Here is a 107,442-nt window from a genome sequence, read left to right on the forward strand (position 1 = left end):
AATTAATAACTTTACATAACAAATCTCTGTCCATAAGATGAGTTATGGAAAGATTTACATAATTCATCAATGATAAGTAGTTCAATTTTCGTATACTTTTTAATCAGCTTACGATAAGAACCATCAGCCTCATATTTCGCTAAAGCTAACTCGTCAATTAATTCTGGGAGACGAATGTATTTTACTTTTCTAAATTGACGACAGGCTTGAATACCGAAGGCATTGGCGATCCAGGTTTTTCCATTTCCAGAAGCACCCATTAAGATAATATTTTGGTGATTTTCAATATATCCTCCTTGCGCGAGTTTAGAAATAAGGTTTTTATCGAGGTGGCGATCTGGATAGTATTCGATCCCTTCAATAGAGGCATTTGGCTCACTAAATGTTGCTTGTTGAATTAAACGATCTAATTTATTCGATTTACGACGGGCAGATTCAGCGTCTACTAATAACTCAAATCGTTCCTCGAATCCTAAGGATTGGATAGATTCATCGCTTGTCTGTTGTTCATATAAGTCCGCCATTCCGCTTAATCGCATAGCTTTTAACTTTTCAAGTGTTTGTTCATTTCTCATTTATTTTTTCCTCCAAAATAGGCTGCACCGCGGACAAATCCATATTTGCTATCCGTTTGCTCCTCTATAATTGATGCTTTCGAATCAGTATTTAAAGCTTTCTTGCGTTTCTTTGCACGACTGAGAATGGATTTTAGTAATGAGTTTGTGGGCTCTTTTGCGACAGACATCAATGTGTGGCAGCCAGCTTCTAACTCTTCTAACGAAGATTTAGAGGCTATATTTCTTAATGTAGCGAGTAATTTCAGGGCTTTCTTTTCAACGTTATTGGAAAGAATATAATCGACATAGTCGTAAGTGCTTGGGCCAATATCCTCTGCCCATAATAAATTTTCTTTGGGAGTATGAGTTAAATAACGACGGTGATTATCAGGCATATGATCGATATTTGAAGAGTATTGACCAATGTCGCCTCGAAGTCGTTTATGAGATGCAATTCGATGTTCATTGAAGTACACTTCTATTAAGTGATCAGTTATTCTTACTTCTACTTCGTCATTGACATATTCATAGGGAACAGAATAAAACATACGCTCCACCTGAATATGGTAATCTAATTGGACTTTAGATATCCGCCATTGAGACTGTGTAAATCGCGGGTGACGAAGGGAGCCTAAGGACGGAAGTTCTTCTTCCTGAAAGACTGTAAACCTTGAACCAGGTCTTTTTTGAAAAGCTTCTTGATTCAATTCTTGCGTCTTTTCAGAAATTGCCTGGTTCAATTCTTTTAAACTAAAGAACGTTTCGTTTCGCAAGGCGGCGATGACTTGACGACTAATAAAGCCAACGTTTCCTTCAACCGAGGATTTGTCTTTTGGAGCCCTTACACGTGCAGGGACGATCGTAAAACGATAATAGTCACTTAATTGTCGATAACCTTCATTTAAAAGTGGCTCTGAGTAATCTGTTTTTGTTACACCCGTTCTTAAGTTATCTGAAACGACTGTTTCAGGTACCCCTTGGAAAAATTCTAAGGCATGAATGTGAGCAGCTAGCCAATTATCTGTTTTCATGTCATAAAAGCCTTCAACATAGCTATATTGACTGAATGGCCAGGTAGCTACGAAAATATAAACTTTAATATCTTGTCCATTCTCACTATTTTTAACGGACAAGGTGCTACCAGCCCAATCCACTTCTAAGATTTCACCGGGTTTGCGATGTATCGGCATGGTTAGTTTATATTTCTTACCGTAGTGTCCATATTTCTCGCAAAATGTTCGATAAGCGTAGGGCATTTTGTTTTGAATCTTTGCCTCCTGTTCATACTCTTTATGCAAAAGTTTGAGTGTTACATTCTTTTTGAGCAGTTCTTTATGGATATAATCCCAGTCTGGATCGTAATATCCACGTTGATTCGCACTTTTCTCGGGAAAGAGATAATCTTCCAACCAAGGATTATTCATCTCTTTAGATAATTCTTCTAAGCCTTTGGCTTTTGCTTGATTCACAACCTCTCTAATTTTGTCTCTTGAATGCCCCGTACTGGAAGAGATTGTTCGTTGAGAAATCCCTTGTAGATGCATTTCAAGAATCTTATGATAATTGATCATAAAAATAACCTCCTGTAACTTATTTGTATGAAAACTCATACATAAAATAAGTATACAGAAGGTTATACAATTGGACGATTATTTTCGCACTTGGTGGACTTTTTGCTCGCATACAGTGGACGAAAGTTCCGCACTGGTGGACGATTCCTAATGCCGTATTCATCTTCTGCTCCAAAAGAGCTTCATTATTTGGTTAATGCTTTGGAAAGTGCCATAAAGATACATCGAATAGCTAGCTAAAGTACAGCGTGACAATACCACAATAACATTATTATATTGGGGCTGGTAATTAAGTCGCCCTAAATAGTAAAAATGCGATGAACCAATCAGAATTCTGATTGTTTTATCGCATTTTATATTTTTGATTGAAGAACTCCGAGAAGCTTCTGCTTGTCTTCTTGCTTCGATTGCTAATTTTTTTAAATTCATGCTCATAAGCATGATACCTATATCATTATGTACTTCTTGTTTACCTCTCACATGCGCTCTGCGCATACCAAATACACCTTTCATGCGACCAAAAACGGTCTCTATGTCAATCTTACGTTGTGCATAGATTTCTTTTCCAGGTGTGCTCTCCAAATTCTCTTTAGCTTTGTGTTTGAAATACTCCCAATTATTATTGACCGCCGTCTGGCGCTGTCTACCTTTCGGTGTTTTCGCTAGTTTATTTAAACGGTCATCCATTTGCTCGGAATCAGCTTTATATATTTTAAACTGCCTTTGAAAACCATTTTTATCATTTCGAGTACTATAATGTGAAAAATTAAAATGAACACCATCTAAATCAGTATAGGAATCTTCAACCTCGTTATAGGACCAGTTCTGACGATGCTTTGGATTATTTTTGTGCTTTTTACTTTGTTCTTTATGATACATTCCATACGGAATCAATGGTACTTTCTCAAAATCATCGGTAATAGCCATATAATTTTCTTCACTACCATAACCAGCATCAACAACAATATATTGGAACATATCAAGTGTTTGAATCGAGTCTAGAAACGGAATAAGTGTACGCGTATCTGTTGGGTTCGGAAAAATATCAAAGTCAATGACATATTGATTACTAGAAGCTACCTGAAGATTGTAACCAGGTTTCAATTCACGATTTTTCATTGGATCTTCTTTCATGCACATGAAGGTAGCGTCTGTATCTGTTTTAGAAAAACTATTTCTTCCATCAAATAGTTCATTCGCTTCTTCATGTTTCTGTTTTCGTGGTAGGAAATCATTCGCACATTTATTTCGATGCTTTTTTAGCGTGCGACGACGTCGCTTGTGTTCAGAACCACCTTTAGGTATGGTTGTCTCATTTTTGATTTTTACTTCAACCTCATCAAGAGCTTCATCTAGACTATCAATGATCTTCTCGATTCCGATAGACATGGTTAATTCTTCTTACGTTATAGCAATATCTACATTCGTTTGAATAAGTTCTTCATACAAACTAGACACTTTTTCAATTAGACCAGCTTCATAATGTTCAATCACTTTTCGCCAAGTAAAACTATAGATGTTCGCATCTGCTTGAATTTTTGTACCATCAATAAATAAAGAATCCTTGTAGATTAAATCATTCTCACTTAAAAGTGTTGTGAATAGGACAAATGAATACTTAATCAGATTTGATGCATGTTCACTTGATCGAAAGTTATTGATAGTTTTATAGCAAATAGAGGTATCCCCAGTTAGCCATTTCATAGGAATTGATTCTTCGTTCATCTGTTCAATTTTTCGACCAGAAAATGTTGAGCGGCTATATGCAAATAAACACATTTTTAATAGCATTGCGGGGTGAAAAGCTGGACATCCCGTATGTGACGTCTCATCTAAAAGAACTTCCGTAGGAATTGAATCGACAAATCGGCTAATCAATCGAGCTTCATGATCATTTGGAATCGTAAAATCTAATTGTAGTGTTAATGCAGTCTCCATTGTGGTATAATTTTGGTACATAACGAGCCCCTCCTTAGTTGTTGGTCGTACTTCAATTATAAGGTTCAGGGCTCGTTTTGTCTTTTAAAAAATACTAAAACTACCCATTTATTTTTCACAATAAATGGGTGGTTTTTTATACTGAGACTGAGTTTTTTCCCAGCTCCTCGTTATTTTATTTGATTTTTTTGGCTAGCTCAAGAGCTTTACTTGTATTTTTAAAATGCAATTTAGCTGTTTTATCTAAGACACTTTTACCATGTTTTTTAATGAGTTGAGCAGCAAGTACATCACTGGCTTTGCCTGCACCAGACGGCAATACTTTATTAAATGGTTTCCCAAGTGTTTCAAGAGATTCTAAGAAAGCAGCTCTAGCAATAATTGAAGCACTTGCGACCGCTAGATGATGACCTTCACCTTTTTTGACAAAGTAGACATCATCTTTAATAGGATGTTGTTCTTTTTGTAAGTATTTAAAGTAATTATTTGCGGGAGTAAATTGATCAATTAAAATCCCACGCATCTCTTCTTTTTGGTCTTGGTTCAATTTAGTTAATAATTTTCCAATAGTGAAATTATGCAAAGATACTTTGATACTGACAGCATTATAGCCTTTTTCAATCGCTTGATTATACTTTTCAGGCGTACAGACTGTTAGGTGATAAGGAACGGACATCTTTAATTCTTCAGCAATCTTAACAATTTCCTTATCGTTTAAGAGTTTTGAATCTTTTACGCCTAACAATTTAACTAATTCAAATTGACTCGGTGATAAATAAACACTACACACTGTTAAAGAGCCAAAGTAACTTCCATTTCCAACTTCATCACTCCCGATAATTGGCCAGTTAGCAAAGCCTTCTGGAAGTTCTGAAGTCGATGGCTTCGTTCTACTTTTTGGCTTAGAGCTGCTCGAGGATGAGGCTTCCCTGTTATTTTGCCATTTACCTAGCTCATCTTGGCTATCATTTCCTTGAAAGAGTACTTTTCCACTTGTATAACCAGTAATCGTTGTCGATCCTACTTTGGCACGAAATTCACTGTAAGGAACTGGATCAACTAAATTATTCTTGTAATGTTCGTGCATTTTGTTAAAGGTTGCTTTATTTACTTTAATACTTTCTGAGGCCATTCACTTCATCCTTTTCGATTGTTCTGTGATATATTATAATGAACATTGGGCAAATTGTGAAATAGATTTGAGTATTATAAGACTATTTCATATAAAAATGAATTTATAACAAAAATTTGGTAAAATAAGATAAGCAGTTGAAAAGGATGAGTAATAATGGAACGGAATTTACGATTTAAAGCAAAAATTGCAGGAAAAGAATACACAATTGTGGGGCAAAAATCAGCGCTACATCTAAATTCAGTAGTTGATATTGTAAATAATCAGCTACAACAATTAACTGAACTGACACCAGAGTTAAATAATGAAGATCGAAGTATCTTAATGTCAGTAAATGCTATTTCGGATCAGCTTATGAAAGAACAACAAATTCTTGAGCTAGAGGAAGAGATTGAACAATTAAAGACACAAATAGAATCTAAACAATCAACACGTCCGAATTATTCAAGAAGAGATCAAAGTAATTCGCACCAAGTACCATATGAACGTGAATGATTAGTCAGATAGGAGAGATGCTATGTTAACAATTATTATACTTATTGCCTTACTTATTAGTTTTTATTCAGGTTATCGTCGAGGTTTAGTATTACAACTGATTCGTTTAGTTGGGTATATTATTACCTTTGTACTTGCGACACGTTATTTTCAACCATTATCTGAGATTGTCGAAATGCTCATACCATTTCCCTCAGTTCAACCGGATACAAATTTAGCTTTTTATGATGAAGCGACGAGCTTCTTCATCGATGATGCTTTCTATCGAGTGATTACTTTTATCCTCATAGGTTTAATCGGTGGGGTTATTACTAACTTTTTATCTTTATTATTCACCCGTGTCATGTATTATGATTTACTCAACCATTTGAATGCTATTGGTGGTGGAGTAGTGAACGTATTAATTACTTATGTTATTGTCTTTTTCTTTTTATTCGTTCTATCACTGATTCCGATTGAATTTATACAACAACAGTTTGTTGATAATCCGATAGCTTATCAAATAGTGTCGAATACGCCATTTTTCTCAAACTTTGCTGCAGAAACTTGGTTCAATTTCAATCCATTTTCTTAAGAAATAGCGGTGTTCCTATGAATGGCATAGGGACACTTTTTTTGTTATAATATATAGTTGATAGTAAGAGATAGAAAGGAATGATGTTTTCTGTGAGTAATGAGAAGATTTTTGACACATTAGAATTCGACAAAGTACGTCAACGTATCAAACAATATACTCAAACAGAACTTGCTCAGAGTAAGATAGCTAATATGAAACCATCGAATAATTACGAAACGATTCAAAAGTGGCAAGATGAAACTGAGCAGTCACTGAATCTATTGTTGCAGGATCGTCTTATTCCGGTACCCCGGTTACGATCATTGGATCAACCTTTAAAGAGATTAGAATTAGGTGCCAGTCTCAATGGTAGAGAACTCGCAGAAGTTGGTAAGTTGTTAACGTCAACGAAGCAAGTCATTCAATTCTTTGAAATTTTAGCTGATGATGAGAAATATTTCCCGGCATTACAAGCCTGGGTAGATCGTTGTATTCATCTGCCAGAAGTTGAGAAGCTAATTCATAATGCCATTGATGAAGATGGAAGTGTCTTATCTTCGGCATCGAGTCAATTAGCATCTATAAGAAGAAATCAATCCAATACAGAACAACAAGTGCGAAATCAATTGAATCAAATTTTAAAGAGTCGTGCGAATCAATTAACGGATACTTTAATTACAATTCGTAACGGGCGCTATGTTGTTCCGGTGAAAGCAGAATATCGTAATCAAATGGGCGGAACAGTCCACGATCAGAGCAGCTCTGGGCAGACTTTATATATGGAACCACAAAGCGTGGTAAATTTAAATAACCGTTTAGCGGAATTAAAAGTTGCTGAGCGAAAAGAAATCGAACGGATTCTGGATGAAATATCACAGAGCTTAATGCCATATACAAATGAAATTCGAACAAATCAAGAGATGTTAGCTCAATTAGACTTTATTCAAGCTAGAGCAGGGTATAGCCGTGAGATTGACGCGACTAAGCCAATCTTATCAAAAGATTTAATCGTTGCCTTATGGCAAGCGAGACACCCGCTCATTGCATCCGAAGATATCGTTGCGAACGATATTTTACTTGGAGAAGAATATAAGGCTTTAATTATTACCGGACCGAATACGGGTGGTAAGACTATCTTGCTTAAGACGTTAGGCCTATTGCATTTGATGGGACAATCAGGCTTACATATTCCAGCTGAAGCTGGCAGTCAAATAGGTGTGTTTGATAATGTTTATGCCGATATCGGTGACGAGCAATCGATTGAACAAAGTTTAAGTACGTTCTCGAGTCATATGACAAACAATGTGAGAATTATTAACGATGCGACACATGAATCTTTAGTTTTATTCGATGAGTTAGGTTCAGGGACGGACCCTCAAGAAGGTGCTGCGTTAGCGATGGCAATTCTTGAACATTTTAGAAAAATGGGTACAACCATTATGGCAACGACTCACTATCCTGAATTGAAATTATATGCCAATGATGCTAAGGACACAATTAACGCGAGTATGGAATTTAATTCGGACACATTATCACCGACATATCGCTTATTAATAGGTGTCCCGGGTAGATCTAACGCACTCGAAATTTCTAAACGTTTGGGACTGCCAGATTCGATTCTTCTAACTGCTCAAGAAGGTGTATCTAGAGATGATCAATCCTTTAACGAGATGGTGGCTAATCTTGAATTTGAACGCCGTTCAGCTGAACAAGATCATATGAAAGCAGAGAAGTTCCTGGATGATGCAGAACAATTACATAAAGATTTACGACACGAATACAATCGCTGGTTAGAGCAAAAGAGTAAAATCGTTGAAAAAGCGAAACAAGATGCTAATGAACTCGTGCGCGAGAAACAGGATGAAGCAGAAAAACTATTAAGTGAAATAAGAGAATTACAACTCGAACAAGGACAAAGTAATACGATTAAAGAACATGTGCTTATTGATAAACGCTCATCCTTTGATGACTTGAAATTGCCGGAAGAACTTAAGAAGAATAAAGTGCTTAAACGTGCGAAAGAGAAGAAGAAACTGAAACCTGGGGATGACGTAGAAGTTCTTTCATATGGCCAAAGAGGCTCTATTGTTGAACAATCTGGAAAAGATAAATATGTTGTTCAAATGGGAATCTTAAAGATGAAGATTGCCGAAAAAGATTTAGAACCGCTTAAGAAAGTTGAAGAACCAACGAAAGTAAATGTACAAAGAAATGTTGGACCCAAAGTTAAAACGACACTCGACTTACGTGGCCAGCGTTATGATGCGGGCTTATCCAAGTTAGAAGAATATTTAGACTCAGCCCTTTTATCAAATCACTCAATGGTGACGATTATTCATGGTAAAGGAACTGGTGCATTAAGAAAAGGTGTACAAAAAGCACTTAAAGAGCACCCGCAAGTCGATCGCTTTGAATACTCACCGCCAAACGCAGGTGGCGATGGGTCAACGATTGTTTATTTCAAATAATAAATTTAGTCATTACAATAAGTATTTGAGCAATTCGATAGTCTTCAATACTATGAGATGTTATAATAGTTTTATGAAAAGGGAGGAATGTAATTATGACACAAGCAATATCAGATGATCAATTTAATGCAAAAACAGACGAAGGGATTACCTTAACGGATTTTTGGGCACCTTGGTGTGGACCTTGCCGTATGCAATCACCTATCGTGGATGAATTAGCTGAAGAAATGGACGACGTTGAATTCTACAAAATGAACGTAGACGACGAACCTAAGACAGCTCAATCATTTGGAATTATGTCAATTCCAACACTTTTAATCAAAAAAGATGGCGAAGTTGTTGAAAAATTAGTAGGATACCACGACAAAGCCCGTTTAACTGAGATTTTAAATCAATATAAATAATAGATAGATTAGATTTTAGCATTCATCTTACTTTTAAGGTGAATGCTTTTTTTGATTTTTGGGAAAAATTAGATATACTGATAGTATTTCTATAAGTCAAAAGGGACTTGAATTCCCTCTAGTTATATAAGGAAAACTAGACTATAATTGATGTGAGAGGTGTATGAAAAGATGTCAAAAAGAGTTTTAGTCGTAAATGATATTCCAGGGGCAGGTAAAGTGGCTGCCAATATAAATATTCCGATATTATCCGCAGGTGGATTGGAAGTATCCATTCTCCCAACGATGTTTGTATCGACCCAAACAGGGGAAAGTTATGCTAATATTATTCGTCATGAAATGAATGAAGATTTTAAACGAACGGTTGAAGTTTGGAAGGCAAATGATATTCATTTTGATGTCATGATGACTGGGTATTTTTCAACTACGGAGCAAGTTGAATTATTTACTCAATATTATCGTGAGGAGAAACGGTTGAATCCAGATTTAATCTTGTTAATGGATCCGATTATGGCCGATCACGGGAAATATTATCCAGGTTTCGACCATCAAATCGCAGAAAAATTCTCAGCATTAATGAAAGAAGCGGATATTGTCTTCCCGAATATTACAGAAGCATGCTTTATTACGAATACACCTTATTCAGAATCGATGACGGTTGAAGAGTTAGACGAAGTGAGTCGTAAATTAATTGAGTCTGGTGCGAAGTATGTCGCTATTACTGGCGTTCGTTTACCTGATAAAATGCCAGATCAAATAGGCTTTTATGTTAGAGGACACAATGATTACCAGAAGTTGCTGATGCATAGATATTATCCGCAACATTTCTTTGGTACTGGAGATATTGTCGTGAGTTCGACAACGGTTTGGTATAGTAGAGGGCTATCCATTGAAGAGTCTCTAGTGAAGACAGGAAATATTATCGAGCAATCATTAGACAATACGTTAGCCTTGAATCGTGATATCAAATGGGGAATTTATTTCGAGCCAACTTTAAAGGAATTCTTCCCTCAATAAAATATAGAAAGGAATTTTTTAATGAAAGATGTAACCGATACATTTAACAACAGGAAGTGGAAAGATTCTTTCCAAAACAGGATGTCCAAGAATAAATTAAGTGGAGGGAAAGTACGTTATTTATATATTGTACTAGCGATTTTAATAGCTCTTTACTACTATATTATGCTTCCACCATTACATTATGCTTCACTTGATTTTTGGATTTTCTTATTCCTTATTGCAGCTGGTGTTTTAATTATTGAATTGTTAGCAGATAGTGTAAAAACATTTTCCAAACTTAAAAACGGCGAAACTGGCTTTAATATGCCAAAGTTCTCTTTGAAATATAAATTATTAGTGTACCCATGGCCAATCTTATTAGTTATTGGTGTGGTAACTTACTTCGTCTTATCACCTGTATTCTTTTCGGATGGGTATTCAAATATGATTACAGTGGATCAAGCTTCTTTCGAAGAAGACTTTCCTGAGACGAATATTAATCAAATCCCTCTAGTTGACCGTGATACGGCTGAACGATTGGGGAATAGACAATTAGGGAATATAACAGAACTTGTTTCTCAATTTGAAGTAGCTGAAGATTATACACAAATTACAATCGATTCAGCTCCTTACCGTGTATCACCACTAGAATATGCTGGTTTCTTCCGTTGGTTAAATAACTTCCAAACAGGGATTCCTCATTATATTCAAGTTGATAATGTCACAGGTGAGGTTCAATTACAAACACCTCCTGAACCTATTCGCTATAGTCACTCAGAAATTTTGAACCGAGATGTCATGCGTAAGTTACGTTTCTCAAATCCATTTGCATTATTTGAAGCACCAACCTTTGAAATTGATGATGAAGGTAATCCTTATTATATCGCTTCAACATATACACGTAATTTCTTTATTAGAGAACCAGAAGTAAATGGTGTCATTGTCTTGAATGCGATGACAGGTGAGACGAATACGTATTCTTTAGAAGAAATTCCAAGTTGGATCGATCGAGTGTATGGTGCAGATTTAATTATGCATCAATTAACGATGCAAGGTCACTACCGTAACGGATTCTTTAACTCACTTTTTGCTCAAGAAGGAGTGACAGAACCAACGGCAGGTTATAATTATTTACCAATTGGTGATGATTTATACTTATATACAGGTATTACATCCGTAGTGGCAGATGAGTCGAATATTGGTTTCGTCTTAGTAAACCTAAGAACAAAAGAAGCACAAATGTATCCATTAAGTGCAGCTGAGGAGTTCTCAGCAATGCGTTCAGCTGAAGGTAGTGTTCAAGAAACAAGCTATACAGCGACATTCCCATTACTTATAAACATTAATGGAAACCCGATGTATATCCTGACATTGAAAGATAATTCAGGCTTAATTAAAGAATATGCTTTAGTTGATGTTCAAAACTATCAAAGTGTTTATATCGAATCAAGTGTGTCTCAATTAATGCAAGCTTACGCAGTTGATAACCCATTAGACATTGAAGAAATCGAAACAGAAGATGACTTGAATGAATTTACAGGAGAAGTGGATGCTGTTCAAGCGGTTGTTGTCGAAGGAAATACAGTTTATTACTTCACATTTGATGGTACAGTTTATAAAGCTGATATCACATTAAATGACCACTTACCATTCTTAGAAGCAGGTACAGAAGTTGACTTTACAGCTACAGAGTCTGGAGAAGTCAGAGAAATTGAATGGTAAACAATAATATAAATTAAACAAAAGACCCACATATTTGAAAGTATGTGGGTCTTTTGCTATGGATATGAAAAGGAATATGATTTGGCATATGAATATGAATTCGATATACTTAAAACGTTAAAGGAGTAGAGGAGGCTATTATGTTAAAAGTAAGCAATTTAGTTAAGAGTTTTGGCGAGTTACGAGCAGTCGATGGCGTATCGTTTGAGATTGAGGATGGAATAATTCTAGGAATGATCGGCCAAAATGGATCTGGTAAAACGACAATCTTTCGAATGATATTAGATTTTTTAACCCCAGAAGAAGGCGGTAAAGTTAACTGGAACGGTGAAAAATTAGGGAATAATTTGTATGATATTATCGGTTATTTACCAGAAGAACGTGGATTATATGAAACTATGACTATCGAACAACAAATCACCTATTTCGCTCAATTGCGTGGGATGCAAAAAGACGATATTGATAATAGAATCGATGAATGGATGAAAAAATTTGATGTTAAAGGGACACGAACAGATAAGATTAAAACTTTATCTAAAGGGAATCAGCAAAAGGTCCAGCTCATTGCGACGTTAATTCATGAGCCTAAATTAGTTATCTTAGATGAGCCATTTAGTGGACTCGATCCGGTGAATGCGGAGTTATTAGAACAAGGCATTTTAGACTTGAAAGAAAAGGGTAGTGCCATCATCTTCTCAAGTCATAATATGAATAATGTCGAAGAGATTTGTGATAAATTAGTCATGATTCACCACGGAAAACAATTATTGTATGGTGAAATTAATGAAGTGAGAGAAAGCTTTGGAAGAACGTTTATCTATATCGAAACTCCTGATTGGACACTTGAAGAAATCAGAGAATTAGAAGGGGTCATCGATGTGAAGGAAACGAGAAAAAATCAATATACATTGAAACTCGAGGATGCATCTTATGGTGAACCTTTATTTAAAACAATTTCTAAAGGTGAATACTTACCGAAGTTTAGTCAACAGCCACCGACCTTAGAGGAAATATTTAAGATGAAAGCAGGTGAAGCCATTCATGAATAGATTAGGAGTTATTATTAAAGAAGTCTATCGAAAAAATGTCCTGTCTTGGTCATTTTTCTGGATGATTGCCTCACCAATTATAATGGTAGGTGTTGTGTTAGCTATTGGTTATTTCGTCGGTAGCAGTCAGTCAGATTCATCTGTGGGTAATATTGCGGTGATTGATGCGAATGCTGAAGTACAAGAGATTATTGAAGAAGTTAATACTGGAAATCAAATACAATATGATTTTGATCGTAGTCAAGCAGATGAAGCTTTACAGACCGATGACATAGACGGTTATTTAACATTTGGAGATGATGTTTCTAATCCAATGTATTACCGTAAAACTACAAGCAAAGATATTTCATTAGCACCTTTTGAAGAAGCCTTAAGTCAATATAATTTCGTCAATTCAGCGGAAGAAATGGGCTTGACCGGTGAATAATTAACTCAAATTCAAGATACAGCCGTATCGATTAATAGTATTAATGTGAGTAGGAATGAGGCCGGTGAAGTCGTTGAACAATCTGCTCAAGATCCTGTGATGTTTGTAAGGATTGGGATTGCTTATGCTGTTTCAATTATTGTATTCATATTTATTATGAATTATGTGAGTATTATTTCTCAAGAAATCGCAGTTGAAAAAGGGTCGCGAATTATGGAAATTATACTTTCTAGTGTGTCACCTACCGCCCATTTCTTAGGGAAATTGATCGGGATATTATTAGTGATAATGACTCAAGTCGTTATTTATATTGGTTTGTACTTCTTAATTTCTTTTGTTTTACGTCAATTGAATCTACTTGATTCTTTTGAGGGGTTAAATATCGGTGAACTGTTACAAGGTAGTAGTAATGTTGTTATCTTAGGTATCGTCTATGCCATCAGCGGTATATTAATTTATACAGTTCTTGCCGGTTTCTTAGGTTCATTAGTATCTAAGACTGAAGATGTTAATAAGATGATTACACCGATTATATTTTTAGCTCTAGGTGGTTTTTATGTTGGAATGTTTGCATTGAATTCAACGAATAATCCCTTAGTTCGAATTACATTGCAAATTCCATTATTTACACCATTTATCATGCCATTTAGAGTCGCTGCAGAGACTGTAAGTTCAACTGAAATCGTCATTTCAATTGTCGTTTCTGTCTTATTTATGGCCTTTGTACTTTGGTTCTCACTTCTTTTCTATAAGAGCAATGTTCTTATCTATAGTGACAAAGGGATGGTGAATGCCTTCAAGCGTTCATTTGCCTTATGGAAAAGTGAAAGAGCAAGTAAATAGAATTTATGTATTGAAACAATCCATGTGAATGGATTGTTTTTTTGTGAAATTTTAGACACATTTTTTAGCATTATTTTGTAATCAGCGTTATACTATAAGTTAATAATTATTTGTTTACTTTCGGAGCGATTTATTCTCTCCACTTAATATCGATGCGATATTATTAATACGGTACTTTTAGAAAAGAGATGAATGTATGAAAGAATTACCCATAGGCTTTATTGATTCAGGGTTTGGTGGTTTAACAGTTGTAAAGCAAAGTTTAAAACAACTACCCAATGAATCAATCATCTATCTAGGTGACAGTGCACGCGCACCATATGGGCCGAGATCATTACAAGAAGTTAAACGATATATATGGCAGTTGACGAATTTCTTACGCGAAAAAGGCATCAAAATGCTTGTCATTGCTTGTAATACAGGGACAGCAGCCGCGTTAGAAGAGATTCGAGCGACATTAGCTATTCCAGTGGTTGGTGTGATTCATTCTGGTTGTCGTACAGCCATTAAGAATACTACTGGTGGACAAGTTGGTGTTATTGGAACCCAAGGGACAATTAATAGTAATATGTACGAAGAAGTGATGCTTGAAAAAGCTGACTCACTTAATATTACGAGTATCGCTTGTCCTGAATTTGTTGAACTCGTAGAGTCTCAAAATATTGAAACGGACGAAGCTTTTGATATTATAAATCATCGATTAGAACCCTTAAAAGAGGCGAAAGTAGATAGCCTTGTTCTAGGATGTACACATTATCCCTTACTGATTGACAAGATTCAAAAGGTCATGGGACAAGAGGTGACTTTGATTGATTCTGGGGTTGAAACGATTAATGAAGTGAGTACATTACTTGATTACTTTAGTTTAAGTCGTACCGCAGAAGAAGCAGCACTCACACCAGCAACGCAAGCAATTTACACGACAGGCAATGCTTCGGAATTTGAAACATTCGCCCGTCAATGGTTAAAGCAACCCGAACTTAAAGTTCAAGAATGTGATATAAAAGGAGAGATTATCGTTGATCGTCATGATAGCTAGTCATAATCAAGGGAAAATCAAAGAGTTTAAAGAGATGTTCAAAAACACTGATATCGAAGTAAAATCATTATTAGATTACCCTGACGTTGAAGAAGTTGAAGAAACTGGAACAACATTTGAAGAAAATGCGCGTTTGAAAGCTGAAACAATTGCCAATGAATTACAGGTCATTGCTTTAGCGGATGACTCAGGCTTAGTTGTACCATCATTAAACGGCGAACCGGGTGTATATAGTGCAAGATACAGCGGGGAACCGAAAGATGATCAACGAAATAATCAAAAATTATTAACCGAGATGGCAAGTTTTGAAGGGGAAGACCGCCAAGCATACTTTCAATCGGTATTAGTGTTAGCATATCCAAATAATGAAAGTCTAGTGGTTGAAGGTAAAGCTTATGGTTATATTCTCAAAGAATTAAGTGGCGACGATGGATTTGGCTATGACCCATTATTTTATTATCCTGAGAATGAACAGACATTTGCTGAGATGCCTCTGACAGAAAAGAATAAAATTAGTCACAGAGCAAAGGCTATGCAAGAATTAAACAAAAAAATAGATACATGGATGAAGGAGCTGGATATTTATGAAAATGATGATATTAAGTGATAATCACGGACGTTGGAAAAAAGTATATGACATTGTTAAAGAAGTCAGACCAACAGTAGATTATATCTTCCATCTAGGAGATTCAGAATTTGAACAAGATGATTCAATTTGGGAATTAATCGATGGAGCGGTAGAAGGGAACATGGATGGTACTCATTATTATCCTATGGAACAAATTATCGATACACCTGAAGGTAAAGTATACTTAGTTCACGGACATGTTCAAAGTGTTAATCGGACAAACAGCGCGGTCATTGAATTAGCTAAAGAACGCGGAGCGAACTTTGCATTTCATGGTCACACTCATCAATTAAAGAGCGAATTGATTGATGATGAATTACTATTAGTTAATCCTGGTAGTTTAAATAATTCAAGAGGGATTCATCCATATAAAACATATGCGATTGTTAACGTATCTAAAGATGAATATGAAGTGACGTTCTATGATGAGGACATGAAGTTACTTGAAGAATTAACACACACCTATCCAAGATAAGAAAAATGCGATGAGCTTAAAAACTCATCGCATTTTTTATTATGTTTCGTCGTAAACGGAACTTGGAATTTTGAAATCTTGTTCTTGTAAGGCAAATAAAAATTCACGGTAGAAAATACTGGTATGCATATAATCTTCACCTGTTGCGACTGTAAAAGCAATCCGGTAGTTGAAAGTTTGATCAACCCCACGAACGAAACCAACAATCGAAGGTTCATCACGCATGACGTCATTGTATTTTTCATAAATCATTTGAGTAATTTCTTCCATTTCTGCTTCAAATGTTTTGAATTCTGTTTCGTCAGCTACAGGAATTTCAATTGTAACTTGTCGCGTACTACGGCTTTTATTGTTAATCGTTGTAATTAAGCTATTGGGAACATAAAACTTATCCCCACTTGCCGCTTGCAGTGTTGTTGTACGTATACCAACATCCTCAATTGTACCGGTGATTTCTTCCGCTGGAATTTCCACAAAATCTCCCACTTCAAAGTGATTCTCAAAGATTATGAAGAAACCATTAATCATATCATTAATGAGATCCTGTGCACCAAGACCAATCGCAACCCCAGCAATCCCAGCACCAGCTAATAGCGTTCCAACAGGAAAGCCTAAAGCAGTGAGTAGATAATAAATAAATAGGAAGTATAAGATATACATTGAAAAGTTACGAAGTAAAGTATTAATTGTCTTAATTCGTTGTGGTGATTGCTTCCCTCTAATATTAATACGTCCTGCAGGGTTCGCATCAAAGAATGATTCAACTAAGTATTTCACGACTAAAAAAATAACCGTGATTATGATTAAACGGAATAATATTGTTCCAAAATAAATAATATTCTCAGATGTTTCTTCTGGCATAAAATCCCTTAGAATTGCCTCTAAGTTTAATTGTCCGATTGCCAATTTATCACGCTCCTTTACTAAAATATAACAGAATTATCATGAATTAAATAGTTTTTTGCATGATTAGAAAGATACTTCAAAAATATTTTATAAAAAAATTCACTTAATAAGTATCCAATTATTTGTACAATATCCTTAAAAATGATATATTTATCCTATAAGAACAGGGAAGGAGTGAGTTAGAAGTATGACAATAGGAGAATTAGCTGGAATTATTGCAGCGCTTGCATTTGTGGTATTAGTTGTATTTATTTGTTTAAATTTATCAAAATTATCACAAATTTTAAAAGATGTAAACGAAACGGTGGCAAAACTAAATACTACTATTGATGTCGTGACAAAAGACGTAGATAATCTATCAATCGAAGTTGAGGGGTTATTGAACAAAGCGAACACATTAGTAGACGACGTAAATGGTAAATTAAGCAAAACAGACCCACTATTTGTTGCTATTGGAGATTTAGGTACTTCGGTATCTGATTTAAATGATTCAACTAAAAATATGACTTCAAATTTATTGAAAGGTGTAGGAAAGAAACGCAAATCACCGATTGAAAAATTTGTAAATTCAGCTAAGGGAGTAGCACGCAAACGACCATCAGCTGGAGAAGCGGCGCCGTCACCAAGAACAGAAACGTCGAATCAACCGGTGACTAAACCAAAACCACCTGTACCAACGGTAGATTCATTAGAGAAAGAATTATATGAATCAGAATTATTTGATATTAAACATAAACCAGCTTCAAAGACAGCTGGAGAAATAACAATAAAAAACTAAAAGAATGATAATAGAAAGGATGATTTGAATGAGTAAAAATGGAGGATTTTTCTTAGGAGCATTATTTGGCGCTTCAGTAGCAGGGATTGCTGCTTTATTATACGCACCAAAATCAGGGAAAGAATTACGTCGTGATATTGCCGTTGAAGTTGACCAGTTTTTAGATAGCGCTGGTGAATATACTGACTATGCAGTAGAACGCGGTGTTGAATTATATGATGCTGCCTATGAAACAACTGAAGATATTAAAGTAAATCTAAAAGATTCAGCGGATCAATTTAAATCTCAATTTGATGATATTCGTCAAGAAGCAACAACAGAATGGGATCGTGTAAAAAGCGATATGAAAGATTCAAAAGATGAATTAAGTAAAGATGCACAAAAATTAAAAGAAGATGCAGAAGACTTAGGAGATACTATCACTGTTGAAGCAAAAGATTTAGCAGATGATGTTAGTGACTCAACACAACACGTAAAAGCTTCAACTGAAGACGCAGTTGATACCGTGAAAAATGAAGTAAATAAATAATAAATTAGCAATGTGAATGATACATTAATTTAATGTATTATTCACATTTTTTTATTGACATTTTCATGAAAATATAGGAACATGGAGTCTTGGGTATATTTATATCATTTTCATAAAAACATTGCTGAAATCGTAATTCACTGGAAATAAAACGCTTGCAATAAAAAATGAATTGTGATAAATTTACAACAAGTAGATACTTATTTGAAAGAAGGTTAGCCCTATGGAAAAACAAACAATTACAATATATGATGTCGCTCGTGAAGCAGGGGTTTCTATGGCAACGGTATCTCGTGTTGTCAATGGTAATCCGAATGTTAAACCTAGTACACGCAAAAAGGTTTCAGAGGTTATTGAAAGATTAGATTATCGACCAAATGCCGTAGCTCGTGGTTTAGCAAGTAAAAAAACGACGACAGTTGGAGTTATTTTACCGAGTGTAACGAATTTATTCTTCTCATCTTTAGCTCGAGGAATAGACGATATTGCGTCAATGTACAAATATAACATTATCTTAGCAAACTCTGATGAGAGTCAAGAGAAGGAAGTACAAGTATTTAATACTTTACTTGCGAATCAAGTAGATGGAATTATCTTTATGGGACAAAATGTTTCAGAGTCTATTCGTAAAGAAATCGATCGTACATCAACACCCGTTGTTTTTGCTGGTACTTTAGTTGACAACCCTGAATATTATAGTGTGAATATTGATCACACGGTTGCTACAAAAGAAATCACAGCAGAATTATTAGAACATGGACGTCGCGTTGTTTTAGTGACAGATGAGCCAGAATTATTAACGTCTCAACACCGTTTAGAAGGATTTAAAGCTGCATATGAAGAAAAAGGTGTAGAGTTTGATGAAGATTTAGTTATCCAACAAGCACTAAGATATACAGATGCAGATAAAGTGTTAGAAGAACTACAAACGCTTAAAGCTGATAGTGTTATCGTTAAAGAAGATACATTTGCTGCGGCATTAATGAACGCTGCTTTAGACGCAGGCTTTAAAGTACCTGAAGACTTAGAAGTGATTACAAGTGATAATTCAATCGTTACTGAAATTGTACGTCCAAAATTAACAAGTATCCAACAACCATTATACGATATTGGAGCGGTTGCGATGCGTCTGTTAACTAAAATTATGAGTAATGAAGAAGTTGAAGAGAAACAAGTGATCTTACCGTATAAGATCAAACACCGTGGTTCAACATTGCACAAAGATTAAATAGTAATGAAAAAAATCCCGCTAAATTGTTTAATTAACAGTTAAGTGGGATTAATTCATTTGCTTGTATATTATATAAGGTGAATCAAATAAAATTGACTATGACAGCCTAATTGTCTTCATATTAGATAAAAGGTTAAATAATTAAAATCACCCTTAAATAGGGCATTAAGTCGTTAAAACGGACTATAATACTTAAGAAAAACAATAATAAAAAGACACTGAGAAAACTACTAGTAAAGTAGCCCTCAGTGCCTTTTTGATAATTAACCTTCCGGTGTCGATTCTGCCGGTTGTTCCTCATCACTTGAGTCATTATTTTCATCTGGATTCTCTGTTGTTTCATCTTCATTAGATTCATCCTGATTACTTTCATCGCCTTCGTTACTTTCATCACTTTCTTGAGATGATTGTTGTTGCTGCTGTTGCTGCCTTCTTTGTTGTTCTTGAGTTGAACGAACATTATTCCAGAATCGAGCAAGATCTTCTTCAGTAGATCCTAACATAAAGTCAAAGGTTAACTCAGGGGCAGGGTTAGAAACCTTGAATAATTCCGTCTTCGTCGGTCCTGTTAATTGATATGTATTACCATTGTATGTAAAACTACCAGGTAGAGTTCCTGTTTGTTCTAGAACGGTTTGTTCACGAACAGAATCAGGTTGAGCAAAGGTTTCTTCCGTTCCAAAAATTTCAGGACGGAGTCCATATAAATCATTCACAATACGTGACCAATAAATTTGACTACGAACACTTTCGCGGTCAAAACCATCATTCACATCAATCGTATAATCAGCATATCTTGAATCATATCCAATCCAAGATCCAATCGTAATCGATGGGGTAGAAGCAATGAACCAAATATCTTTAGAGTTTTCACTAATACCTGATTTTGCAATCCAATCTCCTGGGACATTCATGTATTCATTCGCTGTACGTCCTGTACCTTCGGTCATAGTGTCTCGTAACATGTCAACCATGATATAGTTTGTATCTTCCGAGAATACACGTGTCGGAGATTCGTTTTGTTGGAATACAACATTACCAAAAGCATCCTCGATACGTTCAATATAGTGACCGTCTACGTACTCTCCACCGTTAGCAAACGTTGAGAAAGCACGTGTTTCTTCTAGAACAGTAGGACCAGTAGTCACACCACCTAGAGAAAAGGCTAAGTTGTTTGTATCTTCTTCGGTATATGAGTCAATAGTATTGAAGCCCATACGCTCTAGATAATCAATCACAGGAATACCTTGAGAACGTAATTCGTCATAAATACGAACCGCAGGTATATTATCTGATCTTAATAGGGCAGTTCGAGCGGTCATTAATGTATCACTCACAACACTACCATAGTTCGTTGGTGCCCAAGTTGAACCATCTTCATAAGTTTCTACAAAAGCTGTATCCGGAATAACTGTAGAAGGGTTAATGATATTGTTCTCCACCGCAGGTCCATAAACGGCCATCGGTTTAATGGTTGAACCTGGTGAGCGACGCATTTGGAATGCGTGGTCAATTTGGTTATTCTCAAAATCAGTTCCCGCTACGAATCCAAGGACCGCACCAGTATTGTTATCAATTGCAACTAAACCAGTTTGAACTTCTTCAACATAATATGTTTCCACACCAGTCTCAGGGTCAGTGTAGACACCATCATAAACGGCACCAAGCTGATCCTCATAGGCTCTAGCTGATTCTTGTAGTTGGTCATAAATTTCTTTATCGATCGTAGAATATACACGGTAACCACCAGTACGTAACTGTTCTTCAGCTGCAAAGTAATATTCATTGTACCATTCATCATCGCTATAGACTTGCTTCCATGAGTATCCATCATCATGAATATTTAATAGCATAAGTTCTTCAATGGCACCATTCATAACCGCTTGATATAAGTATGATTGACGTATTTCTTCACGTGGCTCTGGTTGTAAGAAGTCTTGAGTAATATCATAAGCAATGGCTGTTTCATACTCATCTTTTGTGATTTTCTCTTCACGATACATACGATATAAAACTTCGTTCATCCGTTCGATACCAAATTGAAGAGATTCTTCATCACGAATTTCTCCATTTTGGTCGTAAGGAGTATATGTATAAGGGTCTTGGGGAAGTCCGACTAAGAATGCTGCTTGATTTAAAGAAACATCCTCTGGTGCTACACCAAAGATACCCTCAGCTGCTTTAACAATACCAGCCACATTATCTCCGTTATTATTTCTACCAAAAGGAGATACGTTTAAGTAAGCTGTTAATATTTCTTCTTTAGAAAAATAGTTTTCTAATCTTAAAGCTAATAGAATTTCATTCGCTTTTCTAAAGAAAGTTACATCATTGGTTAGCATTTGTTGCTTAACTAATTGCTGAGTCAGCGTTGACCCCCCTGTACCTGAACCTGTTAAGAAAGTTTGAAGTACAGCACGAAGCAATGCTTTTGGAACAATTCCCGGATGTTCTGCAAAATATTCATCCTCAGTTGCAATAAAACCGTCGACAATATAATTAGAAATATCGTTCAGATTCGCAACAGAACGAACAATATCTGTTCGGACATTGGCAATTGGGTTTCCGTCAGCATAGTATAATGTACTTTGTTGTTCTAGACGATTAATCTGTTCCGCCATCTCGCGTTCAGTAGGAGGGGGCGTATTTGCTACTAGATTCGCAAAGAATCCGATACCAGTACCACCAACAAGTGCTCCTGCTAAGACGATAATAATAATTAAATACATAATTAATCGTTTAATTACATTGAAAGTAACGTTAATTCCGAAAAACGTTTTGTCTTTTAATGAAAAGTTTTTTAGTGAATATTTGTCTTTTTTCTTTTGGCGTTTTTGTGTTTTTGGATCAACTGCTTCTTCTTCAGTTTCAGCATCAAAGTTCGTACTTGCAGCAACTCCGCCGGCTAATGCCGCAGTCCCAGCGGGATTTTCAATGCTTTGACCTAAGGGAGCGGCTGATACGGTTTCATCATCAGGGTTGAACACATGAATTGAATCCATTGAATCAGCCCAGTGTTCATCTGATTGACTTTCAGATTGCTCAGCGTCATCTATCTTAGCTTGCTTTTCAACATCATTAAAGTCATTTGTTCGGATTTGAGACTCAGAATCAGGTACATTTGCCTCACCCTCAAGTGGAGTAGGGTCAATCACTTGAGGGTGAGGCATTACTGGAACAATTGGTTTGTTCTCAGTATCCTTAGAATCCTCATGATTGTCGTTTGTTGAAGCTGACGGTGACTTAATTGTTTGATACGAATCTTCAATTTCTTTGTCCGAACTCATACCTTCAAGTTGTGCAATTCTTTCTTTACGACGTCGTTCCCGTTCAGCTAATAATCGATCAGGACTTGGGAGATCAGAAGCCGCATTGTGTGTTGAGTTATTATTATTCAAAGGCTCTTCTTTATTATCTTCTGTATCAGATAATGAAAAGACTGGCTTATAGGCACTTTTATCTGAATAAAGCTGATCATTGAGTTCTGATTCTCTGCGTTCTCTTACAATATTTCGTTTGATTGCATCATCTCTTAACGGAATGTTGCTTGTGTTAAGAGAGGCTCTTTTGGCTCGTTCATTTAAATCTCGGCTTTTCGCTGATTTAATATCTGAATAAGTAGAAGAGGGCGCTTCATTTGTTTCGCTAAATAACTTTTGAACCCGTTTAATTGACCGGTTTATCATTAAACTTGATTTATTCGGATCGAATTTATTATCGGGTGATGTATTTTCTTTATTAAAGTCCGAGTTAGAAGAGCTTTCCTTCCGAATATCAGAATAGCGTTCTTGTTGTTCCTCTTGAAAATCATCATAAAAGTTATCCCACTTATTAGAAGAGGGATGGTTATTTGATTCATTAGTATCTTCAGACGGAACTTTACGATTTGAGTGGCTATCTTCAATAGGCTCGTCAAATGAAATATCAAAAAACTTACTATCATTAGAATTATTTTTTGAATTTTTATCAGTCATTGATTCACCATCTTCCTTTTAAAATTTATTATTAAGCCGTTTCGGTATTCTCTAAAGATTCTCCAATGGCTTCTAAGCGGTTTTGCCATTCAGAAGTTGAAAGATTATGCTCGCTTACAAAACGATTGCGCGGATGACGACGGCATTCTGGTGAACATCCACGGACATATTTTACTTCATTTTCTTCTGAACTTAATATTTGTTTATTACAATCTGGGTTTGCACAGTTTACATAACGTTCACAAGGCGTGCCGTCATAGTAATCTTTACCAACAACTGTTGGTGATACGCGGTTAATTGGTACTGAGATACGTTCATCAAAGACGTACATTTGACCTTCCCATAGATCACCTTGAGTTTCTGGGTCTTTACCGTATGTGTCAATTCCACCTTCTAATTGGCCAACTTCTGTCGTAATACCTTCGCGAAGCATCCAACCAGAGAATTTCTCACAACGAACGCCACCTGTACAATAAACAACGACTTTTTTGTCCATGAATTTCTCTTTGTTGTTTACTACCCATTCAGGTAATTCACGGAAGTTACGAATTTCAGGGCGGATCGCACCTTTAAAGTGACCTAAGTCATATTCATAATCATTACGTGTATCTAATACAATGGTATCTTCGTCTTCAAGCGCTTCACGGAATTCTTTTGGTTTTAAATGTTTACCAGTTGTTGTTAGTGGATCGATGTCATCTTCTAAGCTTAACGAAACGATTTCTTCACGTACACGCACAAACATTTTACTATGAGCGTAGTCATCAGCAGGATCTTCTTTGAACCATACGTCCTCAAAGCCTGGAAGAGAATGTAAAAATTCTTTATATTTCTCTGTCTGTTCGATTGTACCAGAAACTGTTCCGTTAATACCTTCAGTTCCAACTAAAATACGTCCTTTTAGGCCAGTTTTTTTACAAAAAGCTAAATGCTCTTCTCTAAACTGGTCAGGATCATCAATTGTCTCGTATTTATAGTATAATAACACCTTAAATTCTTTCTTCATTATTTTTCCTCCTTGTAGTTGCATACTACAGTTTTCTGAATATATATTATACTATTAAATCAAGAATGGTAACAGGTTTTAGCTAAAATTCATATAAATGTAATAGAAAAATCATATTATAGATGTGAATTATTATCTAAATTGCTATAATGTTATTTAGATAATAATAAATAAATCACAAAGATGGTGAATTTTATGCTGAAAAATGTATTGTTAATTACAAATCCAGTTGCAGGAAAAGGACTTGGAGAAAAGTATGCTCAAAAATTAAAAGATGTTCTTGAGGACTATCATCAATCAAACGTTGAGATAAAAATTACTGAAGAAGAATTCGATGCAACAAAATGGAGTAAAAATGCAACAAAAGAGGGATTTGACACAGTCATTTGCTTAGGTGGCGATGGTACGGTATCAGAAACGGTAAATGGAATTATTGAAGCTCAAGATAAGCCGGTATTTGGCTTTGTTCCAATGGGGACGGTTAATGATTTAGGCCGTGCATTGGGATATAAAATGAACCCAGAAAAAGCGATTGAAGACTTTAAAACTGTTTCGATCGATAAATTAGATGTCGGAAAAGTAAACGATCGCGTGTTTATAAATGTGATTGCATTAGGACCGATTGCGGAGCAAGTAATGACGACAGATTCAGATGATAAGAATCGTTTTGGAGTTCTTGCTTATGTTCGAGACGGGATGAAGGCTTTCTTTACCGATAAAGGTTATGAAGTTCGAGTGACAGCTTCAGATGGGACTACCACAGAAATTAAAACAAACTTACTATTTGTTGGTTTAACGAATAGTATTGGTGGTGTTGAATTTATGATTCCAGGAGCCAACTACAACGACGGTAAAGGTTACTTATCAGTAATTAAAGGACATACACCTATCAATACGATTCGAGCAGGACTTGAGGTTGGGTTATCAAATATAGATGCAGATAATATCTTCAGATTATCTGACACGAAATTCAAAATTGAGTCAATCAATAATGAATCAATTACTACTAATGTTGACGGGGATAACGGTCCAGAATTACCATTAGAGATTGAGATTTTGAGTCAAGCGATTGACGTTTTAATTACAGGCGAAAGCTAAAAAGCATATTGTGAGCAATATATTTGAAAATACGTTATAATTGTATTAGTGAGCGTTAAGGTCAACAAGGAAAGAGGGAATTAACGTGAGTGCAGAAAACGTAACAGCAAGTGAACGTAAGATTATCGAGCGTGAACTAAGAAGAGGTACTAGCAAATCCCGTATCGCAACAATATTAGATGTTGATTACGAAAAAGGACTTGTTAAGATTGAGAGTGTAAAGGATAAAATTCGTCCTGAAGTTGGTAATCAGATCGAGTTTAAATTCAGAGATAGTAAGATGACCGGAATAATTATCAAACTATTAACTAATAGTGCCGTTGTTGAGATATATTGGAGTAAATCTGATATTACGATGCGTGATATTTGCGAAGACCGTACAATTGTAAACTTCAAAGATATTGAATCGTTTGTATCGCTTCCAGAGCAAGCGGAAGACGAAGATGTTATGTTCGAATATGAAGAAGTAAAGACGACAAATTAATAAAGGCATGCCTTGAATATCGTCAGGCATGTTTTTAATTTATTTCTTTAAGATTTAGATAGAGTATAAGTAAAGAGGCCATCCATTTATTTTGGAAGGCCTCTTTATTTACGCTTGGAATAATTGTGCTAATTCGTCTTGAGCAAGTTGGTAATACTCCTTTTCCTGTTCTGTAAGAATGTCAATCATCTCATTTTCTAAGCCGAATTGTAATAATGTATAGTTTAACCATTTTTGTGGATCTGAAATAGCATCATTATAAAAAGGATAAAAAACCATCGCATGCAAATTGAACAATTCTAAAATTTGTTTAGCAAAATGTGGATCCGTTTGTGAGAAATAATCCTCGATAATCCGTGTGCCTTTTTGATAAAAGTCGGTACTCGTATAAGGCTTTAACTGGTCTGTTTGGATATGCTTCTCTACATTTAGCCACGTATAGTCAATGTCTAAAGACTCACCATTAATAATTATATAATGTAAGATGTCATTTTTAATAAAATTCAAAAGATTTTCATCATTTAGAAGTGCTTTCAGAAGAGGTAAGTTCTTGTCTAAATCAGTTTGATAAATAAGTTTTAATTTAGATAAGACTTCGAAATATGACTTTTCTAGTAACTGTTGCGCATATGTCTCAACTCTTTCATCCGTTGTTAAAGCATTTATTTCTTGTTTAACATTTAATAAATCCGAAATAGTTGCGATGGCTTTATTCAATTCAGTTGTCGCAGTTGAGCTTTGAATTAAATCTCTTAATTGATATAATTTATTTAAACTTTCGCTCGTAGGGCTTATAACTGGAAGAGATTGGGCATACAAACTTGTAAGTTCTGCGGATTGTGAGATAAAATCCAATGTAAATTGGTCCTGTTCCCATAATTTAGTTAGCTGTTCTTGCTTGTTAAAAGCAATATATAATTTAACTAATTCAGTAAAAACGAGTGGGTTAGATTCAAGATTATAACTATTTTCTAAGTAATGAATCGCTTTATTGAATTGGTTGTTTTCTAGCGCGTTGCTTGCTTTTCTATAATAATTTTCAGCATTATTAGGCATTGGTGTGATATCAGTCATAGTCAGTTCCTTTCATAAAAAGAATAAGAGGTTAAAAATGATAAAAATAAGTACAGATGCTGCATTTAATCCTAAAACTCAAGAGTCCGGCATCGGAATCCAAATCAACCATGGTCAACAACAAGAATTAATTAAGATACATATATCTGAAGTAATGGATAACCATGTGGCCGAGTTTTTAGCATTAATCGGTGCTTTAAATTATGTTAAAACACATCTTGATATCAATCAGATTATCATGTATCAGTCAGATAGTAAAATTGTAATCCAATCCATAGAGAAAAAATTCGCTAAAAATAAAGAATACAAAAAGTTACTCGATTATATATTAAAGATAATTAATGATTCACCCACATTTTTTGCCAATTGGATTCCAGAAGCTCAAAATCGCGGCGCAGATTCTTTAGCTAGGCAAGCTTTAAGAAAAGAAGGGAAGATAGCAAAAGATTTAAAATATTCCGAGTTAGAATTAGAGCAACTATAAAAAAAGCTTGTTGATTTGGCAAGATGCCAGTCAACAAGCTTTTTGTTAATCTACAATGGTATGAGTTACTTTGTTCCCCAATACTGGTAATAGGTCACCTTCAACGGTCCATTATATAATTTACGTTTTTTAGTCGCTTTCTTACCGTAAAATTCTTCGAATTTGTCATCACTTGTGATGATATATTTACTCCAAGTTGGCATTGTTTCATATAATTCACCCATTTGGCGGTAAATATTTTGAACATCTTCTTCAGATAACATACGATCCCCATATGGAGGATTAGAGATTAGGATCCCGTAATCAGTTGTTGGGCGATAATCAGATAATTGCATTTGTTTGAACTCGATGGAGTCACCCACACCTGCTTCACGCGCATTTTCCTTCGAAATTTCAATCATACGTCCGTCAACATCAGTACCGTAGATTTGTAATTCTTTATCGTAATCAGCCGCTTCTTTGGCTTCTTGACGCGTCTTGTCCCAGATGTCCGTATGTTCATTCATTAAGTCCCATTTTTCACCAGCAAATTCACGTTTCAAACCAGGGGCAATGTTATGTCCCATTAAAGCTGCTTCAATAAGAATCGTACCTGAACCACAAGTTGGGTCATATAAAGGACGGTCATCATGCCAAGTTGTTAACATAACTAGCGCTGCTGCCATATTTTCCTTCATTGGAGCCGTTCCTTTATGTTCACGGTATCCACGTTTGAATAAACTTGAACCACTTGTATCTAAAGTTAACATGACGTGATCTTTTCTAATAGCTACTTCAATCGGGTAGAGCGCACCTGTTTCTGGTAAGTCAGTACGACGATGGTAGAAGTCCATCAGACGTTTACTAATTGCTTTTTTGACGATACGTTGCACATTAGGAACACTGTGTAATGTTGATTTGATTGATTTTCCACTTACTGGAAATTCTGCATCCATCGGAAGAATATCTTCCCAAGGTAAGTCATACGTTTGATTGAATAAATCGTCAAATGTTTTCGTATCAAATTCACCAAAGATTATCTTTACGCGATCTGCAGTACGTAACCAAAGGTTAGCGTAGGCAATATCTTTTGCAGTTCCGTCAAAACGAACCAGTCCATTTTCAGTTTGAGTTTCGTAACCGAATGATTTTAATTCTCGAGCAACAAGGGCTTCAATTCCAGCCGCTGCAGTTGCTAATAACGAATAAGTTTTCATAATTTTCACTCCAATATTATTTACGCTTTAAGTTTACATAAAAAAAGACTCTGATTCCAGAGTCAATTAAATAATCCTATGAATAAGTAAATTTCTATAAGCCATGTCCTGTCATTATCTCTAGCATAGGAACTAGGGATAATGGATAATCATCTATCTACGATAATAATATCGTTCTCTTCTTTTGTTCATTTACTACTCGAAGAAATGCCCCTACCAATGTTTGGGTTGCTCGCTCGAGGGGTTTACCGCGTTCCAATCTTATAGTTTCCTATAAGCGTCGTCTCTGTGGCACTTTACAAATTACTAAATCATAGCCGAAGCCTTAGATAGTTCTTTCGCCGTTAACCTAATAGGGTACCTTAACTTATTTTTTCGTTAAGCACGAACACTACAAGCATCTCAGCTTGTGCGAGCATGGACTTTCCTCAGTTAATTTAATAACCGCGATTATCCGAAATTTACTCAGTCATTTATTAATATTTTGTTGCTTTAGAGTAATCGATCGTATTGTCCGTGTTGTCAATTTTCGAACCGAAAACATGCTTCTCTAAATTAGATAAGCGTTTTAAGATATCAAAGTTTGTCACGCCGCTCCCTGGAGAGTTTGGTGTACTTTTCTTAGCTAAAGCAAGTTGTTTAGTTAATTCATCCACTTTACTGATGAGACGTTCGTTTTCATTTTTTAAATAAACAACGTCTTTTTGGAAAGAATCATAATCTCTGATGATACTATCTAAATATTCATCAACTTCAGCAGTATTGTATCCACGAACAGATTTATTAAACTCTTTTTGCAAAATATCTTTTGCTGTTAAGTTTTTTTCTGCCATTATATTCACCTCGTATATTATATATTTTTATTAGAATGGCACTTTAGATTAATCACATTATAAGTTTACTATGACTTTGAATAAATATCAAAGTAAAACTCTAAAGTAGCGATTTTGTTAAGTTTAAATACTAAATTTCATTTATTATGCCATGAAATTAGTCAAATTGCTAATCCATTATAATGCGCTAAGTCTTGAATAACAAGGGTAAAATGATAATTTCACAAAATATATTTACATAGCGAGAAAAAAACAAATAATTTGAATGTCATATTATAAGCTTGGTGCTTGTTAATTAAATTGAATTATCTTAGAAAATCAGTCATAATATGTAATGATTAAATAGGTGGTGTATGAATGAATAGAGCAAATATATTAAATGTGTTTGAACAACTTATTGAGGAGTCTTATTTTCATTGTGAATGGGCTATTGAATGGCAGGAGCGAGAGAATGAGATTGAGTTAATATTCCAAATGAATTTAGAAAATCCGAATAATCTTTCTTTTAGAGATAACTATGACAACATCAGCCATCAAACTGACCTCGTATATAATGTAAAAATTATGATTTACAAGGATGGTTATAAACGCTTCAGTGATAAAGATTACATTGTGTCAATTCCAGTGAATAGTGAGCGTGGAATTGATTACGGAAGATGTTTAGCAATTGTTAAATACTTAAAAAATTTAACGTCTTCTGTTGATGTCAAGTGGCTTGATTTTCTTTCAGAAACGGATGCGGAAGAATTTTCATTGAAATGGAAATGGAGTGACTTTGAAGCGATCCAAAACCGCTTAATTGAAAGCAATCGCTATAGTAAAACGCCCATTTATTTTCCACATCATGAAGATATTAATTAAGGAGTGTTGAATATGGATAAAGTATGGAAAGAAATAAAAGTAACATTAGATTCCTTGCAAACAGTGGATATTGATTTAGTCAATTACTATTTAAATGAAGCGGGTGCAGTAGGCAATGAAATTAAATATGCGCAAGGATATTTAGAAAATCATCCGAATTTGTTTGGTGAAATTCCAGAAGAACTACCTGAAGATTACTTAAATCATCCCGTCGAAGTGATTGGTTATTATGAATCTGAGATTGATTTAGAAAAACTTGAAGAACAATTAAAAACTGTCGGAACTGTTGATTTTAAGATTGAAGTGGCTGATTTAGAAACTGAAAATTGGCATGAAAATTGGATGCAATATTATAAACCAGAGCGGATTTCTCGCTTCTTATCGATTGTGCCTGAATGGCAAGATAACTATGAAGCTGCACCGTTTGAACAAGTCATTTTTATGGATCCTGGCGTTGCTTTTGGAACAGGGAATCACCCGACAACCCGCCTAAGTGCTCAAGCACTTGAGATGGTTATGCAAGGGGGAGAAACCGTTCTTGATGTTGGAACTGGGACCGGTATCTTAAGTTTTATTGCTTCAGTTTTTGGAGCTAAAGAAGTGTTAGGGATGGACTTTGATCCGCAAGCAGTGAATGCTGCCATTAATAACTTAAATGCACAAAAGAATAATGAGATGATTAATCAATTAATCGACGCGCAAAAAATTCGCTTTATTGAAAACGATTTACTAAAAGGAATTGAACAGCAAGCGGATGTCATTGTCGCGAATATTTTGCCGCATATTTTAGTGGATTTATTCTCTGATGCTCATAAATTACTGAATGATAATGGGTATTTGATTTTAGGCGGTATTTTAAATGAGAAAGCGTCGTTTATTGAAGAAGCAATTGAAACCCACAACTTTAAAATCTATCAAAAAACTCAGATGAGAGAATGGGTTAATTATATTGTAATTAAGGGAGATATGGATTAATGCAGCGTTATTTTTCAAATGAAGCCTTAGAAGTCAACCAACAGATCCAGCTAGAAAAAGATGATAATCACCACATTGTTCGAGTGATGCGAGGTAAAGTGGATGATGAAGTTATTATCGTTGATTCAACAAATATCGCATATAAAGCAAAAATTGAAATAATCGAAGATAACGTAGCAAACTTACGTATTATAAATGCTTTAGAAAACCAACAAACTGAATTACCCATTCAAGTAACCATTGCCTGTGGTTTATCAAAGAATGATAAGATTGATTTAATTGTTCAAAAGGCAACCGAATGCGGAATGAATGAATTTATCCCTTTGGCATTGGAAAGAGATGTTGTAAAGTGGAAAGGTAATAAAATTAGTAACCGAATCGAACGACTGGAACGCATTAGTAAAGAAGCAGCAGAACAATGCCACCGTAATGTGATCCCAGAGATAAGTCATTTATCAACAATTGATACTTTGCAAAAAGAAGCCGGTAATTATAAGCATAAATTAATTGCTTATGAGGAGACAGCTAAGAAAGGTCAACACGGCCAACTTAAGGAAACCTTGAAAGAAGTTCAAGCAGGGGATAATTTAATCATCGTCTTTGGTTCTGAGGGCGGTTTAACAGAGTTAGAAGTAGCCAAATTGAAAGAAGTAGGGTATATTGAATGTAGTTTAGGTCCACGGATTTTAAGAGCCGAAACGGCACCTATATACGCTTTAAGCGCAATGAGTTATCATTTAGAAGTATAGAAAGAGGAGATAGAATGGAATTAGCAAAATATATTGACCACACATTATTAAAAGCAGATGCAACTGAGGAACAAATTGAAAAATTATGCCAAGAAGCAGCAGAATATAATTTTAAATCAGTTTGTATTAACCCAGCATTTGTTGCAAAATCAAAAGAATTATTAAAAGACTCAGATAGCTTAGTTTGTACGGTTATTGGTTTTCCTTTAGGCGCAAATGCGACGGAAGTGAAAGTTTTTGAAGCACAACAAGCTGTCAAAGATGGCGCAGATGAGATTGATATGGTTATCAATATTTCACGTGCTAAAGACGGAGACTGGGCTTATGTTCTAGAAGAAATCAAAGCAGTTGTTGGAGCGGTTGATGAGTCAATTACAACCAAAGTAATCATTGAAACGTCTTTATTGACAGATGACGAGAAACGTAAAGCATCAGAAGTCGTTAAAGAATCTGGAGCAGACTTTGTTAAGACTTCAACTGGATTCTCTACTGGAGGAGCGACGCTAGTGGATGTTAAATTAATGCGTGAAGCCGTAGGTCCAGATTTAGGTGTTAAAGCAAGTGGTGGCGTAAGTAATTATGATGAAGCAATCGCTATGATTGAAGCTGGAGCAACTCGTATTGGAGCTTCAAAAGGAATCGCAATTGTATCAGGAACACCATCGACATCTAATGATGACTATTAAGCTAATTTAAAACACAAATAAAGGCTGTGCTAAACAAAGGCACAGTCTTTTGTTATAATGAAATACAAAGAAAAAAACACAATATTGTTAAATGAGTATAATTAGGTTATAATTGCGCTTATATTTTAAGAAGTGAGGTGAATAAATTTGCAAGGACAAGATTTTTCAGCACAAGAGGTAATTGATTTATGTGCGAAGTACATGAATGACAGTAGTTTGGAGTTTATTCAGCGTGCGCTTGATTATGCAACGGAAGCTCATAAAGACCAATTTCGCTTATCCGGTGAACCTTATATTATTCACCCAATTCAAGTAGCAGGTATTTTGGCAGAGTTACAATTAGATCCTTCAACAGTCGCTACAGGTTTTTTACATGATGTTGTTGAAGATACGGATCGAACATTGGAAGATATCCGGAATGAATTTAGTGACGTCGTTGCATTTTTAGTTGACGGAGTTACTAAACTAGGTAAATTGAAATTCCAAAGTAAACAAGAGGCTTTGGCCGAAAACCATCGAAAAATGTTACTCGCAATGAGTAAAGATTTACGAGTAATTATCGTAAAATTAGCCGATAGATTACATAATATGCGAACGATGAAATTTCAGCGTAAAGAAAAGCAGATCGAGAAATCACAAGAAGCTATTGATATTTATGCACCGTTAGCTGATCGCTTAGGGATTAGCTCCATTAAGTGGGAACTTGAAGACATTGCATTGCGTTATGTTAATTCAGAATACTACTATTCAATTGTGAATCAGATGGACACGAAGCGTACGGAACGCGAGAATTTCATTCAAGAAACAATTGATGAGATTAAAGTTGCGGTTGAAGAGTTAGAGATTGAAGCAGATATTTCAGGAAGACCGAAACATATTTATTCCATTTATCGTAAGATGGTGGACCAAAGAAAAGAATTTGATGATATTTATGACTTATTAGCTATTCGTGTCATTGTTGATTCAATTAAAGATTGTTACGCTGTATTGGGAGCTGTGCATACGCAGTGGAAGCCAATGCCTGGCAGATTTAAAGATTATATCGCCATGCCAAAAGCGAATATGTATCAATCGATTCATACGACCGTCATAGGAGCGAGTGGCAAACCCGTTGAAATTCAGATTAGAACTAAACAAATGCATATGGTTGCTGAATATGGGGTGGCAGCTCATTGGGCTTATAAAGAAGGTAAGACAAGTAAGGTTGATGAAGAAGATAGTATCAATAAACAAATGACATGGTTCCGCGATTTAGTTGAACTACAAGATGATGCTAAAGATGCTAGTGAATTTATGGATTTTGTTAAAGAGGACTTATTTAAAGATCAAGTCTATGTATTTACACCAAACGGTGAAGTGATGGAACTTCCAACAGGGTCTGGCCCGATTGACTTTGCTTATCACATTCACTCTGAGATTGGGAACAAGACGATTGGGGCTAAAGTTAATGGAAGAATTGTCGCCTTAGATTATAAATTGAAAAACGGCGACATTGTTAACATTTTAACCAATTCAAATTCGAATGGTCCAAGTCGTGATTGGTTGAAGTTTACCAATACGAGTAAAGCCCGTAACCGAATCAAACGCTTCTTTAAACTACAAGACCTTGAAGAGAATAGTGAACTTGGCGAAAGTATCTTAGAAAAAGAACTGAAAGAAATTGGCCACTCACTAAAAGTATTAAATAATAAAAAAGTCGAAGCCAGTTTATTAGAGCGCTTTAACTTTAATACTTTAACGGATTTATTTGCTTCTATTGGATTAGGTGAGGTAAGTGTGTCAACGATAATTAACTTCTTAGATTTAAAACAAGAAAAAGCTGAAGAAGAAGTGCTTGATAATGACACAACTATTTCAAAAGAGGCTTCAAATCGTCAACGACACCGAACAGTCCATGAGAGTGGGGTTGTCGTTGAAGGTGCTGATAATTTAATGATTCGCTTAAGTAAATGTTGTAATCCAGTTCCTGGAGATGAAATTGTTGGATATATTACCCGTGGACGAGGGATTTCAGTTCACCGTAAAGATTGCCCTAATTTGTTAGCAGAAACGGAATTAAACGATCGATTAATTGATGTTAAATGGGATCAAGAATTCCAACCAACCGAAGAATATATCACAGAATTATTCATTATTGGTTTTGATCGAGCAGGCCTAATTAATGATGTTCTGCATGTTGTCAGCCATACAGTGAAAAGTTTACTAAGTGTTAACGGGAAACGAGATAAAAATAGTACCGCTACAGTATCACTTAAAGTGGCTGTTTCGAATACGATGCAGTTAGATGATTTAATTAATAAATTGAAAAATATACCAGATGTCTATGAAGTAAAACGTGTGACGGGATAATATTCTTTATTCAATGGCTATTGAAAGTTCAAAAGAAAGGTTGTTATGATGCGAGTTTTAATTCAAAGAAGTTTAGAGAGTCATGTTAAAGTCGACGGCGAAATTATCGGACAAATAGACCGAGGCTACGTATTATTAGTTGGCGTGACGCATGAGGATACTCAAGAAGATGTTGTTTACTTAGCTAGAAAAGTAGCCAATATGCGACTTTTTGAAGATGGGGACAGTAAAGTTAACCTTTCTTTATCAGATGTTGGTGGAGATATTCTATCGATTAGCCAATTTACCTTATATGGCAATACAAAAAAAGGGAACCGGCCAAGTTTTACCAATGCAGCGAAGCCTGATATGGCAAACGCATTGTATGAAGGTTTTAACCAAGCCTTGCGAGAGTACGGCTACAAAGTTGAAGTCGGAAAGTTTGGTGCTGATATGAAAGTATCGATTCTAAACGATGGTCCGGTAACAATTCTCTTAGATTCAAAGAATAGAAGTTTATAAATCAATAAAAATGACGCTATCACGTTGAATGTGATAGCGTCATTTTTATATTTATTTTACTGATTATAGTAATTTTCTAAACCAGCGACAATTAAGTCAGTAATACGATCATGATATTCTTGAGAACGTATATAATCAATATCAGTACTATTACTCATATATCCGAGCTCTAATAGAACACTTGGTCGATTATTTTCTCGCAATACATGATAATTACCAAAGACAACATTATTGTTTGGTAATTCAAACTGAGCCAGTTGTTGATTAATACTATCAGCTAAATCAAAGTCATCTTCATGGAAATAATAAGTCGTGGTCCCATGCCAATCTGGTACAGGTGACGAATCGTAATGAAGCGATAAGAATGCATCGACATTGGCTTCGTTACTTAGGATTGTTCGCTCATCTAGGTCAACGAATTCATCAGTTGAACGAGTTTGAAGAACAGTCGCACCAGCAGCTTCCAATTTCTCCTGTAAGATTTCTGCGGTCCGTAAAGTAACATCTTTTTCATATGTAATATTATCTAAGCTAATCGCTCCAGAATCTTCGCCACCATGACCGGCATCAATCATAATCGTTGCTTCAGCTAACGAACCAGGATTGGTTGTGCCGACATGATTTAACGAGTCGCTTCCAAGGGCAGCGATACGAGATTCAATGTATCCTCTAATGCCAGATTCATCTTCAACTAAATAGAACTCAGTTTCATCTGCACCAGTAGTAACATCAATGAGTTCAAAGCGTTGATTGATTGATGGTGTATAGATGATGTCCGAATATAAATCCGGTGCTGATAAGAAAGCTTGGTTTTCTTGTCGTACGATTACTAAGCGTTCCGCTTCTTCTAATTCTTCCGGTGTCATCTCATCTGGTAGTGTCTCCGATGTTGATTCAGGATCAGGGACTGATTCAGGAATCGCATCTTGATGGATTAACTCTACAGAACTCGTTGGGATGTAGCCATATTGGTTCTCAAAGACAACTTGCACCCAGCCATTACTTTCAAAATTAACAATTAAATAAGTGCCCGCATCAATGTCGGCTAACTGCTGTGAGTCAGTAGTTTGCTCAGAATATATTGGTGATGCAACAAGCAAATGAGCGGCAAGATTTTGATCAGTTACTAAATTATCACTTTCAAGTAACCACTTTGGAATCCAACCTTCAGATGTTCCTTTATAACGCACTCGTAACCAACCATTTCGTTCGGATATAACATTCACAGTTGAGTTTATATTGATGGAATCAATGGCTTGGCTATTTGTTGCTGGTTGACTTCTTAAAACGACAGACTCTTTTTCTATCGTCATTAATTCACTCGTTGTTAAGCTTAAGATAGCAATGGAACTAAGCAAAATTAATACGAATGTAATAAAAGGTGGAAAATACTTTTTAGTATAAAGTCGTTTTAAGAATATATTGAAGGTATTGATAAAATCCCCCCACTCCTACAAAAATTTTAAAGATATTAATTTTATTATATAAATTGTGTAATATAAATTCAAATACGATTAACCTTTGTCACTCAATAGTAATATGTTTGTTATAAATCCGTTAAGACAACTTGGATTTTCAATAGAAAGAGTAGACAAGGCGAATAATATGTAATTAGTTTGGCTTTAAATCATTCGCTGATTACCTCATATATTTTATCATAGTAGAAGAAATATTGCTTGGAAACGATTTAATTTGAATCCTTTAAGAAATTAGTTGATTAAATTTTAATTAGACTCTATAATAAAGGAGTATTTTAATAAAATCGTTGAAGTAGCCAAGTAAATGCCTCAATAACAGAGACTTCTCATTCCGCTGAAAGTAGAAGATGAGCCATTGAAGACACTATGGAGATGAACAATGCAAAGTTGTTCCGCTAACTACGTTACAGTTCTAAGGTAATAATATATATTGTTACAAATTTAGGTGGTACCGCGTTGAAGACGTCCTATAGCAACTTGCTGTAGGGCTTTTTTATATTTATGGAGGTAAATTATGTTAAAAAAACCAAAAGGAACAGAAGATATTCTGCCAGTTAATATTGATAAATGGCATTATGTTGAAGATACTGCTCGTGCAGTATTAGATTCATATAACTTTAAAGAAATTAGAACACCTTTATTCGAATCGATTGATTTATTTAAACGATCTGTAGGGAATACGACAGATATAGTTTCTAAAGAAATGTATGATTTTATGGATAAAGGGGACCGTCACCTGGCTTTACGTCCAGAAGGAACTGCGCCAATTGCCCGTGCTTATATCGAGCATAAATTGCATGGACCTGAGCATCCACAGCCGTTAAAAGTTTATTATATGGAGCCTATGTTCCGTTATGAAAGACCACAAGCTGGAAGACAGCGTCAATTCCATCAATTAGGAATCGAAGTGTTTGGTAGTACAAATCCTGCGACTGATGTGGAAGGTATTGCATTAGCGATGGATTTATTTGATGAATTAGGTTTATCGAATTTATCACTACACATTAACTCTTTAGGAAAACCTGAAGAACGTGAGAATTATCGTAATGCTTTAATCGAATACTTTACACCCCTTAAAGATCAATTAAGTGAAGATTCGCAAAGACGTCTGGCTGATAACCCAATGCGTATTATCGATTCAAAAGATAAGAGAGACAAAGCTTTAGCTGAGTCTGCGCCAGTTATTCTAGATTTTCTAGGCGAAGAAAGTCAGAAACACTTTGATGAAGTTCAAGCATTACTAAATGCGCTGAATATTCCATTCACTGTGACACCAACTATTGTTCGTGGCCTAGATTATTATCAAGATACAATCTTTGAAATCCTGGCTACTGACGATTCTATTGGGGCACAGTCCACTGTATGTGGTGGTGGACGCTATGATGGCTTAGTCGAACAATTAGGCGGACCAAAGACACCTGGGTTTGGTTTCGGTATTGGTTTAGAAAGATTAATGCTTCTATTAGAGAATCAAGACGTTGACATTCCTGAATCTGCAGGCCTAGATATCTTTGTGATGAGCTTAGGTGAAGAGGCAAATATGATGGCATTACAAGTTGTTCAAGCAGCTAGAAAAGATGGTTTAGTTGCTGATCGTGACTACTTAAATCGAAGCATGAAATCACAATTTAAGACAGCTGATAAATTAAATACAACGCTTGTGATTACGATTGGAGAACAAGAGATTGAAACAGGAAAAGTCCAAGTAAAACATCAAGGAACTGGGAAACAAACCGAAGTTGCTTTTGATGATTTAATGACAGACTTTATGGGCGAGTATCGCAAATTAACTGTTGATACATCAGCCATTGACAAATATTTTGGAGGTAAATACTAATGAAAAAGAGAACGACTTATGCAGGTTTAATTAATGAATCATTTGTAGATAAAGAGGTAACATTAAAAGGGTGGGTACAAAAGCGCCGTGACTTAGGTGGCGTTATCTTTATTGACTTACGTGATAGAGAAGGCTTCTGTCAAGTAGTCTTCAACGCTCAATATATTCCAGAACAAATGGATGAAGCAGATCACTTAAGAAGTGAATACGTTGTTGAAGTCACAGGGACTTTAAAACGTCGTGCAGATGAGCAAGTAAACCCTAAAATTCCAACAGGTGAATTTGAATTATTAGCCACTGAATTAACAGTTCTTGCTAAAAGTAAAACACCACCAATTTATGTTGAAGATAGCATTGAAACTGATGAAGAAGTACGTTTACGTAATCGTTTCATCGATTTACGTCGTCCGAAGATGTTCAACAACATTCGTTTACGTCACCAAGTGACTCAAACAATTCGTCAATTCTTAAATAATTTGGACTTTATCGATGTTGAAACACCTTACTTAACTAAGTCAACACCTGAAGGGGCACGTGACTATTTAGTTCCAACACGAAATAACGCAGGTCATTTCTTTGCATTACCGCAATCACCACAATTATTCAAACAATTATTAATGGGTGCGGGAATGGACCGTTATTACCAAATCGTACGTTGTTTCCGTGATGAAGATTTACGTGGAGACCGTCAACCAGAATTTACACAAGTTGATATTGAAACAAGTTTCTTAACTCAAGCAGAAATTCAAGAATTTACTGAAGATATGTTAAAAGCAGTAGCGAAAGCAGCTAGAGGCATTGAAATCACTGAAGATTTCCCAGTAATGACTTATCAAGAAGCGATGGATCAATACGGTTCAGATAAACCTGACATTCGTTTCGAAATGAAATTAGTGGATCTTTCAGACTTCGCTAAAACAACTGACTTTGGAGTGTTCAAAGGTGCAGTTGATAACGGTGGTCAAGTAAAAGCAATCAACTTAAAAGGTCATGCAGACGATTATACGCGTAAAACTGCAGACGAATTATATAACGTAGTTAAACCATATGGAGCGAAAGGTCTAGCATGGACAAAAGTTTCAGAAGATGGCTTTAACGGTCCAATTGCAAAATTCTTCTCATCAGAAGAAGACTACAACTACTTAACCAATGCGTTAGACGCTAAAGTAGGAGATATCATCTTCTTTATGGCTGACTCTACAAAAGTCGTAGCAGACTCATTAGGCGCACTTAGACTTCACTTAGGATCTAAGCACGAATTATATGACCCATCTGAATTAGCTTTCCTTTGGGTAGTAGATTGGCCATTACTTGAGTATGATGAAGACAACAAACGTTACGTTGCAATGCACCACCCATTCACATCACCACAAAACTCAGATATTTCTGAATTATCTAATAAACCTCAAGACGCATTAGCAAATGCGTATGATATTGTTTTAAATGGTTATGAAATTGGTGGAGGAAGTATTCGTATCCATACTCGTGAAATGCAAGAACAAATGTTTGACCTATTAGGCTTCACTAAAGAAGAAGCATATAGTCAATTTGGTTTCTTATTAGACGCGTTAGAATACGGCTTCCCACCACACGGCGGAATTGCTTTAGGATTAGACCGTTTAGTTATGATTCTAGCTCAAGAGCCAAACATTCGTGAAGTGATTGCCTTCCCTAAAACTGGACGCGGTTTAGACTTAATGTCACAAGCTCCAAGTAGAGTAAGTAATGATCAATTACGTGAATTAAATATTTCAGTTAAAGAAAGCAAAAAGTAATTTTAAGGTAAAGCATACAAGGAGAGATATCATGTATATCGGATCACACGTTTCAATGAAGGGAAAAGAGATGCTTCTAGGTGCTGCTCAAGAAGCAGCATCTTACGGAAGTAATATCTTTATGATTTACACTGGCGCGCCCCAAAACACGCGTCGAAAAGAAGTCTCTGAGTTTAGAATTGAAGAAGCAAAGACGTTTATGAAAGAGAACGGTATTGAATTTTTCACAGTTCATGCTCCTTACATTGTTAATCTTGCTAACACAACGAAGGAAGGTTACCATGACTTTGCGATGCAATTTTTACGAGAAGAAATTGAACGCGTAGAAGCTATTGGTGCCACTCAAATTACGATGCATCCAGGTGCGCATGTGGGCGCGGGTGCTGAAGTTGGGATTAAGCAAATTATCAACGGTCTAAATGGCGTTTTAACTGCAGAACAATCACCACAGATTGCTTTAGAGACGATGGCAGGTAAGGGGACGGAAATTGGTAGAAACTTTGAGGAATTAGCTGCCATTATTGATGGGGTTACTTTCAACGAGAAGTTATCAATTACCTTAGATACGTGTCACGTTTATGATGCGGGTTATGATCTTGTTAATGATTTAGATGGTGTATTGAACGAATTTGATAAAGTCATTGGCTTAGATCGATTAAAAGTCTTACATATCAATGATTCTAAAAATCCATTTAAGAGTTATAAAGATAGACACGCTAATATTGGTGAAGGATCTATTGGCTTTGATACGCTGAATGCAATTGTTCATCATCCACAACTGAGCCATATCCCTAAGATTCTTGAAACACCTTGGGTTCCAATTCCTGAGAAAGAAAAGGTTAAAGTAGCTCCTTATAAAGAGGAGATTGCTATGTTTAAAGCAAACACTTATAATCCGAATTTAATCACAGATATTTTAAGATAAATAAAAACACTAACGCATATTAAGCTCTTAGAGAGCCGAATATGTGTTAGTGTTTATTTTGTTATTAGATTCTTTGTGGTAAATTCATGACTTCCATGACGATACTCGCTGATTCTTCAATACTACGATCAGAAACATTAATAATCGGACAACCTAACTCTTCATATATATTATGAGCATATTCCAATTCTTCATTAACCCGTGCTTTAGAAGCGTATTTTGAACCCGTACCTATACCGTATTCTTTCATACGTGATTCTCGATGTTTATTAATGACACCAGAACTATTCGTTAAGCCGATAATTTTCTTCGAATCAATTTCATAAAGAATCGGTGTGACTTCCTTTTCAGGAATTAAAGGTAAGTTTGCGACTTTATAGCCTAAAGTACCTAGGTACATACTTAATGGTGTTTTACCGGTACGTGAAATACCTAGAATAACAATCTCAGCTTCACGTAAACCTTTAGGATCTTTACCATCATCATAAGCTAAACAGAATTCCATAGCGCGAATCCGATCGAAGTAATCTTCTGATAATTCATATTGAGCTCCACTAATTGCCGAAGGTTCAGTCCCAAGTCGACGCGCAATTTCTAAAGTGAATGGTTGGATTAAGTTATAACAAATCAAGCCGGTCTTGATGCAGTATTTTTCAGCAAATTTAGCTAATTCAGCATCGGCAATCGTCATAAACACTAAACCATCATGTTCATTTGCATCTTCTAGAATAGAATGTAGTGTTTCATGATTTGAAATAAATGTATATTTATGTGATACTGTAGTGATATTAGGGAACTGTGCAAAAGAGGCTTTTGCCACTTTTTGAGCAGTTTCTCCTATTGAATCTGATAAAATATAATAATTTAGTACTGTATTATCATTCATGTTAAAATGACCCCCTATAAGTTCTTACATCATAGCATATTTATATAAGGAGACGTCAAGTAATGACTTATGAAATTATAACCAAAGAAGAAGAAACTAAAATTAATGACGCTATTTTAAAATTAAAAGAATTTGGCTTAAAAAACACTAAAAAAAGACAAGAAATATTAACGCTCTTTGCGTGTAATGATCGTTACTTAAGTGCACAAACGGTTCATGAGAAGCTAACTGAAAATTATCCTACGATGAGTTACAACACAACGTACCGTAATGTATATGACTTTGTCGAAGCTGGTATTCTGGAAGCCACGGAATATAACCAAGAACAACATTTCCGTATGAATTGTTTAGACCACAATCACCATCATCATCATTTCATTTGCACAAATTGTGGGATGGCGATACCTTTAGAAACATGCCCGATGGATTTAACCAAAATGACGGATGCTTTAAAAGATGTTCAAATTGATACACATCGATTTGAAATATTTGGTTTATGTCCAACGTGCAAAGTGTAAATACTTAAATTAAATATTTTATCTAATAAACTTTTCGATAAATAGGATAAAAATCCTATATTTAATCGAATTTTTGAAAATAAATATACACTTTCTATGAAAAAACTTTCATTAAGACCTTGCAAAGACAAGGTTGTTTGATTATAATATTACAAGAACTTTATTATTTTTCATAAAAAATAGTAAGGTCAGAAAAGCTTGGGAGGAGGGGATTCATAATGTCTAAAACAGTAGTTCGTGATAACGAATCATTAGAAGACGCTCTTCGTCGCTTTAAGCGAGATGTTTCAAAAACAGGTACTTTAAGAGAAGCACGTAAACGTGAATTTTACGAAAAACCAAGTGTTAAACGTAAGAAAAAATCGGAAGCAGCTCGTAAAAGAAAATTCTAAATAACAGATAGGTGAGGCGAAATGTCACTAACTGAACGAATTAATCAAGACGTCAAGCAAGCGATGAAGGCTAGAGATAAAGAGACTTTAAAAGTATTACGTATGTTGAAGTCGGCATTACAAATGGAGCAATTAGAGCATTCTGAACCTTTAAATGAGGAGCAAGAAATTACGATAATTGCTCGCGAATTAAAACAGCGTAAAGATTCTTTAGCTGAATTTGAAAAAGCTGGACGACAAGATTTAGTAGATGAAGTAACCGATGAAATTGTAGTAGTCGAACGTTACTTACCTAAACAATTATCAGAAGAAGAAATTGAAGTTGAAGTTCGAAAAGTAATGGACGAACTGAATGCAACTTCTAAATCTGACTTTGGTAAAGTTATGGGGAAAGCTATGGCCAACCTAAAAGGAAAAGCTGATGGTAACCTTGTAAAAGAAGTTACAAAGAATCTATTAGGTTAATCTTTTTAAACACCCGAAAGGGTGTTTTTATTTTTATACAAAAAGCTGCGAGTAAGAGAAATCTCACTCGCAGCTTTATTTATCTAGTATAGAAAATTATTTAGTAATTTCATAAGAATGAACAAGTGTTGTTTCACGGTTATCTAAATCTTCACCAACCACTTGATATAATTCATAAGTGACAGTATCTGAAGTCACGTCTACAACAGAGTAGTATTGGAAGTTTGATTCACGGGCATTTGAATGACCTTCTGCATAGAATGACGAAACGAATGGTTGTTCTTCTGTTAATAATAACTCGCGGAAGCTATTAATGTTTTCTTCAGTTAATTCATGACCGAATAAGTCTTCGTATGTTTCATGAATATCTTCGTTTTCTAAGATCCAATCAAAACTTTCAAGTTTATAAATCGTGTTATAAGTCTTAGTTCCTGCTGTACTTGGAATAAAGAAGACCGTTCCTTCAGGATTATTGAACGTTGTCACGTCCTCATTCGTTTCACCGGCAGTGGCTACTTCTGCATTCCCGAATGCTTCAGCATTATGAGTTAGTGCATGCGTCACAGTTAAGTTGTGATCGTGTCCATTAAAGACTAAATCAACATCATACTCATCTAGTAAAGCCATTAAATCATCACGAATTAATTGGACACTTTCATCTTCTAATGAATGATAAGATGAAGAGAATAGAGGGCGGTGATAGCTGACAAATACCCAGTCAATGTCTCCATTGTCCTTAGCTTCTTGAGCTTTTTGTAACTCTTCCTCAAACCACTCCATTTGGTTATCTAAGATTGCTGGTGCTTCATCTTCGTCTGATTCATTTGCTTGTTCAGTGTTTAAGTTAATGAATTGTACACCGTTATAACGAGTTGAGTAAGCTGCACCTGAATCCATGCCTTCAACGGCATTGTCGGTATTAATATGATCTAAGAAGTTATCATTATCATGGTTACCGGTGATAAACATATGTGGCATTTCATTATTTAATGGTAATAATGCATCTAAAGTTAAGTCCCATTCTGTATCGTTCCAGTCATCATTAACCACATCACCTGTATGTAGAGCAAATTTTGCATCTTCTGCATTAGGGTTTTCTAACATTGATTGAATCGTAGAATTTGAATAATCAGCTTCTGAACGTTGGTTTTCTGATGAGAAAGCATTTTGAGTGTCAGTATAGTGAATGAATGAGAAATCTTCATTTGATTCGCTTGCTGTTGTAAATGTCGCTTCTTCAGATAATTCACCGTCTTTATTTCCAACTGCGTAGTGATATACAGTATTTGGATTTAATTCAGTCGCAGTCGCTTTATAGGCTGTTTCAGTAAAGCTAGGGTAAGGTAAACCTAAAGAATAATTATCAAACCCTTTGTCTAACCATAATAGGTTGTCATTTGAGAATACTTCATCAGTATAGTATCCAATAACTTGATCTGGATTTTCAGCTGCAATCCATGGGTCATCATCGTCTGTCATTGGCTCATCTTCTTCCTCATCCCACATAATAGCATAAACGTAATGCCCGTCTTCTGTCATTTGGTTATAGAAAGCATCATCAATTTCAATGATTTCAGGATCTACTTTAGCAGCGTCATCCATCGATTGCCCATCTTCCCAAATGTATAACTTAGCGTTCTCATCTGCATCCGTTGTGTGCCATTGGAAATGCATTGATGTCGAAGGATCATCTGTTAAGTTTGTTGTAATTCTGTTTGGTGTATTATTCACAGGCGCCTCAGGATTGGCTGGATTTTCTTGAGTGCCTTCTGCAGTTTCTCCACCAATCGTTACTGTCGTAATATTACCCTCATCGTCAAATTCAATGCCGTCTTCTGCCGTAATTGCTTCTTCAGAATATGCCTCATCATTCGCACGTTCCTCATTAGCGATATGTGTATTTTCAGTGATTGAACCTGTGGTTGTTTCTTGTGCGTGAACATTAAATCCAACGCTTGATAACATAGTCGTTGCCAGTAAGGCAGATAAGACCATTTTTTTCAAAGATTTTATTTACATTCTCCTTCTACAATATTTTTGTTATTTCCATCACTAACTATACGATAGAAGTGTAAATTTCCTGTAAATATTGTGTAAATTAGATGTAAAGATGAAAAAAATGAAGTAACTTTGCTCTACCATGCAATGTTTAAAGGATTTTGTTATAATTAGGTACTAAAGTTCATTTTTTTATGTATTTATGGTAATCTTATTTTAATTAAAGACAATGATAAAAGGAGCGTATTATTTGAGCGGAGCAGATGCATTTTCACAACAAGTTATTGTATCAAACCAAGATTGGTTATTAGCGATACTAGGAACACATGATAAGTATGTTCGATTACTCGAAGAGAACTTTGATATTCAGGTAAGTAATCGTGGCGAAGTCATAACAATATCAGGAAAAGAAGAAGATGTTGAGATGACACGAGCAATCATGTTGAATTTAGTTGAGCTTTTAGAAAGAGGGATTACCCCTCGAACGATGGATATCATTACTGCTGTTAAGATGGCAAAAAATGGAACCATTGAATATTTCATTAACCTATTTGAAGAAGTCATCGGTCGAGCATATGACGGAACAGCGATTCGTGCGAAAAATTTTGGACAATTACAATATGTCAAAGCAGTTGAAACTCACGATGTGGTGTTTGGAATTGGTCCTGCAGGTACAGGGAAGACCTTCTTAGCTGTTGTTTTAGCAGTTCAAGCTATGAGAGAAGGCCGTGTTAAGAAAATCATCTTAACTCGTCCTGCCGTAGAAGCCGGAGAGAGCCTTGGATTTTTACCAGGCGACTTGAAAGAAAAAGTAGATCCATATCTGAGACCTGTTTACGATGCACTTTATGCTATTTTTGGGATGGAACATACAAATCGTTTGATGGAAAGAGGTATTATTGAAATTGCGCCTTTAGCATATATGCGTGGTCGTACATTAGATGACGCTTTTGTTATCTTAGATGAAGCTCAAAATACAACCATTGCACAAATGAAGATGTTCTTAACACGACTTGGCTTTGGTTCTAAGATGATTATTAACGGTGACCAAACTCAAATTGACTTACCGAAAGGTGTTAAATCTGGCTTGATCGATGCCGAGAGAAAATTAAATAAAATAAATAAAATTAAATTTAATTACTTTGATGAATTTGATGTTGTACGTCATCCAGTTGTAGCGGATATTATTAGAGCTTATTCTGAGGATTAATTTTTATATAGGGGGGAGAAAAATGAACCAGCAACTACGGAAACTACAGACGTTATTAGGCACATTATTCATCCCTCTAATTATTTTGCTTATGTCTGTGTTGATATTTTTCATAGGTTTTACTGATGTGCAACCTGAACAATATAACTTTCGGATCAACCAAGTAGCGGAGGAAACGGTTCAAGCACCTGTAACAATAGAAGATACTGAACAGACTGAGATAAATAGGGAACGTGCACGCTCAAGCGTGCCAGACGCATATGTATTTCAGCCTGCTATTCTTGAACAACAAGTGGAGCAGGCTGAAGAGTTTTTTAATTTAATTTATTCTATTAGAGTGAATGAATACTCAACCGTCGACATTAATGAGATGCTTGAAGATTCTGTATTAAGTAATCTGATGGATATCACTTCGATTGATAGTCAACGAACTGAGACACAATCCGTTCCGTTTGGACAATTAGAAGATACTGAACAGCTTGTAGTTTATAATCAAGCGGTCTTAGCGAGTGAGGGTGATTCGGTCAGAGAATTAGATGATTCGCTATCAGTGGACTCAATTACTACGCTATTAACAGTGAATAATGAAGCATTGAATCAATTGCAACAGCAAATTAATGATTTACTTGCGAGTGTTTTAAGTAGTGAAATTGAATCGACTGATTTAAATCAAATTTTATCAGATGTGAATCAGTACATTAGAGAATTGGATATTGACTCTGAAAGTAAGGGAATTATCAGCGAATTAATGCAGGAATTGGTTGTACCAACAGTTGTCTTTAGTGAAAGCGAGACAGAAAAGCGTCGTGAAGAAGCTGAGAATGCTGTTCAACCGAGCTATATCTTACAGGGGCAAATTATCGTCCAAGAAGGACACATTATTAACCAAACAACCTATAGACAATTAGATTTATTAGGTTATTTAGATCAAGAGTCGAATAATGATTTATTAATTGCTTTTGCTGCAGTCATTATCATTCATGCAATCGCACTTGTTTACTATGTTGTTAAAGAGAAAGAAAAAGCGTTATTGGACATTGAATTAGGTACACAAATATTGGGCTATGGCTTACTCTTTACAGTAAGTTTCCTTGTCTTGAGAGTGTTGCATATATTGCAATTGAATGGGATTGATTATGCCATGTTATTTCTGCCAATCTATGTGATCCCAATGTTGTTAAGACCAAGAACTAATATAAGATTAACCTTATTCTTTATGGGCTTTTTCAATTTATTGGCGTTATTTATATCACATGATGGCGATAGTATGACTGTGACCTTTATGATTACGATCTTTTATTTCTTTAGTTCATTGATTTCATTAAGTTATCAATTATTAGTGAAGAATAAAAATTCATTAAGATACGGTTTCTTATATGCATTAGCTTTGCATGCCGTTTTTGCGATACCGATTGTGTTGATGACGAACGTTACATTAGTATCTGAAACTTCAGTCGTTATATTATCGTTTATTTTATTTAATTTACTGATTGCATTTGGCATTTATTTCTTTATTGAACCATATTGGCATAAACTGTTAAGCAGCAAAGCACCATTAACATTAAATCAACTAGCGAATTTAACTCATCCGCTACTGAAAAGTATTGTGGAGAAAGCTCCAGGTTCATATCATCATAGTATGATGGTAGCGAATATTGCAGCGAATGCTGCGGATGCTATCGGATCAGATTCATCGTTAGTAAGAATTGCATCGTATTATCATGATATTGGAAAGGTAAATCATCCATTGTTTTTTGTTGAGAATTTATCTGAAGGAATGGAGTCACCACATTCAATGGTGACGGCTGAAGAGAGTGCCGCCATTATTATTGGGCATGTCACTGAAGGTGAAAAGATTTTACGAGAATATGATATGCCAGAAAGTGTAATAGATATTTGTATGCAGCATCACGGAACTACTTTAGTAAGGTATTTTTATCATCAAGCGAAACAAGCTGACAATCATGTGGACGAGGAAAAGTTCCGTTATCCTGGACCTAAACCTCAAAGCAAAGAAGCGATGATTATTATGATTGCTGATTCAGTTGAAGCTGCTTCTAGAACAATTAAAGAACATACGCAAACGGCTTTTGAAAACTTAGTTGATAATATTATTAATGGAAAATTGGCTGAAGGCCAATTTGAAGAGTGCCATATGACAGTCGCAGAATTAGAAAAAGTTAAAAAATCAATTGTACATACAATAGCAAGTACATTTCATACTCGTGTTGAGTATCCAGATTAAATAACGGAGGACAACTTATGATTATAGATTTAATAGATGAAGATGGGTTACTAACTGAAGAACATACAGAAATGTTAAACCATATTATTACTCAAACAGCTCATAAACTTGGATTAGGTGAGGGAATCGAAGTCGATATTTCTATCGTTTCTAATGATATTATTCATGAATTGAATAAAGAATACCGTGGTATCGATCGACCAACAGATGTGTTAAGTTTTGCCTTAGAGGAAGACATAGAAGAGGCACCAAACTTCAACTTCGATTCATTTTCTAATATCGAAGGTGGCGGTGATGTGTCCAAACACTTAGGAGATATTATTATTTCTTTTGAAAAAACCGTTGAACAGGCTGAAGATTATGGACATTCAGTCGAAAGAGAATTAGCATTCTTAGCTGTCCATGGCTTCTTACATTTGAATGGATATGACCATCAAACCGAAGCTGACGAAAAAGAAATGTTCTCGTTACAAGAAGAGGTGCTAGAAGAAAATGGCTTTTCACGAGGGCAATAATAAATTTACGAAGTCTGTCTATCATGCAGTCCAAGGGATTATGGAGACAGTAAAAGTCGAAAGAAATATTAAAATCCATATGATTATTACAGCTCTAGTTATCATTGCAGGCTTTCTATTCAAGATTAATTTAGTTGAGTGGTTGAGTATCGTTATTTGCATTGGCTTAGTCATCGGTATGGAATTATTGAATACTTCCATCGAACATACAGTTGATTTAGCGTGTCAAAAGGAGTACCATCAACTAGCGAAAAAAGCAAAAGATGCATCCGCTGGCGCAGTATTAGTAGTTGCTACCATGTCGGTTGTTATTGGAATGATTATATTTATACCAAAAATTTGGAAGTTAATATTTATTAATTAAGGAGTGTTTATGAAAAATAACAAATTTAAATCAGGTTTTATTACCATTATTGGTAGACCAAATGTAGGGAAATCAACTTTATTAAACCGTTTTGTCGGACAAAAAGTAGCAATTATGTCTGATAAAGCGCAAACAACACGTAATCGAATTCAAGGGGTTGTGACTGATGAAGAAAGCCAAATTGTCTTCATAGATACACCGGGAATTCATAAACCAAAACATGCGTTAGGTGACTTTATGTTGAATGCAGCATACAGCGCACTTAAAGGTGTTGATGGCATCTTAGTAGTTGTGAATGCCTCCGAAAAAATCGGACCTGGGGACCGCTTGGTGATTGAACGCGTGAAACAAGCGAACATTCCTGTGTTCTTAGTTATTAATAAGATTGATCTAGTAACACCAGACGAATTATTACCAATCATTGACTCGTACCGTCAAGAACATGATTTTGATGAAATCTACCCAATCAGTGCCACAGAAGGTAATAATGTTGATGCGCTAGTTAAAGGAATTAAAGAAATTATTCCAGAAGGACCTCAATATTATCCAGCTGACCAAGTGATGGATCACCCAGAATACTTTATAGTCGCTGAATTTATTCGTGAGAAAATATTAGAATTAACGCGCGAAGAAATTCCGCATTCGGTTGCGGTTCAAGTTGAGAGTATGAGACGTAACGAAGATGATAAGATTGAGATTCAAGCAGCTATTATTGTAGAACGCAGTTCTCAAAAAGGAATTATTATCGGAGCCCAAGGATCAATGATTAAAAAAATTGGTCAACGCGCTCGTCGAGATATTGAAATTCTATTAGGAGATAAAGTTTATCTTGATTTATGGGTGAAAGTTCAAAAGAATTGGCGCGATCGTCGTACTCAATTGAATGACTTTGGTTATCAACCAGATAATTATTAAATGACAGAGGTGATTAGTTGAATGAACGGTTTGAAGGGATTGTTTTGTTTCAAAGAAAGCATCGGGAACATGATGCGCTCGTAAAGATTTTTACAGAAGATTATGGAACAAAAATGTTCTTTGTAAGAGGCTTACAAAAACCTAATCATCGCTTAACTAGTCAACTGATACCACTCACAGTGAACCACTATATTGGTAACATAAATGAAGAAGGCTTATCTTTTCTAAAAGAAGCGAATACAATTGAAATTCATCGAAAAATTCAAACGGACTATATGAAACAAGCATATTCAAGTTATGTGACCCAATTAGTAGATGCAGCGATTAATGACAACACACCAGATCAAGCATTATATGAGATGCTAAAGAAAGCATTGGAACTAATGAATAGCGATGTCTCTTACGAAGCGATTACGATCAGCATGGAGATTAAGTTATTACGGTATTTTGGTTTTGACATACATTTTGATCGGTGTCGCATCTGTGGCACAACGGTACAGCCCTTTGATTTCAGTATGAAATTACAAGGGGTGTTATGTCAGAAACACTTTCATGAAGATCCATTTCGTATGCATATTGCGCCTAAGGCAATGTTTATTGCAAGTCGACTTGATTTAGCTAGTTTACATCAGATTAATAGTATTCAGGTTAGTCAGGAGACAATCCAAGAATTACGTCGATTAATGGATGAAATTTATAAAGAATTTGTCGGTATTAACTTGAAGAGTAAGAGTTATTTAAATAATTTGGACACTTTAAGTGCTTCCATGGAAGATGTCATCAGAAAACGACACAAATCTGATTGAGAATTTGAGTGAATTGTAGTATGATGTTCTATGTATTAAGGTGAATAAATAAGATAGTAAAGCGAGTCTAGGAGAGTGAAAGCTAGACCAAATCGAAGGCAACCTTAAAAGTGTTTTTTAATTGAATCGTTTGACATAAGTGCAAGTTAACGCTTGAATTAGGGTGGAACCGCGAATTTACTTCGTCCCTATGATTTAGATTTTTATCTAATCATAGGGGCAGTTTTTTATTTTACAGAAAAGAGGAATTATCAATGGCAAAGACAATTCAAGAAATGATATTAACATTACAACAATTTTGGGCAGAACAAGGGTGTTTAATTTTACAAAGTTATGACACTGAAAAAGGGGCAGGAACAATGAGCCCGTATACATTCTTGCGTGCGATCGGACCTGAGCCTTGGAATGCAGCGTATGTTGAACCATCAAGACGTCCAGCAGATGGTCGTTATGGTGAAAACCCAAACCGTTTATATCAACATCACCAATTTCAAGTTGTGATGAAACCATCTCCAACAAATATTCAAGAATTATACTTAGATAGTTTAGTTGCTTTAGGAATTGATCCACTTGCACATGACATTCGTTTTGTTGAAGATAACTGGGAAAACCCATCATTAGGCTGTGCAGGATTAGGTTGGGAAGTATGGATTGATGGAATGGAAATTACACAATTTACTTACTTCCAACAAGTAGGTGGCTTAAAAGTAGATCCAGTAACTAGTGAATTAACCTATGGTTTAGAGCGTTTAGCAATGTATATTCTAGATGTAGATAATGTTTATGATTTAGAATGGGCTCCGGGAGTGAAATACGGCGAAATATTTAAACAACCCGAACGTGAACATTCGACTTACTCATTCGATTTAAGTAATACAGAAATGCTTTTCACACAATTTAATGCCTTTGAAAAAGAAGCAATGAATTTAATTGATAATGGGTTATCACATCCAGCCTATGACTACATCTTAAAATGCTCGCACACATTCAACTTACTTGATGCACGCGGAGTAATTTCTCAATCAGACCGTGCTGGGTATTTAGGTAGAATTAGAAAAATGGCTCGCTCTGTTGCACAAGCATTTGTTAATGAGCGTGAAGAGCTTGGCTTCCCATTATTAAACAAAGACAAAGCGTAAAGGAGCAATTGAAATGACAAAAGATTATTTATTAGAAGTTGGTATGGAAGAAATACCTGCTCGTTTTTTAACTGAATTAAGCGACCAATTAAAAGATAAAGTCGAGCAGTTTTTAACTGATAACCGATTAACTTATGATGATGCAGTTGCTTATTCAACACCAAGACGCTTAGCTGTGATTGTTAAAGGAATTGCGGAACGTCAAGAAGACGTGTCTGAGAAAGTTAAAGGACCTGCATTACGCATTGCTCAAGACGACGCAGGTGCATGGAGTAAGGCAGCACAAGGTTTTGTTCGCGGACAAAAATTAACTGTCGACGACATTTTTGTTGAACAAATTAAAGATGAAGACTATATCTTCGTTAATAAACATACAGAAGGCTTATCAGCTAAAGAGGTATTAGCGAATATGGCTGATGTATTAAACGCGATGACATTCCCAGTTAGTATGACTTGGAATTCATTCCATAAAAGCTTTATCCGTCCGGTACACTGGATTGTGTCATTACTAGATGATGAAGTCGTACCATTTAGCTTTATTAATATCGAAGCAAGTAATACATCAATAGGTCACCGTTTCCTAGGTGGCAAGACAGAAATTACGTCTCCTGATACTTATGTAGAAAAACTAAGAGATGAATTTGTAATTGTTGATACAAATGAAAGAAAAGATATTATTATCAAACAAATTGAACAAATCGCTTCAGATAACAATTGGAATGTCCCAATGACAGAAGATTTATTAGATGAAGTAACGGCTTTAGTTGAGTGGCCAACAGCTTTCTTTGGACAATTTGAAGATGAATATTTAGAAATTCCACAAATTGTTTTAATCACTGCGATGAGAGACCATCAAAGATATTTCTACGCTTTAGATCAAGGAACTGATAAGCTGTTACCTTATTTCATCTCAGTTCGTAATGGTGACGCCAATCACATTGAAAATGTTATCAAAGGAAATAAAAAAGTGTTGAAAGCTCGTTTAGAAGATGCTTTATTCTTCTATCATGAAGATATGACACATGATTTAGCTTTCTTTACAGAGAAGTTAGAATCAGTTAAAGAACATTTCAAACTAGGTACATTAGCTGATAAACAAAAACGTGTGGAACTCATCATTCAAAAATTAGCTGAAACGATCAATGAACCTGAAGCGGGTGCCATTGCAAGTGAAGCAAGTAAAATTTACAAATTTGATTTAATGACCCAAGTAGTAAACGAATTTGATGAGTTACAAGGTCAGATGGGCGAAATTTACGCGAAGAAATTTGGTCTTTCAGATGAGATTGCTCATACAATTAGCCAACAATACATGCCAACAAGCAGTGGTGGAGAATTACCTGAAACTTTATCCGGAGCAATGCTTGCTTTTGCTGATAAATTTGATACACTATTAAACTACTTTAACATCGGATTAATCCCAACAGGATCAAACGATCCTTATGCACTTCGCCGTCAAGCGATGGGAATGGTAGAAATCAGTGAGAAATATGATTGGAACTTTGATATGCATGAATTTGTTAAAGTTGTGATTAAAGATATGGATGTTACCGAAGAAGATTTAATTGAATCATTTATTGATTTTATTAAATTACGTATTCAACAATTTCTTGAGAAAGAAGCGATTGATTATGATATCATTCAAGCAGAGCTTAATGGACGTCATGCTAATGTGTATGCAGGTGTGAACTTTGCTAGAGGCATTCAAAAACTTAAGAATGACTCTCCAGAAGAGTATCGTAACTTAGTTGAATCTTTAACACGAGTTGTCAATTTAGGTGTGAAGGAAAATTCAGACGGCTTATTCGAAGAAACGAAAGCTCAAACTGAATCGGAACAAAAATTATTCGATATGTTAAAATCAGATTTCTCTACGAACAGAGATAAAGCATTAGAAATGTTCGTTAAATTGTCAGATCCAATTGCAGATTACTTCAATAACAATATGGTAAATGACGATAATGAAGCAATTAGAGAAAACAGATTGAAAACGATGAAATTTATTACGGATAAAGTATTGAAATTTATAGACCCAAGAGAATTAAACAGTAAGTTTTAGAAAATTACACAGAGAAAGAAAGGAGTGATGTCAAATGTCAACATTTTTAGATCATGCTAAAGTAGAAGTCAAAGCAGGCAAGGGTGGCGATGGAATGGTCGCTTTCCGTAGAGAGAAATACGTTCCAGATGGTGGACCAGCCGGCGGAGATGGAGGTCAAGGTGGAGATGTTATCTTTATCGTTGATGAAGGATTAAGAACCTTAATGGATTTCCGTTACAACCGTCATTTTAAAGCCAAAAATGGTGAAAATGGAATGAGTAAGAGTAAATACGGAGCCGGAGCAGAGGATTTAATTATTAAAGTTCCACCTGGAACGATTGTCCGCGAAGCTAAAACTGGTCAATTCATGGCCGATTTAGTTGATAATGGTCAAAAATTCACTGTTGCTAAAGGAGGACGTGGTGGTCGCGGGAACATTCGTTTTGCGACGCACAAAAACCCTGCACCCTCTATTGCAGAAAATGGTGAGCCCGGTGAAGAATTAGAATTAGAACTTGAACTAAAAGTTCTTGCAGATGTTGCTTTAATTGGTTACCCAAGTGTTGGTAAATCAACGTTGCTATCACTAATTAGTAATGCAAAACCAAAGATAGCTGACTATCAATTTACAACGTTAGTTCCGAACTTAGGTGTTGTACAATTGCGAAACCAACAAGAGTTTGTTGTCGCAGATATGCCAGGTTTAATTGAAGGAGCTTCTGAAGGTGTAGGTTTAGGAATTCAATTCTTACGCCACATCGAAAGAACAAAAATAATGTTACACGTTATTGATATGGGAGCTGTACATGGTCGAGATCCTTTTGTTGATTTCACTGATATTATGGATGAATTAGAAGCATATAACGAGAGATTATTACTGAGACCGATGGTGATTGTCGCTAATAAAATGGACGAAGCGATCTCAGAAGAAAATCTTGAAATATTTGAAGAAAAACTAAATGCATATTACGGCGAACGTGATTTAGATGTTCCAGAGATTTATCCTATCAGCTCATGGCAAAATCAAGGGGTAGATCAGTTAATCAAGAAAACAGCTTCACTTGTTCAAAACGAAGAATTTATTCCACTTGAAGAAGAAGTTGAAGTCGAAGAAGCTTATTATACGTTAGAGCAAGAAGAAGCGCCATTCGAAGTTGAACAAGTTGAAGAAGGCTTCTACCGTATTACGGGTGCTCAAATCGAGAAATTATTTGCGATGACTAATATGGCACATGATGAAAGTATTGCTCGTTTCCAAAGACAGATGCGTGGTATGGGAATCGATCAAGCTCTTCGTGAAATTGGAGCTCAGACGGGAGATATTGTTGAGTTATCAACATTCCAGTTTGAGTTTATGGATTAGGTGATAGCATGTCACAAGAAACTAAGTCCAAAAAAAGATTAGATATCTTTGATGGTCTTAAAGGACTATCAATTATCACAATTATTGTGTATTATTTTTTCCAGCATATTTTACCAGGTGGTTTTTTGGCGGTAAATATGTTCTTGTTAATCGCTGGTTTTTTTAACTTTAGACACTTTGTGAGTGCTAGCCAAAAAGGGGTAAAAATAAACTACTTAAACTATTATAAAAAACGGTTAAGTCGGTTATTTTTCCCTATGTTAGCAATGATTATAACAGTTAGTTCTTTTATCTTGCTGTTTTCAAGAGAGTCTTTATTCAACCTTAGAAATATGGCTTTATCAGGACTTGCTTTCTTTAATAACTATTATCAAATCTTGAATGAACAATCTTATTTCGTTCAAGCTGCAAACCCAAGTGCCTTCACGCACTTATGGTATGTCGGAATTTTAGGGCAGTTAATATTGCTTACACCAGTACTAATATTGCTGTTTTATTCTTGGCATAAGAAACAAACAACAACAGTGAATATGTTACTCATCGTTACTGTTGTATCGGCATTTTTAATGGGGTATTTATATAAAGACGGTGAAGATCCTACACGTATTTATTATAGTGTGTTTACTCGTGCATTTTCATATACGGCGGGTGGGGTTATCGGTTTAATACTACCAATGAATCTTACTGCGAAGCCAATTAAGGGTAAAATTAATTGGATATTTAATGGTATCGGAACGTTCATTATGGTCTTGATGTTCTTTATGTGTAAATTTATGTACGGAACACAACCTTTTGCTTACCGCTTTGGGATGAGTTTATTCACACTTTTAAGTGCATTATTTATTCTAGTTTCAATTCACCCAAGCACGATTTGGAACAAGATTTTAAGTTTCCGCCTGTTTACCTTTATTGGTAAACGTAGTTATTCTTATTATTTATGGTTTTATCCTGTTTATTTAATTATACCTAATATGATGCAAAATTTAGGTTTACCATCGTGGGCAAACTATACGATTCAATTTTTAATTATCGCGCTACTTGCAGAAATTAGTTACAGATTATTTGAGCAAGTAAATATTAGTTTACCTCTAGGACAAGACTTTAATATTAAGAAAACACGTCACCAATTAAAATATTTAAGATCTCATAAAGGGACTCTTTTAAATGTTAAAGTGATTACAGGTACCTATATTGTGATTTTCGTTATTGGTACGATTGGAATTTTTGCTGCACCTGAGGAAAGAGCTCAAACGGCAGAAGAATTACAAACGATTATTGAAACGAACTCCCAAATAGCCGAAGATACACAGACAGAAGATACTGAAAATGTAAAAGTAGTTAACAATATTGAAGGCCTTGGCCAACAAGAAATGCTCTATGCTAATGGATTAGACATTACCTTTGTAGGAGACTCTACTTTATTAGCAGCTACAAAACAAATTCAAAATGTCTTCCCGAAAGCGGTCATTAATGGTGAAGTCGGACGTCAACTGTATAATAGTGTGTCGGTTGTTAATAGTTTAGATCAAAGTGGGCTTTTGAAACCAACAGTTGTTACAATGATGGGATCAAATGGAACCTTTACAGCAGGCCAAATTAATGACTACATTGAAGCGATTGGACCAGAACATGATATTTTCTTTGTTACATCCGATACAAAGCGTTCTTGGGTGTCTGACGCTAATCAACAATTATTAGCAGCGGCTCAACGATTTGGTAATGTTCATATTATTGATTGGGCAAGTTACTCAAATGACCAAACAGGTTGGCAAAGAGATGATGGTGCGCATCCAACTGAAGAAGGAGCACATGAATTATCAGTCTTTATTGCTAAAGAAATATATCGTCAAAGATAAATGTATTAGTTAATTGAGGAGTGTTGGTGGGGAGATTAACTCACTAACACTCTTTTTATGCTTAATAAGATAAATGTAAAGAAATTCTCAAAAAATTGTAGTAAAATATAATGTATTAATGAAAGGTAGTGACTATGGAAATATTATTTTTAGGAACTGGCGCTGGCGTTCCATCAAAAAGTCGTAATGTTAGTTCTTTAGTGTTAAAACTATTGAATGAATTGAATGAAACTTGGCTATTTGATTGTGGAGAAGGAACTCAACATCAAATATTAAAAACAACACTGAAACCAGGAAAGGTTAAAAATATATTTATTACTCATATGCATGGGGATCATATATTCGGCTTACCAGGATTTTTAAGTAGTCGTTCGTTTCAAGGTGGAGATAACCAACCTATTACTATCTACGGACCTCCTGGAATTGAACAATACATTAATGCTTCATTGAAGTATTCGAAATCAAATTTACTTTATAAAGTAAATATTGTTGAATTAGATCCAAAGGGTGGCGAGCTTCAATTAAATAAGGGCTGGAAAGTTAAATACTTACCACTACAACATAACGTTCTGTCGTTTGGTTATAGAATTGAAGAACCGAAATCCGATGGTGTGTTACTGGTTGAAAAACTTAAAGAATACAATATTCCGAACGGACCGATATTTGGAAAGTTAAAAAATGGAGAAACAGTTACTTTAGAAGATGGTACTGAACTTGATGGGAAAGATTTTGTCGGGGAAGCCCAACCAGGTAAAGTCATTGCAATTATAGGAGATACGAGACCCAATGCAAACATCGGGAAATTAGCCGAAGAAGCTGATGTCCTTGTTCATGAAGGGACACATGCAAAAGGTGAGAACAAGATGGCGAATCGTTATTTCCATTCTACAGTTGAACAAGCAGCACAAGTTGCTAAACAATCAAAGGTTAAGCAATTATATTTAAATCACATTAGCTCAAGATATTTAGGGGCAGATGTGAAACAATTAGAAAAAGATGCGCGCTCAATATTCAAACAAACGAAAGTTGCTTATGATTTAAATGAATTTGAAATATAATTGAAAGGATGAGATTATGTTTCTGAAAAACAAAGTCGTATTACTTACGGGCGCTTCAAGTGGTATCGGTAAAGCGATTGCCATTGAAGTAGCCAAAAAAGGCGGTAATCTTGTATTAGTATCTCGAAGAGAAGAAGTACTCAATGAATTGGCAGGCAAACTGAAGCAAGAATACGAAATAGACACACTTGTGTTAGCGAAAGATTTATCTGAGGCTAAAGAAATTGAAGAAACCGTTGAAGAAACAATCAATGCCTTTGGTCATATAGATTATTTAATCAATTCAAGTGGTATGGGTATATTTAAAAAAGCAGTGGATTTCACTTCTAAAGAAATTGATCAGCTCTTTAAAATCAATACTTATGCGATGATTTATCTATCACAATTGGTCGCAAGGGAAATGATTATTAAAAATACAGCTGGACATATTTTATTCATCTCTTCCATAGCTGGTAAAATAGCCACACCAAGTTCAAGTGTTTATTCGGCATCGAAGTTTGCAGTGATAGGCTATGCGAATAGTTTAAGATTGGAATTAAAGCGGTTTGGTATTGATGTGACAACAATTAATCCTGGACCTGTCAAAACGGACTTTTTCAATCATGATTCAAATTCTAAAGAATATTATGACCGTATTAAAGCATTTGCATTAAATCCACAAAAGTTAGCTAAAGATGTGACTAAACATTTAAAACCATCACGTCGCAAAAGAGAGTTAAATCGTCCCCGTTATTATCATTTTATTGATATACTATATAAAGTGTTTCCAAGTATTGGAGATAAATTAGCAGGAGAAATGTTAAATTTCAAGGAGGATAATTAGATGAAAGAACAATGGAAAGTTATTGCGATTATTATGTTACTAATCTTAGTAGTCGTTTTTGCATTACAAAATACAAATGTTGTTGGAATTGATTTCTTTTTCACTCAATTTGAAGTATCACTTGTCTTAGTTGTATTATTCAGTATTTTGGTTGGAGTTATCATTGGAATGATTGCATCAATGTCTGCGATTCAATCAAACAGAAAGAAAAATAAAGAATTAGAAAAACAATTATCAAAAGAGAAACATAATCACTCAAATACTGCGATTGAAAAAGATGCAACAATTGCTGAATTACGCAGTAAGGTCGAAGAACAAGAGCGTGTTTCACGTAATACAATTTCTGTAGAAACAGAAGAAAAACCAGAATTAAATGAAGATGTAGCAACTGATACAACAGAGGAAGTGTAATATTCGTGAAGTTCAATATGGCACAGTTTGATTGGCAAATCAGACCAGAGTTTAATAGAGACGCTTCCAAAAGTATTTCAGACAATAATGAAACAACATTTAGTTCAACTTTTTTACGCCTATGTTCAATTAGAGGTATCACAAGTACAGAAGAGTTAATTGAGAAAACAAATCAAAAACCTCAACTTTATCATGATCCTTTTTTACTATTTGAGATGGACAAAACAATCGAACGCATTCAAAAAGCGATTGAAGAATTTGAACCGATATTAATCTATGGAGATTATGATGCAGATGGTATTACCAGTACATTGATAATGTATGAGACTTTAGAGACTATTGGGGCCAATGTCCATTATTATTTACCAAACCGCTTAACGGACGGTTATGGGCCAAATAAAGCACGTTGGAGTGAGTTGGTTGACGAATTAGATATTCGATTAATCATTACTGTTGATAATGGTGTGGCTGGTTTTGAAGCTGTGGATGCAATGAATGATATAGGTGTGGATTGTATTATTACTGATCACCATGAATTACAAAGTGAATTACCGAATGCATTCTCAATTATTCATCCAAAACATCCTTCAGGTCAATATCCTTTCCCAGAATTAAGTGGGGCAGGGGTTGCTTTGAAAGTAGTCAGTGCCTTGTTAGGTGAAGTTCCGACAGAAGCAGTTGAATTGGCAGCAATCGGTACGGTGGCAGATATGGTGTCTTTAACGGATGAAAACCGAACAATCGTATTAAGTGGATTGACTCTAATTAAAGATTCAATGCGCGTTGGTTTACAATTATTATTACAAAATGAAAAAGTTAATTTAGATAACTTAACGAGTGAGACAATTGGCTTTATTATCGGCCCACGTTTGAATGCGGTAGGTCGATTAGGTGATCCGACGCCGGGCTTAGAGTTATTGAAAACATTAGATATTTCTGAAGCGGAATCGTTATTAGAAATAGTGAATGAAAAAAATCGTGAAAGAAAATCTATCACCGAAAACATTACTAGAGAAATTGAAAATCGTATGGCTCAGTATGAATCGATTCCAAATATTATTATTGAAGCAGATAAAGATTGGCCTGCCGGAGTCTTAGGGATTGCTGCAAGTCGTTTGGTTAAAAAATACCAAAGACCAGCGATTGTCTTCCAATACATAGAAGAGAAAAAGCAATATAAAGGAAGTTCAAGAAGTGTCTCTAAGATAAATATCTTCGAAGAACTCGTTAAACAAAATGAGTACCTGACTCACTTCGGTGGACATAGTCAAGCAGCAGGGTTAACGATTGATGAAGAGAATTGGGAAGACTTTAAACAAAGCATTCACAAAAGTTTTGAGCACTATACTGAATTACTAAACGAACCTGAGCCAATTGTGATTGATATGCCGTTAAGCGTGAATGAAATGACGATTGACTTTATTAATGAAGTGAATTTATTAGGACCTTTCGGTACGGATAATCCTAAACCGCAATTTATGGTCAAGGATGCTCATATTAATACAATCAGATTTATTGGTGCAGATAAAAATCATGTCAAGCTAGCCCTTAAACAAACGAATAGCCAAGCCGAATTACAAGCCATAGGCTTTGGTAAGGCAGAGCAAGCTGAAGGGTTAGAGAACGGCAGTGTTGTGTCTGTCGTCGGTGAGTTAGATATTAACGAATGGAATGGGAATCGTCTTCCACAGTTAATGCTGAAAGATATGGGTGTCAATGGTTCTCAATGGTTAGATTATCGCTCAAGTAAGATTCATAAAGATTTGTTAAGTATAGACAAAGCCTTATATGTATTCTCCCATCAACCAATTGCAGATTATATGACCAAGCAATTGAATGGTGCACCCGTTGTATTATATGAGAATGTCTCTGAAGTTAATTTAGCCCAATATAATAACCTCATCGTAATGGAACCACCCATTCAATTACAACAACTGAAAGAGATAGTGAATGCGCAAGCTTGGTCGAAAGTCTATCTAGGATCATTTGTTCAGGAATCGAAATATATGGCAGGCATTCCTACTCGAGAAGAATTTATTAATCTGTATAAATATGTCTTTGCCAAGCAAGAATTCACATATAAGACAGAATTCGAAAGTATAACAAAATCATTAAATTTACACCCTGTAAAATTAAAAGGGATGTTTTTGATGTTTTTGGAAGCAGAATTTGTTACAATTAAGAATGGTCGGTTAGAGTTTAATAAAGATGCAACAAATAATAAAATTGATTTACCTCATTTAAAGACATTTATTCAATATGAAAGTGAATATAAGTCAGAGGCTTTATTAAATTATCAGCCGTTAGACGCTATTAAAGATTATTTTGAAGGGAATTAAATAACTAAATGAACTTAAACGATTATATTGCTTCAATCGAAGATTATCCAAAGGAAGGTGTAACGTTTCGCGATATTACACCATTAATGGCAAATGGACCTGCTTTTGCGCAAGCAACACAAGAAATTGTGGACTATGCAAGAGAAGTAGGGGCTGAAGTTGCTGTTGGACCTGAAGCGCGTGGGTTTATCGTGGGATGTCCTGTTGCTTACGCAATGGAAATTGGCTTTGCGCCAGTTCGTAAAAAAGGGAAATTACCTCGTGAAATCATTGAAGTAGAATACGAACTTGAATATGGTACTGACGTATTAACGATGCATAAAGATGCAATTACACCTGGTCAAAAAGTTGTCATTATCGATGATTTATTAGCAACAGGTGGTACGGTTAAAGCTACAATCGACTTAGTTGAAAAACTAGGTGGAGAAGTTGTAGGAATTGCATTCTTAATTGAATTGAAAGAATTAAACGGTAGAGAAAAAATTGAAGGTTATAACTATAAAGCTTTAATGCAATACTAATATCTACTCTTTACTTTAAAATTCAAAAAAATCCGAACTCTACTATAGTGTTCGGATTTCGTTTTAATTAATATATTTTAAATCTAAAATTCACGGTATAAGCTAATAACTTTACCTAATATTTGGACTGAGTTTAAAATAATGTCATCCATAGCGTCATTTTCGGGACGTAAAATATAGTGATCAGACTGTTTGTAAAAAGTCTTACAAGTTGCTTCGTCATCATCAGTCAAAGCGACAACGATATCACCATTATTAGCAGAAGGTTGGCGACGAACTGTAATTAAATCACCATTGAAGATACCGGCATTGATCATACTTTCACCGTCAATTTGGAGCATGAATAAATCATTGCTATCAAAATGTTCTAAATTAGGTGGAATTGGATAATAATCAACGGCCTCTTCAATTGCTAAGATAGGCGCACCGGCAGCAACGCGACCAAGTAAAGGGATATCCTTTCTTGAAATACCCAAAGCTTCAAGCGCAATTGGCGTCAGTTCTAACGCACGTGTCTTACTCGCGTCACGGACTAAGTAACCTTTGCCTTCTAATCGAGAAAGATGACCATGAACAGTAGATGTCGAAGCTAATCCAACTTCTGCTCCAATTTCTCTGACAGTTGGCGGGTATCCATTAGAGTCAATTGCTTTATATATACAATCAAGTATATTTAATTGTTTTGCTGATATTGATTTCATAATTTCAACTCTTTCGTTTTTATTGTTTTTAGTATAGCATTTATAATAACGCTTAGCAAACAAATGTTCGTAGTAAAGGAGTGATTATATGTTAAGTAAGGATAAGATCAAACGCATCAACGAATTGTCTAAAAAGAACAAAGCAGGGACAATCACTGAAGAAGAATCGATTGAAAGAAAAAACCTGCACAAAGAATACATTCAAAGTATGAGAGATAGCATTGGTGCTCAAATTGAGGGAATTAAAGTCGTTGATCCTGAAGGGGAAGACTTAACTCCTAATAAAGTTAAAGAGATTCAAAAAGAACGTGGCTTACATAATAGAGACAACGAATAATTTTCTCTAGTCAACACAATGATTATTTAGTATTATTGTATTACATGAAGTTTAGAAGAGAGGTGTAGTTAAATGGCAACTTGGATATGGTTAGTTATCGTATTTATTGCATTAATTATTGGTTTTGTCGCTGGTTTCTTCCTATCAAGAAAGTATATGATGGATTACTTTAAGGAAAATCCACCGATCGACGAGAGAATGATTTCTCAAATGATGGCCCAAATGGGTCAAAAACCATCTAAAAAGAAAGTTCAACAAATTATGAACTCAATGAAACAGCGTTAATATAATGCTAGTAGGGGTTATCCGATTTTTTCGGATGGCTCCTGTTTTTTATTTTTTTAGATGGAATTAAACCTAAGGCAACAAAGTAGCAGCAAAAATATATTTTGATTTTGAAGCCAGTCTAATTAAATATGCATGACAATTTTAAAAGTGTTATAATACTTGGACTGTTCTCAATAGATAAGGTGCAAAAGATTTGCTTCAGTAAATTGGCTATGGTATGTTTTATGCTACTAACAGCGGTTGTATCAAGGCTTTTTTAGTTAAAAGTTAAGTTTTTGAGAAGAAAATGATAGCTTTATTTTGAGAGGCAAGGGGTATGACGCGTCTCTCTTTTTTATATTTTAGGATGGGGTGAATTGTATGGATATGTTTGGAAAACTGGGTTGGTTTTTTAAACAAGAAAGAAAAGCGTATATTTTTGGAATATCAATGTTAATTCTATTGAGTGTGATGACTGCGCTTGTGCCAATGATTATTGGTATCATCATAGATAATATGGCAGCCGGTACAATAACAGGAAGTCAGTTGGTGACTTGGAGTGTGGTTCTTGTTGTTATAGCGATTGTTCAATATGTGATGCGTTACGTATGGCGTACGAAGATTTTTGGAACATCAGCTAAACTGGAAAAGATATTAAGAGCAAGATTGTTCACCCATTTTACACAAATGGACTCGATATTCTTTCAAAAATATCGTACCGGAGATTTAATGGCGAGAACAACGAATGATTTGAACTCAATTCGTATGGTGGCTGGGGGAGGTATTTTAACCTTAGTTGACTCTTTATCTCAAGGATTACTTACATTGTTCATGATGTTTTTCTTTGTAGATTGGCGATTAACTTTAGTGTCGATTATACCCATTCCTTTGTTAACGATTTTAATTCGATTTGTTGGTCGTAAACTTCATTATCACTCACGAAAATCTCAAGCAGCTTTCTCTTCAATGAACGATAAAGTTCAAGAGAGTGTTACGGGCATGAAAGTAATTAAAACGTTTGGTGAAGAAGAGTTAGATATTGAAGACTTTAAGAAAATGACCACAAATGTTGTTGATCGAAACCAAAAAGTTTATTTATTTGATGCTGCGTTTAGACCTGCAAGTCAACTAATTATGGGTGCAGCTACGATTTTAGGTGTATTCTTTGGTGGTTTTCTCGTTTCACAAGGAGAAATTACCATTGGTTTATTAGTTGCTTTTATCAGTTATGTGACTCGTTTACAGTGGCCGATGATTGCGATCGGGCGTTTATTTAATATTTTAGAACGTGGTTCAGCAAGTTATGACCGTATTTTAGAAATTCTAAATGAAAAAAGTACGATTATTGAAGAACCGGATGCATTGAGTCAATCTATCTCTGGTGATATCCATATAGATATTGATGAATTTGCTTACCCAGACGATGAGGAAGAGGCTTCCTTACGTGATATTGATATTCACATTAAACAAGGAAACACACTTGGAATTGTTGGACGTACTGGTTCAGGTAAGACGTCATTATTTAAATTACTTTTACGTGATTATGACCAATTTAAAGGCGATATCACTTTTAATGGAATTTCGATTAAAGATTATCAATTAGATAGTTTATTAGCGAATATAGGTTACGTTCCACAAGATAATTTCTTATTCTCAACGACTGTTCGTGACAATATTCGTTTTGCGAATATGGATACGACAGATAAAGAAGTGGAAGATATTGCCAAAGTGACAAGTGTTCATGAAGATATATTAGGCTTTAGTGAAGGCTATGATACGCTCGTAGGTGAACGTGGAGTGGCTTTATCTGGAGGACAAAAACAACGTATCTCTATGGCGAGAGCGATGTTAATTAATCCAGAATTATTGATATTAGATGATTCACTTTCAGCCGTGGACGCTAAAACTGAAGAAGCAATTCTAAATTCAATTAAAGAAACACGTGAAGATAAATCAACAATTATTTCTGCCCATCGTTTAAGTAGTGTGATGCATGCGGATGAGATTGTTGTGCTTGATGAAGGTCAAATTGTTGAACGTGGAACACATGCGGAATTAATTAATAATAATGGTTGGTACCAAGAAATGTATGAACACCAACAATTAGAATTAAGCTCTGAAATGGAAGAGGTGTAATAATGGCAAGTAAAGTTCAACATGAATCAGCTTGGGCAAGAAAAATGTCCATGAGAGAGCAGTTTACTGTAACGAAACGTATCTTTGCTTTCGCAAAACCATATTGGAAGACATTCTTAGTTGCTATTTTATTTACATCTGTCACAGTAGCTGTTTCTGTTATTATGCCAAGAGTGATTCAAACATTTATTGATGATCATTTGACACATTTAGACGTTACTGTGCAAATAGCAACAACTTTTGCTTTAACCTATGGTTTTTTACTCCTATTACAAGGTGTATCTAATTATTTATCAACGTATTTATTCAATATGGCTGCTGAAAAGACAGTGGAAAACGTACGAGATACAATATTTACTAAAATTAATACGTTAGGCATGCGTTACTTTGACCAAACACCTGGTGGATCGATAGTTTCTCGCGTAACAAATGATACAGAAACGTTGAAAAACTTTTGGAATACATTCTATGCATTGTTTGAAGGGGTTGTAACGGTCATTTCAGTATTCATTGGGATGTATTTAATGAATCCAAGTATGGCAATGTTATTCTTAATCTTTGTCCCAATTATGATTGGAATTATTTGGTATTACCAAAGTTACAGTTCTCAAGTATATCGCTCAATGCGTGAGAATTTAAGTCGGTTAAATACTAAAATTAACGAATCTATTCTAGGAATGAATGTTATTCAACATTTCCGTCAAGAGAAACGAATTATTGATGAATTTGATGACCAAAATGAAAAGCACTTTGGTGCGCGTTACCAAATGGTTAAAATGAATGCACTGCTTTTAATGAGTGTGATTAGTTTCTTAGAAGGCTTATCTTTAGCTTTAGTAATCTACTTCTTAGGTAGACAATACTTAAATGGTATTTTAGAAGTGGGTGTGATTTATGCATTTGTTCAATATAGTTCGCAATTCTTTAGACCGATGGGTATGATGATGGATAGTCTAAGCTTACTTCAAGATGGGGTAGTTTCAAGTTCACGTATTCTTCGTGTTCTGGATCATGAAGAATATGTTCCAGAACAAATTGTTCATGATGAGGCTGAAATCAAAGATGCAAAAATTGAATTTAAAAACTTAACATTCTCTTATGATGGAAATCAAAATGTCTTAAACAACATTAGTTTCACTGTTAATCCTGGAGAAACTGTTGCGATTGTCGGACATACCGGAAGTGGTAAAAGTTCAATTATTAATGTCTTAATGCGATTTTATGAGTTTCAATCTGGAGATGTTTTAATTGACGGACATAGTATTCGTGAGTTTCCGTATGAAGAATTAAGAAAAGATATTGGATTAGTTCTTCAAGATTCATTCTTATTCTATGGGGATGTGAATCGAAATATCCGTTTGTTAGACCATTCAATATCTGATCGAACAATTCGAGAAGCGGCGCACTTTGTTAATGCTGATTTATTTATTGAAAAACATTCAGATGGCTATGAGCACCGAGTTATTGAACGAGGGGCAAGTTATTCAAGTGGTGAAAAACAATTAATCTCATTCGCCAGAACAATGGCGCGTGATCCGAAGATTTTAATTCTTGATGAAGCTACGGCTAATATTGATACGGAAACAGAAGAGTATATTCAAGCAAGTTTGGCTAAGATGCGTCAGAACCGAACAACCATTGCGATTGCTCACCGTTTAAGTACGATTAGAGATGCCAATCAGATTATCGTTCTTGATAAAGGAAACATTATCGAACAAGGAAATCACGATGAATTGATTGAGAAAAAAGGGACATACTATCAAATGTATCGTCTGCAAACTAAAAACTAAAAAAATAAGACATCTAGCTGCCTTCAAATTGGAAGGAAAGTTAGATGTCTTTTTATTAGTCTTTTTTATTTGGAATATATTCGTAATCAGGATCAAGTTGCTTGTCTAATTTATCGAAAGCCTCTGCGATTGCAATATCAATTTGTTTCAGTTCTTCCCGAGTATACTTTTTAGAATCATCGAAAGAAATAGGTTCACCAATGGCTACTTTTGCTTTTTTTCGGAAGAAAAATTCTTTCGCATTCATTGGCGGTTGTAAAGCAATTGGAATAATATCCTTCTTACTCAGTCTTTGAATAAAGGCAGTTCCACCTTTTACTTCAGTAGAGTAGCGTGAGCCTGTAGGGAAAATTCCTAGATGTTTATTTTCTTCATTCATTACCTCAACACCACGACGAAGTGACTTCGGTGATGGTTTTTCTCTTTTGACAGGGAAAACATTTAATTTTGGTAATAAATAGCGGAAGATTTTATTTTTAAACAAAGTATCCTTAGCCATAAAAGCAATTTCAGTTGGTTCAACAACCATAGCTAAGAAAATTGGATCTAACCAATGACGGTGAGTTGATGCAATAATTGCAGCATCCTTTGATAAATTTTCTTGACCAACGACATATGGTTTTCCGTTAAAAATGTAAACAATGTATTTGACTATAAATAATAAAAATGAATAGAGATTCATTACTAACGACCTTTCTATTAAAAAATATGATAAAATTACTATATTATCAGGTTGGGTTAAAGGAGTTTTTTATGAAGAAAATCATTCACAAAATAACATTATTAATTTGCGTTCATTGTATTATACCAATAATACCAGTGGCTTCTCAAGATGAATATGAACTTTTGTCAATTCATCCAAGTGATTCGACGGCGTTCACGCAAGGGTTCGAATTAAATGAAGCAGGTGAGTTACTGCTAGGGACAGGTTTGTACGGTGAATCAAAGATTGGTTATTTAGATTTAGACACAGGTCATTATGACGTCGTCGATCAATTAGATAAAGAATTATTCGGTGAAGGTCTAACAGTCACTTCAGATGCTGTGTGGCAACTGACATGGCGGAGTGGCGTTGCATTTAAAAGAGATAAAGATACTTTAGAAATAATAGATACCGTTGATTATGAAGGTGAAGGCTGGGGACTAGCTTATGATGACCAAGAAGATGTCATTTGGATGTCAGATGGAACGAGTGTGCTTGAACAAAGAGATCCAAATACCTTTGAAGTGATCGACACAATTGACGTGACTTATAATGATCAATTAGTAGAAGAAATCAATGAGTTGGAATTTGCTAACGGATATATTTACGCAAATGTATGGTATACTAATGAAATCATTGTCATCGATCCAAAAACGGGTATTGTGGCATATAAGTATGACCTGACTGAAGTTCTCGAAGAGAATTTGACAGACCAAGAGTTGGATGAAATAGACTCCCTTAATGGAATTGCACATATTGAAGGCAATCAGTTTTATATTACAGGGAAACTGTATCCGGTTATTTTTGAGATAGAATTAAAGCAATAATAGAAAGGAAATATTATGACAGAACCAGCAATTAGATATGAATTAATAAAAGAAGAGAAAAATACAGGCGCGCGATTAGGTATTTTACATACACCTCATGGTAGCTTTGAAACACCGATATATATGCCAGTTGGAACATTAGCAACGGTCAAAGGGTTATCTCCGGAAGAATTAAAAGATATGGGTGCAGAAATTGTCTTAAGTAACACATATCATCTATGGTTAAGACCTGGTGAAGATATTGTTGAAGAGGCGGGTGGCTTACACAAGTTCATGAACTGGGACCGTGGAGTCTTAACGGATTCTGGAGGCTTCCAAGTTTTCTCACTAAGTGATATGCGTAAAATTGAAGAAGAGGGCGTGCATTTTAGAAATCATATTAGTGGAGAGAAATTATTCTTAACACCAGAGAAAGCAATTCAAATCGAAAATGCTCTTGGAGCAGATATTATTATGAGTTTCGATGAATGTCCGGACTTCCATCATAGTTATGACTATGTTAAAAATTCAATTAACCGAACAACCCGCTGGGCTGAGCGTGGACTTAAAGCGCATCAACGACCGGATGACCAAGCTTTATTCGGAATCGTTCAAGGTGCGGGTTATAAAGATTTACGTATTCAACACGCTAGAGATCTAGTGTCACTTGATTTCCCTGGTTATTCAATTGGTGGATTATCAGTTGGTGAGACAAAAGATGAGATGAATAGTGTCTTAGATTACTTAACACCCGAATTACCAAAAGATAAACCACGTTATTTAATGGGTGTAGGTTCACCGGATGCTTTAATTGACGGTGTTATTCGTGGGGTTGATATGTTTGACTGTGTTCTTGCAACACGTATCGCAAGAAACGGAACTTGTATGACAAGTACAGGACGTTTAGTTGTGAAAAACGCTCAATATGCCCGTGACTTCAGACCGATTGATGAGAATTGTGATTGCTACACTTGCCGTAATTATACGCGTGCTTATGTAAGACATTTAATTAAGACAGATGAATTATTTGGTATGCGTTTAGCGTCAATTCATAATGTCTACTTCTTATTAGAATTAATGCGCAACGTTAGAAAAGCGATCATGGATGATCAATTACTAGAATTTAGAGAAGATTTCTTCGAAAGATACGGATATAATAAACCAAACGCAAAAAGCTTCTAGATTGTGGCTAAATGTCTCAATTTTTGATACACTGTCTTTATGCTTAAAAAATGAAAGGATGACAAACGTTAATGGAATTTATTCTAAGTTTTATGCCGTTTATAGTTTTATTTGCTGTAATGTACTTCATGCTAATAAGACCACAAAAGAAACAGGCACAGAAAAAACAAGAGATGTTAAATGACATGAAACCAGGTGACGCAGTAGTGACTATCGGAGGACTTCATGGTGTTGTAGATGAAGTAAGCCAAAGTAGTCAAACAGTCGTACTTGATTGTGAAGGTGTATATTTAACATTTACATTAGGTGCTATCGCTACAGTTACTCAAGGTGGTAACATTGTAGATCGTCAAGACGAAATTGAAGTAGCGAACGATATTGCTCGCGAAGAAAACCGTGAAGACATCGCTGAAGAAAGCGATGAAACTGAAAGCACTCTTTAATTTCAATAAAGCTCCAAGAATTCCTGTATAAGGAATTTCTTGGAGCATTTTTTTGTTGTCATATAAAGACGTCTGGAAATATTCCTTAAGCAATAGAGATTGATTTTACGAACAAGTGTTTGTATAATATATACAATAAAGAGAGGTGAGTTGCGTGCAATATGGTATTTTATCTTTTGATGAAGTTGAACCCGATATATCTAGAAAAATTCTCCATGTCGACATGGATGCCTTTTATGCCAGTGTTGAAGTGAGAGATAATCCTAAATTAAAGAATAAGCCAGTTGTTATAGCAAAGCATCCCAAACTTACCGGCGGACGGGGAATCGTATCAACCTGCAATTATGAAGCAAGAAAGTATGGCATTCACTCTGCGATGTCTGCTCAAGAAGCCTATATGCGCTGTCCTAAAGCTGTCTTTATCCAAGGAGATTTAAATTACTATCGAGAAATATCGATGCAAATCAGAGAAATTTTTAATGAATATACGGATTTAATTGAGCCTGTATCTCTAGATGAGGCTTATTTGGACGTCACTAATAATAAGAAGAATATGAAGAGTGCGACAATCATGGCTATGGAGATAAAGGAAGAAGTATTTCGCCGAACGCGTTTAACTTGTTCGGTGGGGATATCGTATAACAAATTCATCGCAAAAATTGCCTCAGATTATAATAAACCAAACGGAATCACCTTAGTTGAACCTAAAGATGCAGTTCAATTCTTAAAAGAGTTAAGTATCGATAAATTTCATGGAGTAGGAAAGAAGTCACTCCCGCATTTTCATGATTTGGGAATTTTTACTGGGGAAGATTTATATGAAAAGTCCCTCGATGATTTAATTGAAAACTTTGGTAAGATGGGTTATTCCTTATATTTTAAAGTGCGAGGCGTTCATAATACACCAGTGAATAATAAGCGCGAACGAAAATCAATTGGAAGAGAAAGAACCTTTTCGGTATTTCTTGAATTAGAGTCTGAAGTAGTAGATAATATAGTTAAATTGATACACAAGGTTGACAATCGACATCATATTTCTGATATGAGAGCACATACGATTACTTTGAAAATTCGATACGATAATTTTGAGACGATTACTCGACAAATTCAATCCATTGAATCGATTGAGTCTGTTGAAAAGAGTATAGAATTAGCTAAAGAAATTTGGGAAGAACATGGACATCTTGACCGGACTATTCGATTATTAGGTGTGACTTTTTCAAATTTTGACCATCCTTTATATACATCAATTAAACTTGACTTAGACTAGGAGAATTTATATATGGCATTATTTAGTAATCCAATTTTTCAAGCACTAGTTGCGGGAATATTTACATGGCTTTGTACATTATTTGGTTCTGCTTTTGTTTTTCTTTTTAAAGAAGTAAATGATCGCTTTTTAGCAATTATGCAAGGTTTTGCGGCAGGAGTGATGATAGCAGCATCTTTTTGGTCTTTATTAGCACCTGCCTTAGAGTATGCTGAATCAAGTGCATCTTCTTTACCGGCATGGTTACCAGTAGCAGTCGGCTTTGTAGTCGGTGGTTTATTCTTAAGATTACTTGACTACACGGTACCACATACGCATTTATCTGAAGATCATGGAGATTCGGACAATCGCAAGTTGCCTAAGACGACGATGTTGTTCTTAGCTGTAACGATTCACAATATTCCAGAAGGACTAGCCTTAGGAGTTGCCTTCGCGGCAGCAAGTATCGGTAATGGCGGAGCAACTTTAACTGGAGCCATTGCGTTAGCTATTGGTATCGGTTTACAAAATATACCTGAAGGATCAGCCTTATCATTACCATTATATGCAGACGGAAGAACGAAACGAAAAGCATTTCAAATGGGACAGTTATCAGCAATTGTTGAACCAGTTTCAGCGGTTATTGGGGCAGCAGCCGTCCTAGTTGTTCAAGAAATATTACCTTATGCACTTGCTTTCGCAGCAGGAGCAATGATCTTTGTGGTTGTTGAGCAATTAATACCTGAATCACAATCATCTAACCATACGGATGATGCGACCTTAGCATTAATCGGTGGTTTTGTCTTAATGATGATATTAGATGTGGCCTTAGGTTAATAATTATTTTCAATCTGTAATTAAACTGTTATACTGTAATTATCGAATTACAGTATAACAGTTTTTTATTTATCTGGAGGGATTTAGTGACTACTAAGCATAATCAAATACTACAATATATTGAAACACTTCCCATTGGCAAAAAAATATCCGTACGTGGCATCGCTAAGCACTTAAATATGAGTGAGGGAACAGCTTACCGTGCAATTAAAGATGCTGAAACACTAGGTATTGTCTCAACAATTGAGAGAGTTGGAACAATCCGAATTGAAAAGAAATCAAAATTTTTACCAGAAATGTTACGCTTTAATGAAATGGTTTCAATTATCGAAGGGACTGTTCTAGGTGGGGAGGAAGGCCTTGATCGTCATCTAAACAAATTCATTATCGGTGCAATGCAAGAAAATGACGTAAAAAAATATTTTGTGCCGAATTCACTTATCATTGTGGGGAACAGAGAAGAAGTTCAACAACTGGCATTAGAGAATGATGTTGCCGTACTTATTACGGGTGGCTTTGATACGAGCGATAAGATAGTGGAACTAGCAAACGAGAAGAAATTACCAGTTATCTCAACACCATTTGATTCATTTACAGTGGCGACGATTATTAACCGTTCTATGGCGGATCAAGAAATTAAGAAAGAAATTATGACAATTGCGGATATCTTTACGCCGATTGATCAAACACCTGCATTAACTGCTCAAGACACTGTGAATACATTCTATGACCTATCACGTGAATCTGGACTTTCACGCTTTCCAGTCCACCATAACAGTCGTTTGATTGGAGTTGTGACAGCTAAAGACCTCATAGGGAAATCTGAATCAGTCCTAATTGAAAGAGTCATGACTAAAGATTTGGTGACCGTTCAAAAACATATGACCGTCGCAAGTGTATCACAACTGATGGTGCGTGAAGATATTGAGATGATTCCTGTTATAGAAGATAATATGGAATTATTAGGCGTTGTCTCACGTCAAGATATTATGCGTGGAATTCAAATGATTCAAAAGCAACCACAAATTGTAAATACATTTGAAGATGATATTATTATGCATATTGAAGAATATATCTTAAAGACACAAGAACATAAGTATGACTACCACGTTGTGGTCCAACCACAAATGTTAAACAGTTTAGGAACGATTTCTTATGGTGTTCTCTGTGAATTAATTTCGCATTCTGCTTATCAAAAATTTTATGATACAACCAATCAAAATCATATTATTGAAAAGATTGATTTGCATTATTTCAAATTAATTCAAATGGGGAATTTAATTCAGTTTAAAGTTGATATATTCAATCAGAATAGACGAACAGCCTTAATTGAGGTCAATGTTTTCCATGAAAATTCTTTAGTTGCAAAAGCAATTATCACGACGCAAGTTATAGAAACAAAGTAAATGAGATATAGAAGGGATAGACTATGTATTTAGAAACTGAGAAAGTACAAAAATTATTATCATACATTAAAGAATACGACACAATTATTATTCACCGACATGTGAGACCGGATCCAGATGCGTTTGGTTCTCAACTTGGTTTAAAGTATTTAATTGAGAGTACTTTTGAGAACAAAAAAGTTTTAGCAGCAGGGACAATGTCAAAAGGCTTGTCTTGGATGGGAGAGATGGACGAGATTGCAGATTCAGATTATGAAGATGCATTAGTCATCGTTGTCGATACAGCCAATCATCCTAGAATTGAAGATAAGCGTTACAATAAAGGAGCAAAACTTGTAAAAATAGACCACCATCCTGATGTGGATAGTTATGGGGATTTAGAAATGGTTTATACAAAAGCCAGTTCATGTAGTGAAATTATCGCAAATATCTCACTTGAATTGGGAGAAGCGTTGCCACTTACAAAGGAAGCTGCCTTTATGTTATATGCAGGCATTGTAGGAGACACTGGACGTTTTCAATATGATTCGACAAGTGCAACAACACTAACAACAGCAGCAGAATTACTTAAGCTGGATATTGATCATTTTATTATCAATGACCGATTCAATACTAAATCAATGGAGCAAGCAAAATTCCAAGGTTTTGTCTTAGATCAATTAGAAATTACAGATAATGGAGTGGCTCATATCTTAATTAATCAAGCGGATCTTAAACGATATGGAATTAGTGAAGAAGAATCGAATGTTGCTGTCGGAATTCCAGGAAGTATTATGGGTGTTAATACTTGGGCATTATTCATCGAACAAGAAGGTAACAATCCATACTGGAGAGTTCGAGTGAGATCAAAAGGACCAGCAATCCATGAAATAGCGGCTAAATACCATGGTGGAGGGCATCCTAAAGCAAGTGGTGCCTCGGTCTATAGCAAAGAGGAAATGAGTCATTTATTAGAGGATTTAGGGCAAGCAGCGCAAGCATATTTAGATAATATAAGCGAATAGAGAAAAGACCAAGTTGATTTTGAGTCAACTTGGTCTTTTGCTTTGTATTTTATTTAATCAAACCAATCAAAGCCTTGTTTATTAATGAGATCATCAGCAGCTTTTGGCCCACTAGACATTGCTGGGTAGTTTGGAAAATCAGGTTTCGGAGCTTCTTTCCAGAGGCGCTGAATATTATCAACAAATTTCCAATCATGTGCAACTTCAAGCCAGTGATTAAAGTTATTTAAATTCCCTTGAATACATGCTAAGATTAAACGCTCGTAATCTGCAGGCATTGCGTTAATTTCTTCCTCATCTGGTGAGTATGACAATTCAATTTGTTTTAATTCATTAGTATAACCGATCGTTTCTTGATTTAAATAAAGTCGATAAGCTAGGTCTGGATTAATTTCAATCATTAATCTATTGCCAGGCACACCTTCTTTAGTTGCTTTAAACTGGACATGAATCGTTGTATATTTTCCTTCTAGTCGCTTTCCAGAGCGAATATAGAAAGGTGTACCTTCCCATTCTGGTAAATCAATTAAAACTTTGGCTGCGAAATATGTTTCAGTGGTTGACTCAGCATCTACCTTATCTTCTTCACGGTACGCTTTGTACTCATTGGATTCACTTTGTCCGTATTGGCCACGCACGACATTTTCTAGTAATTCATTCACTGAATCATATTGATGTAAATTCTTAAGTATATGAATTTTTTCTTGTCGAATCGACTCAGGCTCATCATCCTTTGGTTCGTTCATAGCAACTAATGAAAGCATTTGAAGTGCATGATTTTGTATCATGTCTTTAGATACACCGCTATTTTCATAGTAGTCACCACGATCTTCAACACCCACTTCTTCAGCAAGCGTAATTTGAACATGGTCGATATTCTCTTTATTCCAAATTGACTTTAACATGATGTTACTAAAGCGTAAATTTAGGAGTGATTTAACAAAGCCTTTTCCTAAATAATGGTCAATACGGTAAATTTCATTTTCTTCAAATGAAACTTGAAGTTGATCTTGTAATTCATTGGCTGAATTAAAGTCATTTCCGAATGGTTTTTCGATAATTAATCGGTTATAACCTTGTTCCGTAGCTAAGCCAGAACCTTTAATATGCTGCGTAATTATAGGGAATAGGCTAGGCGAGAGTGAGATATAGAAGATTCGATTCCCTTGTGTTTGATACTTTTCCTCTAACTCTAAGGCTAATTCTTGTAAATTATGGTACTCATCTACATCATTCACATCGTGTGATTGATAATAGAAGTGTGATGCAAATTCTTCAGCATGTGCTTGGTCATCAATTTCATCTTTAATACTGTTTAGGACTACCTCACGCAAATAATCGTCTGTCCAAGGGCGACGAGCAGTTCCTATTAAGGCAAAATGTTCAGATATATAATTGTTTTTGTATAATCGATATATTGCTGGATATAACTTACGGGCAGCTAAATCTCCCGTAGCTCCGAACAATGTAATGAGTAAACGATGTTTTTCCATGAAATCCCTCCATCTTTAACAACCAATATTATAGCTTAAAAAGGACCTAGTTACAATTTAACAAGACGAAAATCTAATAATTTGTTCATTTTATTTTAATATTACTCTGGTTTGTTTTTCTTTACCGATACTTGTATAATTTGACATGTTAGTAAAAAGTACAGTGAAAGGAGATTATTATGAAATTATTTAAAGAATTACCGTTGAAACAATTTATTCAAGATGCGTTATTAGACATTCGCTTTGAAACTTTAACCCCTGTTCAAGAAGAAGTGATCCCACATGCTTTAGATGGACAAAGTTTAATTGTTCAATCCCAAACCGGCTCAGGAAAAACACATAGTTTTTTAGTGCCCATCTTAAACCAAATTGATCCAGATGCAAATGAAGTCCAAGCAGTAGTCACTGCTCCAAGTAGAGAATTAGCAGAACAATTATATAATGTAGCAATTCAAATCGCTGAGTTTTCAGAGAAACCAATCAAAGTCGTGCGTTATATTGGAGGTACTGATAAACAACGCCAACTTGAAAAATTACAAAATAATGAACAACCTCAATTAGTTATTGGTACTCCGGGGAGAATTTTTGACTTAATGTCTGAAAATGCACTTTGGGTTCAATCAACCAAAACATTCGTTGTTGATGAAGCTGACATGACAATGGATTTAGGATTTTTATCGATAGTTGACGAGATTGCCTCTAGAATGCCGGAAGAATTACAAATCATGGTGTTCTCAGCAACAATCCCTCAAACATTAGAAGTGTTCTTAAATAAATATATGACGGCACCAAAAGTAATCGAAATCGATAATCAGGGTGTTATTGCTGATATGATAGAGAATTACTTAATCTATACGCGAGGCAGAGATAGAGCAGAGATAGCTTATTCCTTACTAACAATGGGTGAGCCATACTTAGCACTGATCTTCTGTAACACAAAGCAATATGCTGATGAAGTCAGTCATTTCTTAAAAAATAAAGGACTAAAAGTAGCGACGATTCATGGCGGACTAACACCTAGAGAACGTAAAAGAGTGATGCGACAAATTCGTGATCTAGAATTCCAATATGTAGTAGCGACAGATTTAGCTGCGCGTGGTATTGATATTCCAGGAACATCTATGGTTATTAACATGGAAATTCCAACCGAATTAGAATTCTTTATCCACCGAGTTGGTCGTACAGGACGTAACAATATTAAAGGTGTTGCTTATACTTTAATTGAGCCTGACAACGAACGTGATATTCATACTTTAGAGAAAAAAGGGATTGAATTTGAGCACGTTGACATCGTAAAAGGTGAAATTAGAGAAGTTAAAGCTAGAAATGCTCGTGCAAAACGTGAAGACAAAAAGAAAAATGAAGATACTGTGATTAAAGGTATGATTCAACGTAATAAAAAACGTAAAGTAAAACCAGGCTATAAGAAAAAATTAGATCGACAAATCCAATCACATAAACGAACACAAGCACGTCAAAATAAGCGCAAGAAATAATAAAAAACCAGCTTTCCAATTTTAATGGAAGCTGGTTTTAATTTTGTTAATATTATTTTTCTTCGTCATCATCATCGTTGTCTTGACTCTCAGTATCATCTTTAAAGTCTAAATCGATTGTATCGATTTCATCAAGGTTATTCATAATAGTATGAATAAATTTAGTGTGGTTTTTAAAAGCAAGATACAATAGAAATAAAGTAATTGCAGCTAAAGTAAACTGTGTTGCGACGAATCCCGGAATTAGTATCGACATTAACTCGAGTAATAAAATTGGCACAAATGAGATTACTACTGTTAACTTCAGTCTTGCTTTGAAATTAATGGCTCTAGTCAATCGAACATTAAAGAAACCGGCCATAATACTGATTAATATAATTTGGAACCAGTAAACGAAGAAAGCAGTCACTAGCATTACTACAAACATCATTGTATTAATTGAAAATGATTCTTCAACAATATAATTTAAAAATAATTCAAAGCGATGATTGTTTGCGAAAAGATAATCGTAACCAGGGATTTCTTGAACAGCCTCACCAACGGTTAGAAATGCGTAATCCTCAATAATAAAGATCCCAAACGGTGAATTAGGCATCAACATTTCTCTTTGTTCAGCTGGTACTTCTGTTTCAAAGCCCATTTCAGTATTGATTGAATCATCAATGACGATTTGCACTGAATCAGATTGATAATAGAGTGGTTTTTCTCCTTCAGCTAAATTCAAAGTTCCTTCTGATAAAGAATACTCTGGAATATATTCAACCGCATTAGAGAAGTCATCTGAAATTTGTGAAAAAATTGGAATAATATTAACGAACATCGCTAGTGTCATTGCTAATATAGAACCAAAAGCAACCAAATGAATATATTTCCACGGCACATTTATCGATTCAATATAATAGCGAGGGTTCTTTAACCCTAGTTTAAGTAAATTAAATATTTTCTTCATTGAACCGTCCTTTACTAATTAAATTCATTAATTTATCATACCAAAGTCAATTGAATTATCAAGTATATTTATGACTTTGCATGTCTTTCAATAGTAACTTATTTATATTAAATCAATGTGTACTCAAGTTATTCTTATGTATGATTCTGAATTTAATCAGATGTATTTGAGTCAGTTTCTACGCTAATATTTTTTTGAGAGGTTTTTCTATCCCAATAAATAATACCTACTAAACTGATTAAACCAATCAAGCTTGATATACCTCCAAAGACAACCGAACGAGGGAAGTAGGTTAATTCAACATTATGTTGACCACTCGTCATAGGTATAGCCATTAAGGTATCACTTAATACACTTACTGGTTCAACACTTTCCCCGTCTACGGTTATATTCCAAGCCGCATCATAAGGAATCGTGAATAAGACATAAGCGTCATCTTGTTCAATGGTAATATTCCCTTCAATGTGATTATGACTAGATTGGGTCACATTAAACTTATTATCCTCTTTAGTATCCATCATGTCTTCATAACGCGCTAAGTCAAATTCGTACAATTCAAGTAAATTCGCTTGCAATTCTTCTTCCACAAGCTCTACATCAAAGTATTGATCCTCACGAACAGTATCATAACTGGCATTGTATACTTGACGTCTTCTAAATGGTGAATAGAAGCGATAATGATTTGAGTTTAAATCAAACGAAACATTCTTACTTGAGAACTGGCTCGGTATACTGAAGTAGTATGGATTTCGACTCGTTGTTTCGAAATGCCAACGAATTCTCGGTGTTTGTGCATCATTTTCTGTTGTATCAACATATGTATAATAATCTCCATCTCCGGTATCCGCTACTTCGACATTTTCATAAGTGACATTCGTAAAGTCATGCTCTGTAAAGTAAGGAGCGCCATTACCGTTATAATCTATAAGACTTAATAATAATTCTTGGTTTTCAATGGGTCTATGAGATGTAAATTCAGTCCCATCACTAGCAATATCTGAACTCACTTCCATGCCTAGACCAAAGTTTCTTTCGTTTTCATAAACTTTTACCCTTGAATATTGAGTCGAGATAGGGTGGAATTCCATATCTAAATCAGTGGCTTCTGGATATAAGACATAACCTTCATCCACTGTGTGTTCGCTCGAATTTGTCGTTGGAGCTAAGAAATAACGAATATTAAAGAAATCATCTAAGAATAGCGTGCCGTTAGTATAGGTTGCAAAGCCATTACCATCAGGTAAGCCAAGATAACCATATAACTCAGGGACATGTGCTTCGATGGTCGAGCCAAAGTGATCCATACCACTATAGTGTGTATACATCGCTTCGTTTTTAGTACGCATAAATGTTTTGTTTATACGATAGAAATCATTATCTGGATGACGTAAACCAGCTAAACTTTGATTAAGTGTTTCAGTATAATCTTCAAATTTCGACTGTTGAACATAATTAATATCTGACATAATAATATACGCATTAATGAATAGTTCGCTAAAAACAAATACTAACAGTACCGAGTTTAGAATGATTTTTTTAGGTCTTTCTAATTGAATAATTATGACAAAGGCCAAGAAGAAAGCCAGAGAAATAAAGATATTAATATCATTTAAGAAAGTATATTCATCAATCCATAAATAATAACCAGAGAATAAAGCCATCGCAACAATGGCAGTAATTAATACACCAAGCGGGAAACGCTTGGGTTGATTCTTAAAGGCTTTAATGGCCATTACAAGTAGAAAGAAACTTGTCGTGAACGAGAATCTAAAGTGATACCAAATTGGGAATTGTCCACCATGCCAAAGTTTATTAAATAAATCAAATCTAAAAGAAAGTGCAAACACTGTAAAAATTAATATCGCAACGATTTTTTCAGACAATTTAATTTTTTTATTAATAAAGAAAAGACCTACAAAGAGGATAACTAACATCCCAGCATAGATATTAGGAGAACCTGAAGACATTTCATCAAAGTTGAAACTACCGACAAATAGTTTTGACGCAACATCTTGAATTGTATGAGCAACTTCCCAATCTAATTCAAATTCCAAGTAACTTCCTTTGTTTTGGGTTAGAGAGTAATAGGTCGGAATAAGGGTGATTCCAGCAATTAAAGCTGCGATAATTGAATGAATCCCAAATCGGAAGTAAGAGATTATCGTTTCTTTTAAATTGAATGCAACTTGTTTCTCAACTATGACATATAGCGCATAAATTGCTAAGAAAAGACAAATCATATAACCGATATAATAATTCGCAATCAACATAATCGCTAACGAACCAACATAAAGTAAGCGACTCTTTCCACTAATTAATTGATCTAAACCTAAGGCAATGAGTGGTAATAGCACTAAGCCGTCTAACCACATAATATTTAACTGATACACAATGGTATAACTCATGAACGTATAGGATAAGCTAAAAATTATTGATGGGAGCGTACTTAATTCATACTTCTGACGTGAGAAGTACATAAATGTTAAGCTACTTGCCAGTAATTTGAGGTAAGTAATTAATGTCACTGCGACTTCAAAATTCGATTCGTTAAATAATAAGAAAATCAAATTAAAGGGACTTAACAAGTAATATGCCCATAGGCCAATCATTTCTCCACCGATCGCTTTTTCAAAGCTATAAAGGAGCATTTCAGGCGACTGGGTTAAGGTTTCTTTATACATACTAAAGAAATCAATATATTGTTGACCTAAATCAACAGTAAGCATTGTATCTTTACCAAAGGGTGCAAATTTAAAAATCATTGCAAGCCCGACAAAGAATATCGATACAAATAAAGTATTTAATAAATACGGTTTAAGTTTATTTATCATTTTGTGACTCCTAACGAAATTAATAATCCTATCATATATTAACAAAGAAAAATCTGGTAATCATCTTTTTAGTGTGTAAAATTTATGAAGATAAATTAAAGATTGATGTTAATCTTTGGGTTTGATACAATTTTGATTAATTGTTTGATATAATAATCAGGTGAATTTAAACTATTAGAGGGGAGAAGATAAATGGCACGTTATAAAATAAAACAAAAGAAAACACGTTCGCATATACCTGGACGATTGAATCTCTTGTTTTTTATTTCATTTTTAGTGTTTACTGTGTTATTTATCCGATTAGGATATATTCAATTATATAGTGGTGAACGTTACTCCAATATGGTAGAACGAACCGAATCAACGTTATCAACTGGTTCAGTACCCAGAGGGATGATGTACGATAGTAATGGGAATATTTTAGTGGGTAATAGACCAGAGCAAGCTATTCTTTATACACGTGATCGTGATTCAAGAGTGTCAGCTCAAGATATAGTAGATATTGCAACACAACTAGCTTCATTAATTGAAGTTCCAACGTCTAATTTAACTGAACGTGATTTAAAAGATTATTTCATTATTAAGAATGAAGACTTAGTTAATAGTCGTTTAACAGAGGAAGAATTATTATTACCTGGATCTGAGTTGTATAGTGTCCAATTGGAATACGTTACGGATGAAGATATTCAATTTAGTAACGCAGAAATGAAGATTGCGGCATTATTCAAACAAATGAATAGTGCTTATGCCTTATCAACCGTCACAGTTAAAAATCAAAACGTGACTCAAGAAGAGGTTGCACGGGTATCTGAACAATTAAGCCAATTACCTGGTATTAGTATTGGGACAGATTGGCAACGTGTCTACCCGATGGGAGAAATGCTTAGATCGATCTTCGGTCAAGTTTCAACTGAACAGGGCGGTATACCAAGTGAATTAGCTCCTGAGTTACTTCGCCGCGGATATGCCATGAATGACCGTGTTGGGATGAGTTATCTAGAACAAGAATATGAGAATGCCTTAAAAGGTACAAAATCATTATTTAATTTTGTGACAGATTCTTCAGATGATATCTTAGAAAATGATATGTTATATGAAGGAACTAAAGGGGATAACTTGGTTCTGACTATCAATACTGAGTTCCAAAGAAAACTAGATGAAATTGCTGAAAATTCATTGAGAACGATGGAACAACAAGGTCTGAATGACCGTGTGTATATTGTTGCATCAAATCCAAAAAACGGGGATATCTTAGGTATCTCAGGAAAACGATTTGAATACAATGAAGATACAGATTCATATAATACGGACGAAATCGTTGATGATACACTCGGAGCGATTAATACAAGTTATGGTATGGGGTCAAGTATAAAACCTGCCATGGTAGCTACAGGTTACATGGAAAATGTTATTTCTTTAGATAATAATATTCTAGTCGATGAGCCGTTGAAATTCCAAGCTTCGCAAGAAAAAACATCGGTATTTAACCGCACAGGCGAAATGCCAATTGATGATATTGAAGCTTTACAAAAATCATCAAATATTTATATGATTAAATTAGCGATGATGATTGGTGGACAAACAACCTATGAAGAAAATGGCCGTTTATCTATTGATGATAATACAATCAATATTATACGTGATTATTTAGCTCAATTTGGTTTAGGAACACAGACCGGAATTGACTTACCAGTTGAATCTGCTGGATTTAGTCCAGAAAGTGATCAACTCGTAAGTGCACTTGATTTATCTTATGGTCAGTTCGACTTGTATACACCTTTACAACTAGGTCAATATGCAGCAACAATCGCTAATGGCGGTATACGTTATGCACCTAGACTCGTTAAAGAAATACGTGGAACGGATGCGAATGGAGAATTAGGTTCTGTTAAATCATCGAATGAAACTGAAATCTTGAATGTTATACCGATTGATGAAGCAGCGATGGAGCGAATTCATGAAGGGATGAGACAAGTATCGCATACACTTGACGGTACTGCGCGTTATCTATTCATGAATTACCCAATTGAAGTTGGATCTAAGACAGGGACTACAGAGGCATTCTATTCTGGCCCAATCCAATATGCACAAAATCAACCGGTAACTAACGCGACATATGTTGGTTTTGCACCGTTTGATGATCCAGAGATTGCTATTTCAGTAGTTATTCCATATTTAGAAGAAGAGAACTGGGGACGTGAAAGTACTCGTGTTGCCCACCAAGTTATGAACGCTTACTTCGAAATGCAAGCTGAAACAAGTGGGACAATTGAAACATACTTAGATAGTCCAGCTGCTCAAGAAATTAACTAATAGAAACACACCCACTTTCTAAATGGAAGTGGGTGTTTCTTTGTACAAAAAAAGCTTTGTGGATTTAATTTTTTCCACAAAGCTAAATTCTTTATATTAATAGTAGTAATATGCTCCGTCTGTAATAATTGAAGCGATATCGTGAATACTCATATCAGAATTCAATTCAAAATCTCCAGCTTGGATCACAGCATTTAAATCCCACTCATCTAATAAGCTTTGGAATTCGTCAGCTGAGTCAATAAATCCGTCTGATTCTAGTCGAGCAGCAATATCACTAGATGCTTCGCCTGAAGCAATCGTGAAGCTGCCTTCTAAGTCTGGTTGAGCTTCGGTTACTTCACCAGTTTCTGAACCTGTATTATCAGCTTCAGTATCTGTGTCAGTACCATTGTCCGTTGTCTCTGTATCAGATTCATCGTTATTTGTTTCTGTGCCAGTATTATCGAGTTGAGCGACAAGTGATTCGTTAGCTTCAGTTAAGCTACTTATCTGTTCTTGCGCAGATGATTCGTCCTGATTATCTCCAGAGGATAGTGATTCATTTAATGAATCACGCTCAGCAACTAAAGAACTTACTTGTTCTTCATATTGACTTATTTGCTCTTGATCGCCAGAGCCGAGAAGAGAGTTTACTTGTAACCCTTCAACTGGGGCTTGGCCTTGAACAAATATGGCGAAAGCACCTGATAAAATGCCGGCAGAAAGAAATCCGATACCTAATGAACGTAATGTGTTTTTTTTCATCGAATGTTCCTTTCTAACGATTTTCAATATAATCGTCAATAACTTTTTGAATCGTTACTGAGTTCAATTGAACTTCTTGACTGATTTCATGCATTGTATAACCTTGAGAGTAAAGTCGGATAATCATTTCGTGTTGATTATCTGAAACTTCTTCTATCTCTTGTGATTCTACAGGCTCGTCATCGTAAACTTCATCAGTTGAATTATATACAACTGTTTCGTTATATGGTGTGTTTTGAGATTTTTCAAGTTCAGCTAAACGAGTTTTGATTGCATATAACTCTTCTGATTGTTGAACTGTATATTCATTCATTTGCTCAGTAACATCTTGGTCATCTCCTGCGAAGAATGAAGCAATTAATAAGATAATTGCAATGACTAATAGGGCAATGACTAAAATCCAAATGTCCATAAAGCACCTCTTTCCGTGAGTTTGTATTCTTACTTCATACAATTTTATCAAATCTGCAACAAGATTCAACTCTAAGCATGTTACAGATTCGTAATAATTTAAATTCATTTTACCAATATATAAGGAAAAGAGCAAAATATAAAGAGTTTTTTGAAAATAATATTTGTTACTTGCGCATTTTGTGATATAATATTTTGGTATTGTATAGAGAATACATTAAAAATCAAAACTCAATCAAGTTTGGAGGGATAATAATGCGCATTAATATTAATTTAGAATGTACTGAGTGTGGAGAACGTAATTACTTAACAAATAAAAACCGTCGTAACAACCCTGATCGTTTAGAGAAAAATAAATATTGCCCTCGTGATCGCAAAGTTACACTTCACAGAGAAGTTAAAAAATAAGTCTATATAACACGATACAGAGATTCATCGAGAAATCGAGAATCTCTGTATTTTTTTGCTTGTATTTTAATCCATTAAAAGCAACATGTAATTTAACTGAATTACTATGGTTTACTAGGGGCAAACTATGGTAGAATACATGAGTGCATGGGAGGAGAGCGGATACAAATGAAAGATAATATAAGTGAAAAAGTAAACATTCGGCGTTCGACGCTCACTTCAATGAAAGCCATGGATGCGAATCATCGCAAAAAGCTTGAAGCAAATTTATGCGAGCAATTAATCAATTATATAAATGAAAACCAATTTCAATCGATTGGCTTTTATTACGGCTTTCATCCTGAAATTAACACGCCACTAATTATGGAAGAAATATTTAAATTAACAAATAGTTCATTATATTTGCCTAGAATAGAAGCTAATTATCAATTAAGCTTTCGGGAATATCAAGACGAAACTCAATTAGAAACGGTTCAAAGAAAAATCAGACAACCGAAAAGTGATGCAAAAAGCATTAATATAGAAGAAATTGATTTACTAATCGTCCCAGGTGTTTCATATCAAGCGAATGGCTATCGGATTGGTTTCGGTGGAGGCTATTATGATAGAGCCCTTGCAGATGCTAATATCGATACCGTGTCACTCATCTTTAATGAACAACTCTATCCTAATGGGTCATGGAAGGTTGAAGCGCACGATATTCCGATTAAAAAGCTGATTATTCCAGACAAAGGAGAATTTGATGAACAATCAATTTAGAGCGTATAATCAAAGGCAGTATAGACCATTCATGACCTATATCTTTTTAGGTATTAATGTCGCTGTCTACGTATTTATGCTATTAAAGTATAATACGACAACAGATATCATGGCATTACTTGAGATGGGGGCCAATTTTTCACCCGCGGTGATTATCTTTAATGAGTGGTGGCGATTATTAACTGCGGCATTTATTCATATTGGCTTCTCACATATTTTAATGAATGGGATATCTTTATATTTTCTAGGTATGGATTTAGAGAAGATACACGGTCATGGTAAATTTGCATTGATTTACTTAATTTCGGCGATTGGGGGAAACTTATTTTCCTTTGCATTTAACGTGAATGTTTCTGCAGGGGCATCCACGGCGATATTTGGGATGTTTGCGAGTTACTTAGTGTTAGCGTATTTAAACCCCGATTCACCCATATTTAAACAAAGAGCGAGTACATTCACTGTTTTACTAGTGTTGAATTTCTTGAATGGTTTATTTACATCAGGAATTGATAATTGGGGTCATCTTGGCGGGGCGATATTTGGTGCATTAATAACGTTTGCGGTTGGTTTTGGATCCAAGCGAACATTAACAAAGACAAATCGACTACTAGCTATTTTAGCTATGCTCGTGATCGCACTAATACTAGTATTTATCGGTCGTAATCGGATTTTAAGTTAATATTTTAAATAAATGATAATAAATGAAAATAGAGGAGTCAGGTAGGAAATGAATATTTTATTATTTCTTTTAGCGTTAATCGCTATTGGTTTAGTTGCTTATGGGATTTATTTGTTAGTATTATGGGTGATGCGTAAACAATCCGCAGAAATGGCTGAAAGTCATGAGATTAGAGAGAATATCCGTAAAGTTCAAATTATTGATGTGAGAGAAACACCAGAATTTGATGCTAAACATATCTTAGGAGCAAGAAGTATACCGATGTCACAGTTTAAGCAAAGATTTGCAGAAATCCGTAAGGATAAACCTGTGTATTTATATGATGATGCATTGAATTATGCATCTAGAGCAGCCAATATCTTGAAAAAAGAAGGCTATGATAAGATTTATATCTTAAAAGGTGGCTTTTCTAGTTGGACTGGAAAAGTTAAATCAGAATTATAATAGATTAAATAACAAAAGACACGCGACATCTGAAAAGATGTGACGTGTCTTTTGTTTTAGTTAAATGTAGATAAACTAACCATTAAACTTATAACAACTGAAGCTAGCATAATTACTACCATTGTAATTGCGACAAATTTAACAATTCGATCCATCTTTGATTTTTTACCTTTATTCGATTGAGCTGCAAGTTTATTCCAATTTCTTTTTTTCGATTTAGCCATGTTCCCATATCCCTCACTTTTGTAGCCATTATTATAATTGTAAATATAAAAAACGTCAAATCAATCTTACAGAACAATTATAAATAGAATATAAATAAGTATTGAATAATATATTTCTCATCAAATATTTAAATATAGATGTTAAACCTTTAATATTCTAATGAAATTTGCTAAAATAGTAAAGGAATCATAAGGAGGCAAATAAACATGACAAAACAACAAATTGGTGTAGTGGGTATGGCCGTAATGGGTCGTAATATCGCATTAAATATTGAAAGCCGTGGCTACTCTGTTTCACTTTATAACCGTACGGATTGGAAAACAACAGAGGTTGTTGACGAAAATCCAGATAAGAATTTAGTGGCAACATATGACATTGAAGAATTCGTTAATTCATTAGAAAAACCACGTAAAATTTTATTAATGGTTCAAGCTGGTAAAGGTACAGACGCAACGATTGAAAATTTATTACCTCATTTAGATAAAGACGATATTTTAATTGATGGTGGGAATACGTTCTTTAAAGATACAATTCGTCGTAATGAATATTTAGCAGATTCAGGCATTAACTTTATTGGTGCAGGAATTTCTGGTGGTGAAGAAGGGGCACGTTTTGGACCGTCAATCATGCCAGGTGGCCAAGAAGAAGCTTATGCTTTAGTCAAAGACATCTTAGAAGCAATCTCAGCTAAAGCTGAAGATGGGCAACCATGTGTAACATACATCGGTGCTGATGGTGCAGGACACTATGTGAAGATGGTTCATAATGGAATTGAATATGGAGATATGCAATTAATTGCTGAATCATATGACATTATGCACCGTGGTTTAGGTATGTCTGCTCAAGAAATTGGCGACATCTTTACTGAATGGAATAATGGCGAGTTAGATAGTTTCTTAATGGAAATTACATCACAAATTCTAAAAACTACAGATCCAGAAACTGGTAAAGCAATGGTCGAAGTGATTATGGACCGTGCAGGAAACAAAGGGACAGGTAAATGGACTTCACAAAGTGCACTAGACTTAGGTGAGCCATTATCATTAATTACTGAATCTGTATTTGCTCGTTTCATCTCTGCTCAAAAAGAGGAACGTGTCAAAGCAAGTAAGATTATTCCTGCGATTGAAGCAGAAATGGAAGTAACCGAAGATGAGAAGAAAGACTTTATTGAATTGATTCGTAAAGCACTATACTTCAGTAAAATCATGAGTTATGCTCAAGGATTTGCTCAATTACGAGCAGCAAGTGAAGAAAATGAATGGAACTTACCATACGGTGAAATCGCTAAGATCTGGCGTGAAGGATGTATTATCCGTGCTAAATTCTTACAAAACATTACAGATGCATACGAAAAAAATGCAGACTTACAAAACTTAATGTTAGATGATTACTTCTTAGACATTGTAACGAAAAATAATAGTGCCGTAAGAGGGGTAGTTTCTAAAGCAATTGCAGCAGGAATTCCAGTACCAACATTCTCAGCAGCTATTGCATATTACGATTCATATCGTTCAGAAGTTTTACCTGCGAATATTATTCAAGCACAACGTGACTTCTTCGGTGCACATACATATAACCGTGTGGACAAAGAAGGAACATTCCACTTCTTATGGAACGAAGGTAAAGAAGAAGAAATCGATTGGTAATATTTTTCATTACAAATTAATAACACATGAGATTTCGGCCGTAAACATTAACTTTACGGCCGTTTTTTCTTCTAAAGAAAGAAATAAAACAGATCAATTCAACTCATAGCATATTAATAAATACAAAAAAGGATTGAGAAAATATTCTAATTATATTAGAATAAATCACTTAATTAGTAGCAATATGCGATAATATTGTGTAGAATTGATAAGGAAGATATTAGAATATGTTAAGGAGGATAATGAATGAGTGAAGAAAATAAACAACGTGTATTAATTATTGAAGACGAAAAGAACTTAGCTCGATTCGTTGACTTAGAATTAAAACACGAAGGCTATGAAACTGAGATTAGATATGATGGTCGTAGTGGACTAGATGCAGCATTAAATGAGGATTGGGATGTCATCCTATTAGATTTAATGTTACCAGAATTAAACGGTCTAGAAGTTTGCCGTCGTATTCGTCCGGTTAAAGATACACCAATCATTATTATGACAGCAAGAGATTCGGTTATAGACCGTGTTTCTGGATTAGATCAAGGGGCAGATGATTATATTGTTAAGCCATTTGCAATTGAAGAATTATTAGCACGTCTACGTGCATTATTCCGTCGTTTAGATCATGAAGATGAGCAACGTGCACAACAACAACCAACGGTTAAATATCGTGATTTAACGGTAGAGAAGGCCAATCGTATTGTTAAACGTGGTGAAGAAGTCATTGATTTAACTAAACGTGAATATGAATTATTATTATACTTAATGGAAAACATTAACATGGTAATGTCTCGTGACGTACTTTTAGACAAAGTATGGGGTTATAAATCCGAAGTTGAGACAAATGTTGTTGACGTATATATTCGTTATTTACGTAATAAAATTGACGTTCCTGGGCAAGATAGTTATATTCAAACTGTTCGTGGAACGGGATATGTCATGAGAAACTAAGATGGAAGCTTTTAAAGAGAAAATAAAACAGCCCCTTTCCCTTAAGTGGAAATGGGGAATTTTATTATTTACATTTTTTGCGCCAGTTATCATTATTAGTTTAACTTGGTATCATCAAGATGTGAATGATAATTTAAGCAAGCAGGTTTATGACACTTATCAGAATAAATATGAAAAAATCGATGAATATTTCCAACAGTTTGATTTTCCGTTTTTAGTATATAACCAAGCTGAAACGACCGCTCGCCCTTTATCGGATGAACAATTTCAAGCACAAAGGAATGCCGTAAGTAACTTAGAGTATTTTGAAGATGACAATACGACGATTCGATTGTTTAGTGAATCAAATCAACTGATTTATGAAACAATGACATTGAACTTACCATCGATTAATCATTCAGATCAGTTGCAAGAAGTGCAACATAACGACGAAACATTTTTAATGGGTTATAATACCGTGGTTTCTGATTCAACAGGTAAAAAAATTGGTTCTTTCCAATTAATTGTGAAACCAGAATATTATACAAATGTTATTCAACACCAAAATCAATTATTTTGGCGAGTGTTATTATTAATCGTCGTTATTATTGGAGTATTGTCATTTGTTTTAAGTCATCGTTTCCTAAGACCTCTAACTTATCTTAATAACTCATTGGATTTGGTAGAAGAAGAAAACTTATCTGATATTCGAGTTAGAAAACCAGTCTCAGAGGATGAGTGGAGCGATTTAAGTTTACACGTGAATAAGTTACTAGACAAAATTGATAAATATGTCACAAACCAAAAACAATTCGTCGAGGATGTTTCACACGAATTAAGAACACCTGTTGCGATTGTTGAAGGTCACTTGAAATTATTAAATCGTTGGGGTAAAGATGATCCCGAAGTTCTTGAAGAATCCATCGCCTCTTCCTTACAAGAAATAACAAGAATGAAAGGCTTAGTGCAAGAAATGTTAGATCTTTCTCGAGCGGAAAATGTGGATATCGACTATAAAGATGAGATAACAGAAGTCTATTCGACGACCGAGCAAGTATTCAATAACATTAAAATTATCCACGAAGATTTTGATTTCTATCTTGATTCCGATGATGATGGTGAAAGCTTATATATTCAAGCATTTCGAAATCATATTGAACAAGTTCTCATTATTTTACTGGATAATGCAGTTAAATATAGCCGTGACCGTAAAGAAATCCACGTATCTATCAGTAAGAGCTTTACTAAAGTTGAGATTGCGATACAAGATTTTGGTGAGGGTATGACTGATGAAGATAAAGAAAAAGTATTTGGTCGATTTTATCGAATTGATAAAGCAAGATCACGTGATAAAGGTGGGAATGGTTTAGGCCTAAGTATTGCGAAACAATTAGTTGAAGGGTATAAAGGGGCGATTCGAGTGGAGAGTGTAATTAATCACGGTTCGATTTTTTATATTGAATTTCCAATCTTGAATGACACTCGACAAATATATAAGAGTAAGCAAATCGCCGAACGCAAAAAACTATAATGTTTATTCCATAATAAAAAAACGGATATGCGTCTGTTGTAACTACCTAAATTAAGGAAGTGCAACAGATTCGCGTATCCGTTTTTTATGTATAAATTTATGTTTTAAAATTGATTAACGTCTTTGTTTACCTTCGTTACGGCGTTTTTTATTGGAAGTATTGACATTGTTCTTCGTCGGCACTAAGCGTTTTGAATCACCTTTGTTCGTATTTTTAGCTTTAGTTGCTTTTTTACGAGGTGTACGTTTAACATGTGCGTATTTCTCAGCTTCAGCTTCCATATCTTTTTCAATTCTTGGTCTTACCACTTTATTCATATAAAGTTGTTGGAAGATTGCGAACACACCACCGGTTAAGAAGTAAATTCCTAATCCAGCTGCGGAAGCATAAGTAATCCAACCAATCATTAGCGGATTCATTAACATCATTGTACGCGATGTTTGTTGCGCTTGAGGGTTATCAGATTGAGGCGTATTTTTCTGCATCATCCAGCCTTGTAGTGCATAAAGTAGAACAACACCAATTACAAGTGGAATACTTTGCTCACCTAAGTTAATACCTAAGAAGTTACTTCTTAAGATTTCTGGAGACGAACGAATCGCAGTATATACAGCAGAAATAATAGGCATTTGGATTAGTAGTGGTAGACATCCTGCTAAACCACCAAACATATTAATGTCATATTTCTTATACACTTGCATAAGTTCTTGTTGTAACGCTGCTTTTTCATTTTGATCGCTTGTTTCTTCCATTTCAGCATTGATTTCATCAATCTCAGGCTGAGCGATCTTCATTTTTGATTGACTAATCATTGAATTTTTAGTCATATTTACTGATGATGGCATCATAAGTAATCGTGTGATGATTGTAATAATTATGATTGCTACCCCGTAGCTACCGCCGAAAATCCCAGCAATCCAGTCCATTAGAGTGGATGCAGGTCGACCAATATACTCGTAAACCCATCCAGAAGGGTTACCAGCACTATCGTAAGAGACACAGCCGGACATAACTAGTATAACAACAGCTAGTAGTCCAATAATTTTTAACCATTTTTGCTTCTTTTTCATCTAAGTTATCACTCCATTAAAATTCATACTCTTATATAATATAGAAAAGAGATGAAGAATTCAATCAGATTCTCACTATATTTAATTAACAAAAGTTAATATACTACAGAAAAATCATCATAAACTTTATCGAGTTGCAAATCGTGGATCTCGACATCTTTAATTTTCATAAATTGATGTTGAGGTTGTTTGATTCGCTCAACCATCTTATTCAAAGTATCATCATCTGTTTGAGCGATAATTTTGACATCACCGTCAGACAAATTTCTTACTGTTCCTTTAATATTAAGATCTTTTGCAATTTGGCTTACATAATTTCTAAAGCCAACACCTTGTACGCGTCCTGATACGATTAATTCAGTTGTTTTCATGTAATCGCTCCCTTTCTTTTGCTTACATTGTAACACAGAATTTCTAATAAAGAATTCGATATATCCACCATTCAATGCTATAATTAGTGTTGCGTAAAGTTTAGCGAATAGAAGAACGAGGAGGATGGTCCATGACGAAAAAGAAGAAAGCTCAAACAAAAAAGTCAGAGCAAATAAGTGATCATTCAAAACATTATATATATTTAATTATAGGCTTGATTGTCGCTTTTATATCGATAATAGCCTTATTTAATTGGGGATTTTTTGGTTCACTTGTCTTAAATACATTTCGACTGTTTGTCGGTGAAGCTTATGATTTATTATTAGTTGGAATTGCTTTTATTGGATTAGCAATGTTTGTGAAGCGTTCCATTGTTAATATCCCCGCATTAAAATTAATGGGTTCATTGTTTATATTAATAGCGATGACGACATTACTTCATTTTAATCAATTTTATCCTTTAGAACCTTTACCTGATTCCATTTTTGCGATTACTTTTGATATTTTCAAAAATGAATTTGTAACTGGTCAAAACCAAGTCAGTCTTGGTGGTGGGATGCTCGGTGCAGTTTTTTATGCGAGTTTTGGTTATTTATTTGGACAATGGGGAACATATTTATTAGTAGGTATTGTGTTCTTTATTGGGTTTTTTATGACTACAGGTGTGACTTTTGAAGCATTTATTAACGCGATTAAACACTTTTTCATTTTAATATATAGAGGATTTAAACGAGTTGGAAACACAATTAGTGAAGTTCGTTCTTCATATAAAGAATCTTTCGTAGAAGAAGAGGAAATTACTGAAGACATCGAACCTGTGGTTGAAGAAGCTATTTATGAACAAAATGATTCATTTAATGAATATGAGGATTACTCAAGGGAAGAAGTGTCTTATGTAAGTAAGCAAAGACCTCAGAGAAGAGCTTTATTTGATAAAATAAAGAACAAATTTAATGTCAACGATGCTGAGGAAACGACCGAACAGTGGCAACCCCGTTATCAGCCTTCCATTAAAGTAGATAAAGAACCTAGTTGGGAAGTATATGATGATACGGATGCACTAGCGTCAACAGCAGCTAGTGAACGTGCAAGACTAGAACGAGATAAAGATTTAGTCTTAGATTTAGATTATTTTGACCAAATTTCTAATCATACAAAAGAAGATGAGTCAGAATCAGTTGTTGATATGCCACAGCAACCTAATTATGATTACAATAATCCATCTGATTGGGATGCGCCAACGACTTATGAAGAAGAATCTTATAACAACGTAGAAATTGATGCAGATGATGATATATTGGCTCATGAGATTGCTGATATCTTACCTGAAGAACCGACAAACCAAGAAACGGTTCAACACTCTAATGCCGCTCATTGGCAACAACAATCTGATAATATCCAAAACACAACTGATAATGATTTAGATTCTGTTCTTGAACAAAGCAGTAAAGCCAATCCAACTCAGAAAAAAGAATCGAAAAAAAGTAAGCATAAAGGGTATAAATTACCATCAAAAAACTTATTAACGAAAATTCCGCCGGTGGATCAATCTGAAGAATACAAACGGATTAATGAAAACATCGATAAACTTGAAAGAACATTTAAAAGTTTTGGTGTAGATGCTAAAGTTGTTAAAGCAAATTTAGGACCATCGGTTACGAAATATGAAATTGAACCAGCTATTGGTGTGAAAGTAAGTAAAATTGTTTCATTATCTGATGATATTGCATTATCACTCGCAGCCAGAGATATTCGTATGGAAGCTCCCATTCCAGGCAAATCATTAATTGGGATAGAAGTACCAAATACTCAAGTGAGCCCAGTTTCTTTTTGGGAAATTGTAGATGCGGCCTTAAAATCACCAAATCTTTTAGAAGTGCCTTTAGGACGAGATATATCAGGATCAGTGTGTACAGCCGATTTGACTAAAATGCCTCACTTACTAATTGCTGGTGCAACGGGGAGTGGTAAATCAGTGGGAATGAATGTTATTATTGCTTCTTTATTAATGAAGGCAAAACCTAATGAAGTGAAATTCTTAATGATTGACCCTAAAAAAGTTGAGTTGACTATGTATAATGAATTACCTCATCTTTTATCTCCGGTAGTTACTAACCCGAGAAAAGCGGCTCAAGCATTAAACAATGTAGTCCAAGAGATGGAACATCGTTATGAATTATTTGCAGCATCTGGTGTAAGAAACGTAGATAGCTATAATGACTATATTGAAGAGCAAAACAAAAATGAAGGAACTGGCTATGAAAGACTGCCAAAAATTGTGGTCTTTATTGACGAGTTAGCAGACTTAATGCTAGTAGCTAGTAATGAAGTAGAGAATGCGATTATTCGCTTAGCTCAAATGGCACGTGCTGCTGGTATTCATATGATTATCGCAACTCAAAGACCATCCGTAGACGTTATCACTGGGATTATAAAAGCTAATGTGCCATCAAGATTAGCCTTTGCGGTTTCAAGTGGGACCGATTCGAGAACAATCTTAGATTCAAACGGTGCTGAGAAGTTACTTGGTAGAGGAGATATGCTATTCCAACCAATGGGTATGAATAAACCATTACGTGTTCAAGGTGGATATATTTCTGATGCTGAAGTAGAGCGTATTACAGACTTTATCAAAGATCAAAGAGAGCCTGATTATGATGAAGCGATTGTTGTGACAGATGAAAGTCTTGAAAAAGCTAATGCATCTGATGACGAATACTTTGAAGATGCGGTTGCACTTATTAAAGAACAAGAAACAATCAGTATCTCTCAATTACAAAGAAGATTTAGAATTGGTTATAATCGAGCAGCAAGATTAATCGATGATATGGAAGCTTTAGGTTTAGTAAGTGAACCTGATGGAAGTAAACCAAGACAAGTCTTAATAGATTAAAATTAAAATGCCTAGTAGATCAATGTTTACTACTAGGTATTTTTTTATTTTGAGCAAATTTTTTATGGAAATGTTATTAAATCAATCATTGTAAAAGAATAAAAACATTTGAAAAATTAATAGAAACATAACCGCTTACATTGTCTTTTTGACAAGCTTACGGTATAATCTTAAATGAACAAAAAAAGGAGGAAGATTGAATGAAAAAATTACTTAAATTATCTGCCGTAGCATTAATGGCTGCAGGAGTTGCATTACCAACGATGGCGGCAGCGCAAGAAGAGTTTTCTGCTATTATGATTACGGATATTGGTGGGGTGGATGACAAATCATTTAACCAATCAGCATGGGAAGGATTAACTGCATGGGGTGAAGAGCACGGTAAAGAACGTGGAGTGAGTGGATATGACTACTTACAATCAAACAGTGACTCAGACTTTGTTACAAACATTAACACGGCTTTATCATCAAACTTTGATATAATTTTCGGTATTGGATTTAAATTAGAGCCAGCGATTAATGATATGGCTCAACAATATCCTGACCGTCACTTCGCCATTGTAGATGCTGTGGTTGATCAACCAAATGTTGCTTCATTAAACTTTAAAGACCATGAAGCAGCATTCTTAGCTGGAGTTGCCGCAGCATTAACAACTGAAACTGATCACCTAGGCTTCGTTGGTGGAGTTGAAGGGGTTGTTATTGACCGCTTTGAAGCAGGATTCGTTGCAGGGGCACAAGCAATTAACCCAGATATCGAAATTTCTGTAGAATACGCAGGTAGCTTCGGTGATGCTTCACGAGGTAAACAAATTGCCGCAGCAATGTACGCGAACGATGCAGATATTATCTTCCATGCATCTGGAGATACAGGGAATGGAGTATTCTCAGAGGCAAAAGACTTAGTAACGAATGATCCTTCACGTAATCTGTGGGTAATCGGGGTTGACCGTGACCAAGCAGAAGAAGGTATTGTAACCGTTGATGGTGAGGAACGTCACTTAACATTAACTTCGACATTAAAACAAGTTGGAGACGCAGTGAAACAATTCGCTGAGCAAACTGAAGCGGATGGTTTTACAGCTGGTAATACAGTGTATGGTTTAGCTGATGGTGGGGTTGAATTAACTGAAGGTCAATTAACAGACGAAGTTAAAGAAACAATCGAAGAATACCGTCAACAAATTGTTAATGGAGAAATTGAAGTTCCAGAGACGCCAGAATAAAAAACACGAACAATGACCTTTAAATAAATGAGATAATACGTCAAACTATTGAGAGGTCATTTTTTATAACCTATAATACCTTTAGACATTAACTAAGGGAGGAAATACATTGAACAAATTACTTAAATTATCAACAATTGCTTTACTTGCCGGAGGATTAGCTTCTCCAATTTTTGCTAACGCACAAGAAGATTTTAGTGCAATCATGGTTACTGACCAAGGTGGGGTAGATGATAAATCATTTAACCAATCTGCATGGGAAGGGCTACAACTATGGGGAGAAGAGAACGGTCTAGAGAAAGGTACTTCTGGATTTGATTATTTAGAATCAGCAACTGACTCAGACTACATTACTAACTTAAACACGGCGGTTCAAAGTGGTTTTGATTTAATTTACGGAGTAGGGTTCAAATTAGAAGCAGCGATTAATGATGTTGCTCAACAATATCCAGATCAACAGTTCGCGATTATTGACTCTGTAGTGGATCAACCAAATGTTGCTTCTATTAATTTCCAAGACAATGAAGCAGCTTTTCTAGCTGGTGTTGCTGCAGCTTCAACAACTGAAACAAATAAAATTGGATTTATTGGTGGAGTTGAAGGGATTGTCCTTGACCGTTTCGAGGCTGGCTTTGTAGCTGGTGCTGAAGCAGTTAATCCTGACATCGAAGTTACAGTTGAATATGTTGGAAGTTTTGCTGATGCACCGCGTGGTCGTCAATTAGCAGCAGCAATGTATGCAGCTGATACTGATATTATTTTCCAAGCTGCTGGAGATTCAGGTAATGGAGTCTTCTCAGAAGCAAAAGATTTAGTGTCTGCTGATCCAGAACGTAATATTTGGGTTATCGGAGCTGATATGGATCAAGACGCTGAAGGGATTATTGAAATTGATGGAGAAGAACGCGGATTAACTTTAACTTCTACGTTAAAACAAATCGGTGATTCTATCCAATTATTTACAAATGAAACAAAAGCAGGTAACTTCGAAGCTGGAACACAAGTCTTTGGGTTAGCTGATGGTGGAGTTGACTTAGCTGAAGGAAATCTTTCAGAAGAAGTTTTAACTACTGTAAATGATTACCGTCAACAAATTATTGATGGTGAAATTGAAGTCCCAGAAACTCCTGAAAACTAATAGTTTTTTAAGTAAAGGGCGCCTCGCGGAGGTGCCCTTTTTTTATGAGGGTTTACCATTATAGAACATGGAAAATTAAAAAACACTGTGAAATTACTAATTTGGATAAGTACAAACACTAATTATTTTACAAAAATTGCAATTATAGAATACTTTAATATGATTTTTACTATGCTTTTTTAGTATACTTGTCTATAATTATATATGATAACCGATTGCAAAATTATAAGTATAGAATGTGAGGAGCAATTATGACAGATACAAATGTACCTGTAATTGAGATGCGTGACATTTCCAAAAAATTTGGTGAGTTCTACGCGAACAAAAATATCAATTTACAGTTGAAAAAAGGTGAAATTCATGCCTTATTAGGGGAGAACGGAGCAGGAAAATCAACATTAATGAATATTCTCTCTGGTTTATTAGAACCTACATCAGGTGATATTTACATGGGAGGAGAAGTTGTTCAAATTGATTCTCCAACCAAAGCCAACCAACTCGGAATCGGGATGGTTCACCAACATTTTATGTTGATTGATGCTTTTACGGTCGTTGAAAACATTATATTGGGTGAAGAACCTGTCTCAGGTCTAACAATTGATAAAGGAACAGCTCAGAAAAAAATCGAAGAAATTTCTCAACAATATGGTTTGAGTGTCGATCCTTCAGCTCGTATTTCATCTATTAGTGTAGGGATGCAACAGCGTGTTGAGATTCTTAAAGTGCTTTATCGTGGGGCAGACATTTTGATTTTTGATGAGCCGACTGCGTCACTAACGCCTCAAGAAGTGACAGATTTAATGATAACATTGCGTAAATTAGCAGAAGAAGGTAAGTCAATTATTATCATCACACATAAGTTAGATGAAATTAAACAAGTTGCCGATCGCTGTACTGTTATTCGTCGTGGTCAATCAATTGATACCGTTGATGTAGCAACAACAACATCTAATGAGTTAGCTGATATGATGGTTGGTCGTGCGGTGTCATTTACTACTGAAAAAACACCTGCAAATCCATCGGATACTATTATAGATATCAAATCACTTAATGTATTGGATGAACGCGGTATAAAAGCGGTTGAGGATCTCTCATTTAATGTTCGCAAAGGTGAAATTGTTGGTATTGCGGGGATTGATGGGAATGGTCAATCAGAATTAATTCTTGCAATGACAGGATTAATGCCAGTTGAGTCAGGTCAAATTCTCTTCGAAGGGGAAGATATTACAAGCCTTTCACCGAGAGATGTGAATGAAAGTGGCATTGCACATATTCCAGAAGACCGTCATAAGTATGGTTTAATTCTAGATATGCAATTAGAAAGTAATATGGTATTAAAAAACTATTACGCGAAACCTTATTCAAGTAATGGATTATTACATTTTAGTAAAATTGAACAACAAGCGAGAAAATTAATTGAAACTTATGATGTAAGAACAACTTCTGAGAAAGCTTTTGCTAGATCACTATCTGGAGGTAATCAACAGAAAGCGATTATTGCTAGAGAAATAGATAGTGATCCTAAATTCTTAATTGCAGCAAACCCAACCCGTGGACTCGATGTGGGAGCGATTGAATTTATTCATAAAGAATTAATTAACGAACGTGATAAAGATAAAGGTGTTCTATTAATGAGTTTCGAACTTGATGAGATATTAAATGTAACTGATAGAGTTCTAGTCATGTTTGATGGAAAGATTGTTGCGGACATTCCAACACATGAAACAAATGAACGTGAGTTAGGATTGATGATGGCGGGAACACCATTTTCAGAAATTGAAGCGGCTCGTCAGGAAGGAAGTGTTGTATAGTGAAGTCAAATATTAGACAAATTATGGTCCCATTACTATCAATCGTTATTGGACTTGTCTTTGGTGCAATTATTATGTTGGTTTTTGGTTATAATCCAATTGAAGGTTATAAAGCTTTACTTACAGGAGCATTAGGAAATCCATTTAATATTGGACAAACCATTCGTGCAGCAACTCCCTTAATCTTTACTGGTTTAGGTTTTGCGGTAGCTTATACGGCTGGATTCTTTAATATTGGTTTAGCTGGTCAAGCCTTAGCAGGTTGGTTAGTATCAGTATGGATTGGTATATCATTACCTGATTCACCAGGTTGGCTTGTCTTACCGCTTGCAATACTTGGTGGAACGATTGCTGGTGCTTTATGGGCTGGAATTGCCGGAGTTTTAAAAGCATTCTTTGATACCAGTGAAGTTATCGTAACAATCATGTTAAACTATGTAGCCATTTATATTTCTGATCATATTATTCGTAACGTAATCACTGATCGCGCAGATGCAACGCCTTTCGTTGGGGAGAATGCATCATTACGCTTGCAATGGTTAACTGATTTAACAAACGGGTCAACGATTCATGGTGGTATTTTCTTAGCCTTAATCTTTGCAGTTCTTGTATCAATTTTACTTCAAAGAACAACCGTTGGTTTCGAGTTGAGATCCGTTGGTTTCAATAAGCACGCTGCGAATTACGCAGGTATGAATGCGAAACGTAATATTATTTTAGCAATGTTATTATCTGGAGGATTAGCTGGATTAGGTGGAGTTATGAACGGCTTAGGCGAGTTTAGAAACGTCTTCTTAACTAACGGTGTAGCTCCTGCCATTGGTTTCGATGGCTTAGCAGTTGCTTTATTAGGTGGTTTAAATCCAATTGGAATCATCTTCGCAAGTCTGTTATTTGGCGGATTAAAAACAGGTGGAACGATTATGCCACTTATGGCAGGGGTTCCTTCTGAAATTGTTGATATTGCAACGGCGGCAATTATCTTCTTCGTAGGTGCTAACTATGTTATTACTTATTTTATGGATCGTCGTGAGAAATCTAAATTAAGTAATACAGAAGTGATTGTACAAGGAGGAGATGAGTAATGGTCAATTTATTAGCATTAATTGTATCATCTACATTAGTATACTCAGCCCCGTTAATATTTACGGCGATCGGTGGAGTATTTTCTGAACGAAGTGGTATTGTAAACGTTGGTTTGGAAGGTATTATGGTGATGGGAGCTTTCAGTTCCGTAGTTTTCAACCTATTTTATGCTGAAACATTTGGATCTTGGACTCCTTGGCTTGGTTTATTGGTTGGAGCCCTTGCGGGTGTATTCATTGCTGCGGTCCATGCTTTAGCAACAGTAAATTTAAGAGCAGATCATATTATTTCAGGTACAGTTGTTAACTTAGCTGCTCCAGCTTTAGCTGTGTTCTTAACACGAGTTTTATTTGAACAAAGAGGACAAACAGACATTATTCGCGAATCATTTGGGTATTTTAATTTCCCACTTTTAAGTGATATCTCTGTTATTGGACGTATTTTCTTCCAATCAACTTCTTTACCAGCTTATGTAGGTATTATTGTTGCCTTTATCTGTTGGTTCTTCTTAGCGAGAACTCGCTTTGGATTAAGAATCCGAGCGGTTGGTGAGAATCCTCAAGCAGCAGATACAATGGGTATTAATGTTTACGCAATGAAATACGCTGGTGTACTACTTTCAGGTGTATTCGGTGGAATTGGGGGAGCGGTATTATCTCAATCAATTTCATTAAACTTCTCTGTTTCTACTATTGCAGGACAAGGGTTTATGGCGATGGCGGCAATGATTTTTGGTAAATGGAATCCAGTAGGAGCTATGTTAGCTGCGATATTCTTTGGTTTTGCTCAAAGTTTATCAGTGGTTGGTTCTCAAATACCATTCATTGAATCAATCGATCCAGTATACTTACAAATCGCACCTTACATTATTACAATTATTGTACTTGTGAGCTTTGTAGGTAAAGCATCTGGTCCAGCTGCTAATGGTAAAACTTATATTAAATCTAAATAATACTTATAAAAAGCGGCCTACATTTGTAGTGCCGTTTTTTTGCATTATCAAAAGCAATTCTATGATATATATGTCTTAAATTTATAAGATTAAAACATGACAAAATACTTTACATTAGAGATTACTAACTTTAAATTCTATGCTATAATACAAGAGTATAGATTTAGATACAAAGAGGAGTCTGTTTTATGAGCGAATTGGGAACTAAATTACGCGAAGCGCGTGTAGAAAAAGGTTACACCCTAAATACATTACAACAAATGACAAAAATTCAAAAAAAATATTTACAAGCCATTGAATTGGGTAATTACGATGAAATGCCTGGCAGTTTTTATGTGCGAGCATTTATTAAGCAGTACGCTGATATGGTTGGCTTAGATGGTGATGAGTTATTAATTGAATATGAGGATGAATTGTCTTCAAGTTCTGACAATTCAAACGATTCTGAAGATGTGGAAGGCGATAAAATTCCGAGTCGTGCAGAACGTTATGTTACTAATGAAAATAATTCTTTTGATGCGGTCGTTGCTTATTTACCGGTCATCTTACTAGTAGCCATTGTAATTGGAATAATGATTGCTTTAGTCTTTGCGATTAATAGTATCGGTCAAAATGATCAGCCGGCAGAATCAGTATCAAGTGAGACGTCGACAAGTATTGTGAGTGTTGTTGAACCGGAATCAGTTGAACAAGATGAGCCAGCAACAGAATCAGGAGCTGAATCTGAAAGCACTACTGAAGAGCCAACACTTGGAGAGAACGATATAATGGTTGGAGATCAAGTATTAACATTAACTTCACAACCTGGTGAGACTACGACTTATGAATTGAATGCACCGTTCTCAGAGTATACTTTTGAATTTGAAGGAAATAACTTTGTATGGGTTGGGGTATTTGAAGATGGTGTGATTGTACAAGATACAACTATTGTTGAAGATGAAGTGTTAGAACATACTGTTACTCCAGGTACTCAAGAAGTACGAATTTCCTTTGGATATCCTGAGGGAGCTAATTTATCAGTCAATGGTACGTTAATTGAACCTCAAGGACAATACTTAACAGAGACAATTGTGTTTACGGCAGCGGAAGAGAGTGAAGAAGCTGATACGGAAACTGAAGAGGATACAATAGAGTTAGATATACCAGAAGAAGATGCAGCTACTTCTGAAGAAGACTTTCAAGGACCCGCTGTATTAGCACCAGAAGATGGTACGGAGGGAGTTGAATAATCATGCAAATGAATATTGCTAACAAACTGACCGTAGCAAGAATGTTTTTAATTCCTGTGTTCATCATTTTAATGTATGTACCAAATCAATTTGGCAATATTGATGTATTGGGAGCAAATATTCCAGTCTTTCAATTTATCGCTGGTTTAGTATTTACCATTGCCAGTATTACTGATTATTTAGATGGTTACTTAGCTAGAAAACATAATTTAATTACATCATTTGGAGAGTTTTTTGACCCCATGGCGGACAAACTATTAGTTATTGCTGCTTTAATTATGCTTGTTCAAGCAAATACAGTTCCAGGTTGGGTAGTCGTGATTATTGTAAGTCGCGAACTACTAGTTACTGGATTGCGAGTATTACTTGCAACTCAAAGCGGTAAAGTAATGGCTGCCGCATGGCCAGGAAAAATTAAAACATTTACTCAAATGTTTGCGATAATATTCTACTTATTTGACGATATTGGTTTTGCGTTATTCAATATCCCTATTTCGACCATTTTAATTTACGTTTGTTTAATATTTACGGTATATTCTGGAGCAGAGTATTTTTATAAAGGTCGACATGTCTTTGCTGACACGCAATAAATTTTAAAAACTAATTCGTTTTAAATAAACAACAGCATATTATTTTTAGAACAATTTACTTCATGATAATCTTATCTGGGGTAAATTGTTTTATTTTTAAAATAAATTAATGGAATTGACCATTTTTCTTGTATATATATAGGGGGAGTTTTTTTGAAGGCAGAAATTATAGCTGTAGGTACTGAATTATTAATGGGCTACATTGTGAATACTAATGCGAGTGATATCGCACAAGAATTACTGGATATTGGAATTGGAACGTATTATCAATCTGTTGTTGGAGATAATAGTGATAGAATAAATGAAACTTTAGAGATTGCATCTTCTAGATCTGAATTAATTATTCTTTCGGGAGGCTTAGGTCCAACTGAAGACGATATTACAAAGCATGTTTTGGCTGAATTTTTAGGTGAGGAATTATATCACGACAAGAAGCAACTCGAGAGAGTCGAAACTTATTTCAAAGATCAAAATCGTGAGATGACAAAGAATAATTATAGACAAGCTTTAACGATTAAAGGCGGAGAAACAATTCTTAACGATGTAGGACTAGCAGCTGGGTTAATCTACACGAAAGAAAAAGATAATAAAACGATATATTACGTCGTTTTACCTGGCCCTCCATTTGAGATGAAGCATATGCTAAATGAACATGTCAAACCGTTTATTAGAAGTGTGATGGCTAAGCAAGGTGTTATTACTTCTAAATACATTAATTTATATGGCGTAGGGGAATCTTTCGTTGCAGATAAACTGAGTGATTTAATTGAAACTCAAACAAACCCAACGATAGCTATTTACGCTAAACCTAAATGTGTTACGGTTCGTTTAACATATAATTCTGAAACCTATGAAGAGTCCGAAGATGTTTTAGATGAATTAGCTGAACAAATTCGTCAACGCTTTACGAAGCATTTTATTGGTTACGGGTCTGAGCAAACTTTTGAAAAATTCATTGTCGACGAATTAAGAAAACATAACAAAACATTATCAGCAGCAGAAAGTTTAACGGGTGGTTTAGTCCTAGAAAAGTTAACGAATACACCGGGTGCTGGAGACGTCATTGTTGGTGGATTTGTTACTTATCAAACAGAACAAAAAGTCAAAATGCTTGGGATACCGGAAGAAATTATTAAAGAACATACGGTTGTCAGCGCAGAAGTTGCACAAGAAATGGCTGAGAGAACGTTAAATTTAACTGGTAGTGATTTAGCTATTTCATTAACTGGTGTAGCAGGGCCGAAATCTTTAGAAGGTCATCCCCCAGGAAAGGTCTTTGTTGCTCTAGCAGCAAAAAATCATCCAGTCCAAGTAGCAGAATTAAACATCTCAAATAAACCTAGAAATGTTGTAAGAGAAGTGGCAGAGTTTGAAGTTTTAAACTTCTTGAATTGTAAAATTAAGCTAGAAAAATAAATAAACCATTTGTGGTACACTCAAATCAAATTTCCAAC

Annotated in this window: 96 protein-coding genes, 1 other RNA gene, 1 pseudogene and 1 other annotated feature; of the genes and pseudogenes, 74 read left to right on the forward strand and 24 right to left on the reverse strand. The window is 35.3% G+C overall.

The genetic code is table 11. From position 1 onward, the window contains the following. Positions 1–11 precede the first annotated feature (11 nt). The 4 genes and pseudogenes from ACFO5Y_RS08505 to rnhC all read right to left on the reverse strand — a co-directional run bounded on the left by ACFO5Y_RS08505 (position 12) and on the right by rnhC (position 5,198). Positions 12–575, reverse strand: coding sequence for an ATP-binding protein (locus ACFO5Y_RS08505; protein WP_197103966.1), 564 nt, complete (start codon positions 573–575; stop codon positions 12–14). Then, positions 572–2,128, reverse strand: a complete 1,557-nt coding sequence (gene istA, locus ACFO5Y_RS08510; protein WP_197103967.1) for an IS21 family transposase — start codon at positions 2,126–2,128, stop codon at positions 572–574. The genes ACFO5Y_RS08505 and istA overlap by 4 nt, the downstream gene beginning before the upstream one ends. Before the next feature lie 279 nt (positions 2,129–2,407). Further along, a pseudogene (locus tag ACFO5Y_RS08515) lies at positions 2,408–4,087 on the reverse strand (IS1182 family transposase); the annotation flags it as partial. 154 nt (positions 4,088–4,241) lie between these two features. Then, positions 4,242–5,198 (reverse strand): ribonuclease HIII, encoded by a 957-nt coding sequence (gene rnhC, locus ACFO5Y_RS08520; protein ID WP_197103968.1) that lies wholly within the window; start codon positions 5,196–5,198, stop codon positions 4,242–4,244. A 156-nt stretch (positions 5,199–5,354) separates the two neighbouring features. On the opposite strand from rnhC, the gene zapA reads away from it, so the two are divergent. The 12 genes from zapA to ACFO5Y_RS08580 all read left to right on the forward strand — a co-directional run bounded on the left by zapA (position 5,355) and on the right by ACFO5Y_RS08580 (position 16,303). Then, entirely contained in the window at positions 5,355–5,693 is a 339-nt protein-coding gene (zapA, locus tag ACFO5Y_RS08525; RefSeq protein ID WP_197103969.1) for a cell division protein ZapA, read from the forward strand. 22 nt (positions 5,694–5,715) lie between these two features. Continuing rightward, the gene (locus ACFO5Y_RS08530; RefSeq protein ID WP_197103970.1) at positions 5,716–6,267 is read left to right on the forward strand and encodes a CvpA family protein; all 552 of its coding nucleotides are present in this window, start codon (positions 5,716–5,718) and stop codon (positions 6,265–6,267) included. Between the two features lie 83 nt (positions 6,268–6,350). Further along, complete coding sequence (locus tag ACFO5Y_RS08535) at positions 6,351–8,717, forward strand: endonuclease MutS2 (protein ID WP_197104038.1); 2,367 nt, start codon at positions 6,351–6,353, stop codon at positions 8,715–8,717. A 95-nt stretch (positions 8,718–8,812) separates the two neighbouring features. Continuing rightward, entirely contained in the window at positions 8,813–9,121 is a 309-nt protein-coding gene (gene trxA / locus ACFO5Y_RS08540; RefSeq protein WP_197103971.1) for a thioredoxin, read from the forward strand. 171 nt (positions 9,122–9,292) lie between these two features. Next, positions 9,293–10,138 (forward strand): pyridoxamine kinase, encoded by an 846-nt coding sequence (locus tag ACFO5Y_RS08545; RefSeq protein ID WP_197103972.1) that lies wholly within the window; start codon positions 9,293–9,295, stop codon positions 10,136–10,138. A 21-nt stretch (positions 10,139–10,159) separates the two neighbouring features. Then, positions 10,160–11,842, forward strand: a complete 1,683-nt coding sequence (locus tag ACFO5Y_RS08550) for a hypothetical protein (protein ID WP_197103973.1) — start codon at positions 10,160–10,162, stop codon at positions 11,840–11,842. Between the two features lie 140 nt (positions 11,843–11,982). Beyond that, entirely contained in the window at positions 11,983–12,891 is a 909-nt protein-coding gene (locus ACFO5Y_RS08555; RefSeq protein WP_197103974.1) for an ABC transporter ATP-binding protein, read from the forward strand. Next, the gene (locus tag ACFO5Y_RS08560; protein ID WP_197103975.1) at positions 12,884–13,318 is read left to right on the forward strand and encodes an ABC transporter permease; all 435 of its coding nucleotides are present in this window, start codon (positions 12,884–12,886) and stop codon (positions 13,316–13,318) included. The genes ACFO5Y_RS08555 and ACFO5Y_RS08560 overlap by 8 nt, the downstream gene beginning before the upstream one ends. 45 nt (positions 13,319–13,363) lie before the next feature. Then, entirely contained in the window at positions 13,364–14,161 is a 798-nt protein-coding gene (locus ACFO5Y_RS08565; RefSeq protein WP_197103976.1) for an ABC transporter permease, read from the forward strand. Positions 14,162–14,357: 196 nt separating this feature from the next. Further along, positions 14,358–15,200: a glutamate racemase gene (racE, locus tag ACFO5Y_RS08570; protein WP_197103977.1), complete on the forward strand. Its 843-nt coding sequence runs from the start codon at positions 14,358–14,360 to the stop codon at positions 15,198–15,200. Beyond that, complete coding sequence (locus ACFO5Y_RS08575; RefSeq protein ID WP_231606843.1) at positions 15,190–15,807, forward strand: XTP/dITP diphosphatase; 618 nt, start codon at positions 15,190–15,192, stop codon at positions 15,805–15,807. The genes racE and ACFO5Y_RS08575 overlap by 11 nt, the downstream gene beginning before the upstream one ends. After that, entirely contained in the window at positions 15,785–16,303 is a 519-nt protein-coding gene (locus ACFO5Y_RS08580; RefSeq protein ID WP_197103979.1) for a YfcE family phosphodiesterase, read from the forward strand. The genes ACFO5Y_RS08575 and ACFO5Y_RS08580 overlap by 23 nt, the downstream gene beginning before the upstream one ends. 39 nt (positions 16,304–16,342) lie before the next feature. On the opposite strand, the gene ACFO5Y_RS08585 is transcribed toward ACFO5Y_RS08580, so the two are convergent. After that, a complete protein-coding gene (locus ACFO5Y_RS08585) occupies positions 16,343–17,209 on the reverse strand; it encodes a mechanosensitive ion channel family protein (RefSeq protein WP_197103980.1) in 867 nt (288 codons plus the stop codon). Positions 17,210–17,396: 187 nt separating this feature from the next. Here ACFO5Y_RS08585 and ACFO5Y_RS08590 point away from each other — a divergent pair, with 187 nt between their 5' ends. The 3 genes from ACFO5Y_RS08590 (at position 17,397) to ccpA (ending at position 19,744) form a co-directional block, all read left to right on the forward strand. Next, positions 17,397–17,987: a DUF948 domain-containing protein gene (locus ACFO5Y_RS08590; RefSeq protein WP_197103981.1), complete on the forward strand. Its 591-nt coding sequence runs from the start codon at positions 17,397–17,399 to the stop codon at positions 17,985–17,987. Positions 17,988–18,015: 28 nt separating this feature from the next. Continuing rightward, entirely contained in the window at positions 18,016–18,516 is a 501-nt protein-coding gene (locus ACFO5Y_RS08595; protein ID WP_138403956.1) for a YtxH domain-containing protein, read from the forward strand. Positions 18,517–18,739: 223 nt separating this feature from the next. Continuing rightward, positions 18,740–19,744: a catabolite control protein A gene (ccpA, locus tag ACFO5Y_RS08600; protein WP_197103982.1), complete on the forward strand. Its 1,005-nt coding sequence runs from the start codon at positions 18,740–18,742 to the stop codon at positions 19,742–19,744. A 266-nt stretch (positions 19,745–20,010) separates the two neighbouring features. On the opposite strand, the gene ACFO5Y_RS08605 is transcribed toward ccpA, so the two are convergent. Beyond that, positions 20,011–23,721: a transglycosylase domain-containing protein gene (locus tag ACFO5Y_RS08605; RefSeq protein ID WP_231606840.1), complete on the reverse strand. Its 3,711-nt coding sequence runs from the start codon at positions 23,719–23,721 to the stop codon at positions 20,011–20,013. Positions 23,722–23,752: 31 nt separating this feature from the next. Continuing rightward, complete coding sequence (gene trhO / locus ACFO5Y_RS08610; RefSeq protein WP_197103983.1) at positions 23,753–24,727, reverse strand: oxygen-dependent tRNA uridine(34) hydroxylase TrhO; 975 nt, start codon at positions 24,725–24,727, stop codon at positions 23,753–23,755. Between the two features lie 195 nt (positions 24,728–24,922). On the opposite strand from trhO, the gene ACFO5Y_RS08615 reads away from it, so the two are divergent. Beyond that, complete coding sequence (locus tag ACFO5Y_RS08615) at positions 24,923–25,825, forward strand: diacylglycerol/lipid kinase family protein (RefSeq protein ID WP_197103984.1); 903 nt, start codon at positions 24,923–24,925, stop codon at positions 25,823–25,825. A gap of 85 nt (positions 25,826–25,910) precedes the next feature. Next, on the forward strand, positions 25,911–26,309 hold the full coding sequence (locus ACFO5Y_RS08620) for a DUF2187 family protein (RefSeq protein ID WP_197103985.1): 399 nt from the start codon (positions 25,911–25,913) through the stop codon (positions 26,307–26,309). 108 nt (positions 26,310–26,417) lie between these two features. On the opposite strand, the gene ACFO5Y_RS08625 is transcribed toward ACFO5Y_RS08620, so the two are convergent. Further along, complete coding sequence (locus tag ACFO5Y_RS08625) at positions 26,418–27,383, reverse strand: hypothetical protein (RefSeq protein ID WP_197103986.1); 966 nt, start codon at positions 27,381–27,383, stop codon at positions 26,418–26,420. Between the two features lie 37 nt (positions 27,384–27,420). Here ACFO5Y_RS08625 and ACFO5Y_RS08630 point away from each other — a divergent pair, with 37 nt between their 5' ends. Next, positions 27,421–27,867 carry a ribonuclease HI family protein gene (locus ACFO5Y_RS08630; RefSeq protein WP_197103987.1) on the forward strand — a complete coding sequence of 149 codons (447 nt, stop codon included), beginning with the start codon at positions 27,421–27,423 and terminating at the stop codon, positions 27,865–27,867. A gap of 65 nt (positions 27,868–27,932) precedes the next feature. On the opposite strand, the gene ACFO5Y_RS08635 is transcribed toward ACFO5Y_RS08630, so the two are convergent. From ACFO5Y_RS08635 to gpsB, 3 genes are all read right to left on the reverse strand, one after another. Next, the gene (locus ACFO5Y_RS08635; protein ID WP_197103988.1) at positions 27,933–29,063 is read right to left on the reverse strand and encodes a THUMP domain-containing class I SAM-dependent RNA methyltransferase; all 1,131 of its coding nucleotides are present in this window, start codon (positions 29,061–29,063) and stop codon (positions 27,933–27,935) included. Positions 29,064–29,155: 92 nt separating this feature from the next. Next, an RNA gene (gene rnpB / locus ACFO5Y_RS08640) (RNase P RNA component class B) lies at positions 29,156–29,525 on the reverse strand. A 14-nt stretch (positions 29,526–29,539) separates the two neighbouring features. After that, a complete protein-coding gene (gpsB, locus tag ACFO5Y_RS08645; RefSeq protein WP_138403948.1) occupies positions 29,540–29,896 on the reverse strand; it encodes a cell division regulator GpsB in 357 nt (118 codons plus the stop codon). Between the two features lie 357 nt (positions 29,897–30,253). Here gpsB and ACFO5Y_RS08650 point away from each other — a divergent pair, with 357 nt between their 5' ends. From ACFO5Y_RS08650 to dtd, 6 genes are all read left to right on the forward strand, one after another. Then, positions 30,254–30,757 (forward strand): DUF3013 family protein, encoded by a 504-nt coding sequence (locus ACFO5Y_RS08650; RefSeq protein WP_197103989.1) that lies wholly within the window; start codon positions 30,254–30,256, stop codon positions 30,755–30,757. 12 nt (positions 30,758–30,769) lie between these two features. Continuing rightward, a complete protein-coding gene (prmA, locus tag ACFO5Y_RS08655; protein ID WP_197103990.1) occupies positions 30,770–31,732 on the forward strand; it encodes a 50S ribosomal protein L11 methyltransferase in 963 nt (320 codons plus the stop codon). Beyond that, positions 31,732–32,481, forward strand: a complete 750-nt coding sequence (locus tag ACFO5Y_RS08660) for a 16S rRNA (uracil(1498)-N(3))-methyltransferase (protein WP_197103991.1) — start codon at positions 31,732–31,734, stop codon at positions 32,479–32,481. The genes prmA and ACFO5Y_RS08660 overlap by 1 nt, the downstream gene beginning before the upstream one ends. A 14-nt stretch (positions 32,482–32,495) precedes the next feature. Next, complete coding sequence (deoC, locus tag ACFO5Y_RS08665) at positions 32,496–33,167, forward strand: deoxyribose-phosphate aldolase (protein ID WP_197103992.1); 672 nt, start codon at positions 32,496–32,498, stop codon at positions 33,165–33,167. Positions 33,168–33,368: 201 nt separating this feature from the next. Further along, a complete protein-coding gene (locus ACFO5Y_RS08670; protein ID WP_197104040.1) occupies positions 33,369–35,516 on the forward strand; it encodes a RelA/SpoT family protein in 2,148 nt (715 codons plus the stop codon). 48 nt (positions 35,517–35,564) lie between these two features. After that, complete coding sequence (gene dtd / locus ACFO5Y_RS08675) at positions 35,565–36,017, forward strand: D-aminoacyl-tRNA deacylase (protein WP_197104041.1); 453 nt, start codon at positions 35,565–35,567, stop codon at positions 36,015–36,017. A gap of 56 nt (positions 36,018–36,073) precedes the next feature. Here dtd and ACFO5Y_RS08680 read toward each other — a convergent pair whose 3' ends face one another. After that, a complete protein-coding gene (locus ACFO5Y_RS08680) occupies positions 36,074–37,330 on the reverse strand; it encodes an N-acetylmuramoyl-L-alanine amidase (protein WP_197103993.1) in 1,257 nt (418 codons plus the stop codon). Positions 37,331–37,773: 443 nt separating this feature from the next. Then, positions 37,774–37,968: a binding site (T-box leader), on the forward strand. Between the two features lie 41 nt (positions 37,969–38,009). Here ACFO5Y_RS08680 and hisS point away from each other — a divergent pair. Genes hisS through ACFO5Y_RS08695 form a run of 3 tightly spaced genes read left to right on the forward strand, consistent with a single transcriptional unit; the run spans position 38,010 to position 42,032 of the window. Continuing rightward, positions 38,010–39,332, forward strand: coding sequence for a histidine--tRNA ligase (gene hisS / locus ACFO5Y_RS08685; protein WP_197103994.1), 1,323 nt, complete (start codon positions 38,010–38,012; stop codon positions 39,330–39,332). Then, positions 39,332–41,107: an aspartate--tRNA ligase gene (gene aspS / locus ACFO5Y_RS08690; protein WP_197103995.1), complete on the forward strand. Its 1,776-nt coding sequence runs from the start codon at positions 39,332–39,334 to the stop codon at positions 41,105–41,107. The genes hisS and aspS overlap by 1 nt, the downstream gene beginning before the upstream one ends. Positions 41,108–41,138: 31 nt before the next feature. Beyond that, positions 41,139–42,032, forward strand: coding sequence for a deoxyribonuclease IV (locus ACFO5Y_RS08695; protein ID WP_138403940.1), 894 nt, complete (start codon positions 41,139–41,141; stop codon positions 42,030–42,032). Positions 42,033–42,096: 64 nt separating this feature from the next. Here ACFO5Y_RS08695 and ACFO5Y_RS08700 read toward each other — a convergent pair whose 3' ends face one another. Continuing rightward, on the reverse strand, positions 42,097–42,918 hold the full coding sequence (locus ACFO5Y_RS08700; RefSeq protein WP_197103996.1) for a pyruvate, water dikinase regulatory protein: 822 nt from the start codon (positions 42,916–42,918) through the stop codon (positions 42,097–42,099). A 62-nt stretch (positions 42,919–42,980) separates the two neighbouring features. Here ACFO5Y_RS08700 and ACFO5Y_RS08705 point away from each other — a divergent pair, with 62 nt between their 5' ends. The 3 genes from ACFO5Y_RS08705 to ACFO5Y_RS08715 all read left to right on the forward strand — a co-directional run bounded on the left by ACFO5Y_RS08705 (position 42,981) and on the right by ACFO5Y_RS08715 (position 44,293). After that, positions 42,981–43,436: a Fur family transcriptional regulator gene (locus tag ACFO5Y_RS08705; RefSeq protein ID WP_197103997.1), complete on the forward strand. Its 456-nt coding sequence runs from the start codon at positions 42,981–42,983 to the stop codon at positions 43,434–43,436. Positions 43,437–43,654: 218 nt separating this feature from the next. Further along, positions 43,655–43,828, forward strand: coding sequence for a 30S ribosomal protein S21 (gene rpsU / locus ACFO5Y_RS08710; RefSeq protein ID WP_138403937.1), 174 nt, complete (start codon positions 43,655–43,657; stop codon positions 43,826–43,828). A 21-nt stretch (positions 43,829–43,849) separates the two neighbouring features. Further along, positions 43,850–44,293: a GatB/YqeY domain-containing protein gene (locus ACFO5Y_RS08715; protein WP_138403936.1), complete on the forward strand. Its 444-nt coding sequence runs from the start codon at positions 43,850–43,852 to the stop codon at positions 44,291–44,293. Positions 44,294–44,389: 96 nt separating this feature from the next. On the opposite strand, the gene ACFO5Y_RS08720 is transcribed toward ACFO5Y_RS08715, so the two are convergent. Continuing rightward, a complete protein-coding gene (locus ACFO5Y_RS08720) occupies positions 44,390–46,288 on the reverse strand; it encodes a purple acid phosphatase family protein (RefSeq protein ID WP_231606844.1) in 1,899 nt (632 codons plus the stop codon). A 253-nt stretch (positions 46,289–46,541) separates the two neighbouring features. Between ACFO5Y_RS08720 and ACFO5Y_RS08725 the strand changes: the two genes are divergently transcribed. From ACFO5Y_RS08725 to ACFO5Y_RS08795, 15 genes are all read left to right on the forward strand, one after another. Continuing rightward, positions 46,542–47,501, forward strand: coding sequence for a PhoH family protein (locus ACFO5Y_RS08725; RefSeq protein ID WP_197103999.1), 960 nt, complete (start codon positions 46,542–46,544; stop codon positions 47,499–47,501). Positions 47,502–47,523: 22 nt separating this feature from the next. Further along, positions 47,524–49,746, forward strand: coding sequence for an HD family phosphohydrolase (locus tag ACFO5Y_RS08730; protein ID WP_197104000.1), 2,223 nt, complete (start codon positions 47,524–47,526; stop codon positions 49,744–49,746). Positions 49,747–49,763: 17 nt separating this feature from the next. Then, positions 49,764–50,261, forward strand: coding sequence for an rRNA maturation RNase YbeY (gene ybeY / locus ACFO5Y_RS08735; protein ID WP_138403932.1), 498 nt, complete (start codon positions 49,764–49,766; stop codon positions 50,259–50,261). Next, on the forward strand, positions 50,239–50,625 hold the full coding sequence (locus ACFO5Y_RS08740) for a diacylglycerol kinase family protein (protein WP_138403931.1): 387 nt from the start codon (positions 50,239–50,241) through the stop codon (positions 50,623–50,625). The genes ybeY and ACFO5Y_RS08740 overlap by 23 nt, the downstream gene beginning before the upstream one ends. A 9-nt stretch (positions 50,626–50,634) precedes the next feature. After that, positions 50,635–51,540, forward strand: coding sequence for a GTPase Era (gene era, locus ACFO5Y_RS08745; RefSeq protein ID WP_197104001.1), 906 nt, complete (start codon positions 50,635–50,637; stop codon positions 51,538–51,540). Between the two features lie 17 nt (positions 51,541–51,557). Further along, on the forward strand, positions 51,558–52,346 hold the full coding sequence (gene recO / locus ACFO5Y_RS08750) for a DNA repair protein RecO (RefSeq protein ID WP_197104002.1): 789 nt from the start codon (positions 51,558–51,560) through the stop codon (positions 52,344–52,346). Between the two features lie 254 nt (positions 52,347–52,600). After that, the gene (glyQ, locus tag ACFO5Y_RS08755; RefSeq protein WP_138403928.1) at positions 52,601–53,485 is read left to right on the forward strand and encodes a glycine--tRNA ligase subunit alpha; all 885 of its coding nucleotides are present in this window, start codon (positions 52,601–52,603) and stop codon (positions 53,483–53,485) included. 13 nt (positions 53,486–53,498) lie between these two features. Then, positions 53,499–55,544: a glycine--tRNA ligase subunit beta gene (glyS, locus tag ACFO5Y_RS08760; RefSeq protein ID WP_197104003.1), complete on the forward strand. Its 2,046-nt coding sequence runs from the start codon at positions 53,499–53,501 to the stop codon at positions 55,542–55,544. Between the two features lie 34 nt (positions 55,545–55,578). Next, the gene (gene obgE / locus ACFO5Y_RS08765; protein ID WP_197104004.1) at positions 55,579–56,889 is read left to right on the forward strand and encodes a GTPase ObgE; all 1,311 of its coding nucleotides are present in this window, start codon (positions 55,579–55,581) and stop codon (positions 56,887–56,889) included. A gap of 8 nt (positions 56,890–56,897) precedes the next feature. Continuing rightward, positions 56,898–58,745, forward strand: a complete 1,848-nt coding sequence (locus tag ACFO5Y_RS08770; RefSeq protein ID WP_197104005.1) for an acyltransferase family protein — start codon at positions 56,898–56,900, stop codon at positions 58,743–58,745. Between the two features lie 134 nt (positions 58,746–58,879). Next, positions 58,880–59,803, forward strand: a complete 924-nt coding sequence (gene rnz / locus ACFO5Y_RS08775) for a ribonuclease Z (RefSeq protein WP_138403924.1) — start codon at positions 58,880–58,882, stop codon at positions 59,801–59,803. A 16-nt stretch (positions 59,804–59,819) separates the two neighbouring features. Next, positions 59,820–60,626, forward strand: a complete 807-nt coding sequence (locus ACFO5Y_RS08780; protein ID WP_197104006.1) for an SDR family NAD(P)-dependent oxidoreductase — start codon at positions 59,820–59,822, stop codon at positions 60,624–60,626. Next, positions 60,627–61,037: a LapA family protein gene (locus ACFO5Y_RS08785; protein ID WP_197104007.1), complete on the forward strand. Its 411-nt coding sequence runs from the start codon at positions 60,627–60,629 to the stop codon at positions 61,035–61,037. It abuts the gene before it with no gap. 5 nt (positions 61,038–61,042) lie between these two features. Then, positions 61,043–63,376, forward strand: coding sequence for a single-stranded-DNA-specific exonuclease RecJ (gene recJ / locus ACFO5Y_RS08790; protein WP_197104008.1), 2,334 nt, complete (start codon positions 61,043–61,045; stop codon positions 63,374–63,376). A gap of 8 nt (positions 63,377–63,384) precedes the next feature. Continuing rightward, a complete protein-coding gene (locus ACFO5Y_RS08795) occupies positions 63,385–63,897 on the forward strand; it encodes an adenine phosphoribosyltransferase (RefSeq protein WP_138403920.1) in 513 nt (170 codons plus the stop codon). Positions 63,898–63,980: 83 nt separating this feature from the next. On the opposite strand, the gene lexA is transcribed toward ACFO5Y_RS08795, so the two are convergent. Next, entirely contained in the window at positions 63,981–64,598 is a 618-nt protein-coding gene (gene lexA, locus ACFO5Y_RS08800; RefSeq protein WP_197104009.1) for a transcriptional repressor LexA, read from the reverse strand. Between the two features lie 88 nt (positions 64,599–64,686). Here lexA and ACFO5Y_RS08805 point away from each other — a divergent pair, with 88 nt between their 5' ends. The 4 genes from ACFO5Y_RS08805 (at position 64,687) to ACFO5Y_RS08820 (ending at position 69,128) form a co-directional block, all read left to right on the forward strand. Continuing rightward, positions 64,687–64,935, forward strand: coding sequence for a DUF896 domain-containing protein (locus ACFO5Y_RS08805; protein ID WP_197104010.1), 249 nt, complete (start codon positions 64,687–64,689; stop codon positions 64,933–64,935). 72 nt (positions 64,936–65,007) lie between these two features. Then, entirely contained in the window at positions 65,008–65,220 is a 213-nt protein-coding gene (locus tag ACFO5Y_RS08810) for a YneF family protein (protein WP_138403917.1), read from the forward strand. Between the two features lie 363 nt (positions 65,221–65,583). Beyond that, on the forward strand, positions 65,584–67,338 hold the full coding sequence (locus ACFO5Y_RS08815) for an ABC transporter ATP-binding protein (RefSeq protein ID WP_197104011.1): 1,755 nt from the start codon (positions 65,584–65,586) through the stop codon (positions 67,336–67,338). Positions 67,339–67,340: 2 nt separating this feature from the next. After that, positions 67,341–69,128, forward strand: coding sequence for an ABC transporter ATP-binding protein (locus tag ACFO5Y_RS08820; protein WP_197104012.1), 1,788 nt, complete (start codon positions 67,341–67,343; stop codon positions 69,126–69,128). 55 nt (positions 69,129–69,183) lie between these two features. On the opposite strand, the gene ACFO5Y_RS08825 is transcribed toward ACFO5Y_RS08820, so the two are convergent. Then, entirely contained in the window at positions 69,184–69,810 is a 627-nt protein-coding gene (locus ACFO5Y_RS08825) for a lysophospholipid acyltransferase family protein (RefSeq protein ID WP_197104013.1), read from the reverse strand. A 71-nt stretch (positions 69,811–69,881) separates the two neighbouring features. Between ACFO5Y_RS08825 and ACFO5Y_RS08830 the strand changes: the two genes are divergently transcribed. From ACFO5Y_RS08830 to ACFO5Y_RS08860, 7 genes are all read left to right on the forward strand, one after another. Continuing rightward, positions 69,882–70,658 (forward strand): glutaminyl-peptide cyclotransferase, encoded by a 777-nt coding sequence (locus tag ACFO5Y_RS08830; protein WP_197104014.1) that lies wholly within the window; start codon positions 69,882–69,884, stop codon positions 70,656–70,658. A gap of 15 nt (positions 70,659–70,673) precedes the next feature. After that, complete coding sequence (gene tgt, locus ACFO5Y_RS08835) at positions 70,674–71,819, forward strand: tRNA guanosine(34) transglycosylase Tgt (protein WP_138403665.1); 1,146 nt, start codon at positions 70,674–70,676, stop codon at positions 71,817–71,819. Positions 71,820–71,890: 71 nt separating this feature from the next. After that, a complete protein-coding gene (gene yajC / locus ACFO5Y_RS08840) occupies positions 71,891–72,262 on the forward strand; it encodes a preprotein translocase subunit YajC (RefSeq protein WP_138403666.1) in 372 nt (123 codons plus the stop codon). Between the two features lie 154 nt (positions 72,263–72,416). After that, positions 72,417–73,532, forward strand: a complete 1,116-nt coding sequence (dinB, locus tag ACFO5Y_RS08845; protein WP_197104015.1) for a DNA polymerase IV — start codon at positions 72,417–72,419, stop codon at positions 73,530–73,532. Positions 73,533–73,544: 12 nt separating this feature from the next. Further along, complete coding sequence (locus tag ACFO5Y_RS08850; protein ID WP_197104016.1) at positions 73,545–74,348, forward strand: ZIP family metal transporter; 804 nt, start codon at positions 73,545–73,547, stop codon at positions 74,346–74,348. Between the two features lie 86 nt (positions 74,349–74,434). Continuing rightward, entirely contained in the window at positions 74,435–75,754 is a 1,320-nt protein-coding gene (locus ACFO5Y_RS08855; RefSeq protein ID WP_197104017.1) for a DRTGG domain-containing protein, read from the forward strand. A 23-nt stretch (positions 75,755–75,777) separates the two neighbouring features. Next, a complete protein-coding gene (locus tag ACFO5Y_RS08860; protein ID WP_197104018.1) occupies positions 75,778–76,758 on the forward strand; it encodes a DHH family phosphoesterase in 981 nt (326 codons plus the stop codon). Between the two features lie 53 nt (positions 76,759–76,811). Here ACFO5Y_RS08860 and zwf read toward each other — a convergent pair whose 3' ends face one another. Beyond that, entirely contained in the window at positions 76,812–78,251 is a 1,440-nt protein-coding gene (zwf, locus tag ACFO5Y_RS08865; protein ID WP_197104019.1) for a glucose-6-phosphate dehydrogenase, read from the reverse strand. A 179-nt stretch (positions 78,252–78,430) separates the two neighbouring features. On the opposite strand from zwf, the gene ACFO5Y_RS08870 reads away from it, so the two are divergent. Then, positions 78,431–79,747, forward strand: coding sequence for a DEAD/DEAH box helicase (locus ACFO5Y_RS08870; protein WP_197104020.1), 1,317 nt, complete (start codon positions 78,431–78,433; stop codon positions 79,745–79,747). Positions 79,748–79,799: 52 nt separating this feature from the next. Here ACFO5Y_RS08870 and ACFO5Y_RS08875 read toward each other — a convergent pair whose 3' ends face one another. Next, positions 79,800–80,696, reverse strand: coding sequence for a DUF1189 family protein (locus ACFO5Y_RS08875; protein WP_197104021.1), 897 nt, complete (start codon positions 80,694–80,696; stop codon positions 79,800–79,802). A 152-nt stretch (positions 80,697–80,848) separates the two neighbouring features. Then, positions 80,849–83,527, reverse strand: a complete 2,679-nt coding sequence (locus ACFO5Y_RS08880) for a YfhO family protein (protein WP_197104022.1) — start codon at positions 83,525–83,527, stop codon at positions 80,849–80,851. Positions 83,528–83,719: 192 nt separating this feature from the next. Between ACFO5Y_RS08880 and ACFO5Y_RS08885 the strand changes: the two genes are divergently transcribed. Beyond that, complete coding sequence (locus ACFO5Y_RS08885; RefSeq protein ID WP_197104023.1) at positions 83,720–85,840, forward strand: peptidoglycan D,D-transpeptidase FtsI family protein; 2,121 nt, start codon at positions 83,720–83,722, stop codon at positions 85,838–85,840. A 96-nt stretch (positions 85,841–85,936) separates the two neighbouring features. Here ACFO5Y_RS08885 and ACFO5Y_RS08890 read toward each other — a convergent pair whose 3' ends face one another. Beyond that, on the reverse strand, positions 85,937–86,587 hold the full coding sequence (locus ACFO5Y_RS08890; RefSeq protein WP_197104024.1) for an endolytic transglycosylase MltG: 651 nt from the start codon (positions 86,585–86,587) through the stop codon (positions 85,937–85,939). Between the two features lie 13 nt (positions 86,588–86,600). Then, positions 86,601–86,999 carry a DUF6115 domain-containing protein gene (locus ACFO5Y_RS08895; protein ID WP_138403677.1) on the reverse strand — a complete coding sequence of 133 codons (399 nt, stop codon included), beginning with the start codon at positions 86,997–86,999 and terminating at the stop codon, positions 86,601–86,603. 254 nt (positions 87,000–87,253) lie between these two features. Between ACFO5Y_RS08895 and rpmG the strand changes: the two genes are divergently transcribed. The 4 genes from rpmG (at position 87,254) to ACFO5Y_RS08915 (ending at position 89,288) form a co-directional block, all read left to right on the forward strand. Next, positions 87,254–87,406: a 50S ribosomal protein L33 gene (gene rpmG, locus ACFO5Y_RS08900; protein WP_138403678.1), complete on the forward strand. Its 153-nt coding sequence runs from the start codon at positions 87,254–87,256 to the stop codon at positions 87,404–87,406. A gap of 168 nt (positions 87,407–87,574) precedes the next feature. Continuing rightward, complete coding sequence (locus tag ACFO5Y_RS08905) at positions 87,575–88,165, forward strand: 5-formyltetrahydrofolate cyclo-ligase (RefSeq protein ID WP_197104025.1); 591 nt, start codon at positions 87,575–87,577, stop codon at positions 88,163–88,165. Continuing rightward, positions 88,149–88,844: a rhomboid family intramembrane serine protease gene (locus tag ACFO5Y_RS08910; protein WP_197104026.1), complete on the forward strand. Its 696-nt coding sequence runs from the start codon at positions 88,149–88,151 to the stop codon at positions 88,842–88,844. The genes ACFO5Y_RS08905 and ACFO5Y_RS08910 overlap by 17 nt, the downstream gene beginning before the upstream one ends. A gap of 48 nt (positions 88,845–88,892) precedes the next feature. Next, positions 88,893–89,288: a rhodanese-like domain-containing protein gene (locus ACFO5Y_RS08915; protein WP_197104027.1), complete on the forward strand. Its 396-nt coding sequence runs from the start codon at positions 88,893–88,895 to the stop codon at positions 89,286–89,288. Positions 89,289–89,344: 56 nt separating this feature from the next. Here the strand turns inward: ACFO5Y_RS08915 and ACFO5Y_RS08920 are convergent, their stop codons facing one another. Beyond that, the gene (locus ACFO5Y_RS08920; RefSeq protein ID WP_197104028.1) at positions 89,345–89,512 is read right to left on the reverse strand and encodes a DUF4044 domain-containing protein; all 168 of its coding nucleotides are present in this window, start codon (positions 89,510–89,512) and stop codon (positions 89,345–89,347) included. 207 nt (positions 89,513–89,719) lie between these two features. On the opposite strand from ACFO5Y_RS08920, the gene gndA reads away from it, so the two are divergent. From gndA to ACFO5Y_RS08935, 3 genes are all read left to right on the forward strand, one after another. Then, on the forward strand, positions 89,720–91,162 hold the full coding sequence (gene gndA, locus ACFO5Y_RS08925) for an NADP-dependent phosphogluconate dehydrogenase (RefSeq protein ID WP_197104029.1): 1,443 nt from the start codon (positions 89,720–89,722) through the stop codon (positions 91,160–91,162). A 246-nt stretch (positions 91,163–91,408) separates the two neighbouring features. After that, positions 91,409–92,110 (forward strand): response regulator transcription factor, encoded by a 702-nt coding sequence (locus tag ACFO5Y_RS08930; RefSeq protein WP_138403684.1) that lies wholly within the window; start codon positions 91,409–91,411, stop codon positions 92,108–92,110. Between the two features lies 1 nt (position 92,111). Beyond that, positions 92,112–93,620 carry a sensor histidine kinase gene (locus ACFO5Y_RS08935; RefSeq protein WP_197104030.1) on the forward strand — a complete coding sequence of 503 codons (1,509 nt, stop codon included), beginning with the start codon at positions 92,112–92,114 and terminating at the stop codon, positions 93,618–93,620. Between the two features lie 114 nt (positions 93,621–93,734). Here ACFO5Y_RS08935 and yidC read toward each other — a convergent pair whose 3' ends face one another. Further along, entirely contained in the window at positions 93,735–94,691 is a 957-nt protein-coding gene (yidC, locus tag ACFO5Y_RS08940; protein WP_197104031.1) for a membrane protein insertase YidC, read from the reverse strand. A gap of 95 nt (positions 94,692–94,786) precedes the next feature. Beyond that, positions 94,787–95,062, reverse strand: a complete 276-nt coding sequence (locus ACFO5Y_RS08945) for an acylphosphatase (protein ID WP_138403687.1) — start codon at positions 95,060–95,062, stop codon at positions 94,787–94,789. 131 nt (positions 95,063–95,193) lie between these two features. On the opposite strand from ACFO5Y_RS08945, the gene ACFO5Y_RS08950 reads away from it, so the two are divergent. The 9 genes from ACFO5Y_RS08950 (at position 95,194) to ACFO5Y_RS08990 (ending at position 107,404) form a co-directional block, all read left to right on the forward strand. Continuing rightward, a complete protein-coding gene (locus ACFO5Y_RS08950; protein ID WP_197104032.1) occupies positions 95,194–97,956 on the forward strand; it encodes an FtsK/SpoIIIE family DNA translocase in 2,763 nt (920 codons plus the stop codon). Positions 97,957–98,156: 200 nt separating this feature from the next. After that, positions 98,157–99,182, forward strand: coding sequence for a BMP family lipoprotein (locus tag ACFO5Y_RS08955; protein WP_197104033.1), 1,026 nt, complete (start codon positions 98,157–98,159; stop codon positions 99,180–99,182). A gap of 109 nt (positions 99,183–99,291) precedes the next feature. After that, positions 99,292–100,320: a BMP family lipoprotein gene (locus ACFO5Y_RS08960; RefSeq protein WP_231606841.1), complete on the forward strand. Its 1,029-nt coding sequence runs from the start codon at positions 99,292–99,294 to the stop codon at positions 100,318–100,320. Between the two features lie 251 nt (positions 100,321–100,571). Continuing rightward, the gene (locus ACFO5Y_RS08965; RefSeq protein WP_197104034.1) at positions 100,572–102,131 is read left to right on the forward strand and encodes an ABC transporter ATP-binding protein; all 1,560 of its coding nucleotides are present in this window, start codon (positions 100,572–100,574) and stop codon (positions 102,129–102,131) included. A 23-nt stretch (positions 102,132–102,154) separates the two neighbouring features. Further along, positions 102,155–103,216, forward strand: a complete 1,062-nt coding sequence (locus tag ACFO5Y_RS08970; protein WP_138403739.1) for an ABC transporter permease — start codon at positions 102,155–102,157, stop codon at positions 103,214–103,216. Continuing rightward, positions 103,216–104,169, forward strand: coding sequence for an ABC transporter permease (locus ACFO5Y_RS08975; protein WP_197104035.1), 954 nt, complete (start codon positions 103,216–103,218; stop codon positions 104,167–104,169). Before ACFO5Y_RS08970 ends, ACFO5Y_RS08975 begins: the two co-directional genes overlap by 1 nt. A gap of 188 nt (positions 104,170–104,357) precedes the next feature. Continuing rightward, positions 104,358–105,398, forward strand: coding sequence for a helix-turn-helix domain-containing protein (locus ACFO5Y_RS08980; protein WP_197104036.1), 1,041 nt, complete (start codon positions 104,358–104,360; stop codon positions 105,396–105,398). 8 nt (positions 105,399–105,406) lie between these two features. Continuing rightward, complete coding sequence (gene pgsA, locus ACFO5Y_RS08985) at positions 105,407–105,988, forward strand: CDP-diacylglycerol--glycerol-3-phosphate 3-phosphatidyltransferase (protein WP_197104043.1); 582 nt, start codon at positions 105,407–105,409, stop codon at positions 105,986–105,988. A gap of 153 nt (positions 105,989–106,141) precedes the next feature. Then, positions 106,142–107,404: a competence/damage-inducible protein A gene (locus tag ACFO5Y_RS08990; protein WP_197104037.1), complete on the forward strand. Its 1,263-nt coding sequence runs from the start codon at positions 106,142–106,144 to the stop codon at positions 107,402–107,404. Positions 107,405–107,442: the final 38 nt, after the last annotated feature.

It is taken from the genome of Ruoffia tabacinasalis, assembly GCF_042652985.1.
Taxonomy (GTDB): domain Bacteria; phylum Bacillota; class Bacilli; order Lactobacillales; family Aerococcaceae; genus Ruoffia; species Ruoffia tabacinasalis.

Coding starts and splice junctions, on each gene's coding strand:
- ACFO5Y_RS08505 (WP_197103966.1), bottom strand. CDS start 575: ATGAGAAATGAACAAACACTTGAAAAGTTAAAAGCTATGCGATTAAGC.
- ccpA (WP_197103982.1), top strand. CDS start 18,740: ATGGAAAAACAAACAATTACAATATATGATGTCGCTCGTGAAGCAGGG.
- rpsU (WP_138403937.1), top strand. CDS start 43,655: ATGTCTAAAACAGTAGTTCGTGATAACGAATCATTAGAAGACGCTCTT.
- trxA (WP_197103971.1), top strand. CDS start 8,813: ATGACACAAGCAATATCAGATGATCAATTTAATGCAAAAACAGACGAA.
- ACFO5Y_RS08950 (WP_197104032.1), top strand. CDS start 95,194: ATGACGAAAAAGAAGAAAGCTCAAACAAAAAAGTCAGAGCAAATAAGT.
- ACFO5Y_RS08780 (WP_197104006.1), top strand. CDS start 59,820: ATGTTTCTGAAAAACAAAGTCGTATTACTTACGGGCGCTTCAAGTGGT.
- aspS (WP_197103995.1), top strand. CDS start 39,332: ATGAAAAAGAGAACGACTTATGCAGGTTTAATTAATGAATCATTTGTA.
- hisS (WP_197103994.1), top strand. CDS start 38,010: ATGTTAAAAAAACCAAAAGGAACAGAAGATATTCTGCCAGTTAATATT.
- pgsA (WP_197104043.1), top strand. CDS start 105,407: ATGAATATTGCTAACAAACTGACCGTAGCAAGAATGTTTTTAATTCCT.
- ACFO5Y_RS08580 (WP_197103979.1), top strand. CDS start 15,785: ATGAAAATGATGATATTAAGTGATAATCACGGACGTTGGAAAAAAGTA.
- ACFO5Y_RS08870 (WP_197104020.1), top strand. CDS start 78,431: ATGAAATTATTTAAAGAATTACCGTTGAAACAATTTATTCAAGATGCG.
- ACFO5Y_RS08545 (WP_197103972.1), top strand. CDS start 9,293: ATGTCAAAAAGAGTTTTAGTCGTAAATGATATTCCAGGGGCAGGTAAA.
- ACFO5Y_RS08885 (WP_197104023.1), top strand. CDS start 83,720: ATGGCACGTTATAAAATAAAACAAAAGAAAACACGTTCGCATATACCT.
- racE (WP_197103977.1), top strand. CDS start 14,358: ATGAAAGAATTACCCATAGGCTTTATTGATTCAGGGTTTGGTGGTTTA.
- gndA (WP_197104029.1), top strand. CDS start 89,720: ATGACAAAACAACAAATTGGTGTAGTGGGTATGGCCGTAATGGGTCGT.
- zapA (WP_197103969.1), top strand. CDS start 5,355: ATGGAACGGAATTTACGATTTAAAGCAAAAATTGCAGGAAAAGAATAC.
- trhO (WP_197103983.1), bottom strand. CDS start 24,727: ATGAAGAAAGAATTTAAGGTGTTATTATACTATAAATACGAGACAATT.
- ACFO5Y_RS08770 (WP_197104005.1), top strand. CDS start 56,898: ATGTCACAAGAAACTAAGTCCAAAAAAAGATTAGATATCTTTGATGGT.
- ACFO5Y_RS08555 (WP_197103974.1), top strand. CDS start 11,983: ATGTTAAAAGTAAGCAATTTAGTTAAGAGTTTTGGCGAGTTACGAGCA.
- ACFO5Y_RS08880 (WP_197104022.1), bottom strand. CDS start 83,527: ATGATAAATAAACTTAAACCGTATTTATTAAATACTTTATTTGTATCG.
- ACFO5Y_RS08930 (WP_138403684.1), top strand. CDS start 91,409: ATGAGTGAAGAAAATAAACAACGTGTATTAATTATTGAAGACGAAAAG.
- istA (WP_197103967.1), bottom strand. CDS start 2,128: ATGATCAATTATCATAAGATTCTTGAAATGCATCTACAAGGGATTTCT.
- ACFO5Y_RS08810 (WP_138403917.1), top strand. CDS start 65,008: ATGGCAACTTGGATATGGTTAGTTATCGTATTTATTGCATTAATTATT.
- ACFO5Y_RS08895 (WP_138403677.1), bottom strand. CDS start 86,999: ATGGACATTTGGATTTTAGTCATTGCCCTATTAGTCATTGCAATTATC.
- ACFO5Y_RS08890 (WP_197104024.1), bottom strand. CDS start 86,587: ATGAAAAAAAACACATTACGTTCATTAGGTATCGGATTTCTTTCTGCC.
- deoC (WP_197103992.1), top strand. CDS start 32,496: ATGGAATTAGCAAAATATATTGACCACACATTATTAAAAGCAGATGCA.
- glyS (WP_197104003.1), top strand. CDS start 53,499: ATGACAAAAGATTATTTATTAGAAGTTGGTATGGAAGAAATACCTGCT.
- ACFO5Y_RS08815 (WP_197104011.1), top strand. CDS start 65,584: ATGGATATGTTTGGAAAACTGGGTTGGTTTTTTAAACAAGAAAGAAAA.
- glyQ (WP_138403928.1), top strand. CDS start 52,601: ATGGCAAAGACAATTCAAGAAATGATATTAACATTACAACAATTTTGG.
- ACFO5Y_RS08680 (WP_197103993.1), bottom strand. CDS start 37,330: ATGACGATAGAAAAAGAGTCTGTCGTTTTAAGAAGTCAACCAGCAACA.
- ACFO5Y_RS08945 (WP_138403687.1), bottom strand. CDS start 95,062: ATGAAAACAACTGAATTAATCGTATCAGGACGCGTACAAGGTGTTGGC.
- yidC (WP_197104031.1), bottom strand. CDS start 94,691: ATGAAAAAGAAGCAAAAATGGTTAAAAATTATTGGACTACTAGCTGTT.
- ACFO5Y_RS08625 (WP_197103986.1), bottom strand. CDS start 27,383: ATGACTGATATCACACCAATGCCTAATAATGCTGAAAATTATTATAGA.
- rpmG (WP_138403678.1), top strand. CDS start 87,254: ATGCGCATTAATATTAATTTAGAATGTACTGAGTGTGGAGAACGTAAT.
- ACFO5Y_RS08860 (WP_197104018.1), top strand. CDS start 75,778: ATGTATTTAGAAACTGAGAAAGTACAAAAATTATTATCATACATTAAA.
- ACFO5Y_RS08740 (WP_138403931.1), top strand. CDS start 50,239: ATGGCTTTTCACGAGGGCAATAATAAATTTACGAAGTCTGTCTATCAT.
- ACFO5Y_RS08915 (WP_197104027.1), top strand. CDS start 88,893: ATGAATATTTTATTATTTCTTTTAGCGTTAATCGCTATTGGTTTAGTT.
- zwf (WP_197104019.1), bottom strand. CDS start 78,251: ATGGAAAAACATCGTTTACTCATTACATTGTTCGGAGCTACGGGAGAT.
- ACFO5Y_RS08920 (WP_197104028.1), bottom strand. CDS start 89,512: ATGGCTAAATCGAAAAAAAGAAATTGGAATAAACTTGCAGCTCAATCG.
- gpsB (WP_138403948.1), bottom strand. CDS start 29,896: ATGGCAGAAAAAAACTTAACAGCAAAAGATATTTTGCAAAAAGAGTTT.
- ACFO5Y_RS08715 (WP_138403936.1), top strand. CDS start 43,850: ATGTCACTAACTGAACGAATTAATCAAGACGTCAAGCAAGCGATGAAG.
- ACFO5Y_RS08560 (WP_197103975.1), top strand. CDS start 12,884: ATGAATAGATTAGGAGTTATTATTAAAGAAGTCTATCGAAAAAATGTC.
- ACFO5Y_RS08830 (WP_197104014.1), top strand. CDS start 69,882: ATGAAGAAAATCATTCACAAAATAACATTATTAATTTGCGTTCATTGT.
- ACFO5Y_RS08630 (WP_197103987.1), top strand. CDS start 27,421: ATGATAAAAATAAGTACAGATGCTGCATTTAATCCTAAAACTCAAGAG.
- ACFO5Y_RS08695 (WP_138403940.1), top strand. CDS start 41,139: ATGTATATCGGATCACACGTTTCAATGAAGGGAAAAGAGATGCTTCTA.
- ACFO5Y_RS08980 (WP_197104036.1), top strand. CDS start 104,358: ATGAGCGAATTGGGAACTAAATTACGCGAAGCGCGTGTAGAAAAAGGT.
- ACFO5Y_RS08635 (WP_197103988.1), bottom strand. CDS start 29,063: ATGAAAACTTATTCGTTATTAGCAACTGCAGCGGCTGGAATTGAAGCC.
- ACFO5Y_RS08970 (WP_138403739.1), top strand. CDS start 102,155: ATGGTCCCATTACTATCAATCGTTATTGGACTTGTCTTTGGTGCAATT.
- yajC (WP_138403666.1), top strand. CDS start 71,891: ATGGAATTTATTCTAAGTTTTATGCCGTTTATAGTTTTATTTGCTGTA.
- ACFO5Y_RS08550 (WP_197103973.1), top strand. CDS start 10,160: ATGAAAGATGTAACCGATACATTTAACAACAGGAAGTGGAAAGATTCT.
- ACFO5Y_RS08805 (WP_197104010.1), top strand. CDS start 64,687: ATGTTAAGTAAGGATAAGATCAAACGCATCAACGAATTGTCTAAAAAG.
- prmA (WP_197103990.1), top strand. CDS start 30,770: ATGGATAAAGTATGGAAAGAAATAAAAGTAACATTAGATTCCTTGCAA.
- ACFO5Y_RS08530 (WP_197103970.1), top strand. CDS start 5,716: ATGTTAACAATTATTATACTTATTGCCTTACTTATTAGTTTTTATTCA.
- ACFO5Y_RS08575 (WP_231606843.1), top strand. CDS start 15,190: ATGATAGCTAGTCATAATCAAGGGAAAATCAAAGAGTTTAAAGAGATG.
- ACFO5Y_RS08820 (WP_197104012.1), top strand. CDS start 67,341: ATGGCAAGTAAAGTTCAACATGAATCAGCTTGGGCAAGAAAAATGTCC.
- ACFO5Y_RS08730 (WP_197104000.1), top strand. CDS start 47,524: ATGAACCAGCAACTACGGAAACTACAGACGTTATTAGGCACATTATTC.
- ACFO5Y_RS08825 (WP_197104013.1), bottom strand. CDS start 69,810: ATGAATCTCTATTCATTTTTATTATTTATAGTCAAATACATTGTTTAC.
- ACFO5Y_RS08595 (WP_138403956.1), top strand. CDS start 18,016: ATGAGTAAAAATGGAGGATTTTTCTTAGGAGCATTATTTGGCGCTTCA.
- ACFO5Y_RS08905 (WP_197104025.1), top strand. CDS start 87,575: ATGAAAGATAATATAAGTGAAAAAGTAAACATTCGGCGTTCGACGCTC.
- ACFO5Y_RS08975 (WP_197104035.1), top strand. CDS start 103,216: ATGGTCAATTTATTAGCATTAATTGTATCATCTACATTAGTATACTCA.
- ACFO5Y_RS08535 (WP_197104038.1), top strand. CDS start 6,351: ATGTTTTCTGTGAGTAATGAGAAGATTTTTGACACATTAGAATTCGAC.
- ACFO5Y_RS08605 (WP_231606840.1), bottom strand. CDS start 23,721: ATGACTGATAAAAATTCAAAAAATAATTCTAATGATAGTAAGTTTTTT.
- ACFO5Y_RS08875 (WP_197104021.1), bottom strand. CDS start 80,696: ATGAAGAAAATATTTAATTTACTTAAACTAGGGTTAAAGAACCCTCGC.
- ACFO5Y_RS08955 (WP_197104033.1), top strand. CDS start 98,157: ATGAAAAAATTACTTAAATTATCTGCCGTAGCATTAATGGCTGCAGGA.
- ACFO5Y_RS08850 (WP_197104016.1), top strand. CDS start 73,545: ATGGCATTATTTAGTAATCCAATTTTTCAAGCACTAGTTGCGGGAATA.
- ACFO5Y_RS08785 (WP_197104007.1), top strand. CDS start 60,627: ATGAAAGAACAATGGAAAGTTATTGCGATTATTATGTTACTAATCTTA.
- ACFO5Y_RS08590 (WP_197103981.1), top strand. CDS start 17,397: ATGACAATAGGAGAATTAGCTGGAATTATTGCAGCGCTTGCATTTGTG.
- ACFO5Y_RS08910 (WP_197104026.1), top strand. CDS start 88,149: ATGAACAATCAATTTAGAGCGTATAATCAAAGGCAGTATAGACCATTC.
- ACFO5Y_RS08965 (WP_197104034.1), top strand. CDS start 100,572: ATGACAGATACAAATGTACCTGTAATTGAGATGCGTGACATTTCCAAA.
- ACFO5Y_RS08615 (WP_197103984.1), top strand. CDS start 24,923: ATGCTGAAAAATGTATTGTTAATTACAAATCCAGTTGCAGGAAAAGGA.
- era (WP_197104001.1), top strand. CDS start 50,635: ATGAAAAATAACAAATTTAAATCAGGTTTTATTACCATTATTGGTAGA.
- rnhC (WP_197103968.1), bottom strand. CDS start 5,198: ATGGCCTCAGAAAGTATTAAAGTAAATAAAGCAACCTTTAACAAAATG.
- ybeY (WP_138403932.1), top strand. CDS start 49,764: ATGATTATAGATTTAATAGATGAAGATGGGTTACTAACTGAAGAACAT.
- ACFO5Y_RS08705 (WP_197103997.1), top strand. CDS start 42,981: ATGACTTATGAAATTATAACCAAAGAAGAAGAAACTAAAATTAATGAC.
- ACFO5Y_RS08670 (WP_197104040.1), top strand. CDS start 33,369: ATGAATGACAGTAGTTTGGAGTTTATTCAGCGTGCGCTTGATTATGCA.
- dtd (WP_197104041.1), top strand. CDS start 35,565: ATGCGAGTTTTAATTCAAAGAAGTTTAGAGAGTCATGTTAAAGTCGAC.
- obgE (WP_197104004.1), top strand. CDS start 55,579: ATGTCAACATTTTTAGATCATGCTAAAGTAGAAGTCAAAGCAGGCAAG.
- rnz (WP_138403924.1), top strand. CDS start 58,880: ATGGAAATATTATTTTTAGGAACTGGCGCTGGCGTTCCATCAAAAAGT.
- ACFO5Y_RS08650 (WP_197103989.1), top strand. CDS start 30,254: ATGAATAGAGCAAATATATTAAATGTGTTTGAACAACTTATTGAGGAG.
- ACFO5Y_RS08795 (WP_138403920.1), top strand. CDS start 63,385: ATGAACTTAAACGATTATATTGCTTCAATCGAAGATTATCCAAAGGAA.
- lexA (WP_197104009.1), bottom strand. CDS start 64,598: ATGAAATCAATATCAGCAAAACAATTAAATATACTTGATTGTATATAT.
- tgt (WP_138403665.1), top strand. CDS start 70,674: ATGACAGAACCAGCAATTAGATATGAATTAATAAAAGAAGAGAAAAAT.
- ACFO5Y_RS08720 (WP_231606844.1), bottom strand. CDS start 46,288: ATGGTCTTATCTGCCTTACTGGCAACGACTATGTTATCAAGCGTTGGA.
- ACFO5Y_RS08935 (WP_197104030.1), top strand. CDS start 92,112: ATGGAAGCTTTTAAAGAGAAAATAAAACAGCCCCTTTCCCTTAAGTGG.
- ACFO5Y_RS08700 (WP_197103996.1), bottom strand. CDS start 42,918: ATGAATGATAATACAGTACTAAATTATTATATTTTATCAGATTCAATA.
- ACFO5Y_RS08660 (WP_197103991.1), top strand. CDS start 31,732: ATGCAGCGTTATTTTTCAAATGAAGCCTTAGAAGTCAACCAACAGATC.